This window comes from Streptomyces sp. NPDC047081 (assembly GCF_040643775.1).
Lineage (GTDB): Bacteria > Actinomycetota > Actinomycetes > Streptomycetales > Streptomycetaceae > Streptomyces.
In genome coordinates this window covers 1-114872 of the sequence record NZ_JBEYUY010000016.1, presented here as the reverse complement: position 1 = coordinate 114872, position 114872 = coordinate 1, and the positions used below count along the sequence as shown (strand labels likewise).

At 69.9% G+C, this 114872-nt stretch carries 95 protein-coding genes, 4 tRNA genes and 3 pseudogenes (1 of these 102 running past the window's edge); 57 read left to right on the top strand and 45 right to left on the bottom strand.

Going from position 1 to position 114872, the window contains the following annotated elements; all coding sequences use genetic code 11:
- The 3 genes in view from ABZ848_RS28400 to ABZ848_RS28390 are tightly spaced (each overlapping or abutting the next) and all read left to right on the top strand, a layout consistent with a single transcriptional unit that may run on beyond the window.
- A protein-coding gene (locus tag ABZ848_RS28400) for a SidA/IucD/PvdA family monooxygenase (protein ID WP_360836406.1) crosses the window boundary here: on the top strand, positions 1-277 show its end. The gene continues 1001 nt to the left of window position 1, outside the view; the window shows 277 of its 1278 coding nt (coding positions 1002-1278); its start codon lies beyond the left edge, outside the window; its stop codon occupies positions 275-277.
- Positions 274-804, top strand: a complete 531-nt coding sequence (locus ABZ848_RS28395) for a GNAT family N-acetyltransferase (protein ID WP_360836404.1) — start codon at positions 274-276, stop codon at positions 802-804. The genes ABZ848_RS28400 and ABZ848_RS28395 overlap by 4 nt, the downstream gene beginning before the upstream one ends.
- Complete coding sequence (locus ABZ848_RS28390; protein ID WP_360836402.1) at positions 801-2570, top strand: IucA/IucC family siderophore biosynthesis protein; 1770 nt, start codon at positions 801-803, stop codon at positions 2568-2570. The genes ABZ848_RS28395 and ABZ848_RS28390 overlap by 4 nt, the downstream gene beginning before the upstream one ends.
- Positions 2571-2629: 59 nt before the next feature.
- Here ABZ848_RS28390 and ABZ848_RS28385 read toward each other — a convergent pair whose 3' ends face one another.
- Positions 2630-4204 (bottom strand): beta-N-acetylhexosaminidase, encoded by a 1575-nt coding sequence (locus tag ABZ848_RS28385; RefSeq protein ID WP_360836400.1) that lies wholly within the window; start codon positions 4202-4204, stop codon positions 2630-2632.
- A gap of 60 nt (positions 4205-4264) precedes the next feature.
- On the opposite strand from ABZ848_RS28385, the gene ABZ848_RS28380 reads away from it, so the two are divergent.
- Positions 4265-5149 (top strand): DUF4429 domain-containing protein, encoded by an 885-nt coding sequence (locus ABZ848_RS28380; protein ID WP_360836399.1) that lies wholly within the window; start codon positions 4265-4267, stop codon positions 5147-5149.
- Between the two features lie 49 nt (positions 5150-5198).
- Here the strand turns inward: ABZ848_RS28380 and ABZ848_RS28375 are convergent, their stop codons facing one another.
- Complete coding sequence (locus ABZ848_RS28375; RefSeq protein WP_360836397.1) at positions 5199-6764, bottom strand: metallophosphoesterase family protein; 1566 nt, start codon at positions 6762-6764, stop codon at positions 5199-5201.
- A 186-nt stretch (positions 6765-6950) separates the two neighbouring features.
- Between ABZ848_RS28375 and ABZ848_RS28370 the strand changes: the two genes are divergently transcribed.
- Positions 6951-7208 (top strand): hypothetical protein, encoded by a 258-nt coding sequence (locus ABZ848_RS28370; protein ID WP_242773487.1) that lies wholly within the window; start codon positions 6951-6953, stop codon positions 7206-7208.
- Positions 7209-7220: 12 nt separating this feature from the next.
- Positions 7221-9038, top strand: a complete 1818-nt coding sequence (gene glmS / locus ABZ848_RS28365) for a glutamine--fructose-6-phosphate transaminase (isomerizing) (protein ID WP_360836395.1) — start codon at positions 7221-7223, stop codon at positions 9036-9038.
- A 148-nt stretch (positions 9039-9186) separates the two neighbouring features.
- Here glmS and ABZ848_RS28360 read toward each other — a convergent pair whose 3' ends face one another.
- Together ABZ848_RS28360 and ABZ848_RS28355 are read right to left on the bottom strand one after the other, a co-directional pair.
- Positions 9187-9747, bottom strand: a complete 561-nt coding sequence (locus ABZ848_RS28360) for a GPR1/FUN34/YaaH family transporter (protein WP_360836393.1) — start codon at positions 9745-9747, stop codon at positions 9187-9189.
- 103 nt (positions 9748-9850) lie between these two features.
- A complete protein-coding gene (locus ABZ848_RS28355; RefSeq protein ID WP_360836392.1) occupies positions 9851-10378 on the bottom strand; it encodes a universal stress protein in 528 nt (175 codons plus the stop codon).
- 332 nt (positions 10379-10710) lie between these two features.
- Here ABZ848_RS28355 and ABZ848_RS28350 point away from each other — a divergent pair, with 332 nt between their 5' ends.
- From ABZ848_RS28350 to ABZ848_RS28330, 5 genes and pseudogenes are all read left to right on the top strand, one after another.
- Complete coding sequence (locus ABZ848_RS28350) at positions 10711-11043, top strand: hypothetical protein (protein ID WP_360836390.1); 333 nt, start codon at positions 10711-10713, stop codon at positions 11041-11043.
- A 378-nt stretch (positions 11044-11421) separates the two neighbouring features.
- Positions 11422-12662 (top strand): annotated as a pseudogene (locus ABZ848_RS28345) (helix-turn-helix domain-containing protein).
- Between the two features lie 111 nt (positions 12663-12773).
- Positions 12774-13376 (top strand): oligoribonuclease, encoded by a 603-nt coding sequence (orn, locus tag ABZ848_RS28340; RefSeq protein ID WP_360836389.1) that lies wholly within the window; start codon positions 12774-12776, stop codon positions 13374-13376.
- 116 nt (positions 13377-13492) lie between these two features.
- Positions 13493-13565: transfer RNA gene (locus tag ABZ848_RS28335), tRNA-His, on the top strand.
- Between the two features lie 64 nt (positions 13566-13629).
- The gene (locus ABZ848_RS28330) at positions 13630-14145 is read left to right on the top strand and encodes a GNAT family N-acetyltransferase (RefSeq protein ID WP_360836388.1); all 516 of its coding nucleotides are present in this window, start codon (positions 13630-13632) and stop codon (positions 14143-14145) included.
- On the opposite strand, the gene ABZ848_RS28325 is transcribed toward ABZ848_RS28330, so the two are convergent.
- Positions 14134-14916: a serine/threonine protein kinase gene (locus tag ABZ848_RS28325; RefSeq protein WP_360836386.1), complete on the bottom strand. Its 783-nt coding sequence runs from the start codon at positions 14914-14916 to the stop codon at positions 14134-14136. The genes ABZ848_RS28330 and ABZ848_RS28325 overlap by 12 nt on opposite strands.
- A gap of 12 nt (positions 14917-14928) precedes the next feature.
- Positions 14929-15972: a LacI family DNA-binding transcriptional regulator gene (locus ABZ848_RS28320; protein ID WP_360836384.1), complete on the bottom strand. Its 1044-nt coding sequence runs from the start codon at positions 15970-15972 to the stop codon at positions 14929-14931.
- 395 nt (positions 15973-16367) lie between these two features.
- Here ABZ848_RS28320 and ABZ848_RS28315 point away from each other — a divergent pair, with 395 nt between their 5' ends.
- The 5 genes from ABZ848_RS28315 (at position 16368) to ABZ848_RS28295 (ending at position 21982) form a co-directional block, all read left to right on the top strand.
- Complete coding sequence (locus ABZ848_RS28315; RefSeq protein ID WP_360836383.1) at positions 16368-17690, top strand: ABC transporter substrate-binding protein; 1323 nt, start codon at positions 16368-16370, stop codon at positions 17688-17690.
- Entirely contained in the window at positions 17687-18715 is a 1029-nt protein-coding gene (locus ABZ848_RS28310; RefSeq protein WP_360836381.1) for a sugar ABC transporter permease, read from the top strand. Before ABZ848_RS28315 ends, ABZ848_RS28310 begins: the two co-directional genes overlap by 4 nt.
- On the top strand, positions 18712-19605 hold the full coding sequence (locus ABZ848_RS28305) for a carbohydrate ABC transporter permease (protein WP_360836380.1): 894 nt from the start codon (positions 18712-18714) through the stop codon (positions 19603-19605). Before ABZ848_RS28310 ends, ABZ848_RS28305 begins: the two co-directional genes overlap by 4 nt.
- Before the next feature lie 60 nt (positions 19606-19665).
- Positions 19666-21108 carry a GH1 family beta-glucosidase gene (locus ABZ848_RS28300; RefSeq protein WP_360836378.1) on the top strand — a complete coding sequence of 481 codons (1443 nt, stop codon included), beginning with the start codon at positions 19666-19668 and terminating at the stop codon, positions 21106-21108.
- A 166-nt stretch (positions 21109-21274) separates the two neighbouring features.
- Positions 21275-21982, top strand: a complete 708-nt coding sequence (locus tag ABZ848_RS28295; RefSeq protein ID WP_360836377.1) for a hypothetical protein — start codon at positions 21275-21277, stop codon at positions 21980-21982.
- Between the two features lie 120 nt (positions 21983-22102).
- On the opposite strand, the gene ABZ848_RS28290 is transcribed toward ABZ848_RS28295, so the two are convergent.
- From ABZ848_RS28290 to ABZ848_RS28280, 3 genes are all read right to left on the bottom strand, one after another.
- On the bottom strand, positions 22103-23557 hold the full coding sequence (locus ABZ848_RS28290) for a cellulose binding domain-containing protein (RefSeq protein ID WP_360836375.1): 1455 nt from the start codon (positions 23555-23557) through the stop codon (positions 22103-22105).
- Positions 23558-23733: 176 nt separating this feature from the next.
- A complete protein-coding gene (locus tag ABZ848_RS28285) occupies positions 23734-25110 on the bottom strand; it encodes a HAMP domain-containing sensor histidine kinase (RefSeq protein ID WP_360836374.1) in 1377 nt (458 codons plus the stop codon).
- The gene (locus ABZ848_RS28280) at positions 25107-25811 is read right to left on the bottom strand and encodes a response regulator transcription factor (RefSeq protein ID WP_360836372.1); all 705 of its coding nucleotides are present in this window, start codon (positions 25809-25811) and stop codon (positions 25107-25109) included. The genes ABZ848_RS28285 and ABZ848_RS28280 overlap by 4 nt, the downstream gene beginning before the upstream one ends.
- Positions 25812-25942: 131 nt before the next feature.
- On the opposite strand from ABZ848_RS28280, the gene ABZ848_RS28275 reads away from it, so the two are divergent.
- Positions 25943-26458 (top strand): hypothetical protein, encoded by a 516-nt coding sequence (locus ABZ848_RS28275; RefSeq protein WP_360836370.1) that lies wholly within the window; start codon positions 25943-25945, stop codon positions 26456-26458.
- A gap of 12 nt (positions 26459-26470) precedes the next feature.
- Here ABZ848_RS28275 and ABZ848_RS28270 read toward each other — a convergent pair whose 3' ends face one another.
- Both ABZ848_RS28270 and ABZ848_RS28265 read right to left on the bottom strand, forming a co-directional pair.
- Entirely contained in the window at positions 26471-27340 is an 870-nt protein-coding gene (locus tag ABZ848_RS28270) for a fused MFS/spermidine synthase (protein ID WP_360836369.1), read from the bottom strand.
- 43 nt (positions 27341-27383) lie between these two features.
- Positions 27384-27815, bottom strand: a complete 432-nt coding sequence (locus tag ABZ848_RS28265) for a hypothetical protein (RefSeq protein WP_360836367.1) — start codon at positions 27813-27815, stop codon at positions 27384-27386.
- A 273-nt stretch (positions 27816-28088) separates the two neighbouring features.
- Between ABZ848_RS28265 and ABZ848_RS28260 the strand changes: the two genes are divergently transcribed.
- Positions 28089-29534 (top strand): hypothetical protein, encoded by a 1446-nt coding sequence (locus ABZ848_RS28260; RefSeq protein ID WP_360836365.1) that lies wholly within the window; start codon positions 28089-28091, stop codon positions 29532-29534.
- Between the two features lie 10 nt (positions 29535-29544).
- Here the strand turns inward: ABZ848_RS28260 and ABZ848_RS28255 are convergent, their stop codons facing one another.
- Positions 29545-30138, bottom strand: a complete 594-nt coding sequence (locus ABZ848_RS28255; protein ID WP_360836364.1) for a histidine phosphatase family protein — start codon at positions 30136-30138, stop codon at positions 29545-29547.
- A 209-nt stretch (positions 30139-30347) separates the two neighbouring features.
- Here ABZ848_RS28255 and ABZ848_RS28250 point away from each other — a divergent pair, with 209 nt between their 5' ends.
- From ABZ848_RS28250 to ABZ848_RS28215, 8 genes are all read left to right on the top strand, one after another.
- On the top strand, positions 30348-31295 hold the full coding sequence (locus ABZ848_RS28250) for a phosphatase PAP2 family protein (RefSeq protein ID WP_360836362.1): 948 nt from the start codon (positions 30348-30350) through the stop codon (positions 31293-31295).
- Complete coding sequence (locus ABZ848_RS28245; protein ID WP_360836361.1) at positions 31246-32382, top strand: hypothetical protein; 1137 nt, start codon at positions 31246-31248, stop codon at positions 32380-32382. Before ABZ848_RS28250 ends, ABZ848_RS28245 begins: the two co-directional genes overlap by 50 nt.
- 43 nt (positions 32383-32425) lie before the next feature.
- Positions 32426-34024 (top strand): hypothetical protein, encoded by a 1599-nt coding sequence (locus ABZ848_RS28240; RefSeq protein ID WP_360836360.1) that lies wholly within the window; start codon positions 32426-32428, stop codon positions 34022-34024.
- Positions 34021-35385 carry an AAA domain-containing protein gene (locus ABZ848_RS28235; RefSeq protein WP_360836358.1) on the top strand — a complete coding sequence of 455 codons (1365 nt, stop codon included), beginning with the start codon at positions 34021-34023 and terminating at the stop codon, positions 35383-35385. Before ABZ848_RS28240 ends, ABZ848_RS28235 begins: the two co-directional genes overlap by 4 nt.
- A 278-nt stretch (positions 35386-35663) precedes the next feature.
- Positions 35664-36032, top strand: a complete 369-nt coding sequence (locus tag ABZ848_RS28230) for a hypothetical protein (RefSeq protein WP_360836356.1) — start codon at positions 35664-35666, stop codon at positions 36030-36032.
- A gap of 121 nt (positions 36033-36153) precedes the next feature.
- Positions 36154-36726, top strand: a complete 573-nt coding sequence (locus ABZ848_RS28225; protein ID WP_360836354.1) for a bifunctional DNA primase/polymerase — start codon at positions 36154-36156, stop codon at positions 36724-36726.
- Positions 36717-36793, top strand: a tRNA-Lys gene (locus tag ABZ848_RS28220). The genes ABZ848_RS28225 and ABZ848_RS28220 overlap by 10 nt, the downstream gene beginning before the upstream one ends.
- Positions 36794-36918: 125 nt before the next feature.
- Positions 36919-38490: a S53 family peptidase gene (locus tag ABZ848_RS28215; protein WP_360836352.1), complete on the top strand. Its 1572-nt coding sequence runs from the start codon at positions 36919-36921 to the stop codon at positions 38488-38490.
- Positions 38491-38517: 27 nt separating this feature from the next.
- Here ABZ848_RS28215 and ABZ848_RS28210 read toward each other — a convergent pair whose 3' ends face one another.
- Positions 38518-39795: a M6 family metalloprotease domain-containing protein gene (locus ABZ848_RS28210; RefSeq protein WP_360836588.1), complete on the bottom strand. Its 1278-nt coding sequence runs from the start codon at positions 39793-39795 to the stop codon at positions 38518-38520.
- A gap of 313 nt (positions 39796-40108) precedes the next feature.
- On the opposite strand from ABZ848_RS28210, the gene ABZ848_RS28205 reads away from it, so the two are divergent.
- Positions 40109-41950: an EAL domain-containing protein gene (locus tag ABZ848_RS28205; RefSeq protein WP_360836350.1), complete on the top strand. Its 1842-nt coding sequence runs from the start codon at positions 40109-40111 to the stop codon at positions 41948-41950.
- Here the strand turns inward: ABZ848_RS28205 and ABZ848_RS28200 are convergent.
- The 3 genes from ABZ848_RS28200 to ABZ848_RS28190 all read right to left on the bottom strand — a co-directional run bounded on the left by ABZ848_RS28200 (position 41914) and on the right by ABZ848_RS28190 (position 45574).
- The gene (locus ABZ848_RS28200) at positions 41914-43017 is read right to left on the bottom strand and encodes an LLM class flavin-dependent oxidoreductase (protein WP_360836348.1); all 1104 of its coding nucleotides are present in this window, start codon (positions 43015-43017) and stop codon (positions 41914-41916) included. The genes ABZ848_RS28205 and ABZ848_RS28200 overlap by 37 nt on opposite strands.
- A gap of 122 nt (positions 43018-43139) precedes the next feature.
- Positions 43140-44588, bottom strand: coding sequence for an amidase (locus ABZ848_RS28195; RefSeq protein ID WP_360836346.1), 1449 nt, complete (start codon positions 44586-44588; stop codon positions 43140-43142).
- Between the two features lie 38 nt (positions 44589-44626).
- The gene (locus ABZ848_RS28190) at positions 44627-45574 is read right to left on the bottom strand and encodes a D-2-hydroxyacid dehydrogenase (RefSeq protein WP_360836344.1); all 948 of its coding nucleotides are present in this window, start codon (positions 45572-45574) and stop codon (positions 44627-44629) included.
- 144 nt (positions 45575-45718) lie between these two features.
- On the opposite strand from ABZ848_RS28190, the gene ABZ848_RS28185 reads away from it, so the two are divergent.
- A complete protein-coding gene (locus ABZ848_RS28185) occupies positions 45719-46516 on the top strand; it encodes an aspartate/glutamate racemase family protein (RefSeq protein WP_360836342.1) in 798 nt (265 codons plus the stop codon).
- Positions 46513-47244: a decarboxylase gene (locus ABZ848_RS28180; protein WP_360836340.1), complete on the top strand. Its 732-nt coding sequence runs from the start codon at positions 46513-46515 to the stop codon at positions 47242-47244. The genes ABZ848_RS28185 and ABZ848_RS28180 overlap by 4 nt, the downstream gene beginning before the upstream one ends.
- Before the next feature lie 636 nt (positions 47245-47880).
- Here ABZ848_RS28180 and ABZ848_RS28175 read toward each other — a convergent pair.
- Both ABZ848_RS28175 and ABZ848_RS28170 read right to left on the bottom strand, forming a co-directional pair.
- Positions 47881-50472 carry a hypothetical protein gene (locus tag ABZ848_RS28175; protein ID WP_360836338.1) on the bottom strand — a complete coding sequence of 864 codons (2592 nt, stop codon included), beginning with the start codon at positions 50470-50472 and terminating at the stop codon, positions 47881-47883.
- A gap of 626 nt (positions 50473-51098) precedes the next feature.
- The gene (locus tag ABZ848_RS28170; RefSeq protein WP_360836337.1) at positions 51099-51293 is read right to left on the bottom strand and encodes a hypothetical protein; all 195 of its coding nucleotides are present in this window, start codon (positions 51291-51293) and stop codon (positions 51099-51101) included.
- Between the two features lie 432 nt (positions 51294-51725).
- Here ABZ848_RS28170 and ABZ848_RS28165 point away from each other — a divergent pair, with 432 nt between their 5' ends.
- Positions 51726-51899: a hypothetical protein gene (locus tag ABZ848_RS28165; protein ID WP_360836335.1), complete on the top strand. Its 174-nt coding sequence runs from the start codon at positions 51726-51728 to the stop codon at positions 51897-51899.
- Positions 51900-52119: 220 nt separating this feature from the next.
- On the opposite strand, the gene ABZ848_RS28160 is transcribed toward ABZ848_RS28165, so the two are convergent.
- A complete protein-coding gene (locus ABZ848_RS28160) occupies positions 52120-52560 on the bottom strand; it encodes an ATP-binding protein (RefSeq protein ID WP_360836333.1) in 441 nt (146 codons plus the stop codon).
- A 794-nt stretch (positions 52561-53354) separates the two neighbouring features.
- On the opposite strand from ABZ848_RS28160, the gene ABZ848_RS28155 reads away from it, so the two are divergent.
- Both ABZ848_RS28155 and ABZ848_RS28150 read left to right on the top strand, forming a co-directional pair.
- Positions 53355-53921, top strand: a complete 567-nt coding sequence (locus ABZ848_RS28155; protein ID WP_360836331.1) for a hypothetical protein — start codon at positions 53355-53357, stop codon at positions 53919-53921.
- A 7-nt stretch (positions 53922-53928) separates the two neighbouring features.
- Positions 53929-54675, top strand: coding sequence for a 5-formyltetrahydrofolate cyclo-ligase (locus tag ABZ848_RS28150; protein ID WP_360836330.1), 747 nt, complete (start codon positions 53929-53931; stop codon positions 54673-54675).
- Between the two features lie 36 nt (positions 54676-54711).
- Here the strand turns inward: ABZ848_RS28150 and ABZ848_RS28145 are convergent, their stop codons facing one another.
- Positions 54712-55206 (bottom strand): DUF3830 family protein, encoded by a 495-nt coding sequence (locus tag ABZ848_RS28145; RefSeq protein ID WP_360836329.1) that lies wholly within the window; start codon positions 55204-55206, stop codon positions 54712-54714.
- A 47-nt stretch (positions 55207-55253) separates the two neighbouring features.
- On the opposite strand from ABZ848_RS28145, the gene ehuB reads away from it, so the two are divergent.
- The 6 genes from ehuB (at position 55254) to ABZ848_RS28115 (ending at position 59469) form a co-directional block, all read left to right on the top strand.
- A complete protein-coding gene (gene ehuB, locus ABZ848_RS28140) occupies positions 55254-56168 on the top strand; it encodes an ectoine/hydroxyectoine ABC transporter substrate-binding protein EhuB (protein WP_360836328.1) in 915 nt (304 codons plus the stop codon).
- On the top strand, positions 56168-56887 hold the full coding sequence (gene ehuC / locus ABZ848_RS28135) for an ectoine/hydroxyectoine ABC transporter permease subunit EhuC (protein ID WP_360836326.1): 720 nt from the start codon (positions 56168-56170) through the stop codon (positions 56885-56887). The genes ehuB and ehuC overlap by 1 nt, the downstream gene beginning before the upstream one ends.
- Positions 56884-57534, top strand: coding sequence for an ectoine/hydroxyectoine ABC transporter permease subunit EhuD (gene ehuD / locus ABZ848_RS28130; RefSeq protein ID WP_360836324.1), 651 nt, complete (start codon positions 56884-56886; stop codon positions 57532-57534). Before ehuC ends, ehuD begins: the two co-directional genes overlap by 4 nt.
- Before the next feature lie 10 nt (positions 57535-57544).
- The gene (ehuA, locus tag ABZ848_RS28125) at positions 57545-58321 is read left to right on the top strand and encodes an ectoine/hydroxyectoine ABC transporter ATP-binding protein EhuA (protein WP_360836322.1); all 777 of its coding nucleotides are present in this window, start codon (positions 57545-57547) and stop codon (positions 58319-58321) included.
- A 228-nt stretch (positions 58322-58549) separates the two neighbouring features.
- The gene (locus ABZ848_RS28120; RefSeq protein WP_360836320.1) at positions 58550-59308 is read left to right on the top strand and encodes an IclR family transcriptional regulator C-terminal domain-containing protein; all 759 of its coding nucleotides are present in this window, start codon (positions 58550-58552) and stop codon (positions 59306-59308) included.
- A gap of 87 nt (positions 59309-59395) precedes the next feature.
- Positions 59396-59469, top strand: a tRNA-Lys gene (locus tag ABZ848_RS28115).
- A gap of 220 nt (positions 59470-59689) precedes the next feature.
- On the opposite strand, the gene ABZ848_RS28110 is transcribed toward ABZ848_RS28115, so the two are convergent.
- From ABZ848_RS28110 to ABZ848_RS28090, 5 genes are all read right to left on the bottom strand, one after another.
- Positions 59690-61357 (bottom strand): long-chain-fatty-acid--CoA ligase, encoded by a 1668-nt coding sequence (locus ABZ848_RS28110; protein ID WP_360836318.1) that lies wholly within the window; start codon positions 61355-61357, stop codon positions 59690-59692.
- A gap of 26 nt (positions 61358-61383) precedes the next feature.
- A complete protein-coding gene (locus tag ABZ848_RS28105) occupies positions 61384-61839 on the bottom strand; it encodes a hypothetical protein (protein WP_360836316.1) in 456 nt (151 codons plus the stop codon).
- A gap of 76 nt (positions 61840-61915) precedes the next feature.
- Complete coding sequence (locus tag ABZ848_RS28100; RefSeq protein ID WP_360836315.1) at positions 61916-62521, bottom strand: lytic polysaccharide monooxygenase; 606 nt, start codon at positions 62519-62521, stop codon at positions 61916-61918.
- A gap of 68 nt (positions 62522-62589) precedes the next feature.
- On the bottom strand, positions 62590-63708 hold the full coding sequence (locus tag ABZ848_RS28095) for an SPFH domain-containing protein (RefSeq protein ID WP_360836313.1): 1119 nt from the start codon (positions 63706-63708) through the stop codon (positions 62590-62592).
- Positions 63709-63783: 75 nt separating this feature from the next.
- A complete protein-coding gene (locus tag ABZ848_RS28090; RefSeq protein WP_360836312.1) occupies positions 63784-65232 on the bottom strand; it encodes a peptidoglycan-binding protein in 1449 nt (482 codons plus the stop codon).
- A 187-nt stretch (positions 65233-65419) separates the two neighbouring features.
- Between ABZ848_RS28090 and ABZ848_RS28085 the strand changes: the two genes are divergently transcribed.
- The 4 genes from ABZ848_RS28085 to ABZ848_RS28070 all read left to right on the top strand — a co-directional run bounded on the left by ABZ848_RS28085 (position 65420) and on the right by ABZ848_RS28070 (position 70504).
- Positions 65420-65493 (top strand) — tRNA-Lys (locus tag ABZ848_RS28085).
- 89 nt (positions 65494-65582) lie between these two features.
- Positions 65583-66299 (top strand): FadR/GntR family transcriptional regulator, encoded by a 717-nt coding sequence (locus ABZ848_RS28080; RefSeq protein ID WP_360836310.1) that lies wholly within the window; start codon positions 65583-65585, stop codon positions 66297-66299.
- A gap of 270 nt (positions 66300-66569) precedes the next feature.
- Positions 66570-68570: a glycosyltransferase family 2 protein gene (locus ABZ848_RS28075; RefSeq protein ID WP_360836308.1), complete on the top strand. Its 2001-nt coding sequence runs from the start codon at positions 66570-66572 to the stop codon at positions 68568-68570.
- Positions 68567-70504 carry a kelch motif-containing protein gene (locus tag ABZ848_RS28070; protein ID WP_360836307.1) on the top strand — a complete coding sequence of 646 codons (1938 nt, stop codon included), beginning with the start codon at positions 68567-68569 and terminating at the stop codon, positions 70502-70504. Before ABZ848_RS28075 ends, ABZ848_RS28070 begins: the two co-directional genes overlap by 4 nt.
- Positions 70505-70559: 55 nt before the next feature.
- Here the strand turns inward: ABZ848_RS28070 and ABZ848_RS28065 are convergent, their stop codons facing one another.
- On the bottom strand, positions 70560-71573 hold the full coding sequence (locus tag ABZ848_RS28065) for a glycoside hydrolase family 6 protein (protein ID WP_360836305.1): 1014 nt from the start codon (positions 71571-71573) through the stop codon (positions 70560-70562).
- A gap of 165 nt (positions 71574-71738) precedes the next feature.
- Between ABZ848_RS28065 and ABZ848_RS28060 the strand changes: the two genes are divergently transcribed.
- Positions 71739-72524 (top strand): GAF and ANTAR domain-containing protein, encoded by a 786-nt coding sequence (locus ABZ848_RS28060; RefSeq protein ID WP_360836303.1) that lies wholly within the window; start codon positions 71739-71741, stop codon positions 72522-72524.
- A gap of 264 nt (positions 72525-72788) precedes the next feature.
- On the opposite strand, the gene ABZ848_RS28055 is transcribed toward ABZ848_RS28060, so the two are convergent.
- The 9 genes and pseudogenes from ABZ848_RS28055 to ABZ848_RS28015 all read right to left on the bottom strand — a co-directional run bounded on the left by ABZ848_RS28055 (position 72789) and on the right by ABZ848_RS28015 (position 80197).
- Positions 72789-73454 (bottom strand): class F sortase, encoded by a 666-nt coding sequence (locus ABZ848_RS28055; RefSeq protein ID WP_360836301.1) that lies wholly within the window; start codon positions 73452-73454, stop codon positions 72789-72791.
- Between the two features lie 6 nt (positions 73455-73460).
- Positions 73461-74009, bottom strand: a complete 549-nt coding sequence (locus tag ABZ848_RS28050; RefSeq protein ID WP_360836299.1) for a hypothetical protein — start codon at positions 74007-74009, stop codon at positions 73461-73463.
- Between the two features lie 93 nt (positions 74010-74102).
- The gene (locus tag ABZ848_RS28045; RefSeq protein ID WP_360836298.1) at positions 74103-74882 is read right to left on the bottom strand and encodes an HAD-IIA family hydrolase; all 780 of its coding nucleotides are present in this window, start codon (positions 74880-74882) and stop codon (positions 74103-74105) included.
- A 50-nt stretch (positions 74883-74932) separates the two neighbouring features.
- A pseudogene (locus tag ABZ848_RS28040) lies at positions 74933-75058 on the bottom strand (2-aminoethylphosphonate ABC transporter substrate-binding protein); the annotation flags it as partial.
- Between the two features lie 26 nt (positions 75059-75084).
- Complete coding sequence (locus ABZ848_RS28035) at positions 75085-75759, bottom strand: phosphonatase-like hydrolase (RefSeq protein WP_360836296.1); 675 nt, start codon at positions 75757-75759, stop codon at positions 75085-75087.
- An 8-nt stretch (positions 75760-75767) separates the two neighbouring features.
- A complete protein-coding gene (locus ABZ848_RS28030; protein ID WP_360836294.1) occupies positions 75768-76892 on the bottom strand; it encodes a TIGR03364 family FAD-dependent oxidoreductase in 1125 nt (374 codons plus the stop codon).
- A 144-nt stretch (positions 76893-77036) separates the two neighbouring features.
- Entirely contained in the window at positions 77037-77792 is a 756-nt protein-coding gene (locus tag ABZ848_RS28025) for a GntR family transcriptional regulator (protein WP_360836292.1), read from the bottom strand.
- Between the two features lie 32 nt (positions 77793-77824).
- The gene (locus ABZ848_RS28020) at positions 77825-78607 is read right to left on the bottom strand and encodes a hypothetical protein (protein WP_360836290.1); all 783 of its coding nucleotides are present in this window, start codon (positions 78605-78607) and stop codon (positions 77825-77827) included.
- A gap of 396 nt (positions 78608-79003) precedes the next feature.
- Positions 79004-80197: an ROK family transcriptional regulator gene (locus ABZ848_RS28015; RefSeq protein ID WP_360836288.1), complete on the bottom strand. Its 1194-nt coding sequence runs from the start codon at positions 80195-80197 to the stop codon at positions 79004-79006.
- Between the two features lie 175 nt (positions 80198-80372).
- On the opposite strand from ABZ848_RS28015, the gene ABZ848_RS28010 reads away from it, so the two are divergent.
- The 3 genes from ABZ848_RS28010 to ABZ848_RS28000 all read left to right on the top strand — a co-directional run bounded on the left by ABZ848_RS28010 (position 80373) and on the right by ABZ848_RS28000 (position 82928).
- Positions 80373-81458 (top strand): Gfo/Idh/MocA family oxidoreductase, encoded by a 1086-nt coding sequence (locus ABZ848_RS28010; protein WP_360836286.1) that lies wholly within the window; start codon positions 80373-80375, stop codon positions 81456-81458.
- Positions 81455-81958: a heme-degrading domain-containing protein gene (locus ABZ848_RS28005; protein ID WP_360836285.1), complete on the top strand. Its 504-nt coding sequence runs from the start codon at positions 81455-81457 to the stop codon at positions 81956-81958. Before ABZ848_RS28010 ends, ABZ848_RS28005 begins: the two co-directional genes overlap by 4 nt.
- A 103-nt stretch (positions 81959-82061) precedes the next feature.
- Positions 82062-82928 carry an LLM class F420-dependent oxidoreductase gene (locus ABZ848_RS28000; RefSeq protein ID WP_360836283.1) on the top strand — a complete coding sequence of 289 codons (867 nt, stop codon included), beginning with the start codon at positions 82062-82064 and terminating at the stop codon, positions 82926-82928.
- Positions 82929-83041: 113 nt separating this feature from the next.
- Here ABZ848_RS28000 and ABZ848_RS27995 read toward each other — a convergent pair whose 3' ends face one another.
- The 4 genes from ABZ848_RS27995 to ABZ848_RS27980 all read right to left on the bottom strand — a co-directional run bounded on the left by ABZ848_RS27995 (position 83042) and on the right by ABZ848_RS27980 (position 85722).
- Positions 83042-83899: a fumarylacetoacetate hydrolase family protein gene (locus ABZ848_RS27995; protein WP_360836281.1), complete on the bottom strand. Its 858-nt coding sequence runs from the start codon at positions 83897-83899 to the stop codon at positions 83042-83044.
- A 120-nt stretch (positions 83900-84019) separates the two neighbouring features.
- The gene (yidC, locus tag ABZ848_RS27990) at positions 84020-84754 is read right to left on the bottom strand and encodes a membrane protein insertase YidC (RefSeq protein WP_360836280.1); all 735 of its coding nucleotides are present in this window, start codon (positions 84752-84754) and stop codon (positions 84020-84022) included.
- Between the two features lie 81 nt (positions 84755-84835).
- Positions 84836-85156: a DUF6412 domain-containing protein gene (locus ABZ848_RS27985; protein ID WP_360836278.1), complete on the bottom strand. Its 321-nt coding sequence runs from the start codon at positions 85154-85156 to the stop codon at positions 84836-84838.
- Positions 85153-85722, bottom strand: coding sequence for a helix-turn-helix domain-containing protein (locus tag ABZ848_RS27980; protein WP_360836276.1), 570 nt, complete (start codon positions 85720-85722; stop codon positions 85153-85155). The genes ABZ848_RS27985 and ABZ848_RS27980 overlap by 4 nt, the downstream gene beginning before the upstream one ends.
- Before the next feature lie 68 nt (positions 85723-85790).
- Between ABZ848_RS27980 and ABZ848_RS27975 the strand changes: the two genes are divergently transcribed.
- Complete coding sequence (locus tag ABZ848_RS27975; protein ID WP_360836275.1) at positions 85791-87230, top strand: MFS transporter; 1440 nt, start codon at positions 85791-85793, stop codon at positions 87228-87230.
- A 19-nt stretch (positions 87231-87249) separates the two neighbouring features.
- Here ABZ848_RS27975 and ABZ848_RS27970 read toward each other — a convergent pair whose 3' ends face one another.
- Positions 87250-88038 (bottom strand): class E sortase, encoded by a 789-nt coding sequence (locus ABZ848_RS27970; RefSeq protein WP_360836273.1) that lies wholly within the window; start codon positions 88036-88038, stop codon positions 87250-87252.
- Positions 88039-88235: 197 nt separating this feature from the next.
- On the opposite strand from ABZ848_RS27970, the gene ABZ848_RS27965 reads away from it, so the two are divergent.
- The 3 genes from ABZ848_RS27965 (at position 88236) to ABZ848_RS27955 (ending at position 92214) form a co-directional block, all read left to right on the top strand.
- On the top strand, positions 88236-89708 hold the full coding sequence (locus ABZ848_RS27965) for a beta-1,6-galactanase (RefSeq protein WP_360836272.1): 1473 nt from the start codon (positions 88236-88238) through the stop codon (positions 89706-89708).
- A 207-nt stretch (positions 89709-89915) separates the two neighbouring features.
- Positions 89916-91049: an MFS transporter gene (locus ABZ848_RS27960; protein WP_360836587.1), complete on the top strand. Its 1134-nt coding sequence runs from the start codon at positions 89916-89918 to the stop codon at positions 91047-91049.
- A 154-nt stretch (positions 91050-91203) separates the two neighbouring features.
- Entirely contained in the window at positions 91204-92214 is a 1011-nt protein-coding gene (locus ABZ848_RS27955) for a hypothetical protein (RefSeq protein ID WP_360836270.1), read from the top strand.
- A 44-nt stretch (positions 92215-92258) separates the two neighbouring features.
- Here ABZ848_RS27955 and ABZ848_RS27950 read toward each other — a convergent pair.
- Together ABZ848_RS27950 and ABZ848_RS27945 are read right to left on the bottom strand one after the other, a co-directional pair.
- A pseudogene (locus ABZ848_RS27950) lies at positions 92259-92561 on the bottom strand (helix-turn-helix domain-containing protein); the annotation flags it as partial.
- 185 nt (positions 92562-92746) lie between these two features.
- A complete protein-coding gene (locus ABZ848_RS27945) occupies positions 92747-94129 on the bottom strand; it encodes a DUF222 domain-containing protein (RefSeq protein WP_360836268.1) in 1383 nt (460 codons plus the stop codon).
- Between the two features lie 609 nt (positions 94130-94738).
- On the opposite strand from ABZ848_RS27945, the gene ABZ848_RS27940 reads away from it, so the two are divergent.
- Genes ABZ848_RS27940 through ABZ848_RS27930 form a run of 3 tightly spaced genes read left to right on the top strand, consistent with a single transcriptional unit; the run spans position 94739 to position 97778 of the window.
- Positions 94739-95158, top strand: coding sequence for a very short patch repair endonuclease (locus tag ABZ848_RS27940; RefSeq protein ID WP_360836267.1), 420 nt, complete (start codon positions 94739-94741; stop codon positions 95156-95158).
- 30 nt (positions 95159-95188) lie between these two features.
- Entirely contained in the window at positions 95189-96199 is a 1011-nt protein-coding gene (locus tag ABZ848_RS27935) for a DNA cytosine methyltransferase (protein WP_360836266.1), read from the top strand.
- Positions 96200-96221: 22 nt separating this feature from the next.
- On the top strand, positions 96222-97778 hold the full coding sequence (locus tag ABZ848_RS27930) for a DNA cytosine methyltransferase (protein ID WP_360836265.1): 1557 nt from the start codon (positions 96222-96224) through the stop codon (positions 97776-97778).
- 10 nt (positions 97779-97788) lie between these two features.
- Here ABZ848_RS27930 and ABZ848_RS27925 read toward each other — a convergent pair whose 3' ends face one another.
- The 3 genes from ABZ848_RS27925 to ABZ848_RS27915 are packed head-to-tail and all read right to left on the bottom strand — an operon-like array spanning position 97789 to position 101804.
- Positions 97789-98664 carry a DUF6339 family protein gene (locus ABZ848_RS27925; RefSeq protein WP_360836264.1) on the bottom strand — a complete coding sequence of 292 codons (876 nt, stop codon included), beginning with the start codon at positions 98662-98664 and terminating at the stop codon, positions 97789-97791.
- The gene (locus tag ABZ848_RS27920; protein WP_360836263.1) at positions 98661-99656 is read right to left on the bottom strand and encodes a hypothetical protein; all 996 of its coding nucleotides are present in this window, start codon (positions 99654-99656) and stop codon (positions 98661-98663) included. The genes ABZ848_RS27925 and ABZ848_RS27920 overlap by 4 nt, the downstream gene beginning before the upstream one ends.
- 3 nt (positions 99657-99659) lie before the next feature.
- Positions 99660-101804 (bottom strand): helix-turn-helix transcriptional regulator, encoded by a 2145-nt coding sequence (locus ABZ848_RS27915; protein WP_360836262.1) that lies wholly within the window; start codon positions 101802-101804, stop codon positions 99660-99662.
- A 1055-nt stretch (positions 101805-102859) separates the two neighbouring features.
- Here ABZ848_RS27915 and ABZ848_RS27910 point away from each other — a divergent pair.
- The 4 genes from ABZ848_RS27910 to ABZ848_RS27895 are packed head-to-tail and all read left to right on the top strand — an operon-like array spanning position 102860 to position 114340.
- Positions 102860-107308: a DEAD/DEAH box helicase family protein gene (locus ABZ848_RS27910; RefSeq protein ID WP_360836585.1), complete on the top strand. Its 4449-nt coding sequence runs from the start codon at positions 102860-102862 to the stop codon at positions 107306-107308.
- Entirely contained in the window at positions 107305-109209 is a 1905-nt protein-coding gene (locus tag ABZ848_RS27905; RefSeq protein ID WP_360836260.1) for a UvrD-helicase domain-containing protein, read from the top strand. The genes ABZ848_RS27910 and ABZ848_RS27905 overlap by 4 nt, the downstream gene beginning before the upstream one ends.
- A complete protein-coding gene (locus tag ABZ848_RS27900; protein WP_360836258.1) occupies positions 109206-112469 on the top strand; it encodes a helicase-related protein in 3264 nt (1087 codons plus the stop codon). The genes ABZ848_RS27905 and ABZ848_RS27900 overlap by 4 nt, the downstream gene beginning before the upstream one ends.
- Positions 112466-114340 carry a DUF1998 domain-containing protein gene (locus tag ABZ848_RS27895; protein WP_360836256.1) on the top strand — a complete coding sequence of 625 codons (1875 nt, stop codon included), beginning with the start codon at positions 112466-112468 and terminating at the stop codon, positions 114338-114340. Before ABZ848_RS27900 ends, ABZ848_RS27895 begins: the two co-directional genes overlap by 4 nt.
- Positions 114341-114872 lie beyond the last annotated feature (532 nt).

Genomic DNA, 114872 nt, shown 5'->3' with positions numbered 1-114872 from the left:
CACCGGCTACAAGTACGCCGAGCCGGAGTTCCTGGCCCCGGTCAGGGACCGGCTGCGCTACGACTCCCAGGGCAACTTCGACATCGCCCGCAACTACTCCATCGACACCACCGGCCGCGGCGTCTTCCTGCAGAACGCCGGCGTGCACACCCACAGCATCACCAGCCCCGACCTGGGCATGGGTGCCTACCGCAACAGCTACATCATCCGTGAGCTGCTCGGCACCGAGTACTACCCGGTCGAGAAGACCATCGCGTTCCAGGAGTTCGCCGTATGACCTTCACGTTCCGCCCTCTCGACCCCCTGAAGGACGCCGAACTGCTGCACGCCTGGGTCACCCACCCCAAAGCCGCCTTCTGGATGATGCAGGACGCGCGACTGGTCGACGTCGAGCGGGCCTACATGGACATCGCGGCCGACGAGCACCACCACGCCCTGCTCGGGCTCCACGAGAACGGCGAACCCGCCTTCCTCATGGAGTACTACGACCCCCGCCACCGCGAACTCGTCGGCCTGTACGAGCCGTTGCCCGGTGACGTCGGCATGCACTTCCTCACCCCGCCGACCGACATGCCCGTACACGGCTTCACCCGCGCGGTCATCACCGCCGTCATGGCGCACCTCTTCGAGGACCCGGCGACCGAGCGTGTGGTCGTCGAGCCGGACGTCTCCAACAGGGCCGTCCACGCCCTGAACGAAGCGGTCGGATTCATCGCCGAGCGCGAGATCCAGAAGCCGGAGAAGAAGGCCCTGTTGAGCTTCTGCACCCGAGAGCGGTTCGAGAAGGCGATGGTGCCCGCATGAGCCTCGCCGACTCCGTCGCCCACCTCTCCCCCGAGCGCTGGGAGAAGGCCAACCGTCTCCTGATCCGCAAGGCCCTCGCCGAGTTCGCCCACGAGCGGCTGATCACCCCGGAGCGGGACGGCGACACGTACGTCGTCCGCAGCGACGACGGTCTCACCCGCTACCGCTTCACCGCGACCCGCCGCGCTCTCGACCACTGGCAGGTCGACGCCGACTCCATCACCCGCCATCGCGACGGCGCCGAACTCCCCCTGGCCGCCCTGGACTTCTTCATCGAGCTGAAGGACGCCCTCGGCCTGAGCGACGAGATCCTGCCGGTCTACCTGGAGGAGATCTCCTCCACCCTTTCCGGCACCTGCTACAAGCTGACCAAGCCGCAGATCCCGGTCGCCGAGCTGGTCAGGAGCGACTTCCAGGCCATCGAGACCGGCATGACCGAGGGCCACCCCTGCTTCGTCGCCAACAACGGCCGGCTCGGCTTCGGCATCCACGAGTACCTGTCGTACGCCCCCGAGACCGCGAGCCCGGTCCGGCTGGTGTGGCTCGCCGCGCACAGGTCGCGCGCCGCGTTCACGGCGGGTGTCGGGATCGAGTACGAGACCTTCGTACGCGATGAGTTGGGCGAGAAGACCGTCGAGCGCTTCGACGGCGTCCTGCGCGAGCAGGGCCTCGACCCCGCCGACTACCTCCTCATCCCCGTCCACCCCTGGCAGTGGTGGAACAAGCTCACCGTCACCTTCGCCGCCGAGGTCGCGCTCAAGCACCTGGTGTGCCTGGGCGAGGGCGACGACGAGTACCTGGCCCAGCAGTCCATCCGGACCTTCTTCAACCGGTCCAACCCCGGGAAGCACTACGTGAAGACGGCCCTGTCCGTCATCAACATGGGCTTCATGCGCGGGCTTTCGGCCGCCTACATGGAGGCGACCCCCGCCATCAACGACTGGCTCGCCCAACTCGTCGAGGGCGACCCGGTGTTGAAGTCGACAGGTCTGTCGATCATCCGGGAGCGGGCGGCCGTCGGCTACCGGCACCTGGAGTACGAGAAGGCGACGGACCGCTACTCGCCGTACCGCAAGATGCTCGCGGCACTGTGGCGCGAGAGCCCGGTGGCCGGCCTCCAGGACGGCGAGTCCCTCGCCACCATGGCCTCGCTCGTGCACGTCGACCACGAGGGCGCGTCCTTCGCGGGCGCGCTGATCGAGCGGTCGGGGCTGGCACCCACGGAGTGGCTGCGCCACTACCTGCGGGCCTACTTCACCCCGCTGCTGCACAGCTTCTATGCCTACGACCTGGTCTACATGCCGCACGGCGAGAACGTGATCCTCGTCCTCAGGGACGGCGTCGTCCAGCGCGCGATCTACAAGGACATCGCCGAGGAGATCGCCGTCATGGACCCGGACGCTGTGCTGCCGCCGACGGTGGAGCGGCTGCGGGTCGAGGTCCCCGAGGACAAGAAGCTCCTGTCCATCTTCACGGACGTCTTCGACTGCTTCTTCCGCTTCCTCGCCGCGAACCTCGCGACCGAGGGGGTCCTGGAGGAGGACGACTTCTGGCGGACGGTCGCCGAGGTCACCCGCGAGTACCAGGCGTCGACGCCCGAACTCGCCGACAAGTTCCAGCAGTACGACATGTTCGCGCCCGAGTTCGCCCTGTCCTGCCTCAACCGGCTCCAGCTGCGCAACAACCAGCAGATGGTGGACCTGGCCGACCCGTCGGGCGCCCTCCAGCTGGTCGGAACCCTCAAAAATCCCGTCGCGGGGTTCTGACCGAACGGACGGGCACCCCGGAGTACGGTCCTCCGGGGTGCCCGTTCGGTACTCTCAACCTACTTCGCAGGCCAAGGCACTTGCGGCGACCGGTAGTAGCCGATCCCCAACGCGTCCCACCGCGCCGCCTGCGCAGCAAGCCGCACCTTGTAGGTGTCCCAGTCGTGCGTGGACGCCGGCGACCACCCCAGCTCGGCAACACCCGGCAGCCTGGGGAAGGCCATGTAGTCGATGTCCGCGCTCGTCACGATCGTCTCGGTCCACAGCGGCGCCTCGACACCCTTGACCGCCGAACTCGGCGCCCCGGCGAGGTAGTTGCCCGGATCCCAGTCGTACGACCGCCGCACCTCGACCAGTCCGGCCCAGTCCTGCCCGAGCGGGGTGTCCTCGGTGTACTTCATGTCGAGGTAGACCCGGTCGGCGGGCGAGAGGACCAGCCCGGTCCCGTTCTGCGCGGCCTTGGCGACCTGCGCCTTCTCCGCCGCGTCGGTGTCGTCGAGACCCCAGTACTGTGCGATCGCCCCCTTGGCCGGGTGCGCGCCGGTCAGCTGGTGCCAGCCGATCACGGTCTTGCCGTACTTGGCGACGACCGGCTGCACCCGGTCCATGAACTTCACGTAGTCGTCGTGGGGCGTGGAGTGCGCCTCGTCGCCGCCGATGTGGAGGTAGCGGCCCGGGGTGATCGCGGCCAGCTCCCGGATCACGTCGTCCACGAAGTCGTACGTGACGTCCTTGTTCACGCACAGGCTGCTGAAGCCGACGTCGGTGCCGGTGTACAGCGGGGGCGCCTTGCCGTCGCAGTTCAGGTCGGCGTAGGAGGCGAGGGCCGCGTTGGTGTGGCCCGGCATGTCGATCTCGGGGACGACCTCCAGATAGCGGGAGGCGGCGTACCGGACGATCTCCTGGTAGTCGGCCTTGGTGTAGTGGCCGCCGGGGCCGCCGTCCACCTCGGTCGAGCCGCCGTAGGTGGCGAGGCGCGGCCAGGAGTCGATGGCGATGCGCCAGCCCTGGTCGTCGCTGAGGTGCAGATGCAGCTTGTTGACCTTGTAGAGGGCCAACTCGTCGATGTAGCGCTTGACCTGGGCCACCGTGAAGAAGTGGCGGGAGACGTCGAGCATCGCGCCGCGGTAGGCGTAGCGCGGATGGTCCGTGATGGTGCCGCCGGCGATCTGCCAGGGGCCCGGCTGCTCGGTCCTCTTCTCCACGGCGGCGGGCAGGAGTTGCCGCAGGGTCTGGACGGCGTGGAAGAGGCCGGCCGGGTGGGCGGCGGTGAGGGTGACGCCGGAGGGGCCGCTGTGGAGGCGGTAGCCCTCCGCACCGAAGTCGCCTTTCGTGAGCCGGAGTTGAATGCCGGTGCCACCGCCGGTGGTCAGCGGCAGCCGGTAGCCGGTCGACGGGCGCAGGATGTCGGCGAGGTACTCGCCGATCCGGCGCGCCTCGCCCGACCCGTCCACGTGGATCGCGGTGTCGCGGGTGATGCGGTACGGGGACCCGCCGGGCGTCACCGACGCGGGCGCCGGAACGACCCTGTCGAGCGGGGTCGGGTTCGCTTTGGTCACCGTGGTCGCTCCTACCGTGAAGGTGCCGGCCGCCGCCACGAGCAGCAGCGATCCCAGAACGCGGTGCAGTCTCACATGCGCTCCCTTCGATTGGTAGAGACCACTCTCCCGCAGATCCGGTGAAACAATCCCCCCATGGCGGAAATCATCCAGAAGGACGGCACGTGGGTCTTCGACGGCGACGCCCTGCGACTGACGCCGGGAAGGGACCGCAACGTCAGCCTCCTCCGCCGCACTCTGGGTGAACTCGTCGTCCCGCTGGGCGCGTTGGCCGGTGTCTCCTTCGAGCAGGGCAAGAAGTCGGGGCGGCTCAGGCTGCGGCTGCGCGACGGCGCCGACCCGCTGCTGCACGCCTCCGGCGGCCGGCTGACCGAGCCCAACGACCCGTACCAGCTGCTCGTCGAATCGGACCGCTACGGGGTCGCCGAGTACTTCGTGGACGAGGTCCGCAACGCGCTGCTGCTCGACGAGGTGCCGTCCGACCCGGTGGACGGCTACCTGCTGCCGGGCCCGCCCGTGCCGCTGTCCGTGTCCGCCGGGGACGGCACGGCGAGCTTCGACGGCGAGCACGTACGCCTGGAGTGGAACTGGAAGACCGAGGACGCGAAGGCCGCCGCCGGCACCCGCACCCTGCCGGTCGCCGACCTCGTCTCGGTGGAGTGGCAGCCCGCGGTCGGCCTGGAGAACGGGCATCTGCGCTTCACCGTGCGCCACGCGCCGACCAAGGCGCCGCCCAAGTACGACCCCAACTCCGTGGAGCTGTGGGGCTTCAAGAAGGACCCGCTGATGGCCCTCGTGGCGGCGGCGGTGCAGGCACGGCTGCCGCATCCCTCGGCGGCCGCCGCGACGGACGTGACCGCCATGGAGCCCCCGAAGCAGCTCGCGGCCGCCGGACCGCGCGAGGACGACCACGACGCGCTGCTGCGACGGCTGCGGGAGCTCGGCGAGCTGCACCGCACCGGGGTGCTGACCGACGAGGAGTTCGCCATGGCCAAGCAGGCGGTCCTCAAACGCATGTGAGGACCGCCTGCCCGGGGATACGCCCTGCCTTCCGGGCGTACCGGCAGGGCTACTTGGCCCGGCGGGCCACCGTGAAGTGGTCGATGCGGTCACCGGTCTCGGCGATGCCCGACACCTTCAGCTTGGCGTAGCGGCCCTTGGAGGCGGGCTCCACGTCCACGCGCAGGAAGGAGTAGTTGAGGTAGCGCACCCGGGACCAGGCGACGGTCTCGTTGACCTTGCCGTCCTTGGTGTTGATGAAGGAGGCGACGGATTCCTGCTCGTTGAGGTGCCCCTCGTAGGAGTCCGGCGCGGTGAACGCGTACAGGCTGCGGCCCGCGGCGCCCGCCGTCACGTAGACGACGCCCTCGGTCTCCGGGTACGCGGTCTCGCCGATCGGCAGCTTCTTGACGACTTGGTTGCCCTTGATGACGTCGGTGCGCTCGTACTGGTGGTTGTGGCCGTTGATGACCAGGTCCACCGTGTACTTCTCGAACAGCGGCACCCACTCCTGTCGCACGCCCCCCTCCGAGGCGTGCGCCGTGGAGGTGCAGTAGGCGCAGTGGTGGAAGAACACGACGATGAAGTCGATGTCCTTGGAGGCGCGGTACTTCTTCAGCTGGCCCTCGAACCACGTGGTCTGGGTGCCGCCGGAGATGCCGAGGTTGGCGGGGATCTCGAAGGAGACGTCGTTCGGGTCCAGCGAGATGACCGCGGTGTTGCCGTACACGAAGGAGTAGACGCCCGGCAGGTGCGCCTTGTCCGGCCCGTTGTCGGGGAGGCTGAAACGGGCCTCCTCGCCGCCGTAGCCGTTCGGCGAGTACCAGGCCTCCATGTCGTGGTTGCCGTAACTCACCATCCACGGCACGGACTTGGCGACCGACTCGGTCTGCGCGAGGAACTGGTCCCAGACGCGGGAGTCGAAGCCGGTGTCGGCGGCCTTGCCCTGGCCGGCCGGGTCGGCGTAGGCGATGTCGCCGGCGTGCAGGTGGAAGCTGGGGTTCTGGCCGAGGATCAGGCTGTCGTTGGCCAGGCCGTGGTAGCTGACGCCCTGGTCGCCGAAGGCCGTGAAGGTGAACGGCTCGGTGCGGCCGGGGGCGGTGGTGAAGGTGCCCAGGGTGCCGAGCAGGTGCGGCTCGGCCGGGTCGAAGCCCTGGTGGCCGACGCCGTAGTAGTACGTCCGGCCGGGGCGCAGGTGGCTGAGCTTGGCGTGGACGTAGTACTGCGTGTGGTCCGCGCTCGCGCCGACGCCGGCCGGCGTGTAGAGCGTGCGGATCTCGGCCTCGATCTTGCGGGAAAGGTCCCACGGCTGGGCGCCGATGCGGATGAAGGGCTTCTTCACCGCGACCGGGACCTGCCAGGAGACGGTCATCTCGGTGCTCGCGTCGTTGCCGAACGCGAGGTGGCGGCCGAACGGGGCGACGAGCGAGCCGTCGACGTACTCGGCCGCGGGGGCGGTGCTCTGCGTCGGGACCGCGGCCTGGGCCACGGCACCGGGCACGAACGCGCCACCGGCGACGGCGCCGATCGTCACGGCACCGCCTCTCATCAGGTTGCGCCGCGAGAATCTCGCGCGCAGGTACTCGTGCTGCTCGGCCATGCTCATGCGCTCGGCGAGCTCTTCGGGTACTCCCATACGAGGAATGTCCATGGCGTCTGAAACTCGTCTCCGCAGACGACAAACCGCAAGACGCGGAATGGACAGCCTGCGAACAGAGTGCCATGAGAGATTCAACGTTCGCCCAAAGATCCTTAACAGCACCCTGCCCGAAATCGGGCAGGATTCTTGCGAAAGCCTCTCCGGTACCTCAGGATCTACCGGGTGCACGACGAACTCGTTGATCATCTGACGCGCTCCACGCCGCTGAGCCGGGGCGAGGCGCTGCGGGTGATCCAGGACGTGCTCGCCTTCTTCGACGAGACGACCACGGAGTACGTCCGTCGCCGCCACCGCGAGCTGCAGGCCCAGGGCCTGGTGAACGCGGAGATCTTCGAACGGATCGAGGCGGACCTGAAATACCGGGCGGTCGCGCCGCCGGAGCTTACGCTCAGGCAGCTGCGCCGCATCGTCTACGGCTAGGAATACGTATATATGTGCGGAATCGTGGGATACATCGGGAAGCGTGACGTCGCGCCCCTCCTGCTGGAGGGTCTGCAACGCCTGGAGTACCGGGGTTACGACTCCGCGGGCATCGTCATCACCTCCCCGAAGACGGCCGGGCTGAAGATGGTCAAGGCCAAGGGGCGCGTGCGTGACCTGGAGGCCAAGGTCCCGGCCCGCTTCAAGGGCACGACCGGTATCGCCCACACCCGCTGGGCCACCCACGGCGCCCCGTCCGACGTGAACGCCCACCCGCACCTGTCGGCCGACCAGAAGGTCGCCGTAGTGCACAACGGCATCATCGACAACGCCTCCGACCTGCGCCGCAAGCTGGAGGCGGACGGCGTCGAGTTCCTCTCCGAGACCGACACCGAGGTCCTCGTCCACCTGATCGCCCGCTCCCAGGCGGACACGCTGGAGGAGAAGGTCCGCGAGACCCTGCGGGTGATCGAGGGCACATACGGCATCGCGGTGATGCACGCCGACTTCGCGGACCGCATCGTGGTGGCTCGAAACGGTTCCCCGGTGGTCCTCGGCATCGGCGAGAAGGAGATGTTCGTCGCCTCCGACATCGCGGCCCTCGTCACCCACACCCGCCAGATAGTGACTCTGGACGACGGCGAGATGGCCACCCTCAAGGCCGACGACTTCCGTACGTACACGACGGAGGGCACCCGCACCACGTCGGAGCCCACCACCGTGGAGTGGGAGGCCGCCTCCTACGACATGGGCGGCCACGACACGTACATGCACAAGGAGATCCACGAGCAGGCCGAGGCGGTCGACCGCGTCCTGCGCGGCCGCATCGACGACCGCTTCTCCACGGTCCACCTCGGCGGCCTGAACCTGAACGCCCGGGAGGCCCGCCAGATCCGCCGCGTCAAGATCCTGGGCTGCGGCACCTCGTACCACGCGGGCATGATCGGCGCCCAGATGATCGAGGAGCTGGCCCGCATCCCCGCGGACGCCGAGCCGGCGTCGGAATTCCGCTACCGCAATGCCGTGGTGGACCCCGACACCCTGTACGTGGCCGTCTCCCAGTCCGGCGAGACCTACGACGTCCTCGCGGCCGTCCAGGAGCTCAAGCGCAAGGGCGCGCGGGTCTTCGGCATCGTCAACGTGGTCGGCTCGGCGATCGCCCGCGAGGCGGACGCGGGCATCTACGTGCACGCGGGCCCGGAGGTCTGCGTGGTGTCCACCAAGTGCTTCACCAACACCACGGTCGCCTTCGCCCTGCTGGCCCTGCACCTGGGCCGCACCCGCGACCTCTCGGTGCGCGACGGCAAGCGGATCATCGAGGGCCTGCGCAAGCTGCCGGAGCAGATCACCGAGGTCCTCAAGCAGGAGGAGCGCATCAAGGAGCTGGCCGAGGAGTACGCGGCCGCCCGCTCGATGCTCTTCATCGGCCGGGTCCGCGGCTACCCGGTCGCCCGCGAGGCCTCCCTGAAGCTCAAGGAGGTCTCCTACATCCACGCGGAGGCCTACCCGGCGTCGGAACTCAAGCACGGCCCCCTGGCGTTGATCGAGCCGGCCCTCCCCACGGTCGCGATCGTCCCCGACGACGACCTCCTGGAGAAGAACCGCGCCGCGATGGAGGAGATCAAGGCCCGCAGCGGCCGCATCCTGGCGGTGGCTCACCAGGACCAGGAGAAGGCGGACCAGACGATCGTGGTCCCGAAGAACGAGGACGAACTGGACCCCATCCTGATGGGCATCCCCCTCCAACTCCTGGCGTACCACACGGCGTTGGCCCTGGGCAGGGACATCGACAAGCCGAGGAACCTCGCCAAGTCGGTAACGGTGGAGTAGCCGACCAAGGGGCGCGGGGAACTGCGCGATCAACCCCCACACACCCGCAGAGGCCACACAACGAAACGGCCCCCCACGTGCTGCCACCAAGCACGCGGGGGGCCATTCAAACGCCGGGGCCGCCCAATACCCCAACGTCGGCTGCCAATTAGCCGGTGGCCGTCACCCCCCGGCCGGCAGCGCGCCTCGGCAGAACCGTCGGCCAGTGCGCCAGCGCCGCAGTAGCCGCGTACCAGGCAACCGCCCCTGCCGCGACCGCGAACCAGCCGCCCACCTTGGTCAGCGAACCGCTCGTCCCGAACTCCGCGATGGCGAGCAGCACGAGGGAGACGAAGAACAACCCGTAGGTGCCCTGCGTGAGTTGGTCCCCACCGGCGAGGGTGAGCGAAAGGGTCACGAGAGCGAAGAGCAACAGGAACAGCCCTGCCGCATTGGCGGAGCCACCCGCAGTGACGGCCCAGGTGAACCAGAGCGCACCCAGCGCCGAGAACGCCGTACCGTTGACGGAGTCACCGTCACGGAACGCGAACAGACCGGCGACGAAGAGCGCAACGCCGCCTACATAGTGGGCCAGTGAGACGGCGTCAGCGGCCGATACGCCGTTGATCACGTCGGTGTTTCCGAGTCCGAACGCCAACAGGGTGATTCCCAGGGCGAGTCGGCCGACCACGGTGGTGGTCCCGCTTCCCGCGGAGACGTCGTTGTCCACGGCGGGGCTCCCTTCATGCATGTGCAGTTGTGCGGTGACCGATATATGCCCTTCACAAGGGCACAAACACCTCTGCACACAGGAACAGGGAGTTACGGAATGACTACGGAATGACAACGACAGGGCGCTTGGCGCGCTTGGCGAGCCGCCCCGCGACGGAGCCGAAGATCCGCCCCACGATGCCGTGCGTGGACCCGACGACGATCGCGTCGGCCTCGTACTCCCGCCCGACCTCTTCGAGTTCGTGGCAGATGTCGCCGCCGCGCTCGACGAGGATCCAGGGCACCTCCGACAGGTAGTCCGCGCAGGCGAGTTCGAGCCCGAGCACCTCGGTGCGGTGGTCCGGCACGTCCACGAAGACCGGCGGCTCGCAGCCCGCCCACACCGTGGTGGGCAGCCGGTTGGCGACATGGACGATGATCAGGCCCGAACCGGAGCGGCAGGCCATGCCGATGGCGTAAGCAAGGGCGCGCTCACTGGAGGTGGAGCCGTCGAAGCCGACGACGACACCGTGCTTGAAGGCTGGATCGCAGGAATGACGTGGCTCTTCCGCCGCCAGGGGCTCGCCCGCCGTGGGATCGGCGACGGGCCGCTTGCGGTCCGCGGGTTCGAAGAATTCGTGACCGGCCATGGCTGTCTCGGCGTTGTGATCCTTTGTGGGAGGGCCCGCGAGCTGAGCTCGCTGACGACTGCAGCGGTGCGGCGGAGCTGTGTCCGGGAATGGTCTTCCCACGCCCATACCCCCAAGGGTACGGCGGCACGCCTCCTTAGCCCAGATCCTGCCCACGGGTGGTGGGGGTTCCAGGGAGCATGCACGAGGGGACGCCCGTAACGCAATGGTTGCTGCGCTGTACAGGCGGTTTGCACAGGATTCACTTACCCGGGGCCGTCCGGGGCCCCGCGCACAGTGACCGACGGGTCGAACACGCGTTGAACCCCGTGACCCAGCCCCAGGGAGCACGCATGTCCGGACCGCACCCCACCCCCGACTCCCCCCGCACGGCCAACCCGACCCAGGACTCGGCGACCGACGTCGTCCGCTGGGCGGCCTTCAGCTGCGTCCTGGTTCCGGTGGTCCTCCTCTGGTACGGCACCTCGCTCGCCGGCACCGCCGGCACCGCGCTCGGCCTGGCCGCCGTGACGGCCGTGTGCAGGCTGCTGCTGCGGCAGTCCGAGCGCGGTGCGGCCGGACCGCCGGCCGAGGAGAGCGCCCCGCACCGGGGCCGCCGTCACAGAACGGGTACGGGCGCACACAGAGGCGGACGTCACACTGGGGGAAATACACCGGTCGGCTGACCGGTTTCGATGCACGCCTCCGACGCTTTTCAGCCAACTTCCGGACCTGGCGCATCTCCGCCCCGCACCACCCCCCAACCCCCGTTCGACCTGCACGGACAGGGGTCAACGGGCCCCGTGCACCCTACGTGGATTGGCCACTGCGACGAGGCGCACTTCCCTGCACGGCCCACGAGTGCAACGCTTCGTGATCGAATGCTTCACGCCAAGTTGCCATGTCGACAATGTGCCGGTTCCCGAACTGGGTCACCCCGGCACCACGGGACACAGTAGATTCGATCTTGACGTCTTACGGCGGGGGACTCGTGCAGGACCGAGGGGAAACGTGCAGGAGCGACACAACCGAGGAGCCGCGACCACCGAGGGGGGCTTAGCAGTATGAGCCACGACTCCACTGCCGCGCCGGAAGCCGCGGCCCGGAAGCTTTCCGGGCGACGCCGCAAGGAGATCGTCGCGGTGCTGCTGTTCAGCGGCGGCCCCATCTTCGAGAGTTCCATACCGCTGTCGGTGTTCGGGATCGACCGCCAGGACGCCGGCGTGCCGCGCTACCGACTGCTGGTGTGCGGCGGCGAGGAAGGCCCACTGCGGACCACAGGGGGCCTGGAACTCACCGCGCCGCATGGCCTGGAAGCGATCTCACGCGCGGGCACGGTCGTCGTACCGGCCTGGCGCTCGATCACTTCACCGCCGCCGGAGGAGGCGCTCGACGCACTGCGCCGGGCGCACGAGGAGGGCGCCCGCATCGTCGGGCTGTGCACGGGCGCCTTCGTCCTCGCGGCGGCCGGCCTGCTGGACGGCCGTCCCGCGACCACGCACTGGATGTACGCGCCGACGCTGGCCAAGCGCTATCCGTCGGTGCACGTGGATCCGAGAGAACTCTTCGTCGACGACGGAGACGTACTGACTTCGGCCGGTACGGCGGCCGGAATCGACCTCTGTCTGCACATCGTGCGGACGGACCACGGCAACGAGGCGGCCGGCGCGCTGGCCCGCCGCCTGGTCGTCCCGCCGCGCCGGACAGGAGGCCAGGAGCGCTACCTGGACCGCTCTTTACCAGAGGAGATCGGCGCCGACCCGCTCGCCGAGGTCGTCGCCTGGGCGCTGGAGCACCTGCACGAGCAGTTCGACGTCGAGACGCTGGCGGCACGCGCGTACATGAGCCGCCGCACCTTCGACCGCCGCTTCCGCTCGCTGACGGGTTCGGCCCGCTCCAGTGGCTGATCACGCAACGCGTCCTCCAGGCCCAGCGTCTCCTGGAGACGTCGGACTACTCGGTGGACGAGGTCGCGGGCCGCTGCGGCTTCCGCTCACCGGTGGCGCTGCGCGGGCACTTCCGCCGCCAGCTGGGTTCGTCGCCCGCCGCCTACCGCGCCGCGTACCGGGCCCGCCGCCCCCAGGGCGACAAGCCGACGGACGCGGAGGGACCGACGGGACCCGCGCTACCGGGCCCCGCCCTGCACCCGGAGGGCCCCGTCCCGCTGCAGAGCAGGCGTGCGGCGGCGAGCGCGGTGGGCTCCGGCGCGTCACTGTCGACGGCCGCGACGGCGTCGGTGGAGAACGGCCGCGAGATGTACGTCACCGGCAGGGCGACCCTGCCGGGCCAGCGCAGCGGTACATGAGCTGACGGAACGTCCTGGACGCCGGTCGGGCACTTGCTTTTCAGCCCGTCCGGCGTTCGAGGACGAGCCCGCGGGGACCCCAAAAGCGAGCGCCAGCTTTAGGGTGGTCGCATGAACGATCGCATGGTGTGGATCGACTGCGAGATGACCGGCCTCTCGCTGTCCGACGACGCGCTCATCGAGGTGGCCGCCCTCGTCACCGACTCCGAGCTGAACATCCTCGGCGAAGGCGTCGACATCGTCATCCGTCCGCCGGCCAGGGCCCTGGAGACGATGCCGGAGGTGGTCCGCCAGATGCACACCGCGTCCGGCCTGCTGGACGAGCTCGCGGGCGGCACGACGCTCACGGAGGCGGAGGAGCAGGTGCTCTCCTACGTCCGCGAGCACGTGAAGGAACCCGGCAAGGCCCCTCTGTGCGGCAACTCCGTCGGCACCGACCGCGGCTTCCTGGCCCGGGACATGGCGGCGCTGGAGGGCTACCTCCACTACCGCATCGTCGACGTCTCCTCGGTCAAGGAGCTGGCCCGCCGCTGGTACCCGCGCGCCTACTTCAACAGCCCCGAGAAGAACGGCAACCACCGCGCCCTCGCCGACATCCGCGAGTCGATCGCCGAGCTGCGCTACTACCGCGAGTCCATCTTCGTACCGCAGCCGGGCCCCGATTCGGACACCGCGAGGACGATCGCCGCGAAGCACGTCCTGCCTGCTCAGTAGGGGCGGCGGGGCCCCGGGGAGGGGGCCCGCGAAAGCCGTGCGCGAGCACCCCTTCGGACCCTGTACACTTTTTCTCGGCCGGTCGGGGAAACCACAAAGTCAAACCTCCGGTCGTGGTGGGTGTAGCTCAGCTGGTAGAGCACCTGGTTGTGGTCCAGGATGTCGCGGGTTCGAGTCCCGTCACTCACCCTGATCACTCAGCCGGTGACCCGAAAGCAACGGGTCACCGGCTGACTGTCTTTCCGGGGGCCGTATGGGTACGCACGCGCACACCGCCGACGTGATCCGCACCGCGCGCCTCGACCTCCTCCCCCTCCGCGTCGAACACGCCGCCGAGATGGCCGCCGTACTCTCCGACCCGGCCCTGCACACCTTCATCGGCGGCGCCCCCACCACCCCCGAGGCCCTGCGCACCCGCTACGAACGCCTGGTGGCCGGTTCCCCCGACCCCGCCGTCACCTGGCTCAACTGGGTCCTGCGCCTGCACCAGGAGTCCCACCTCGTGGGCACGGTCCAGGCCACCGTCACCCCGCCCACCGCCGAGATCGCCTGGGTCGTCGGCACCCCGTGGCAGGGCCGCGGCCTCGCCTCCGAAGCGGCCGGCGCACTCGTCACCTGGCTGACGGCACGCCCCGGCATCCACACCGTCGTCGCGCACATTCACCCCGACCACACGGCGTCCACCGCGGTCGCCCGGGCGGCGGGCCTGGAGCCGACGGACGAGGAGCAGGACGGCGAGCGCCGCTGGCGCCTGGCCCTACCCCGCTGAACGCCACGCCTCCACCAACTCCCTCACGCCCGGGTACCGTTCACCCGGATCGACCCGGGTTCCCCGCTCCACGACGGCCAGTTGCGCCGCCGTACCCCGCCAGGCGTCCTCCCCGTCGCCCACGTCCAGAAGCAGCCGGACCGCACGGCACAGGACGTACACCGTCGTACGAATGTCGATGACCGCCCCACGCCGCCGCTCCTCCGGCGCCATGAAGCGCCGGGAGCCGGGGAGACGGTCGTCGGTCAGGACGAAGGGGCCGGGGCGGTACTCGTCGAGGTCGATGAGGTGCAGGTCGCCGCGGTCGAAGTCGTAGAGGAAGGCGCCGTCGTAAAGGTCCACGGCGACCTGGCCCGCGGCCTCCACCGCCAGGTGGGCGTCGAGGATCCGGTCCAGGGCGCGGAGGACGCGCGGGACGGGGAGGGCGCGGAAGCGGGCGCGTGCGCCGGGGTGGTAGAGGAGCTCGCCCTCGCGCCAGGGCATCACCACCGCGATACGGCCGCTGTCCGCCACGACGATCCGGTGCAGCTGGGGGACGATCGCCGGATGCCGTACCGCCCGGTGGAAGGCCCAGGCCCGTTCCAGGGAGCGCTGGGCGGCATCCGTCGTGGCCTCCTTGACGAACCAGCGCTCGCCGTCCGGGAGTTGGACGCCGTACGACACACAGCCCGAGTCCTGTTCACGGAAGGACCGGAACACCTCCCCCACCGTCCGTAGACGGGCCTCGACGGCGGGGAGCTCGTCAACTGCCAGCAGGGGGTGGGGAGTCATGGACTTCGGACTTCAGGACGACGTCCGCTCCACCAGGTCCGTCGCCAGCACCACCTGCCGCCGCTCCAGCCCCCGCGACACCGCCGGCCTGCGGTCCGCGATCTCCTCCAGGAGAAGGTCGATCATGCGGCGGCCCATTTCCTCGATGGGCTGGCGGACGCTGGTGAGGGGCGGGTCCATGTGGCGGGCGATGGCCGAGTCGTCGTAGCCGACCAGGGCCACGTCGTCGGGGATACGGCGGCCCTCCTCGCGCAGCACCTGGCGGGCACCCGCCGCCATCACGTCCGAGCCGGCGAAGACCGCGTCCAGGTCGGGGCAGCGAGTCAGCAGCCTGGTCATCGCCCGGCGGCCGCCCTCCTCCGTGAAGTCGCCCGCCTCGATCAGGCTCTCGTCCACCTCGTGGCCCCCGTCGCGCAGCGCGTCGCGGTAGCCGTCGACGCGGCGCTGGGCGCCGTACACGTCGAGGCGGCCGGTGATGTGGGCGATCTTGCGCCGGTCCCGGGACAGCAGGTGCTCCACGGCGGACCGGCCGCCGCCGTAGTTGTCGGAGTCGACCGAGGTCAGCGTCTCCCCCGCGGAACGGGGACCGCTGATCACCGCCGGGATCTCCAGCTGGGCGAGGAGGTCGGGCAGCGGGTCGTCGGCGTGGACCGAGACGAGGAGTACGCCGTCCACGCGGTGCGCGGCCAGGTACTGCGCGAGGCGGCGCCGCTCCCGGTCGCTGCCCGCGAAGATCAGCAGCAACTGCATCTCGGTGTCGGAGAGTTCGGCCCCGACACCCTTGAGCATGTCCGAGAAGTACGGCTCCGCGAAGAACCGCGTCTCCGGCTCGGGCACGACCAGCGCGATCGCGTCCGTGCGGTTGGCGGCGAGGGCACGGGCCGCGGTGTTGGGCACGTAGCCGAGCTCGGCGACGGCCGCCTCCACCGCCGCGCGGGTCGCGTCACTGACCCGCGGCGACCCGTTGATCACCCGGGAGACCGTGCCGCGCCCGACACCGGCCCGCGCGGCCACCTCTTCGAGGGTGGGCCGCCCCCCGCTCCGGCTCCGCGCCATTGGCTCCGCCCTTCGCCGTCAGACCAGTGTTGGCCTGGAATCTAACAGTCCTGTGGGATCAGTGAACGTCCCCGGGGGCTGCCACCCCCCAGACCGCCGCTTCGGCCCCGAAGGGCCACGTCCTCGTACGCCGGACCGGCTGAAAACGCTTGCCGACACCGGACCCGTCAAGTCCACTTAACGGCCCGATAACTGAACGCATCTCGCCACGTCGACTCCCTTGACACCCCCGCCCGAACCGGCGAACCTTCAACACATCACTTGTGGGAGCGCTCCCACAGTACCTGACACATACACATCCCGCACGTTCCCCGCCCGAGCCGCAGCGAGTACGAACGGGCGCCACCAATGCAGTTGGCCGGGGGGTCGGCACGTCAGGCAACAGGAGGACGCAAATGGGCACGAGTACCCGACGGTCCCGCCGGCTGATGGCCCTGGCGGCCGTCGCCGCGCTGACTACGGGGCTGCTGGCCGGCTGCTCCAAGGACTCGGACGACGGCTCGTCGAACTCGAACGACGGCGGTGGCAGCGGCAAGACCACGTTGACCATCGGCACCTTCGGTGTGTTCGGCTACAAGCAGGCCGGCCTCTACGACGAGTACATGAAGCTGCACCCCGACATCAGCATCAAGGAGAACGTCACCACCCGTACCGACGTGTACTGGCCCAAGGTGCTGACCCGGCTGCAGGCCGGCTCCGGCACCGACGACATCCAGGCCATCGAGGTCGGCAACATCACCGAGGCCGTGCAGACGCAGGGCAGCAAGTTCGTCGACCTCGGCAAGGACGTCGACAAGTCGCAGTGGCTGGACTGGAAGAACGCCCAGGCCACGACGGAGGACGGGAAGCTCATCGGACTGGGGACCGACGTCGGCCCCATGGCGATCTGCTACCGCAAGGACCTCTTCGCGAAGGCCGGTCTGGAGACCGACCGCACCAAGCTCGCCGCGGAGTGGAAGGGCGACTGGGCGAAGTACGTCGACGTCGGCAAGGAGTACATGAAGAAGGCGCCGAAGGGCACCAAGTTCGTGGACTCGGCCTCGTCCGTGTACAACGCGGCGCTCGGCGGCGGCACCGAGCGGTACTACGACAAGGACGGCAACGTCATCTGGGACAAGTCCGACGGCGTGAAGAAGGCCTGGGACGTCGCGATGTCGGTGGCGACCAGCAACATGTCGGCCAAGCTGAAGCAGTTCGACCCGACCTGGGACCAGGGCTACGCCAAGGCCTCCTTCGCGACGGTCGCCTGCCCGGCCTGGATGATCGGCTACATCGAGCAGAAGTCCGGTGCCTCCGGCAAGGGCAACTGGGACGTGGCGGCCGCGCCGACCGCGTCCAACTGGGGCGGCTCCTTCCTCGGCGTGCCGACGGCGAGCAAGCACCAGAAGGAGGCCGTCGCCCTGGCCAAGTGGCTGACCGCGCCCGAGCAGCAGGCCAAGGTCTTCGCCAAGCAGGCCAGCTTCCCGTCGACCCCGTCGGCGTACGCGAACCTGAAGCCGGCCGCCGACACCACGGCCTACTTCTCCAACGCGCCGATCACCCAGATCTTCGCCGACTCGGCCAAGACCATCCCGGTCCAGTACTTCGGCATCAAGGACCAGCCGATCAACACCGCGATCACGGACGTCGGCATCCTCCAGGTCGAGCAGAAGGGCAAGACGCCCGCCCAGGGCTGGGACGCGGCCACCGCGGAAGTCAAGGACGTGCTCGGCCAGTGAGCAGCTCCAAGCAGGCACTCGCGCATCCCGCGTCGAGCGCCGAGGCCGCGCCCGGCACCCCGCCGGGCGCGGCCCGGGGCGCTCACGGTCGCGGTACGCCGCCGCCCGGCCCCGAATCGTGGCGCAGCAGGCTGTACCGCTGGGACATGAAGGCGTCCCCGTACGCGTTCATCGCCCCCTTCTTCGTCATCTTCGGGGCCTTCGGGCTCGTACCGCTCCTCTACACGGCCTGGTATTCGCTGCACAACGTGCAGCTGTCCGGCCTGGACCACCAGACCTGGGCCGGCCTGGACAACTACAAGAACCTGCTGTCCTCGGAGTTCTTCTGGAACGCCCTGGAGAACACCTTCACCATCGGCGTGATCTCCACGGTGCCGCAGCTGCTGATGGCGATCGGGATCGCGCATCTGCTCAACTACCGGCTGCGCGGCTCGACCCTGTGGCGGGTCGTGATGCTCACCCCGTACGCCACCTCGGTGGCGGCGGCGACGCTGGTCTTCACGCTGCTGTACTCGTGGGACGGCGGCATGGTCAACTGGCTGCTCCACTTCGTGGGGGTCGACCCGATCAACTGGCGCGAGTCCGACTGGGGCGGGCAGTTCGCCGTCTCCTCGATCGTGATCTGGCGGTGGACGGGCTACAACGCGCTGATCTACCTCGCGGCGATGCAGGCGATCCCCTCCGATCTGTACGAGTCGGCGGCGATCGACGGCGCGGGCCGCTGGCAGCAGTTCCGCCATGTGACGATCCCGATGCTGCGGCCGACGATCCTGTTCACCGTGGTCGTCTCCACGATCGGCGCGACGCAGCTGTTCGGTGAGCCGCTCCTGTTCGGCGGGGTCAGCGGCTCCAAGGGCGGCTCCGCGCACCAGTACCAGACGCTCGGCCTGTACATGTACGACCAGGGCTGGGGCATCGGCAACCTCGGCAAGGCCTCCGCGATCGCCTGGACGATGTTCCTGATCCTGCTGATCGTCGCCGCGGTCAACCTGCTGATCACCCGACGGTTGAGGAAGTCCCAATGACCACCAGTGAACTGACGGTTCCTCAGGTCCGTAAGCAACCGCGACGGACGCGCCGGGTGATGGGCGCGGGCAAGCAGATGCACGCGGGTCCGGTCACCTATGTCGTTCTGACGGTCTTCGCGCTGATCTCGCTGGCCCCGCTGGTCTGGACGGCCATCGCGGCGTCGCGCAACAACGAGCGGCTCGCGCAGTCACCGCCGCCGCTGTGGTTCGGCGCGAACCTGTTCAAGAACCTGCAGGCCGCGTGGGACCAGGCCGGGCTCGGCACCGCGATGGTCAACTCCACGATCGTCGCCGGGACCATCACCATCGGCACGGTCGTGTTCTCCACGCTCGCCGGGTTCGCCTTCGCCAAGCTGCGGTTCAGGTTCTCGAGCACCCTGCTGCTGCTGACCATCGGCACGATGATGATCCCGCCGCAACTGGCCGTCGTACCGCTGTACTTGTGGATGTCGGACCTCGGCTGGTCCAACCAGCTGCAGACGGTCATCCTGCCCACCCTGGTCAGCGCCTTCGGTACGTTCTTCATGCGGCAGTACCTGGTGCAGGCGCTGCCCACCGAGCTGATCGAGGCGGCCCGGGTGGACGGCGCGAGCAGTCTGCGGGTGGTGTGGCACGTGGTCTTCCCGGCGGCGCGGCCGGCGATGGCCGTGCTGGGGCTGCTGACCTTCGTGTTCGCCTGGAACGACTTCCTGTGGCCGATCATCGCCCTGAACCAGCAGAACCCGACCGTGCAGGTCGCCCTGAACTCGCTCGGCACCGGCTATGTCCCCGACCAGGCCGTGATCATGGCGGGCGCGCTGCTCGGCACGCTGCCGCTGCTGATCGCCTTCATCCTGTTCGGGAAGCAGATCGTGGGCGGCATCATGCAGGGCGCGATCAAGGGCTGACACTCCAACGACCCCGTTTCGAACTCTTCGGTCTGAACGACCATTTATGGGAGCGCTTCCATGCCTGACTCCGCACAGCCGGCCACCCCGGTGACCTTTCCCCCCGCCTTCCTCTGGGGCGCCGCGACCTCCGCGTACCAGATCGAGGGGGCGGTGCGGGAGGACGGCCGTACGCCCTCGATCTGGGACACCTTCAGCCACACGCCGGGCAGGACGGCCGGCGGCGAGCACGGTGACATCGCTGTCGACCACTACCACCGCTACCGCGAGGACGTGGCGCTGATGGCCGACCTGGGCCTGTCGGCGTACCGCTTCTCGATCTCCTGGTCGCGGGTGCAGCCGACCGGCCGGGGTCCTGCCGTGCAGGTGGGCCTGGACTTCTACCGGCGGCTGGTGGACGAGCTGCTGGAGCACGGCATCAAGCCGGCCGTGACCCTCTACCACTGGGACCTGCCGCAGGAGTTGGAGGACGCGGGCGGCTGGCCGGAGCGGGACACGGCGCTTCGGTTCGCCGAGTACGCGCAGATCGTCGGTGAGGCGCTGGGCGACCGGGTGGAGCAGTGGATCACGCTCAACGAGCCGTGGTGCAGCGCCTTTCTGGGGTACGGCTCCGGGGTGCACGCGCCCGGCCGCACGGACCCGGAGGCCTCGCTGCGAGCGGCCCACCACCTCAACCTGGCGCACGGGCTCGGGGCTTCGGCGCTGCGGTCGGTGATGCCGGCCCGCAACTCGGTGGCGATCAGCCTCAACTCGGCGGTGGTCAGGCCGCTTTCGCCCAGCGACCCGGCGGACCTGGCGGCGGCCCGGAAGATCGACGACCTGGCCAACGGCGTCTTCCACGGTCCGATGCTGCACGGGGCGTACCCGGAATCCCTGTTCGCCGCGACGGAGTTGGTGACCGACTGGTCGTACGTCCTCGACGGCGATCTGCGGGCGATCCACCAGCCGTTGGACGCGCTCGGCCTCAACTACTACACGCCGTCGCTGGTTTCGGCGGCGGACACCCAGCCGGCCGGCCCGCGCACCGACGGCCACGGCGCGAGCGAGCACACTCCCTGGCCGGGCGCCGACGACGTCGCCTTCCACCAGACGCCGGGCGAGCGCACGGAGATGGGCTGGACGATCGACCCGACCGGCCTGCACGACCTGATCATGCGCTACACGAGGGAGGCCCCCGGCCTGCCCCTCTACATCACGGAGAACGGTGCGGCCTACGACGACAAGCCCGACCCGGACGGCCGCGTCCACGACCCGGAGCGCATCGCTTATCTGCACGGCCACCTTTCGGCGGTGCGGCGCGCGATCACCGACGGCGCGGATGTGCGCGGCTACTACCTGTGGTCCCTGCTGGACAACTTCGAGTGGGCGTACGGCTACGAGAAGCGCTTCGGCGCGATCTACGTCGACTACGCGACCCTGACCCGCACCCCGAAGTCGAGCGCCCACTGGTACGGCGAAGCGGCCCGAACGGGCACGCTGCCTCCGGTGGAGACGGCTCCGTAACGGGGGTCCATGGACGGGGGGCGGGGCGCGGCGGCCGAGGGGGACGCCGCGCCCCGGACTCACAGGGATCGCTCAGCAGGGGATCAGAGGCCTCTCAGCGGCGGGGCGTCTCATGAGGGGTGCGGGACGGAGGAGACGAGCAGCCCGCAGGTCTCGGGAGGACGTCATGGGTTTCATCGCGCTGGTCCTGCTGGCGCTGGTCATCGGCGGCGTGGTCGCGTTCGTGGGCAAACGGCAGGCGGGCGGGGCGAGTTCGCCGCCCGGTTCAGGGTTCGGCGGCAGTCCCACGCAGCAGTCGTACGACGCCGCCGCGGACGCCGGTGCCGAGGCGCACCGTTGGGTGGAGCTGCTCGGCGGGAGTCTGTCGACGCTGGACGCGGGTGGCAGTCAGGCCGCCCGGCAGGCCCTCGCGGACGCGGGTGAACGGCACCGGGCCGCCCAGGGCCAGCTCGCCACCGCCTACTCCCCCGCCCAGTACGCGCTGGTCACCCAGACCGCGGTCGAGGGCCTGCACCATGTCCGCACCGCCCGCACCGCACTGGGCCTCGACCCCGGCCCGGCCCTGCCGACGACGGGCCTGGGCGGTGGCCAGGTCACGGTCGGCGGCCAGACGTACACGGCGTCCGCGCAGCCCGGTGCGGCGAACCCGTACTACTACCCGGGCGGTGTGGTCGGCGGCCGTACCGTGCCCGGCGGCTGGTACAGCCAGCCCTGGTGGAAGACGGCGCTGGTGGCGGGCGCGGCGGGCGTCGGCGGGATGCTGCTGGCGGACGCGCTCTTCGACGGCTTCCACCATCACGGGCCGGGTCCCGGCGGTCCGGGCGGACCGGGCGGCTTCGGGTTCGGGGGCTTCGGAGGGCCCGGGCCCTTCTGACCGCCGTACAGCTCCGTATGCGCCTGTCCATATACGCCTGCGCGCCCCGGCCGGATGGGGGGAAGTCCCGGCCGGGGCGCGTCGACCCCCGTGTTGTGTTGGCCAGTTGAGGCGGTCGGGCTAGTTGAACGCCCCGAACGCCTTCGAGAACGCGTACTTGTCCTGGACGATCGAGCTGCACGTCGCGTCGGCGAAGTTCTTCGCGCCGCCGTCGCACTGCTTGTCGCGGGTCGCCGACCACATGGACAGCCAGCCGAGGCCCTTGGACTTGGCGAAGCTCACCAGCTGGGAGGCGTCGTCGACCTTGAAGATCTCGGACGCGACGTCGTTGACGCCGATCATCGGCGTGACCGCGACCGCCTTCCAGGCGGCGGCGTCGGAGAGCCCGAGCACGCTCTTGACCTGGGCCTGCGTGGCGGTGGCGGCCTGCTCGGCGTACGTGCCCATGTCGCCGCTGTACGAGGCGCCGTAGTCCATCGCCATGATGTTGACGGTGTTGATGTTCACGCCGTTGGCCTTGGCGTTGGACAGCAGGTTCACGCCGTCCTGGGTGAGGCCCTCGGGCATGACCGGGAGGGTGAAGGAGACGTCCAGGCCGGGGTGGGCCGCCTGGAGCTTGGCTATCGCCTTGGCGCGGTTGGTGTTCGCCGTGGTGTTGGGCAGCGCGCCGCCCTCGACGTCGAAGTCGACCTTGGTGAGCTTGTACGCGTCCACGACCTTGCCGTACGCCGTCGCCAGCGCGTCCGCCGAGGAGCAGGTCGTCGCGAGTTCCGAACCGGACGCGCCGCCGAAGGAGACCCGGACGTCGCCGCCCTTGGCACGCAGCGCGCCGATCTGGGACGCCACGCCGTCACTCCCGAGGTCGGTCACCCCGCCCCACTTGGGGGTGCAGCCGCCGCCGTCGGTGACGAAGGCGAGGTTGTAGTTCTTCACGCCGGTCGCGTCGGCGCTCGCGAGCAGATCGAAGGCCGGGTAGAGCGAGGTGTCGACGTACGGGGCGAAGCCGGCGCTCGCGGTCGTGCCGGTGCCGGAGCTCTGGGACGGGGAGGCGGTCGCCGTGGCGGTGGGGGTGGGAGTCGGGGTGGCCGTCGGCGTGGTGGTGGGGGTGGCGGACACGGTCGGGCGACCGCTCGGCTCCGGCGTGGCGCTGCCGTCCGTGGAACACTTCGCCCCGTCGACGAGACAACCGGTCGGATCCGCCGTGCCGTTGACGACGAAGCCGACGGTGACCGACTCACCCGGCGCCAGGCCGTCCGTGTCCCACTTCGCCGAGGTCACGGTGACGTGCTGCCCGCTGACCGCCGACTCCGCGTTCCACAGCGAACTGAGCCTGTCGCCCGACGGGAGGTCGAACTCCAGCTTCCAGTCCTTCTCCGTCGCGCCGCTGTTGTTGGTCACGACGTACTGCGCGGTGTAACCCGTGGACCAGTCGCTGGTCTTCGTGTACGCGGCCCCGATCCCGGCCGCCTGAGCGGTGCCGGTGAGGAGGACCGCGCCACCGCCCACCACGGCCGCCGCGACGACCCCGCCGATGACCTTGTTTCTGCCGCTCACCTTGCGTCGATGCATGCTCATGACGTGGCACGCTAGCGACCCCGAAACGGGCAAAGTGCCTGTTCCGGACGGGGGTTGAGGATCTTAGGGTGCGCTTAAGGAAGGGATCGGGGACGGTTAAAGGTCGAGACCAATTTGCCCGCGGACCTCACTCCCCCCGCGGACCTCACTCGCCCGCCGGCCCCCTGGCGACCGCCTCACTTGACGACCGCGCGCCTGCGCCGCCGCACCGACCGGTGTCCCCGCCCGCCCGGCGTCCGCACCCGCCCGTCCAGCTGGATCCAGATCCGCACCTCCGTGCCGCCGAGGACCGACGAGCCGATCCGTACGTCCCCGCCGGTCTCCTCCGCGAGCCTGCGCACGATGTCCAGGCCGAGGCCGGTCGAGCCCGCGGTGCCCGAGCCGCGGCCGCGGGCCATCGCCGCCTCGGGGTCGGATATGCCCGGGCCCGCGTCGGAGACCAGCACGATCACCGCGTCCTCGCCGTTGTGCAGGTCGACCGCGAAGGCCGTGCCCTCGGCGGTGTGCCGGAACACGTTGCCGAGCAGGGCGTCGAGCGCGGCCCCGAGGTCGGCCCGGGCCACGGGTATCCGCACCGGCCGGTCCGCGCCGGCCACCCGCCACTTGCGGCCCTCGTCCTCGGCCAGCGCCGACCAGAACGCCATCCGCTCCCGCACCACCTCCGCCGCGTCGCACCCGGCCCCCGGCCCGGCCGCCGCGGTCTGCGGCTTGGCGTCCCGCGCGGTCCGGATGATCGTGTCGACCTCCCGCTCCAGCTGGGCGACGGCGGCCCGGGTCTGCTCGGCGGCCGGCCCGTCCCCGAGCGAGGCCGCGTTCAACCGCAGCACGGTCAGCGGCGTACGCAGCCGGTGGGACAGATCCGCCGCCAACTCCCGCTCATTCGCCAGCAGTTGTACAACCTGGTCGGCCATGGAGTTGAACGCCACGGCGGCCAGCCGCAGTTCGTTCGGCCCCTCCTCCGGCACCCTCGCCCCCAGCTTCCCCTCCCCCAGTTCATGTGCGCCCTCGACCAGCCGCTGGGCCGGCTGCACCATCCGCACGCCCAGCCGGTCGGCGACCGCGACCGAGCCGACGATCAACGCCAGGCCCACGCCCGCGAGGACCGCCCAGGCCGTGTGCACGCCGTTGCTCACCTCGGCCTCGGGGACGTACACCTCGACGACCGCGATCGCACCCGAGCTCAGCGCGACCGGCGACAGGAGCGTGAAGCCGCCGGAGACCTCGGTGGTGGAGGCGCGGCCGAGTCTGCGCACGGTCGCGATGTCCTTGCCTGCGGCGCGCTGCTTGCCGATGTCGACGGCCTTCTGCCCGCCGGCCGCCGGTATGTGCACGGCCATCCCGGAGTCCGAGCCGGCCGAGGCGACGACCCGCTCCAGCTGGTCGCGCTCGGTGGTGATGGACAGCGCCGGGGCGACCGCGGCGGCCTCCCGCTCGGCGTTCGAGAACGCGCGGTCCCGGGCCATCTCCTTGATGACCAGGCCGAGCGGCACCGCGAAGGCGACCACGACCATGGCGGTGACCGCCAGACAGACCTTGACCAGCGCCCACCTCATCGCGCCCCCTCCCCGCCCGGCGGCTCCAGCTTCACTCCGACACCGCGCAGAGTGTGCAGATAGCGCGGCCGGGCCGCGGTCTCGCCCAACTTCCGCCGCAGCCACGACAGATGGACGTCGATGGTCTGGTCGTCGCCGTACGACTGCTGCCACACCTCGGCGAGGAGCTCCTTGCGCGGTACGACGACTCCGGGGCGGCCGGCCAGGAAGGCGAGCAGGTCGAACTCGCGCCGGGTGAGGTCGAGCCGGACGCCGTCCAGCTCGGCCTGGCGGCGCAGCGGGTCGACGGTGAGGCCGCCGACGCGCAGCACGGAGGAGGGCGGGGCGTCACCGGGGACGGTGCGGGAGCGTCGTAGGACGGCCGCCATCCTCGCCGACAGGTGCTCGACCGAGAACGGCTTGGTCAGGTAGTCGTCCGCGCCCGCGTTCAGCAGCCGGACGATTTCCGTCTCGTCGTCCCGGGCGGTGGCGATGATCACAGGCACGTCCGTGATCCCGCGCAGCATCTTCAGCGCCTCGGACCCGTCCAGGTCGGGCAGACCGAGGTCGAGGATGACCACGTCGAAACGGAAATGGGCGACCTCGCGCAGCGCCTCCAGCGCCGTCCCCACACTGCGCACGATGTGCGCGGCATCGGTCAGGTGCCGGATCAGCGCCGAACGTACGAACTGGTCGTCCTCGACCACGAGCACACTTGCCATGCGCGGCACCGTACGCCATGCGGGCGAGCCGCATCCGGGCCTGTGGACAACTCCCGGCGGCTGCGGGTAAGGGCTGTGGATAACTCTGGACGGGTGCGGCGGGTGGGACGCGTGAGGCAGTATGACCGGCGATGCGCAGAGGACTCGTACACGTACTGGCTTGGTCGCTCGCCACGGGCGCGGCGGTCACGCTGTCGTGGTGGGGCGTCCACACGGTGATGGCGGGCACGGCGTACGACCCGCCGCGCGCCCTGCCGATCACGGCGGCGGACGCGACCACACAGGAGTCGAAGCCACTGTCGTCGTCGACCACCCGCCCCTCACCGTCGAGGACCCCGAAGAGCAGGCCGTCCGCGACACCCACGCCCACGCCCTCGAAGACCCCGGCGCAGAGCCCCACGCCCACCGCGTCCCCCACCGCCTCCGGCCAGGTCAAGAGTTACGACACCGACGGCGGGCGGGTGGTGTTCGATCTCGGGGAGACGTCCGCGTCGCTCGTGATGGCGACGCCGGCCACCGGCTGGTCGATGCAGACGTGGAAGACGGACACCTGGATCCGCGTGGAGTTCACCTCGGGCACGGACAAGGTCTCGGTGATCTGCACCTGGCACGACGGGCCGCCGCGGGTGGACGTGGGGAACTACTAGACGCGGAGGCGGCTAGCGGAACACCGACGCCGGCGGGGCCGGTGAGGCGACCGCCGCCGCGTCCGTGACCGGGGTCGCCCCGCCCGTGAAGTCCAGCAGGGCGCGGCCGTGTTCGACCCGGCCGGGGTGGGGGTCGGAGGCGGCCCGGCGGGTCAGTTCCGGGGTCGGGAGCGGGCTGTCGGAGGCGACCAGGACGGCGTTGCCGAAGCGTTTGCCGCGCAGCACCGTCGGGTCGGCGACCAGGGCGAGCTCGGGGAAGCGGGCTGCGGCGGTGGCGATCTGGCCGCGCAGGTGGGCGAGCGGGGGGCCGTCGGCGAGGTTGGCGGCGTAGAGACCGCCGGGGCGCAGGACGCGGCGGACCTCGTCCAGGAACTCGGTCGAGGTGAGGTGGGCGGGGGTGCGGGCACCGCTGAAGACATCGGCGATGACGAGGTCGGCCCAGCCGTCGAGGACCTTGGCCAGCCCCTCGCGGGCGTCCACGGCGCGCACCCGGATGCGGGCGTTCGGGTCCAACGGCAGCTCGCGGCGGACCAGTTGGACGAGGGCCGCGTCGCGTTCGACGACCTGCTGGGTGGAGCGGGGGCGGGTGGCGGCGACGTAACGGGCGAGCGTGAGGGCGCCCCCGCCGAGGTGCACGGCGTGGACGGGCCTGCCGGACGGCGCGACGAGGTCGATGACGTGGCCGAGGCGGCGCTGGTACTCGAAGGAGAGGTACGTGGGGTCGTCCAGGTCGACGTGCGACTGCGGCGCCCCGTCGATCAGCAGCGTCCAGGCCCGCGCCCGGTCCCGGTCGGGTATGAGCTCGGCGAGCCCGCCATCGACGGCCTCGACGACGGCTTCTACGGCCGCCGCGCCGCGCCGGGGGTTCCTGGACTTTCCCATTGGGCCATTATCGGCGGCGAAGGACGGACCCGCTCACTCGACCTCACCGGCAGCCGTCCGCCGCCTCGATCATCCGCGCCGCCTCGCCCAGCGCCGCGCGCAGCACCGCCGGATCGGTCGCCAGGTCGGCCTCGCCGGGTGGGAGGAGCCAGTCGGAGCCCTCGACGGGAGGCTCGGGGTTCAGGGTCAGCCCCCGCCCGTCGGTCTCCGTACAGGTGCTGCCCGGCACGTCCCAGCCCGCCGCCGTGCCGGGCGGGACGAGGAAGCCCAGGGTGTCGCAGCCGTCGTCGTGCAGGACCGGCCCGACCGCCTCACAGGCCCCGCGGCGCAGGATGTCGACGGCCTCCAGACCCTGCCGGGCCGGCACGGTGACCAGGTCGCACGCGCCCCCGGGCAGGGGTGGCGCGCTGTGCTCGGGGGTCGGCGCGTGCCCCGCCGACGTCAATGGCGTCGTCTCCATCCCGGCCTCCACCACGGAACCCCTCCTTGAACGAAGCGGGTCGGGAGTTCGGGCGGCTCCCGGTCCACAGAGTTCAACGCACGCGCGTGTCAACGGCTACGGCGGAAGTCCGCCGCAAAGGATGGCAGTTCATGGCGGATCCCGGATGAGATATCCGGTTTGTAGCCAAACCCTGCGTGGCGGGTCCGACACAGCAGGTACGTTCTTGCCCGCCGGAAACAGGGTGGCACACGAACAACTCACCTCAATTCCGGCATGGTTCGACGGTTCGCACGAGAGGACCCGGCCATGGCGTCGTCAAAGGTGACTTCGTCCCAGACCACCCGGCCACCGCGGCCGAACCTCGCCTTCCGGCAGCTGCGCGGCCGGCGCTCCCCGGCCGAGTTCGCCGCCGCGGTACGCCGGGCGGCACGCGAGATCGGTGAGCGGGTCAGCTGTGACGCGCGGTACGTCGGCCGAGTGGAGGCGGGCGAGATCCGCTGCCCCAACTACGCGTACGAACGGGTGTTCCTGCACATGTTCCCCGGCCGCACGCTCACCGACCTGGGCTTCGCGCCCCGCTCGTCCGTACGCGGACGCCGGGCGCACGCGGCCGAGGACGCGCCCCCCGTTCACCCAACGAGCCGGGCATATGCGCCAGGTGAGACACCGGGGGCGTACGAGCCGTATGACACGCAGGACCACGAGAAGCACGAGACGCACGACAACGAGGAGAGCGACGTGCTACGTCGCGCATTCATGACCGGCGGGGGCGCCACCGTGGCCGCCGCCTCGCTGGGCCCCATCGGGCTCGCCTTCGACGCCGCGGCGGCGGGACGTCCCGTGCGCCGCCCCGGGACGAGCGACGCGTACGCGCTGGAAGAGGCCGTACGCAGAATCCGGCTGCTGGACGACCGGCACGGCGCGGACGGCCTGTACCGGCGCGCGTCCGAGCCCTTGCGCGCCGCCTACGCGCTCCTGGACGCCGGCGCGACCCGGCAGACGACCGCGGATCGGCTGCACTCGGGCGCCGGTGAACTCGCCATCTCGGTGGGCTGGCTGGCGCACGACTCGGGCCGGTTCGACGACGCCCGCTCGCACTACGCGGAGGCGCTCGCCACCGCCCGGATGACCGGGGACGACGCCCTGGAGGCGCACGCCTTCTGCAACACCGCCTTCCTCGCGCGCGACGCGGGGCGGCCGCGGGAGGCGGTGCGGGCCGCGCAGGCCGCGCAGCGCGTCGCGCGCCCGCTGGGCTCGGCCCGGCTGATGTCGCTGCTCGCGCTGCGCGAGGCGGGCGGCTGGGCGGGGCTCGCCGACCGCACCGGCTGCGAGCAGGCGCTGGCCCGCGCGCAGGCCCTCTACGACCGGGGCACCTCGGACGCCGACCCCGAGTGGATGAGCTTCTACGGCGAGGCCGAGCTGGAGGGCCTGGAGGCGCAGTGCTGGTCGACGCTCGGCGACTGGCCGCGCGCCGCCCGGCACGCGCGCCGGGCCGCGCAGCTCCAGGACGCGCACTTCAGCCGCAACATCGCCCTCTACACGGCGGAACTCGCGGACGACCTGGCACGCGGCGGGCGCCCGGACGAGGCCGCGGCGGCGGGCATGCGCGTGCTGGACCTGCTGGACCAGGTCCAGTCGTCCAGAATCCAGACCATGCTGGCCGGGACGGCGCGCGTCCTGCTGCCGCACCGGCGGGCGTCGGGGGTGTCGGCGTTCCTGGAGCGGCACGCCTCACTGCCGCGCACGGCGTGACCGGCGGCGGTCAGACCAGATGCCCCAGGTCGTTCCAGCTCTCGATGGCCGGTTCGCCGTATGCCCAGCCCAGCATGGACAGGGACGTCGGGTTCAGCCGGATCCGCGCGGCGAAGTCGATCGGCAGCCCCAGCCATCGCGCCCCGATCGACCGCAGGATGTGCCCGTGGGCGAACACGAGCACGTCCCGGTCCGCCGACCGCGCCCAGGTCACCACCTCGTCGGCGCGGGCGGTCACCTCGGCCAGTGACTCCCCCTCCGGCACCCCGTCCCGCCAGATCAGCCACCCCGGGCGCACGCCCTGGATCTCGTCCGGCGTCATGCCCTCGTACGCCCCGTAGTCCCACTCCATGAGCGTGTCCCATACGGCCGCACGCTCCCCGAACCCGGCGAGCTCGCACGTCTCACGCGCGCGTGCCAGCGGACTGGTGCGCACCTCGACCCCCGGAAGGCCGTCGAAAGGAGTCCGGTGCAGCCGCTCGCCGAGCAGCTTGGCCCCGCGCCGGCCCTCCTCCAGCAGCGGCACGTCCGTCCGGCCCGTGTGCTTGCCGGACAGCGACCACTCGGTCTGTCCGTGCCGGGCCAGCAGGATGCGCGGTGCCATGGGAGAACGACCCCTTCCGGAAGAGGACACAGAAGAAAACACAGGCGGAACCCGTCCATCATCGCGCACCCTGTCCTGGGGCAACCCGGCGGTCGATCTCTGCGTCTTTGAGGGCCGGGGGCGCCCCACGGGGGCGTGCACATACGCCGTACAGTGGCTCGACCGGATCTCCGGGCGCCGCGCGAGACAATGAAGGGGGAGGCGATCGGATGCCGAAGACCGAGACGACACCGGGCACCGAGGCTGCAGCCCCACGCACCCGCCTGCGCTGGTGGACCGAGCTGCCGCTGATCCTGCTCGTGTACGCCTGTTACTCGGCCGGCCGGCTGTTCGCGCGCGGCGAGACCGACGGCGCCGTCGACCACGGTCTGGCGATCCTGCGCATCGAGAAGTTCCTGCACATCAACGCCGAGCACCCGCTCAACCGGCTCTTCACCCGCGAGGCCTGGCTCGGTGTCCCGGCCGACTTCTGGTACGCGTCGCTGCACTACCTGGTCACCCCGGCGATCCTGATCTGGCTCTTCCGCGCGCGTGCCGTGCACTACCGGGCGGCCCGCACCTGGCTGATGACGTCCACCTTCATCGGCCTGATCGGCTTCACCCTGCTCCCGACCTGCCCGCCCCGACTGCTCTCGGCGGGCCACGGCTTCGTCGACACGATGGCCCAGTACAGCTCGTACGGCTGGTGGGGCGGCGCGGCCAGCGCGCCGAAGGGCCTGGCCGGCATGACGAACCAGTACGCCGCCATGCCGAGCCTGCACGTGGGCTGGGCGCTGTGGTGCGGGGTCATGCTGTGGCGGTACGGCAGGACGCGTACGACCAGGGTCGCCGCCGTGGCCTACCCGCTGCTGACCACGATCGTGGTCATGGGCACCGCGAACCACTACTTCCTGGACGCGGTGGCGGGCGCGGCCGTGATGGGCGTCGGCCTGTTCCTGACGCCGTACATGATGCGGGTCGCGGACCTGATCAGGGCGCAGCTGCCGTTCGGCGCAGGGGGCTCTCAGGTCGCAGGTTCCTCAATTGTCAGTGCCGGATGCCAGACTTCCACGGGTGAGCGATTTCCACGGCAGCGCGAGTCCCGGGCCGGATCCGGAGCCCCGCCGAGTGCCTCTCCCACGGACGCGGGGGAAGGCGCTCCGGCAGCGGCTCGCTGAGCTGCGCGGTCCCGACGTCCCGGCCAAGGCCCTCGACGCGCGCGCCCTCGCGGCCCTCGCCGCCAACCCTGGCTGCAGGCGGCGCGCGATCCTGGACGGCGCCGGGGTGGACAAGACGGCGCTGGCGAGCGCGCTGGGCTCCCCGTCGGCCTTCGGGCAGTCGCAGTTCGCGCTGACGCGGGGCAACGCGTTCGAGGCGAAGGTCAAGGCGGACGGCGGCGCGGAACTGCTGCGGCTGGTGCACGAGAAGCTGGACCGCCGTGCCGAGCCGCCCGCCGACGCGGCCGTGCCCGACCTCTCCGCGATCGGCCCCGAGGGGCGTACGGCCCGTACGGCGCTGGCGCTGCGCGAGGCGACCGAGGCGCCGGGCACCTGGACTCTGCTGGACCACCCGATGCTCGCGCTCGACGTGGCCGGCTCCCCCGCCTTCCTGGAGCCGGACGCGGTGGTCGTCCACCCCGACGGCAGCTGGACGGTCGTCGAGATCAAGTCCTTCCCGATGCTGGACGGTTCGGCCGACCCGGCGAAGGTGGGCGCGGCGGCCCGGCAGGCGGCGGTGTACGTGCTGGCACTGGAGGAGGTCGCCGCCCGCCTCGACCCGGCCCCCGAGGTACGCCACCGGGTGCTCCTGGTCTGCCCGAAGGACTTCTCCAACCTCCCGACCGCCTCGGCCGTCGACGTCCGCAAGCAGCGCGCGGTCACCGGCCGCCAGCTGGCCCGCCTCACCCGCATCGAGGACATCGCCGACGCCCTCCCCGACGGCACCTGCTTCTCCCCGGACCTGCCCACGCCCGAGCTGACGGCAGCGGTCGAGTCGGTCCCCGCGACCTACGCCCCCGAGTGCCTGTCGGCCTGCGAACTGGCCTTCCACTGCCGAGCCCGCTCCCGCGAGTCCGGAGCGGTCACGACCCTGGGCCGCTCGATCCGCGCGGAACTGGGCGGCCTGACGACGACCGAGGACGTGCTGTCGGCCGCCCGCGGCGAGACCGGCGACCCGGAGGACCCGGCGGTGGCGGCGCTGCGACGGGCGGCGGGGCTGCGGGCGGAGGCGCTCGCAGCAGCGATGGCGGGAGGTGCGGTCCGATGACTACACCCATCCCTGCGACCCCCCAACGCCCGGAGGTCACCCCATGTCCCTGATCTCCACCCTCGCCCGGCTCGAAGCCGTCACCGCCGGGCGTGCCCAGCCCGCCGCGACCGTCCGGCACCGGCACCTCTCCGACCGGCCCCTCGTGTTCGTGCCGCTCACCACCGCCGGTGAGGCCGGGGCCCCGCTCGGCGCGCTCGTCGGGACCGAGCGGGACGCGCCGCGGCTGCTCGTCGTGCCGCAGCCGCGCGACCGGGATCTGCGGTTCGCGTTCCTGGCCGAGCTCGCGGACGTCGTGCTGCCGTACATCGACACGTACGCCGAGGACGTGGAGGCCGCCGAGCGCAACGAGACCGATCCCGAGACCGGTAAGCGGGTCAAGGTCGAGGTCGAACTGTGCGCGGACGCCCCGCAGTTGATCGTGCCCAGCCGCACCGGCGTCGACTTCGTACGGCTCCTCGGCCGCTCCATGCGCTTCAGGCGTACGGCGGAGCAGGACCCGGAGACGCCGTATCCCGCGCCCCCGCGCGTGCCGCTGCTCGGCCGCTGGCTGACGCACTACGGGGAGCGGGCCCGCGTCCCCGGCTCGTCGCTGCTGCTCGCGATGACCGACGTCCTGTCCCGGCACTGGGCGACGGGCCAGTCGAACCTGGAGGACCAGCACCTGGGCGCGCTGCTCGCCTGGATCGCCCCGCCGGAGGGCATGACCGGCGCGGAGGCGGCGCTGCACGCCGAGCTCGCCCGCGACCCGCGCGGCCAGCTGCTGTGCCCGCCCGCCGGCCCTGCCACCGACCCGGCCTTCGACAACAAGCTCCTCGCCCCGGCCTTCGAGCGCTACGACCGCGCGCGTACCGCCCTCGCCACCGCCGAGGACGGCCTGGAGGCCGACGACCGGCTCGGTCAACTGACCGCCGCCGAGCGGGAGATCCGTGAGCTCGTCGACAGCCGCACCCGGCCGACCTGGGAGAAGGTCTGGGACGGCATCGATCTGCTGCGGGCCCTGCCGGCCGGCGCGCACGTCGAGGAGCGGTGGACCCGCGACCGCTGGTCGTTCACGGCCCACCGCGACCGGATCACGGCCGGCGAGCCCCCGCAGCCGCGCCGCGACGACGCGGTGACCGCCGCGAACAAGCTGGCCTCGCGCGAGCGCGAGCAGGCCCGCCTGGAGGCGCAGGAGGCCCTCGACGATCCGCTGGTGATGGCCGGGCGGCGGCTGTCCGGGGAGGCGTTCGCGGGCGAGGTCACGGACGTGGTGATGGCGTACAGCGAGAGCAAGCGGCCCAGCCCGCGCCCGCTGGTCACCGTACGGACGGACGACCGGCCGCATCTGGGCGAGCGGGCGAAGGTGTACCGCACGCTGGACGGGAAGCCGCAGTCGGCGGAGTTCGTCGGCTACGAGGAGGACGGCGCCGTGGTGGTGCTGCGTGTCCTCGACAAGATGGGCCGCGGCAAGGAGCCCGAGGCAGGGTCCGTGCCCGAGAAGGGCGACCGGCTCTGCTTCACGCTCTTCGAGCACGAGCAGCGCGGCGGCCCCAAGCTGCCCGACCCGGAGGCGACGCCGTGGACGCACGGAGGGCCGCCCGGTGGGACCGCCGCCGCGCCCGAGTCCGCCGACCCCGTGACCGCGGAGGACGTCCTGTGACCGACCTTTCCGGCCCCGGCGCCTCCCGCCCCGGCGCTTTCGACCCCGGTGCCGAGGCCTCCCGCGCCACCGCCGAGATCCTCCACGACACCCTGCACGGCACCCACCGGGGCGTGGTCGTGGACTCCCCGCCCGGCGCCGGCAAGTCCACGCTCGTCGTACGGGCCGCGCTCGAACTGGCCGACGCGGGGCGCCCGTTGATGGTGGTCGCGCAGACGAACGCCCAGGTCGACGACCTCGTACTGCGGCTCGCCGAGAAGAACCCGGAGCTGCCGGTCGGCCGGCTGCACAGCAGTGACGCCGACCCGTACGACAAGGCGCTCGACGACCTGCCGAACGTACGCAAGTCGGCGAAGGCGGCCGAGCTCACCGGCCTCTCGGTGGTGATCTCCACGGCCGCCAAGTGGGCGCATGTGAAGGTCGACGAGCCGTGGCGGCACGCGATCGTCGACGAGGCGTACCAGATGCGCTCGGACTCGCTGCTGGCCGTGGCCGGCCTCTTCGAGCGGGCGCTGTTCGTGGGCGACCCGGGCCAGCTCGACCCGTTCGCGATCGTCGGCAGCGAGCAGTGGGCGGGGCTGTCGTACGACCCGTCGGCCTCCGCGGTCACCACCCTCCTGGCCCACAACCCCGAGCTGCCGCAGCACCGCCTCCCGGTCTCGTGGCGGCTGCCGGCGTCGGCGGCGCCGCTGGTCTCGGACGCGTTCTACCCGTACACGCCGTTCCGCAGCGGCACGGGCCACGACGACCGCCGGCTCACCTTCGCCGTCCCGTCCGACGGCTCGGGCCCCGACCGGGTCATCGACGAGGCCGCGGAGTCCGGCTGGGGCCTGCTGGAGCTGCCCGCCCGGCACACCCCGCGCACGGACCCGGAGGCGGTACGGGCGGTGGCGACGGTGGTACGACGCCTGCTGGACCGAGGCGGCGCGGCGACATCGGAGCGCTCGGCCGACCCCGCCCCGCTCACCGCCGACCGCATCGCCGTGGGTACGGCCCACCGCGACCAGGCGTCCTCGGTCCGCGCGGCCCTCGCGGAACTCGGCGTCACGGAAGTCACCGTCGACACGGCCAACCGCCTCCAGGGCCGCGAGTACGACGTCACGGTCGTCCTGCACCCGCTCTCCGGCCGCCCCGACGCCACGGCGTTCCACCTGGAGACGGGTCGCCTGTGCGTCCTGGCCTCCCGCCACCGGCACGCCTGCATCGTGATCTGCCGAGCAGGCGTGACCGACCTCCTGGACGACTACCCGTCCACGGAACCGGTCCAGCTGGGAACCCTCGTGAAGTTCCCGGACGGTTGGGAGGCGAATCACGCGGTGTTGGCGCGGCTCGGGGAACATCGGGTGAGCTGGCCGGGGTGAGCGAACCAGCGATGCCAGCCGTAACACCGCCCATTCGCCGGACGGAGGCCGGCACGCCGCCGGAGGCGGCCAATGAATACAGCCCGGACGGTTGGGAGGCGAATCACGCGGTGTTGGCGCGGCTGGGGGAACATCGGGTCGCCTGGGCGCCTTGAGAGGGCGGAGGCGGGGGGGCCGGGGGTGGGATTTCTGCGGTCTCGCGGCCCTCTTGCACGGGCGCGAGACAATGGACGGTGGCCCGTGAACCCGCGAGCGTGAACCAACGAGGAGGAGAAGACATGGCGGAGCAGACGCCGCGTCGGAACGAACCGCGGCTGCGCCCCGCGCCCCTGCTCTTCGAGCCCGCGGAGGTGGCGGCCGATCCCGAGCACTTCTTCGACCTGGAGTCGATCGACGACCCCCGCGCCCTGCTCGCCCGCGCGACGGAGCTGACGCTCGCCTTCCGCGCCGCGGCGGACCGAGCGGTGGAGTTCCAGGCGATGGCCGCCGCGCAGCTCGCCGACCCCCGTCGCTTCGACCGGCTGACGCCCGCGGACATCGCCGAGCGCGCCGAGTGGACCGAGGACTACGCCAAGAAGATGGTCGAGTTCGGCCGCGACCTGCTCAGCGGCGCGGAGGGCGGCCACGGCTCGGCCGACCCGGTGTGAACACGCATCATTTCGGTCTGGCATATGCCAGGTGGGCAAGATACCCCTCCCCGCCCGCCGTTGTCCCGAATTCCGGCAACTCTCAGGAACGGAACGTTCACGCCCGGTAGATGTAGATGCCATGAGCAGCGACCGTTTCGACATCAGCGGTGTCACCCCGGACGGAGCCTCCTGGCTCGCCTCCGCAGGAACGTATCCGCGCAGCACGCTCGCCCTCTGGGAGGAGCGCCCCGAGGCCCCGGTCGTCCTGCCCTGCGGTGCCGTCTTCGACGTCGTCAACGCCCCCGCGGTCTTCGGCCGCCGGATGATCGACCGCCTGTGGGACGACGGCCCCGGGTCCGGCCCCGTCGCCGCGTTCCGGGGCCGGATGCTGCTCTTCGCCGCGCCCGGCACGGCCCAGCGGCTGCCCTCGCTGCTGCAGTGGGAGGAGTTCGGCCGCACCGGCGCGATCCCGCCGCTGCTCTGCCACGGCAACGGCGACGCGGTGACCGTCCCGTCCCTGCTCGGCACCCCCGCGCCGACCTCCGCCGACTGCCGCTGGCTGGTCGCCCCGGACACCCGCCACCCCTGGCTCCCGGGCCCGGAAATCCTGCTGTGGGCGGCCGTGCGGGCGGCCCGCGCGGCCGTACGGATATCGATTTCGTCCTCTCCGGATCAGGATGCTAAGGTCTACGACGTCAGCAGGCGCCGCTAGCTCAGTTGGTTAGAGCAGCTGACTCTTAATCAGCGGGTCCGGGGTTCGAGTCCCTGGCGGCGCACCATCTGCAACCAAGGGCGTTCTCCTTTCGGGAGAGCGCCCTTGGTCGTTTTGGCGACGGGGTTCGGCCAGAGCGTCGGCGGGCCCTTCGATGTGCGAGTCGCTGCGCCCCAGGGCGACAATTGTGATATGAGCGACCAATTTGTCACCCTTCCTGGCAGTGAACGCTCCGCCGCGCCAAAGGCACGCCGCGTCGGCCCCGTTGACGGCTCGACGCCCATCGAGGCCATGGTCGTGCTGCGCCGCCGAGCGGAGGTCCCCCACGATCTGATCGTCGGGACCGGAACGATCTCGCAGGCCGAGCTGGCCCAGCAGTACGGCGCCGACCCGGCCGACGCGGACCTGGTGCGCGAGGTGCTGGGTCGCCATGGCCTGCGGGTCACCCATGTCGACCTGGCATCCCGGCGCGCCAAGGTGACCGGTACCGCGGACGAGATGGCCGCGGCCTTCGGGGTCCGGCTGTCCCGGGCGTCGAGCCCGGACCCCACGGGCGGGGCGCCCATCGAGCACCGTCACCGCGAGGGCCCGCTGCATGTGCCCGCCGAGCTGGACGGCGTGGTCATCGCCGTGCTCGGACTGGACGACCGGCCCCAGGCCCGCCCCCGGCTGCGGCGCGCCCACGCCCGAAGCCACCGGACCTCGTACAAACCGAACGAGCTCGCCAAGGTGTACAGGTTCCCGCCCGGCACCGACGGCAGTGGCCAGATCCTGGCCGTCGTCGAACTGGGCGGCGGCGCCGACCCCGCCGAACTGGAGACGTACTTCACCTCACTCGGCGTGCCGACACCCCTGGTGACCATGGTGAGCGTCGGAACCGGCCACAACGTGCCGGGCGCGGATCCGGACGGCGCCGACGGGGAAGTGCTGCTGGACATCGAGGTCGCGGGCGCGATGGCACCCGGCGCCCACCAGAAGGTGTACTTCGCGCACAACGACGACCAGGGTTTCGTCGACGCGGTGAGCACCGCCGTCCACGCGACCCCGACGCCGGCCGCGCTGAGCATCAGCTGGGGCATGCCGGAGATCTTCTGGACCGATCAGGCCCGCACGGTGTTCGACGAGGCCCTCGCCGACGCAGCGGCGCTCGGTGTGACGGTGTGCGTCGCGGCCGGTGACGACGGCAGCGAGGACGGTGTCGGCGACGGCCTGCCGCACACCGACTTCCCGGCGTCCAGCCCGCACGCCCTGGCCTGCGGAGGCACCCGCCTGGACGCCGACCCCGGCACCGGGGCCGTGCACAGCGAAAGGGTGTGGGGCGGCCACGGAGGCGGCGCCACCGGCGGCGGAGTCAGCGAGGCGTTCAGCCTTCCGGCCTGGCAGACCAACGCCGGCGTGCCGACCGACGGAGGCGCGCCCGGCCGTGGCGTTCCGGATGTGTCGGGCGTCGCCGACCCGGCCACCGGTTACCTGGTGCTGGTGGACGGTCAGCAACTGGTCATAGGTGGCACCAGCGCCGTCGCCCCGCTCTGGGCGGCGCTGACCTGCCGACTGGTCGAGGCGCTCGGCCGGCCGATCGGCCTGCTCCAGCCTCTGCTGTACGCCGACGTCACACCCGGACACACCACCCGCGGGTTCCGGGACATCACGGTGGGTTCGAACGGTGACTTCCGGGCCGGCCCCGGCTGGGACGCCTGCACCGGACTGGGCGTCCCCGACGGAACCGAACTGCTCGCCTCGCTGAGGGAGACAGTGCCGGCCTGACGCTCCGCCAGCCGGGCCTGCCCGCACTCACCCCACCGTGATCTTCACCGTCCACGCCCCCGAAGCCGTCCGCCCCTCCGCCTCCACGCGCACCTTCGTGCCCGGCACCGTGAAGCTCTCGCCGAGGGCGACCGGGGCGTCGGCCAGGGGCGGGTAGACGGAGTTCTCCCAGCAGGCCTCGGTGTGCGGGTGGGCGTCGATCACCTGGACGGGGCCGTCGCCGGACTGGGCGCCGCTGCGGACGCGGTAGACGAGGACGCCGGAACGGCAGGTCGCCGCGTCGTTGCCGACCGGGCCGCGCGCCTCGAAGGCGAGCACGCTGTCGGGGCCGGTGCGTACGACCGCGAGCTTGGTGCCGTGGCCGAGCCCGAAGGCGGGCGCACCGGCTGCGCCCGTCACCGGCAGGCCCGGTCCCGCGCCGAGCGGCTCCAGCGTCAGCCGGGTGGTGCCCGGGTCCCGTACGCACACCACCTGGCGCGGTTCCAGCCACCCCAGCTTCCACTTGTGCCAGCCGAAGAGGTCGGGGGCCAGTCCGAACTGGCTGCCCATCAGGTCCCAGTCGCCGACGTACGTGTCCCAGTCGCCCTTGCCGTCCACCGGCCGGTGGTAGAGGTCGGGCAGGTCAAAGACGTGGCCGGTCTCGTGGGCGAGGACCAGCCGGTCCGGCGGGTGTTTCTCGAAGACGGTGACGACCCGGCGCACGTCCGTGCCGTCGGCCCGCAGCGGGGTGTCGAGGTTGACGACCTTGGTGGCGTCCGAGTCCACGCCGGGCGCGTCCGGGTCGGCGACGAAGTAGACGACGTCGTAGCGGGAGAAGTCGACCTCGGGATCGGCCGCGGCGAGCGCGTCGCGCAGGTAGGCGGCGCGGTCCTCGGGTCTCCAGTCGCGCTGTATGGCGTACGCGGTGGAGGGCTTCGGCATCCGGATCCAGTGCCAGAGCGGATGCGGGCGCAGGGTGAACCTGCCGTAGGAGGCGCGCTCGAAGAAGCGGCTGGTGGCCGGGAAGTGATCGGCGGTCAGCTGGGCCGGGGTGGTGCGCGGGGCCGAGTCCGGGAAGGACAGGAAGACCATCACCGCGTCCAGCCGGCGGACCGGGCGCGGATAGGCGGTGTTCCAGGTGTCGAGGCCCTCCGAGTGGTGGGCCTCGGTCCGCTGGAGGGCGCAGGGGCCGGCGGAGAAGGGTTCGGCCACCGAGGGGCCGGTGATCAGCGAGGTCGCCGCGAGTGCGGACAGGGTGGTGCACACGGCGGCCGTGCTGCGCAGTCGGGAGCCCCTGAAGGTTTTGAGGGGGAACTGACGCGGCACAGGGACCTCCGGGAGCGGTTCGCGGGACACCGCACCCAGCCTGTGTTGGATTGTCGTACTACGCCCTGTTTGTCTGCCCCAGAAGAGTGAGCCACCCGAAAGGCCGTCAGGCCCGACACCCCCGAATCGCTCACGGAACGTCACAAGTGGTCGGGGGGCCCAAGAACCCGCCCAGCTGCGGGCAGAAACGATCTGTCAGAAGTGCCGCTCCATCCGGGACACTGGATGGTGGCTGGAAGGCCCTCGGGTCTGCCTCTATGATCGGCACACTTTCCTGCACGGACAGCGATCGAGTGCACTGCGGGAGCTAGCGGTGAGCGGAACGTCCGAAGGGCCGGCGCCCGCGGCAGACCTCGACCGGGGCGCCGTAACAGAGAGTGACATCTACGCGGCCGTCGGTGCCGAACCACCGCCGTACCGCTCGGTCTTCGCGGCCGCGCCCCTCGCCATGGCGGTCGTCGACCGCGAGGGTCTGGTGGTGACCGCCAACGACGGCTTCGGCGCGCTGCTCGGCAGCCCCGCCGCGGCGCTGGTGGGGCGGATCGGCGCGGACCTGGTGGACCTGGCGTCCGACGCGCGCACCTGGCACGCCTACTGCGAGGTGCTGCGCGGCCGCGAGGCCCGCCTGCGCTGCACCCGGCGGCTCAAGCACCCCGACGGCCAGTCGGTCTGGGTCCAGGTCACCGTCACCCCCCTGCCCGGGCCGGAGGACGGCATCCTGCTCTCCGTCACCGACATCAGCGCCCAGCGCGAACTCCAGGGCCGGCTGCGGCACTTGCAGATGCACGACCCGGTGACCCGGCTGCCCAACCGCACACTGTTCTTCGAGCGGCTGACGGCCGCGCTGGAGGCGGGCTCGTACGAGGAGAGCGGGACCGGGCGGATCGGCCTGTGCTATCTGGACCTCGACGGCTTCAAGGCGATCAACGACACGCTCGGCCACCGGGTCGGCGACCGGCTGCTCGCCGCCGTCGCCGAACGCCTCACCCGGTGCGCCGACGAGGCCGGTTACGCCAGAGCCAGCGCGCCGCTGGTGGCGAGACTGGGCGGCGACGAGTTCGCGCTGCTGGTCGAGGACTCCACGGGCACGGAGCAGCTGGCCGACCTCGCCGAGTCCGTACTGAAGGCCGTGCAGGCGCCGTTCGACCTCGCCGGGCAGCGGCTGTCGGTGTCCGCGTCGATCGGGGTCGTCGAACGGCATGCGGCGGGCACCACGCCAACCGCCCTGATGCAGGCCGCCGATACGACGCTCTACTGGGCGAAGGCCGACGGCAAGGACCGCTGGACGCTCTTCGACCCGGAGCGCAACGCCCACCGCATGACCCGCCAGGCCCTCGCCTCCACCCTGCGCCCCGCCATCGAGCGCGGTGAATTCGTGCTGGAGTACCAGCCGTTGGTCGGCATGGAGGACGGACGGGTCAACGGCGTCGAGGCGCTCATCCGCTGGAACCACCCGCAGTTCGGCGTCCTGACGCCGAATCGGTTCATCGGACTGGCCGAGGAGGACGGCTCGATCGTCCCGCTCGGCCGCTGGATCCTGGTCACCGCCTGCCGCCAGGCGCGCCGCTGGCAACTCGACCACCCGGACGAGCCGCCGCTGTTCGTGAGCGTGAACGTGGCGGTCCGTCAGGTCTGGGACTCGGACCTCGTGGCGGACGTGGCACAGACCCTCGCGGAGACCGGACTCGCCCCGCATCTCCTCCAGTTGGAGCTGACGGAGTCGGCCGTGATGGGCTCGGCGGGCCGCCCCCTCCAGGCCCTGCAGGCGCTCAGCGAGATGGGCGTGCGCATCGCGATCGACGACTTCGGCACCGGCTACTCGAACCTGGCGTACCTGAGCCGACTTCCGGTCTCCGTCCTGAAGTTGGACGGTTCCTTCGTACGGGGCTTCCAGTACGAGGGCCGCAGCGACGAGGCCGCGCCGCCGAACCCGGCCGACGAGGTCGTCGTCGAGGCGATGATCCAGCTCGCCCACCGGCTGGGGCTGACCGTCACCGCGGAGTGCGTGGAGACGTCCGCGCAGGCCACCCGGCTTCGCAGCATCGGCTGCGACACCGGCCAGGGGTGGCTGTACTCGCGGCCGGTGTCGCCGGATCGTATCTCCGAGCTGATGGGGAATCAGCCGAGCGAGACCTCGGCGGTCGGCAACCCGTAGGCGTCCGCGATCAGTTCGTAGGAGCGCAGGCGCAGTTCGCCGCGGTGGGCGTGCGAGGTGAGCATCAACTCGTCGGCGCCGGTGCGCTTCTGGAGGGCGTCCAGGCCGTCGCGGACCTCCTCGGCGGTGCCGTGCACGATGTTGCCGCCCCAGGACCGCACGAACTCCTCCTCGTACGGGGTGAATTCGTGCTTCTCGGCCTCGTCCGGGTCGGGGAAGAGACCGGGGCGGCCGGTGCGCAGCCGGATCATGTTCAGGGCGGTGGCCCGCACCTGGCGGCGCGCCTCGCGCTCGTCGTCGGCGGCGAGGGTGGAGACGCCGATGAGGGCGTAGGGCTCGTCGAGGACCTCGGAGGGGCGGAAGGACTCGCGGTAGAGCTCCAGGGCCGGGACGGTGTTCTGCGCGGAGAAGTGGTGCGCGAAGGCGAAGGGCAGGCCGAGGGCGGCGGCGAGACGGGCGCTGAAGCCGGAGGAGCCGAGCAGCCAGACCGGCGGGCGGTGCGGGGACTGGACGCCGCCGGGAGTGGTCGCCTGGATGGGGCCGGGGATCGCGTGGATACGGCGGTAGGGGTGGCCGTCGGGGAAGTCGTCGTCCAGGAAGCGGGTCAGCTCGACGAGCTGCTGGGGGAAGTCGTCGGCGCCCTCGTTCAGGGTGTCGGTGCGGCGCAGGGCGGCGGCGGTGGCTCCGTCGGTGCCGGGGGCGCGGCCCAGGCCCAGGTCGATGCGGCCGGGGGCCATCGCCTCCAGGGTGCCGAACTGCTCGGCGATCACCAGGGGCGCGTGGTTGGGCAGCATCACGCCGCCGGAGCCGAGCCGGATGCGGTCGGTGTGGGCGGCGAGGTGGGCCAGGATCACGGCGGGCGAGGAGGAGGCGACGCCGGGCATGGAGTGGTGCTCGGCGACCCAGTAGCGGTGGAACCCGCGGGACTCCGTGAACCGGGACAGCGCGACGCTGGTGCGCAGGGCGTCGGTGGCGGTACTGCCCGCGCCGACCGTCACCAGGTCCAGTACGGAGAGGGGGACGGGGGCGCTGCCGAGCGCGGTCCCGCGGATCTCGTCTGCCGTCACGGTGAATGCCTCCTGTTTGGTACGACGCCGCATGCGCGCCTGGCTAACAGGAGGCACTCTCCGTTTTATTCCCTGGGGCTCCGCCCGAGACCCCCGATCACTCAACCGCACCCCGGTCCGAGCTAGGAAGGGGAAGACCCGGCCAGTCCGCTGCCCGCGCCGAAATGCAAAGGAGAGCGCGACGTTCCCGCGGCCTCGGCCTCGAACAGCGCGTGCGCCGCCCGCAGCACCAGGTCGTCCCGGTGCCGGGCGGCCACCAGCTGGAGGCCGACCGGCAGACCGTCCGCGTCCACCCCCACCGGGACGGTCGCCGCCGGCTGCTGGGTCAGGTTGAAGGGGTATGTGAACGGCGTCCAGCCCGTCCAGCGGCGGAAGCCGGACCCCTTCGGCACCTCGGCGCCCGCCTCGAACGCCGTGATCGGCAGGGTCGGGGTGACGAGGAGGTCGTAGGACTCGTGGAAGGCGCCCATCCGGCGGCCGAGGTCCATACGGACGTCCACCGCGGCGAGATAGTCGAGTGCCGAGTGGCGGGCGCCGATCCCGCTGATCTCCCTCAGCCCGGGGTCCAGCAACTCCCGCTGATGCGGCCCCAGTTGCTGGGTCACCCTCGCCGCCCCGGAGAACCACAGGGTGTGGAAGGCGTCCACCGGGTCGGTGAAGTCCGGGTCGGCCTCGGTGACGTACGCGCCGAGCTCCGCCAGCCGCTCCACCCCGCGCCGCACGGCCGCCGCGACCTGCGGCTGCACGGCCACCTGCCCGCCGAGCGAGGGGGAATACGCGATCCGCAGTCCGCGCACGCCCGCCGCGAGCCCGGTCGAGAACGGCCCCGGCGCCGCGTCCAGCGCCGACCAGTCCCGCGCGTCCGGCGCCCCGATCACGTCGAGCAGCAGCGCCGCATCCGCCGCGTCCCGGGTCATCGGCCCCACGTGCGCGAGCGTCCCGAACGCGCTCGCCGGATACAGCGGCACCCGCCCGTACGTCGGCTTCAGCGCGAAGATCCCGCAGAAGGCGGCCGGGATACGGACACTGCCACCCCCGTCGGTGCCGAGAGCCAGAGGCCCCGCACCGAGCGCCACGGCCGCCGCGGCGCCCCCGCTGGAGCCGCCCGCGGTACGCGACGGGTCGTGCGGGTTGCGGGTCACCCCGGACAGCGGCGAGTCCGTGACGCCCTTCCACCCGAACTCCGGGGTCGTGGTCTTGCCGACGAACACCGCGCCGTGCTCGCGCAACCGGGCGACGGAAGGGGCGTCCTCGTCCCAACTCCCCTTCTCCCAGATCGTCTTGGAGCCCTTGAGCGTCGGTGCGCCGCGCAGCAGGATGATGTCCTTCACCGTGGTCGGGACCCCGTCCACCAGTCCCTTGGGCTCCCCGCGCCGCCACCGCTCGGTCGACTCCCGGGCCTGCGCGAGCGCCTCCTCGGCCAGCAGCCGCACGAAGGCGTTCACCTCCGGCTGGATCCGCTCGGCGCGTTCCAGCACCGCGCGGGTGGCCTCCTCCGGACTGAACTCTCCCTTGCGGTACCCCTCGACGAGTCGTACGGCGGTCAGCCCGGTCAGGTCGGCGTCCGTCATCTGCCCTCCAGCGCTCGGCGGTTCAGCGGTTCGGCGGCTCAGCGTCCAGGTACGTACCCGCGTTTCTTGTCCACCACGTTCACCAGCGGCCGGCCCGCCGCCCACCGCTCGTACAACTCCACGAACTGCGTCCCGAGTTCGTCCCGCCAGCCGATCGTGTCGCCGCTCATGTGCGGGGACACGATCAGGCCCGGGACCTCCCACAACGGGCTGTCCGGGGTGAGGGGTTCGTGCTCGAAGACGTCCAGGGCGGCGCCCGCGATCCACCGCTTGGCCAGTGCCTCGGCGAGCGCGTCCTCGACCACCAGACCGCCGCGCCCGATGTTGATGAACCGGGCGGAGGGCTGCATCACGCCGAAGCGGCGCGCGTCGAACATGCCGTAGGTCTGCTCGGTCAGCGGGGCCGCCGCGATCACCCAGTCGGCGCGGGCTATGAGGCGGTTGAGGTCGTCGGGGCCGTGGATGCCGGTGTGCGGGGTGCGGCCGACGAGGGCCGTGGTGATGTCGAGGGCCTTGAGGGTGCGGGCGATCGTCCGGCCGATCGGCCCCGAGCCGACCACGACCGCGCGGGTGCCCGCCACCCGCTGCGACTCACGGTGCCGCCAGGTGCGCGCCCGCTGCAGCTCCCAGGTGGTCGGCAGGTCCTTGGCCATGGCCAGGACGAGGGCGGCGACGTACTCGGCGATGGGCTGGTCGAAGATGCCGCGCGCGTTGGTGACGACCGTGTCGGAGGCGGCGAGCTCCGGACACATCAGATGGTCCACGCCCGCGCTCGCCGTGTGCACCCAGCGCGGCCGGGGCCCCTCGCCCGGCCAGGCGCTCCGTACCGCCCGTGACGCGAAGTCCCACACCAGCAGGACGTCGGCGTGCGGCAGCCGCTCGGCGAGCGTCGAGGCGTCCGCGTGCTCGATACGGGCGCGCCCGGTGAGTCTGCCGAGGCGGGGGAGGGGTTCGGCGTCCAGGACGAGGAGGGTGGGGACGGTCATGCAGGAGGGCTCGATTCCGGGTGCGTGGCGGCCGTCTGACATGCGAGGTTTGACCACGCTCGCACCCGAACCTACCTTCGTCAACACGGGCGTTGCGTACGGTCCGTTGCTCACCTCTTTCTCACTGTGAGGGCGGTGTCCGTCATGGACGTTTCCTTCCTTGGTGGACCCCGGCCGCAGCGCGGCGTCGGAGTGGTCGCCCCCTTCGACTTCGCGCTGGACCGCGAGCTGTGGCGCTGGGTGCCCGACGAGGTCTCGCTGCACCTGACCCGGACCCCGTTCGTGCCGGTCGAGGTGAGCCTCGACCTGGCCCGGCTGGTCAGCGAGCACGAAACGCTCGACGACGCGGTCCGCACGCTGACCGCGATCACACCCGAGGTCGTCGCCTACGCCTGCACCTCCGGCAGCTTCGTCGGCGGGATCGCCGGCGAGCGGGCGATGTGCGCGGCGATGACGCGCGCGGGCGCCGTCCCCTCGATCACCACCTCGGGCGCGCTCCTGGAGGCACTGGCGGCGCTCGGAGCACGCCGGGTCGCGCTCGTCACGCCGTACACCGTCTCGGTGACCCGGGCGCTGGAGGAGTACGTCGCCGAGGCCGGCGCGAAGGTCACCGGCTGCGCCTACATGGGCCTGACCCGGCACATCTGGAAGGTCCCGTACCGCGATGTGGTCGCCATGGCGCACAAGGCGGTCCGGCGCTCGGCCGACGTGCTCTTCATCAGCTGCACCAACCTTCCGACGTACGACGTCATCCCGCAGCTGGAGGCCGAACTGCGCATTCCGGTGATCTCGGCCAACCAGGTGACGATGTGGGCCGCGCTGGCCCGGCTGGGTACCCGGGCGGTAGGGCCGTATCAGGCGCTGATCGATCCGGCGGCGCGCTCCGGTCCCGTACTGCCGGAACTCCCGGACGGTGAACAGCAGCAGGAAGGCAGGCCATGACCGCACTCGGATTCCTCTACCCGGGGCACTCCGCCGAGGACGACTACCCGCGCATCGAGCAGCTCCTGGGCAGTGACATCCGGCTCGACGTCGTCCACACCGACATCGGCACGGACGCGCACCGGGTCGACGCCCTGCTGGAGATGGGCTCGGCCGAGCGGCTCGGGGCCGGCGTCGAGGAACTGCGCATGGCGGGCGCGGACTCCGTGGTCTGGGCGTGCACCAGCGGCAGTTTCGTGTACGGCTGGGAGGGCGCCCACGAGCAGGTCCGCACCCTCGCGCTGAGCGCGGGCATGCCGGCCTCCTCGACGTCCTTCGCCTTCGTGCACGCGGCACGGGAGCTGGGCGTGCGGCGGCTGGCGGTCGGCGCGACCTACCCCGAGGACGTGGCCGGGCTCTTCGCGGACTTCCTGCGCGCGGCCGGCCTGGAGGTGACGTCGGTCCGCGGGGCCGGGATCGTCACGGCCGCGGAGGTCGGCACCTGGGGCGAGGCGGAGGTCTTCCTGCTGGCACGGGACGCCGACCGCCCCGACGCGGACGCGCTCCTCCTCCCGGACACGGCCCTGCACACGGCGGCCCACATCCCCGCCCTGGAGAAGGAACTGGGCAAGCCGGTCCTCACCGCGAACCAGGTCACGGTGTGGGAGGGCCTGCGCCTGGCCGACCGCAGGGTGAACGCGCCGACGCTGGGGGCGCTGTTCACGCGGGAGCCGATCGTGCAGGCGTGAGGAATACCGGCTTGCGTGACGCTGTGCCGTTGTTGCCTCCGGACAGGAGGCAACAACGGCACAGCACATGTGGCGCTTGTTGCTGGTTCGTGCCGGCGGTTACTTCATGTCGAGTGCGTACTCGCAGTGCACCTTCTGGGTGTACTTTTTGGTGCCCTGTGTGTAGTTCACGTGGCAGCCGCTGAGGTGCTTCTTGATACGCCCGACAATCTTGACCCTGACCATGAAGTAGTAGTCACCACTGTCTTGATGACTCCGTATCACGACGGGTTTACGGAATAGTTTGGCATTTTGGTCATGTCCCTGGATCCTGGAACGTTCTTATCCCCCTCCATGCTGTCCAGGATGTATCCGTTCGTGTCCTTCATCGAGTAGAGGGGATATCCCTCGACCAGCGCACCGGTTGGAACGTTGTCCAACCGTACCGATGTGACATGGACCGTGGTCTTCGAGTTGTTGACGAACAGCGGGAAGGCGAATCTCCAGGTGGTTCCGATTTGGGCGTTCGGGACGCCCAGGACTCCGGCAGCGGGAGGGCCCGCCGCCGCGAGAGCGTGACCCGTTGCCGGTGTGGAACTCGCCGGACCCGCGCAGGAAGCCAGGACAGCCGTGGCGAAGCCCGCCATCAGCAGTCGGCTAGAACGAGTAAAAAGTGCCGGGCTTGCCATAGAGCGTTCCCTTTGCTCCCCAGATATCGTGATCTCCTGCCTTGTTGCCGGCCTGGATCTTCTGGGTGTGGGTGCCGTTGTACATCGTCTGAGAGGAGATACCGAAGCCGAATACGGTGGCCCCCACGGTGTAGGTCATGGAACTTCCCGACGACAGAGAGAAGTACGTCCCGGCCTTCACGATGCCCCGGCGGTCGGCATGGGCCGCCAGCCAACCGTGGTACCCGTCGTACTTGGTAACGGACTTGCCGTACGTGCCCACGTAGCCGCCTGCGGGGATCTTGTAGCCGAGAGGGCGGATTTCGTAGGACGTGTAGCCGCCGCCGTGCAGACAGGTCACCGTGTTGCGCACCTTGGCGTAGTTGATGGGCACGCGCCACTGGCGGGCAAAGTATGGACCCTTCCCCGCATATCCGGTGGAGTGTCCGGTGGTCTTGGTCTCGCTGACACTGCCGGAGATGGTCCAGCCCTTGCCGTCAGTGCTGGTGGCGACGCCGATCTGACTGGACATGGTGTTGCTGTAATCGAAGCTCGCCTCAGCGTCCCAGTAGGCATGGGCCTCACCGACGGTGGTGTAAGCGACCTCCTTCTTAAGGATCTTCGAGCTGACGCTGCACGGGTTGTCCATAGGGATGACGCTGCTGTAGTCGACGCCGTCGACAATGTTGGCGGCATACGTGCTCGTGCTGCCGGTCGCGGTCTGATAGGTCGGCAGGGCTGATGTGTCGCCGTCCGGGTCGGCGGAGTCCGCGATCGATTGGGCGAGGCTGGAGACCGTGTCCGAATCGGCGGCTGTATCCGTCGTCGTGGTGACGGTGTCGAGGTTCAGCGCCAGGGTGTGCGGAGTGCTGTAGGTCTGCACGTCCTGGGCCGCCTGCGTCGTGGATGACCCCTCGGCCACCCCGGCGCTGACGTTGTCGGTCGCCGTCATCGCTTTACCGTCACTGGTGTAGCCGTTGACGGTGGCGGCCAGGTTGAGGACGCCGTTGTTGGCGTCGGCAAGTGCCTGCAGGCTGCTCGGCAGGGGATCCGGCAGGGAGTACGTCCAACTGCCGTCCGAGGTGGTGGTCGCGGTACCGACGACCGGCAGCGTGGTCTCGCCGCTGGTGTCGTCGGTCAGGGCGTCCGGCGCAGTGAGAGTCACCGTGAGGTTCGGCAGACCCGTGCCCGCAGCGTTGGTGAAGGCGCCTGACACCGCTGCCCCACCGGAGGCGGAACTCACCGTGGGCGTCGGGGTGTCGCTCACCGTGGGAGCCGCGGAGACGGCGACTGCCCCGGTGGGCTTGGGGCCTGGATCGCTCGCGGTGGGGTCGGGCGCGGTGTCGGTGGGGTCGGGTGTCGCGGTGACCTGATCGGTGGAGAACCAGCCCTCCAGGTCGACGATGAGCTGGATGGTGCCGGAACTGCCGTTGTAGATGCTCACCGCGCCCTGCGTCCCGGGTTGGGCGATCACCAGGTCGGAGGTTGAGGTACCGGCTTGGAAGGTGTCCACCGAGGTGATGGTCGGCATGGTCTGCCCAGTGGGCCACACTCGCAGATAGCCGGATTTCTGCTGGCCGGTCGCGGTCAGATTGAGCGCCGCGGCACCGAAGGTCGTCGGGATGCCGTCGTTGCCGGCCACCGCAACGCTGATGCTGCCGCCGGCCGGGATTGCCGTGGATGAGCGGGTGTCCAGCAAGCGGTCCTGGACGGCGGTGAAGGCGCCGCCGTTCGAGGGAGCTTCGGTGAAGTAGCCGTAGACGTCCAGAACGACATCGATGGACTGTGTGGACGACCCGTTCTTGAGGGTGATCTGGCCGTTCGTTCCGACCGGGATGACCGCGCCCTGCGAAGTGGTGACACTCTTGTAGTCCATGACCGGCTGCCCGGTCGAACCGCCGGTGGCGTAGGCGTACAAGCTCCCGTCATCGCCGGACGCGGGAACGATGAGGTTCGCGTAGACGGACGCTTCGTCGGTGACTCCGGCCACCCCGTCGATCTGGACGTTCAGCGTGCCACCGGGAGCGATTTGCGCTTCCGGGGCCCCCGTTCCGTTGCGGGTGTCCAGGATCCGTGCTTGTTCGACGGGAACGTATCCGCCGGGCGAGGTGGCGCCGCCGGCGGCGGTGAAGTACCCGCTGACGTCTACGACCAGGTCAACGGTGCCACTGGAGTTGTAGACGTCGATCTTCCCGTCCGACCCGACCGCGACGATCGCCGCGTTGCTCGTGGTGTCGCCGCTTGAGAAGTTGACCGTGGAACCGGGAGCGGGTTTGGTCGTTCCGTCGGGCCACATTTCCAGATAGCTGCCCGAGGAGGTGGCGTTCACCGCCTTGACGACCAGAGATACGGCTGACACTCCGGAGGAAGGCACCCCGCCCACACCCGCAACCTGGAAAGAGGTCGTGGAGGCTGCGCCGAGCGCCGTGCTGACGCCGAGAGACGATCGGGTGTCGACGATCTTGGAAGACGGCGAGACGGGGAAGAAGTCACCGCTGGAGGCGGTCGTGGCACCCGCGTGCGTCAGGCTCCCCAAGCCGAGCCATGCGAGTACCGAGAAGAGCACGACGGCGAACGCCAAGGGTCTGTGCCGGGTGCGTCTGGTTTGCAACACCTGTGAACCCCCCTATGGGTTTATGGACTTCATCCCCGATGGGGATCATGTCCGAGTTCAGAGGAGCGTAAGGATCACTTACTTCAAAGAACAACGATTATCGGCTCAAGGGCACGCAAAGAAAGCAGAGAGCCGCAGACTTTGACCTGCGCAAACGCCCTGCGCGATCACGTACACGGCTCACCCCGGAAGGTCGCCGGAATCCGCTCTCTTCGCAAGTGCGATTACGCCGCGACCGTGCAGCGACTCAGGCCGGATGGCCGCCACGTTTGCGCGTGCCGCCAAATGATCGCGACAGACATGTGCAGCTGCATCGCCAGAAATGGACCATTCCCCACCCGTCCTTACTCATGCGATTCAGGCGACCGCGCAGCCACAAAGCAGCATGAACCGTTCAACAATTCTTACGGCACGGAAAACAAATGCTAGGTGAACATTTGGAGCCGGGACAACCACTTGCCGGCTTCGGCTTACCCACGCCTCCCGCGTGACAATTGGCCACACCATGAACCCCGAGAGGGAGCTTCGCGTTCCTGACCAGCCGTGCAACGTTGTTCGAACGGCGGCATCGAAGTATGGGTGGTGACTATCGATCAGCGGTTCGCCGCCCGTGATCGAATCCAGAGCACGCCGGCCTCGCTCATCATGTCGAGCAGCCGGACCTTGTCGGCCCATGGCATCCCCTCAAACCGCTTCAGCCCGAGGTAGCAGTGCGGGCAGTCGTAGTCGCAGCCCTTGTTGATCTCGTACGACGCGCGCGCCATGCCGTACGGGGGCAGGGTGCGCACGAGGACGCTGTCGCGTAGAGGACGGTGTGCGGGGAGGTCGAGCCCCCACGCGCGCCGTCGACGAACCAGGGCGGAACATCTGCGCCTGTGCTCGCGGCCTTGCTCAGTTCGAGGTACCGGACGAGCGGAATCTGTACCCCGTTGTCGTCGCCGGGGCAAAGGACGAGGTACTCGTCGAGGAACGGGCTGGCGATCAGTTCGTGCATGGGCTTCTTCCCTGGGCGGTGGGGATCTGAAGGCGGCCGTCATGGAGTACCGACTCCGCTCGATCAATGGCGCCGTACGGCGTGGTGGTGTGCAGCGAGGCGCTGGCGTTGGACGCGCTGCGCCTGCAGTCACTTACGGGCATGTCCGGCGTCGTCAGCTCCTGTCCGACGGCCGCCCCGCCACCACGCACTCGGCGTGCACGCGGCCGACCATAAGGTCGCCCTGATGAAGGCAGCGGTCGATATAGCGGTCGCCTTCGTCCTCGGCGGCATGAACGTCGAGCGGCGCCAGGCCGACGACGAGCGCGGCCTCGGGGCGGGTGAGAAGCAGCCTCCTCAAGTGCTCGTGCGTGGGCAGGGCGAGGCAGGCAGGCAGGTGCCCAGGTCGACGATGGGTTGATCAGGTGTACGGAGTCCGGCAGCGAGGGCGGAGGCCGTCATGCACCGGCGAATGCCTGCAAAAGTGGCATCGGGCCAGCGCGCGGGCGGATGCGCCAGGAGGGTGAAGACAATCGCGTGACCGCCTGGGTCGGCACCGATCCAGGTACGGACGGTGAGAGGGACGGTGACGCCGGCTTTGGGCGCCGCGGGCACCCAGAGACCACTCGGGCTTGCAGGCGTCAGCACGGGATCACCTTCATCGTGACCGGGGCATCGATCTTGAACTCGGCCCACACGACCTTGTGGTCGACGTGCCGGTCGACGCCCCAGCCATCAGCGCACGCGGAGACCAGCAGGAGCCCCCGCCCCGTGTCGCTGTCGTGATCCGGATAGCGATGTTCAGGCAGTACCGGGCTGCTGTCGTGCACTTCGATGCGCAGCAACTGGTCGCTGACTCTGAGCCGTACGAGGATACCGACCGTGTCGGGGACTCCATGACGCACGGCGTTGGTAGCCAACTTCGATACGCAGAGCAGCACTTCGTCGATACGGTCGCTGATGCCCCAGGTGCTGAGAATGCGCGCAGTGAACCTCCTCGCCGCGCCTACGGATACCGGATCGTGGCTCAACGCCCGTGCAATTGACGGCTGCTGCCGAGGGCCATGTGGGGGTGGTGCCATGACGCTCTCCGTCCCGGATGCGGTGGCGCGTGGGGCGCTTGGTCCATTCGGTGAAGCTCTACGGAACCGCTCCAAACGACCGCGAACCAGAGCAGAATTGGCGCATGAATGAGGCATTCATGACGCATCACCGGGCATGACCAGGAGAGTTTCGCCTCCGAGCAACTGAAGACCTACGCAGGGAGATTGGCTCCATGGCTCTGAAACGGCACGGCTTGGTGCGCCGCCGCCGGGCGATGGGCCACACGCAGGAAAGCCTCGCCGAGGCGCTACGGGTGGAACGGTCCACTGCCGCGCGTGGGAGTCCGGGAAAGTGGCGCCCCAACCGTGGATCCGACCGCGGCTTGCGGAGATCCTCCAGCTAGGTGCGGACGAGTTGAGCGAACTTCTTGTGGTCACACCCGCCGACGAGCAGTCCACCACAGAGCGCACGGAGTACGCCCTGCGTTACCCGGCCCGTGTGGATCTGGCGACCGTTGCCGAACTCCGGAGCAGCATGGACTCCTTGGGCGAGCGCTACGACCGCGAACCCTCCGCAACGCTGCTGGCGCGGGCAGGCGAACATACGAGCAGGGTTTCCTTCCTCGCCGGAGAAGCTCCGTCCGGGCGCGTTCAGCGCGAGATGCGCGTCCTTCAGGCGGACGCTGCGACCTTCATGGGGCAGCTCGTCTGGGATGTCTCCCCAGCGGCGCGACCACGCGACGGCCCGCTCGCATTACGCGCAGAGCGCCGAAGTGGCGCGTCACCTGGGTGATCCGAACGCGGAGGGGCATGCCCTCTTACGCACCTGCTACGTGTCCCTCTACAGGGCCAGTGACTACCGGGAGGGTCTGGATCTGGCGCTCCAGGCAGCCCGTACGGCCCGATTCACCAGCCACGTCCTCACGGGGCTCGCCATGCTGCACGCTGCGGAGGCGTACGCCTACCTGGGCGACAGTGCCGAGTGTGAGCGTGCTCTGGGAGGCGCCGAGAGACACTTGGGGCAGGCCCACGGTGCGGACGCAGCCCACGAACTCTTCTCGCCCACCCACTTGGGCCGTCTGGCCGGCTCCTGCTATCTCTCGCTCGGCGACTACCGCAAGGCCGAACAGCTCCTGGCCCAGACCGCGGCAGAGCTGCACGACAGGCGCAAGTCCCGGGCGATCGTCCTCGGCAACCTCACGCTGGCCCGTCTCCGGGACGGGAACCTCGACGGCGCGCTCGTCGCGTTTACCGACGCTGTGAGCGAACTGCACGGCACGCGCGGAGGTGGTGGGATGAACATCGTCTTCCGAGCCGCCCGAGAAATGCGCCCGTGGCGCAGCGAATCTGCGGTGCAGGACGCGCAGGACCGTCTGATGGCGTTGATGGAAGCGACGTGACCACAGCATGCAGGAGCCCGACGTGCACACACACGTGGACGAAGCCAAGCAACGAGTACGCGAGCGCGTCTGGGATCTGCTCGACGCGGAGAGGGCCGTTCTGAACGAGACGGCCCACGGCCGCATCCCGAACTTCAAAGGCTCCGATGCCGCTGCGGACAGGCTCGCCGGCCTGAAGTCCTGGCGCGACACGCGCGTCATCAAGGCCGTGCCGGACAAGGCACAGCTACCCGTACGTGCTCGTGCACTCTACGAGGGGAAGACGGTGTTCATGGCAGTGCCGAAGCTCGCCGATCCGCAACCCTTCTATCTGCTCGATCCCGCGGCGCTCCCCGTCTCTCCGCAAGAAGCGGCCTCCAGCAAGATCGCGGCAACCGTAGCTCCGCGGGTCGACGTGGACGACCTGGAGCCCGTCGACATGGTTGTGGTCGGCAGTGTCGCCGTGAACAGAGCCGGTGTACGCATCGGCAAGGGCGCCGGATATTCCGATCTTGAGTTTGCCTTCCTGATGGAGGCCGGTTTGATCAGCGACCGGACAGTGGTCGTGTCCACGGTCCACGCCCTCCAGGTACTGGACGAGGAACTCCCGGCGACCGACCACGACTTCGGGGTGGACCTGATCGTCACGCCCGACGAGGTCATCTCCTGTCAGTCGCCGCACCGGCCGGCTGGGCTGGTGTGGGAGCACCTGGACGCAGCGAAGATCGCCTCCATTCCGGTACTCGCCGCCCAGGCTCCCGCAAACGGCCGCTGAGACATCTGGAGCACGCGGAAGAGCCCCCTGTCGACCTCACAGCCGCCGGAAGCGGAGCGTCTCCCCCGCCGCCCCCGAGCGCCACAGGTCGTTGCAGCCCTCGGCCATCGCCTCCAGGCCCTCGGTGATCCGGCCCCAGACGATGCCGGGGACCCAGCCGACGTCTGCGTTGAGGAGGAGGTTGTTGCGTTCGTAGAAGAGGGCCAGGTCGACGACCGTGGTGCCGGGGCGGACCTCGCGGTCGTAGCCGTAGGACTTCGTGCCCAGTTCCGTGCCGGCGAAGGAGAAGTAGCAGAGGTCGCCGGGGATGGGGGTGACGGTCGGGTTCTCCAGGGGTGGCTCGGATGTCGCGAAGGGCGGGAAGAGGGCGTAGATCTCGTTGCGGGCGTATTTCGCGTGGTAGACGTCGCTGCCCAGGGGGAGGGCGTCCCATACGGCCGCGCAGGTGACGGGGGCGCGGTCGTCCAGCAGTTTTGCCGTGCAGGAGATACCGCGCTTGACCAGCGAGACTTCTATGTAGCGGTCAGCCATGCGTTCCATGGTGCATACATCGCATGCTCTCGGGTAGCCGCGCCGCCATGGCTCCACCTATTGGGAACGAGAGAGACACAACCGGGACCACACGCCGGTCGCTGCTCGCGGGGGTGGCGGCGCTCGGTGCGTTGGGTGCCGCCGGCTGCAGCCGCGTGGCCACCGCGTCCACCACGAACGGCGGTGATCTGCTCGAACGGCTGAAGGCGGCCGGTGTCGTACGCCTCGGCATCGCCGGCGAGATCCCGTTCGGCTACATCGACAAGAACGGCGAGCTGACCGGCGAGGCGCCGGAACTGGCCAAGGTCATCTTCAAGAGGCTGGGCATCGACCGGGTCCAGCCCGTGCCGACCGAGTTCGGCTCGCTGATCCCGGGCCTGAACTCGCAGCAGTTCGACGTCGTCGCGGCCGGGATGTACGTCAACCCCGACCGCTGTGAGCAGGTCATCTTCGCCGACCCCGACTACCAGATGCTGGATGCGTTCATCGTGCGCAAGGGGAACCCGAAGGGGTTGCACGACTACAAGGACGTCGTCGCGAAGAAGGCCAAGTTCGCGACCGGGACCGGGTACGCGGAGATCCAGTACGCCGTCGAGGCGGGGTACAAGGAGAGCGACATCCTGATCGTGCCGGACCAGGTCGCCGGGCTGAACGCCGTGGAGGCGGGCCGCGTCGACGTCTTCGCCGGTACGGCGCTCACCACGCGGGAAGTGGTCAAGAAGTCGAGCAAGGCCGAGTCGACCAAGGCCTTCGCACCGCTCGTCAAGGGCAAGCCGCACGTCGACGGGGGCGCCTTCGCGTTCCGGCCGACCGAGACGAAGCTGCGGGACGCCTTCAACGTCGAGCTGCACAAGCTGAAGAAGAGCGGGGAACTCTTCCGCATTCTTCGGCCCTTCGGCTTCACCAAGGCCGAGATGACCGATCTGACCGCCAAGGAGCTGTGCGGCGGAGGGACGGGCTGATGACCTCGGGACTCTGGGAACTCGTGCTCAAGGGGATCTGGACCACGATCCAGCTGCTGTTCTTCAGCTCGCTGGTGGCCGGTGCCGTCTCCTTCGTCGTCGGCGTCGCGCGCACCCACCGGCTGTGGATCGTCCGCTTCCTCGCGGGCTTCTACACCGAGGTGTTCCGCGGGACCTCGGCCCTGATCATGATCTTCTGGGTGTACTTCGTACTGCCGCTGGCCTTCGGCTGGCAGCTGGTGCCGATGTGGGCGGGCACGCTCGCGCTCGGCCTGACCTACGGCGCCTACGGCTCGGAGATCGTGCGCGGGGCGCTGAACTCGGTCGACCCGGCGCAGAAGGAGGGCGGCATCGCGCTCAGCTTCACGCCCTGGCAGCGGATGAGGCTGATCCTGCTGCCGCAGGCGGTGCCGGAGATGATCCCGCCCTTCTCCAACCTGCTGATCGAGCTGCTCAAGGGCACCGCCCTGGTGTCGGTCATCGGCATGGGCGACCTGACCTTCAGCGCCAACCTGGTGCGGCTCGCGCTGCAGCAGAGCGCGGAGATCTACACGTACATCCTGCTGATCTACTTCGTGATCGCCTTCCTGCTCACCCGGGTCATGCGCAGTCTGGAGAAGAAGCTGAAGGCGGGCGTGGGCAAGGCGCCCCAGCACGGGGTGGGCGCGCATGAGCTCAAGCGCGCCGAGACGACCGGTGTCGGAGGTGCTGTCTCGTGAAGTGGGACTGGAATGCCGTCAGCGACTTCATGCCGCACTTCTGGGACGGCGTGCTCGTCACCCTGCAGGCCCTCGTCCTCGGCTCGCTGATCTCGTTCGCGCTCGGCCTGGTCTGGGCGCTGCTGATGCGGACGCCGAGCAGGTGGGTGCGGTGGCCGGTCGGGGTCGTGACGGAGTTCGTGCGCAACACCCCGCTGCTGGTGCAGCTGTTCTTCCTGTTCTACGTGATGCCCGAGTGGGGCCTGACGATGTCGGCGCTGACCACCGGCGTCATCGGCATCGGCCTGCACTACTCGACGTACACCATGCAGGTCTACCGGGCCGGCATCGAGGCCGTGCCCGCCGGCCAGTGGGAGGCGGCGACCGCGCTGAACCTGCCGCGCCTGAGGACCTGGCAGGTGGTGATCCTGCCGCAGGCGATCCGCCGGGTCGTGCCGGCCCTCGGCAACTACGTGATCGCGATGCTCAAGGACACACCGCTGCTGATGGCGATCACCGTGCTGGAGATGCTCGGCGAGGCCCGGCTCTTCTCCCAGCAGCACTTCCAGTTCACCGAGCCCCTCACGGTGATCGGCGTGGCCTTCATCGTCATTTCCTATCTGGCCTCCCTTCTTCTGCGAGCTCTGGAGCGACGCCTTGTCCACTGACGCCCCCCTCATGAAAGAACCCGACGCCCACTCCAACCCGCCGGTGGACGGCAGCGAGCTGATCCGCCTCGACCAGGTCACCAAGCGGTTCGGGCAGAACACGGTCCTCGACCACCTCGACTTCTCGGTGAACTCCGGCAAGCACGTCACCCTGATCGGCCCGTCCGGCTCCGGCAAGACGACGATCCTCAGGCTGCTGATGACCCTCACCAAGCCGGACGAGGGCACCATCACCGTCGACGGGGAGAAGCTCTTCCCCGCGCCCGAGAAGCAGGTCCGCGAGGTCCGCAAGAAGATCGGCATGGTCTTCCAGCAGTTCAACCTGTTCCCGAACATGACCGCGCTGCGCAACATCATGGAGGCGCCGGTCACCGTCCTCGGCATGCCCAAGGACGAGGCGGAGCAGCGGGCGCGCGACCTGCTCGACCTGGTGGGGCTCGCCGACAAGTGCGACGCCCGTCCGAGCCAGCTCTCCGGCGGCCAGCAGCAGCGGGTCGCGATCGCGCGGGCGCTGGCGATGCGGCCGCGGGTGCTGCTCCTGGACGAGGTGACCTCCGCGCTCGACCCCGAGCTGGTGGCCGGCGTGCTGGACGTGCTGCGCGACATCGCCCGCACCACCGACATCACGATGCTCTGCGTGACCCACGAGATGAACTTCGCCCGGGACATCTCGGACCAGGTGCTGATGTTCGACTCCGGCAAGGTCATCGAGTCGGGGCCGCCGGAGAAGATCTTCAGCGAGCCCGAGCAGGACCGGACGCGGGAATTTCTCAGCGCGGTGCTGTGACTTCACGGGTTGAACGCGCTTGAACTCTGTTCAACCTTCGAGGTCCGGGCGCCGGTTCATGTCATCGGCATATGCCAGAGTGTCTCCGTCGCTGCTGAGAGCGGTACGGCGGGGTCGGAATCTCGTCAACAGCCGCTCACAACAAGCCTCTTGGCCGTTATCTTGGAAGTGTTTCGCTGTCTGGTATTACGGCCCAGTTGTAGAGCGACCGAGCGCGCAGGGGGAACCGTGGCGCTGAAGCACGAGCCGACCGCGCCGTACCACTCGGCCCAGGACGCGCTGCGCGTCCTGGAGACCGTGTCACGGCACACCACCGGAATCAACGACACCGAGCTCGCCAGGCTCACCGGCCTCACCCCGGAGCGGCTGACCACCCTCCTGCGGATGCTGCGCCGGGAGGGTTACGTCGAGCAGATCACCGACGGGGCGTACATCACCGGCGACGCCCTCAGCCGCCTCGGCTCCGCCCAGGGCCGCGAGAAGGCGCTGCGCGACAAGCTCCAGCGCACCCTGGACCGGCTGCGCGACTCGGTCGGCGCGGCGGTCTACCTCAGCCGTTACGTCGACGGTGAGGTGAAGGTCGCCCAGTACGCGGACGGCCCGAGCACGCCCGTGGTCAACGAGTGGGTGGACTTCCGCTACTCCGCCCACGCCACCGCGATCGGCAAGAGCCTGCTGGGCCAGCTGGACAACAACGGGCGGCGCGACCATCTCTCCCGGCACAAGATGGCCCGCCTCACCTCGCGCACCATCACCAGCGACAAGCTGCTGCTGCACCGCCTGGAGTCCCAGCCGCCCACCGTGCCCCACCTCGACCTCCAGGAGTACGCGGTCGGCACGGTCTGCGCGGCCGTCCCGATCACCGCCGGCTCCTCGGTGGGCTGCCTGGCCCTGTCCCTCCCGGTCGAGCACGCCCACCGCCTCCGCCAGGCCGCCGACGCCCTCAACCGCAGCGCGGCCCCGGTCCTCCTCTCCCTGGCCATCTGAGGTTGGTCAGAACCACCCCTCCGGACCAGGTAGTATTTTCTCCGTCGCCGCCCACGAGGAACAGACCAAGTGGTCGGCGAGAGTCATGCGCCGCTAGCTCAGTTGGTTAGAGCAGCTGACTCTTAATCAGCGGGTCCGGGGTTCGAGTCCCTGGCGGCGCACCGGTGAAGGGCCTCTCGTGGGAGCGAGGGGTCCTTCGGCGTTTTCGGCTGGGGGTCTGGGGGTTATCCCCCAGATGGATGCAGCATCAGCGGGTCCGGGGTTCGAGTCCCTGGCGGCGCACTCTTGAGGGGCCTCTCGTGGGAGCGAGGGGCCCCTCGGCGTTTCCGGTGCGGCGAGGTCGGCTGGGGGTCCGGGGGTCATCCCCCGGGAGATGCAGCATCAGCGGGTCCGGGGTTCGAGTCCCTGGCGGCGCACCGGTGAAGGGCCTCTCGTGGGAGCGAGGGGTCCTTCGGCGTTTTCCGGGGTCAGACGGCGGTAGGCGTCCTCGCCCGGTGGGCGCCACCAGACCGGGTCCGCGCACCGGACGCCCTCCCGCCTCAGCAGCGCGCGGTGGATCTTGTTCGTGGCCGTTACCGGCATTCGGTCCACCACCCGTACGAACCTCGGTGCCATCTTCGTTCCGAGGTCCGGCTGGGCGGACAGGAAGTGGGTGAAGGCGGTCGGGTCGAAGGTGCCGGCCAGGGTCGCCATCACCTGGTCACCGGTCACCGGATCCGGCACCGCGTACACGGCGACGGCATCCGCACCCTCGTACCGCGCGAGGATGTTCTCGATCATCGCCGCGGCCAGGTTCTCGCTGTCGACGCGGATACGGTCGTCGGTGCGCCCGGCGAAGTAGAGGTAGCCGTCGGCGTCCCGGTAGAAGAGGTCCCCGGTCCAGTACGCCCCGCCCCGCCGCCGCTCGGCCTCGGCCTCCGGGTTGCGCCAGTACCCCTCGAAGGGGTTCGGCCCCCGGTTGACCAGCTCCCCTATCGCCTCGTCCCCGTTGACCAGCCGCCCGTCCGCGTCGAACACGGCGGGCCCGCACTCCTCCCCCGTCTCCGGATCGAGTACGACGAGACCGGGCGCCGCCCGCCCCACCGCCCCGGCCGGCGTCCCCGGCGACCACTGCACGGCCGCCCCGCCCTCCGAGGACCCGTACCCCTCCACAAGCCGCACCCCGAACCGCCGCCCGAAGGCCTCCGCGTCCACCACCCCCGCCTCCGTGCCGAAGCCGAGCCGCAGCGGATTGTCCCAGTCGTCCGCCCGCTCCTCCGTCGCGAGGATGTACTGCACGGCCCGCCCGACATACGTGAAGTACGTCGCCCCGTACCTCCGCACGTCCGCCAGGAACCCGGACGCCGAGAACCGCCGCCGCAGCGCCACCCCCGCCCCGGCCGCCAGCGCGGGCGCCCAGTCGGCGATCACCGCGTTGCCGTGGAACATCGGCATACAGACGTAGTGCACGTCCTCGCGCCGCACCCCGAACTGCCCCACCAGCGACGCCCCGGCCGCGGCCAGCCGCCCCTGCGTGCAGATCGCGGCCTTGGGCGCACCGGTCGACCCCGAGGTGAAGTACAGGAGCAGCCGGTCGCCCGGTTCGGCCTTGGAGGCGTCCGGCACCGCGTTCGTATACGGCGCGAGGAGGTCGTCGTACTCCTCCGTGTCCGTCAACAGGACCCGTACGGCGGGGAGTTCGAGGCCCGTGAGGAGCGGGAGGTGGGTGTGCTCGGTGATGAGGACACGGCACTCGGTGTGCAGGATGTCGCGGGCTAGTTCGGGGCCTCGGCGGGTGGGGTTGATACCGGCCACGGCGGCACCGGCGAGGGCGGCCGCGCTCAACCAGAGTGGATATTCAGGGGTGTTGTCGAGCAGGACGCCGACATGCGGTTCGGCGCCGGGCGGCAGGAGGTCGGCCAGCAGCGCCGCACGCGCCGCCGCGCCCGCGGCCACCTCGTGGTGGGTGAGGACGAGGTCCTCGTACCAGAGGGCCGGACGGTGATCGCCCCACTGCCCGGCCACGAGCTCCGCGACCGTGTGCCGCCTGCTGGACTCCCTGGACTCCATGGGGGCGCACGGTAGTTGACGTACCGTCAGATGTGGAGGGGCAGGAAGACTTCGGTGTACGTGACCATGAAGCCGACGCAGAACACCACCACGACCCCGAGGAAGGCGAGGATGCCGAAGGTGGCAGCCGCCTGCTTGAGCCGGCCCGGTTCGTGGGCGGTGGCGACCACGTTCTCGCCGGCCGTGTAGTACACGGTGACGAGGTCACCCTCCAGGCGGGTCCCCGGGCCGCCCTCCTCCTCGAAGCGGACCACCCGGCCGTCGTGGGTCGTGAACTCGTAGACGTGGTGGAGGGTCGTGTGCACGCTGGTGTCGTTCATTCCGCCGTGCGTCGTCGTGAACATCCGCAGACAGCGACCCTGCGCAGTGAGCCCGCTGTTCCAGGCGCCACGCACCTGCAGCCAGCGGCGCACCACCCGGTACGCCATGAAGAGGGCCACGGCCATGATCAGGCCGGGCACGAGATAGAACAGCACGTCCATGGCTTCCCCCGAGGTCAGGTACTGCTTGGTGCGGTGAACCTACCCGCGGGGGAAGCCGGTTTTGCTCAAGCGGAGCTCAGAACGTGACGTCCGAGCAGGCGTAGAACGCGTTGGCCGTGTCGGCGATCGTCCACACCGCGACGATCACGTGGTGGCCGCTCAGCCCGGACGGCAGGGTGCCGCTGTGCGAGAGGGTGGCCGGAGGGCGCTGGCCGTTGTAGGGGACGGTCAGGAACGGGGTGGTGTTGAGGTCGGAGCGGGCCAGGTTGTGGTTCTGGTTCCAACCCTGCCTGGTGACGTAGTACTTGAAGTCGGTCGTGGCGTGCATGGCGGTGAACTGCCAGCGGAACGTGTAGCTCTGACCGCCCGTCACCTTCGTCGTCGGCCAGGCGCCGCCGGACGGGGTCGTGGGCGAGCTGAGCTGACTGAACCTGCTGACACCGCCGTTGCATATCTGGCCGTCGGCGGGTCCGGCGGCCGGGAAGCCCTTGGGGCCCTCGACGGACTGCGGCTCCCACTGGATGTCGCCGCAGTTCGTCACGGTGCCGTTCTGGCAGAGCTTCTGCCTGCTGATGGGGAGGTCGGTGTAGCCGTGGCTGCTGGCGCCGCCGGCGGAGAGCACGATGGCCCCCGCTGTCGTGAGCCCGAGCGTGGCGGCGTACCACTTGGTCTTTCTGCGCATGCTGCCGCTCCTGGAGAACGTGGGGGAAGTTCCGTGAGGCGTGCAGGTCTAGACCAAGTACCAGATTATTACCGTGTGTTGACCGTGTCCATACACCCGGCGCTGAACGCCACCGTCAAGTCCTTCACCAGCGCCTTGCGTTCGTAGTCGTCCAGCTCCACGAGCCCGCGCACGGTCAGCCGGGTCACCGTGTCCTCCACCGAGTCCACGACCGACGAGAGCACGCTCGCCCGGTGCTGGGCGTCCAGCGCGGCGATCCGGCGGCGGTGCATCGCCGCGGCGACCTCGGGCGCGTACTCGACCCGGACCGGCCGCACCGAGAACACCTCCAGCCCGACCGGCGCCGCGTCCGCCGCGACAAGGCGGGTCAGCGCGTCCCCGGCCGCCTCGACCGAACCACGCGTGCCGCCCGGCATCTCGACCGGCACCCGGGCCAGGGCCGCCTCCACGCACTCGCGCAGATACGTCTCGTGGTCCTCGACCCCGAGCACCGCCCGCGCGGTGTCCCGCACCCGCCACACCACCAGGACCACGGCCCGCAGCGCGACGCCGTTGCCGTCGGCCGCGGGCATCGGCCCGCTGCGCCAGTGCCGCAGCCGTACGTCCACCCGGCGGCGCAGCAGCAGCGGGTTGACCCACATCAGGCCGGTGCGCCGGACCGTCCCGCGGTACCGCCCGAACAGCCCCAGCACCCAGGCCCGCCCGGTCCGCCCGCGGGCCAGCCCGCCGAACCCGAACAGACCGAGGGCACCGGCACCGGCGTACGCGGCCCACTGCGCGGGACCGAGTCCGGCGCCCGCGTACTCCGGGAGCCGCAGCGCGTGCGTCACGAGCGGTGGCAGTACGCCCGCCCACCAGGAGGCGGCCAGGCAGCCGGCCACTCCGCAGGCCCCTGCCAGCACGCCCACCACGCCGGGCAGCACCCCGGCCGGACGCTCGGCCAGCTCGGGGTCGACCTGCACGGTTGGGCGGGGCTTGGCCGGCACCGGGCGCCGGAAGCGGGGCTGCTCGCCGGTGCCCTGCCGGCGGCCCACGACGGCGGGCTTCAGCGGCACGGACACGGGGTCCGGCTCGTCGCGGAAGAGCAGGTGGACCGGGATCTCCATGGTCGACTCGTTCTGGATGAGCCGACCGGGCCTGGCCGGTCCCTCGGACTCGGGTGTCTGTGAAGTGGTCGTCGTACTCATGCGTGCCTCCAGCCTCCGCGCCAGATGCGTCACAACGGGTGGTTCAACGGGTGGGTGGGTCGTCTCGGCGAGCGCTCAGGAGAACAGGCGCCTCCAGGTCTCCGGCCCCGGGTAGCCGTCCGCCGCGCCGCCCCGCCAGCCCTGGGCGCGCTGGAAGGCCTCGACGTTGCGCCGGTCCGCCTCGCCCCAGCGCGGCCCCGGCCCGGTCGTGTAGTACTTGCCGAACCCCTTCTTCACCAGCTGCCTCCCCAGCCGGGTGACGTACTCGTTGTCGGCCCCGGGCCGGAACAGGCCCCGCCCGGGATAACCGGGGACGCCGTGCGAGGCGGGCTTCCCGGAGGTCGAGGGCTTTCCCGAGGGCTTTCCACCGGACGAAGGCTTCCCGTGGGACGAGCTCGCGGGCGGGCCCGCCGCCCCCACCGCGCCCGTCGACCCGGTCGTCCCCGTCGCCGCGATGTCCTTCCCCGTCCCGCTCACCAGCAGCGCCCAGGTCAGCGGCCCCGGCAGCCCGTCCGCGTCCGCGCCGCGCCAGCCCTGGGCCAGCTGGAAGGCCTGGGTGGCCCGCCGGTCGGCGTCCGACCAGCGCGGCCCGGGACCGGAGGTGTAGAAGCGCGCGCCACCGCGGGCGACGAGCATCTGCCCGAGCCGGGTGACGTACTTGTTGTTGGCACCGGGACCGAAATACCCGGCCCCCGGATAAGGCGTCGCGTCCTTCCCGACGCCAGTGCCCACACCCACACCGGTCCCCGTGCCCGTGCCCGTCCCCACGCCCGTCCCACCCCCCGCCGTCTCCGCCGCGAGCCCCTTGTACCGGAAGGCGAGATACCGGTCCGAGTGGCTCCAGTAGGCGTACGGCGTGGCCTGGCGGCGGGCGTGCGGGCGGGTCTCCTCGTAGGCGATGTAGTAGGTGTGCGTGTAGTCCGTCCAGCCGCCGAAAATGACGACGTGCGAGCCTTTCTCGGGGTTCGCGGGATTGTGGAACAGCAGAATGTCGCCGGGCTGGAGTTCGTCCTTCGGAATGCGCTCCCCGTACTGGTCGAGGCTGCCGGTCCATTCGTTCCCGGGCAGGCTCCAGGCCATCGAGACGAATCCCGAGCAGTCCTGCCGGTAACCGTCCGACCAGTACTCGTCCATGCTGTACGGCACCTCCGCCGCGACCCAGGTCTTGGCCCGGCGGATGATCTCCGCGCGGGTGGTCGTGGGCGCCTTGACGACGTGCGGCGGCTTGGCGGGCTTGCCGGCCGGGCCGTGCAGGGGGGCCTTGCCGCCTTGCGGGGTCGAGGGTTCGTCGCCGGTGTCACCTGCGGGGACGCCGGGGGCGGGGGGAGCGTGCGGGGCGGCGAGGGCCGGTACGGCGTGGCCCGCGCCGAGGGCCGCGGAGGCGGCGGCCGCGACGATCACCGCTCGGTGGGCGGCCGGGTGACGGCCGGTCCGTGAATGAGGAAGGGCCCGGCGCCAGTGCAGGCAACCCGGGCAGTCGCAGTCGCTCGCGGGATCGAATTCCTCGAATACCGGAGTCTCCATGCGATTCCCCTCACACTCCAGATGGAAATGTCCGCGCTCGTGCACGTCGATCAGTTTCCCAACTGTCTTCCGGACGCGCATTCTGACGGTCCGAATGACGTACCCGGCCACCCCGGCGCCCCGCCGCCCCCACCGCCCGGTGGTCCGGAGCACCGCCCGAGATCCGGTAGAGTTACGACGTCAGCAGGCGCCGCTAGCTCAGTTGGTTAGAGCAGCTGACTCTTAATCAGCGGGTCCGGGGTTCGAGTCCCTGGCGGCGCACAGACAGCGAAGGCCCTCCGTGCGAGCGGGGGGCTTTTTGCTTGGCCGGAACAGGGGGCTCCCCCGGTTTGGCCGGATACTCTCTCGCCATGGCAGCGCGTGACCTTCAGGAGCGGATCAAGAAGCTCATCATCGACCGCAGGCTGCCCTCCGGGGCCCCGCTGCCGACCGAGCCCGAGCTGATGGAGTTCCTGGGCGCGAGCCGGAACTCCGTGCGGGAGGCGCTCAAGGCGCTGCAGGCGATGGGCATCGTGGAGATCCGGCACGGCTTCGGGACGTACGTCGGCCCGATGTCACTCGCGCCGATGATCGAGGGCCTCGCCTTCCGCACGGTCGCCGGTCACTACCGCGGCGAGGACTCCTTCCTCCAGCTGCTGGAGCTGCGCGAGGCCGTGGAGAGCGGCCTGGTCTCCCGGCTCGCGGGCCGGATTCCCGAGCGGGACCTCGTTGAACTGGAGGCGCTCGTGGGACGTATGGAACAGCAGGCCGCACAGGGAGGTGCCGGCCTGGCCGAGACCGACCGCGCCTTTCACGCCACCCTCTACCGGGGCCTGGACAACGTGCTCCTGGGCGAGGTCCTCGAAGCGTTCTGGGACGCCTTCCACCGTGTCCACACGGACCTGGGCGGCGCGCCGCCCGACCACCGGGTCACCTGTAGGCAGCACCGGGACATCCTCGAAGCGGTGCGGTCCGGCGATTCGACCAGGGCGGAGGAGGCCATAAGAGAGCACTTCGGCAACATCCGGACCCGCCTGTCCACAGAGCATCCACAAGACCCCCACAGGCGCCACAATGAACGCGTATGACCGGTAAACACCGCGTTTCGCATCTTGCGATCATGATGAACGCCGTAGAACCCTGTTTCCAGGATGCTGCACATAAGCGGCAGTTGGGGGGCAAGTAACACCGGTTGCCGGATATGCGGGGTGAGGGGCCCGTTGCCGACACTGGATGCCGAGGGGGGCATCCTGCAACCGGAAGGTCGCGGTTCCATGTCTACGTGTGTGGAATGTGTGGCGGCTGTGCCCCACCACGACCGACACGACACGCGCCAACAGCGTGTGGGGGGATGACTCATGACGTCGACGCCGACGGGCGCCCGGCACAACTTCGACCCGTCCGAAACCACCCAGTTGAGGGTGCCTTCGCAACACCGCAACAGCACCACGGGCCAGTTCCGCCGTATCAAGAAGACGCTGCCGAGATACGACTACGAGCACTACAGCAGGCTGGCAGGCCCCCTCACTCAGCCGGATCCGAACAAACCGTACAAGGTGCAGTACCGCTCACTGCTCTCGCAGGAGCCGCACCGCCTGCGCGCCGCCCTGATGCTGGGCGCAGCGCCCCTGCTGTCGCTCATTCTGCTCGCCTGGCTGCTCCAACCGGAGCATTGGACCGAACGTGACTATCCCGCGTTCGAATTCCTGCCGGCACTGGACGTCGTGATGCTGGTCTCGATCGGTCTTATCGAGTTCTTCCGCTGCATGAACGTGCTGTCGAACGCGCACGCGACCCTGGTCGCCCGCGACCCGGTGCCGGTGGTGCCGGAGACCGGCACGAGAGTCGCCTTCATCACCACGTACGTCCCCGGCAAGGAACCCCTGGAGATGGTCACGAAGACCCTGGAAGCCGCCGTACGGCTGCGGCACCGGGGCCTTCTGCACATCTGGCTCCTGGACGAGGGCGACGACGACGAGGTCAAGGCGGTCTGCGCGCGGCTCGGCGTGCACCACTTCTCCCGCAAGGGAGTCGAGCAGTGGAACCGGAAGAAGGGCCCGTTCCGCGCGAAGACCAAGCACGGCAACTACAACTCCTGGCTGCAGGCGCACGGCGACGAGTACGACTTCTTCGCCTCCGTCGACACCGACCACGTGCCGCTGCCCAACTACCTGGAGCGGATGCTCGGTTTCTTCCGCGACCCGGACGTCGGCTTCGTCATCGGCCCGCAGGTGTACGGAAACTACGACAACCCCATCACCAAGGCCGCGGAGTCGCAGCAGTTCCTGTTCCACGCGCTCATCCAGCGGGCCGGAAACTTCTACGGCTCGCCCATGTTCGTGGGTACGTCGAACGCCGTACGCATCAAGGCGCTGAAGCAGATCGGCGGTCTGTACGACTCGATCACCGAGGACATGGCGACCGGCTTCGAGATCCACCGGCACCGCAACCCCGCGACGGGCAAGAAGTGGCGGTCGGTGTACACGCCGGACGTACTCGCGGTGGGCGAGGGCCCGGGTGCCTGGACCGACTTCTTCACGCAGCAGCTGCGGTGGTCCCGGGGGACGTACGAGACGATCCTGAAGCAGTACTGGAAGGGCTGGTTCTCGCTGCCTCCGGGCAAGCTCTTCAACTACACGATGATGATCATCTTCTACCCGATGTCGGCCCTCAACTGGATCCTGGCGGCGCTGAGTTGTGCGCTGTTCCTGGGCCTGGGCGCCTCGGGTGTGAACATCGACCCGACCGTGTGGCTGATGCTGTACGGCAACGCCTCCGCGCTGCAGATCGGCCTCTACATCTGGAACCGCCGGCACAACGTCTCGCCGCACGAGCCCGAGGGCTCCGGCGGTGTGGCGGGCATGGTGATGTCCGCGCTGTCGGCGCCGATCTACGCACGCTCCCTCATGGACGCCGTGCTGCGCCGCAAGAGCAAGTTCGTGGTGACGCCCAAGGGCGACTCGGCCAGCCCGGACACCCTGTTCGGGACCTTCCGGATCCACCTGTTCTTCATCTTCGTCTTCGGTGCCTCGATCTCCGCCGGCTTCGCCTACGGACACTCGCACCCGGCGATGATCATCTGGGCCTCCTTCGCCCTGCTGATCACCGCGTCGCCGATCTTCGCCTGGCAATACTCGCTGCGGAAGGCGAGGAAGCAGCCGCCCGAGCCGGTCGAGTACGAACCGGCGAGCGCGCCGGCGCCCGCGAGCGCCTACCCGCCGCACCAGGTGCCGGCACAGCACTCGCCGCACAACGCCGGGCACAAGCCCACCTGGGCCGCCTCCAACGAGGCGTCGGGCGAGGGCAACGACCAGACGATGCAGATCGCTCTTGGTGGATTTGGGGGACGTAAGGAATGAACGACCGTGCAGGCCACCGCCGGGCCCGTCGACTCGCGATCGGCACGGCGGTGGTGCTCGCGCTGGCCGGGATGAACGGGCCGTGGCTGTACCGCGTCGGGACCGAGAAGTACCACGAGTACCAGATCAACAGACCCGAGTACAAAGCGGACAACGGCCACTGGCAGATCGTGGAGTTCCCCAAGGAGTTCCGCCAGGACACCATCCACGCGGCGCTCCTGCGCACCGGCAAGGTGCTGCTGATCGCCGGCTCGGGCAACAACCAGGACAACTTCGACGCGAAGAAGTTCGACACCCGGATCTGGGACCCGGTCAAGGGCACGATCAAGAAGGTGCCGACGCCCAAGGACCTGTTCTGCACCGGGCACACGCAGCTGGCCAACGGCAATCTGCTGATCGCGGGCGGGACCAAGCGGTACGAGAAGCTGAAGGGTGACGTCACCAAGGCCGGCGGCCTGATGGTGGTGCACAACGAGAACCCGGACAAGCCGATCACCCTGCCCGCGGGAACGAAGTTCACCGGCAAGGAGAACGGCAAGACCTTCGTGTCGAAGGACCCGGTTCTGGTGCCGCGCGCGAAGAAGGTCTTCGACAAGGCGACCGGCAAGTTCCTGCGCAACGACCCGGGGCTCGGCCGTATCTACGTCGAGGCGAAGCAGAGCGGCACCAAGTACGAGACCGGTACCCAGGACAACTACCGGATCCAGGGGCTGACCGGCGCCGACGCGCGCAACACGTACGGCATCGCGCAGAAGCTCGCGCTCGACAAGAAGGACTTCCAGGGGATCAGGGACGCCTTCGAGTTCGACCCGGTCGCCGAGAAGTACATCAAGGTCGACCCGATGAACGAGGCCCGCTGGTACCCGACGCTGACCACGCTGTCGGACGGCAAGATCCTCAGCGTCTCCGGGCTCGACGACATCGGGCAGCTGGTGCCGGGCAAGAACGAGATCTTCGACCCGGCGACGAAGAAATGGACGTACACGAAGAAGATCCGGCAGTTCCCGACCTACCCGGCGCTGTTCCTCATGCAGAACGGCAAGATGTTCTACTCGGGGTCGAACGCGGGGTACGGGCCGGACGACGTCGGGCGTGACCCGGGTATCTGGGACGTCGACACCAACAAGTTCACGAAGCTGCCGGGGCTGAGCGACGCGAACGAGATGGAGACCTCCGGGACCGTGCTGCTGCCTCCGGCGCAGGACGAGAAGTTCATGGTGATCGGCGGGGGCGGGGTCGGTGAGTCGAACAAGTCCAGCAACAAGACGCGGCTGATCGATCTGAAGGACGCGAACCCGAAGTTCACGGACGGGCCGACGCTGGAGAAGGGGACGCGCTATCCGCAGTCCTCGATCCTGCCGGACGACACGGTGCTGGTGTCGGGCGGCTCGGAGGACTATCGGGGGCGCAGCGACTCCAACATCCTCCAGGCCCGGCTGTACCACCCGGACACGAACACCTTCGACCGGGTGGCGGACCCGCTGGTGGGGCGCAACTACCACTCCGGGTCGATCCTGCTGCCCGACGGGCGCGTGATGTTCTTCGGGTCGGACTCCCTCTACGGGGACAAGGCGAACACCAAGCCGGGCAAGTTCGAGCAGCGGATCGAGATCTACACACCGCCGTACCTGTACCGGGACTCGCGGCCGTCGCTGTCGGGCGGGCCGCAGACCATCGCGCGGGGTGGGTCGGGGACGTTCACGTCACCGCAGGCCTCCGCGATCAAGAAGGTGCGGCTGATCCGGCCCAGTGCGTCGACCCATGTGACCGATGTCGATCAGCGGTCGATCGCACTGGACTTCAAGACGTCCGGCAACAAGATCACGGTGACCGTGCCGAAGAACAAGAACCTTGTTCAGTCGGGGTGGTACATGGTGTTTGTGGACGACGATCAAGGAACGCCGAGTAAGGCGCAATGGGTGAAGGTGCCCTAAGGCCGTCTGGCGGGTGCGGGCGCGCTGTGGCTTGTCGCGCAGTTCCCCGCGCCCCTTACGGCGTTGATGCCTTGGCGAGTTTCAGAGCGTAGGTCGGCCACCAATCGCCTGCCTTCGGGCCTCCCTTGCAGGTGCCGTCCGATTCGCCGGGCCGCTTGACCCAGAGGTAGGCGTCCACCAAGGGGTCCGCCGTCTTGGTCGTCGGGGTTTCGCCCAGGGCCCGGCCCGGGGGGTTGCACCAGCGTTCGTCCTCGGCGCCCGCCGTGTAGGGGCCGTTGCCGTTGCGGCTGGTGTCGATGACGAAGTGCTTGCCTCCGACCTTGGCCGAGAGCTCCTTGCCGTAGGCGATGGAGTCCTCGGTCGAGTAGAAGTTGGAGACGTTGACCGCGAAGCCGTCGGCCTGGGCGATGCCCGCCCACTGGAGCGGCTGGAAGATCTGGTCGGGGTGGCCCCAGCCCGCGTTGCCCGCGTCGAGGTACACCTTCGTGTTCTTCAGGGACTTGAGCTTGGTGATGGCGCCCTTGAGGAGGTCGTAGCGCTCCTCGTGGAACTCCTCCGGGGTGCAGCCGTCCACCAGGTGCAGTACGGCGTCCGGTTCGAGGACGATCGTCGCGGGCCGGTCGCCGATGCCCGCGGCCACCCCGTCGATCCACGCCCGGTACGCGTCACCGTCGGCCGCGCCGCCCTGCGAGTACTGGCCGCAGTCGCGGTGCGGGATGTCGTAGAGGACGAGCAGGGCGGTGCGGCCGGCCTTGTCGGCGGCCTCGGTGAAGCCCTGCGCCTCCTGCTGCGGGTTCTCCGGCCCGATCCACTCGCCGGTCGGCTGCTCGGCGATCTTGCGGATCTGCTCGGCGTCACTGTCCTTGCCGGACTTGGCGTACGCGGCGACCTGGCGGGCCGCGTTGCCGTCCGGGTTGACCCAGAACGGGTCGCTGCTCCTTGGCTGTTGGGTGATCTTCGCGCCGGCCTCGTTGTCGCCGTCGCCCCCCGAGGAACACCCCGCGATCAGCAGTGCCGCCCCCAGCACCGCCGTGGAAGCACGCATTCCGGCCCCCCTGCTGCCGTACATCCAACTCCCCCTTGGGTGCACTGGTCCAAGTCTCAATCCTGACATACACCCCGTGGCGGCCACGAGATCGCCCGAGCCTTGTCGGCGAGCTGTTACAGCACCGATGGTGTGGGTAGGCGCGCGCCAGGCACGGGCGGGCGGCAGGGGGAAGGGATGTGCGCGCACATGCACCACACCACCCGGGAACTCCGGCTCGCGACCGCGCTGGTGGAGGCGGCCGACACGCTCCACGACGACTTCGACAGCGGGGACTACGTACGGCGCCTCGCGGACCGGTGCGTGGAGCTGCTGACGGCGCGGGCGGCCGGGGTGATGCTGGTCGACGGCGGCCATGAGGTGTCGCTGGTGGGGTGCAGCGAGCAGGAGCACGTGGCACTCGACCTGCTGCGGTCCCAGCACACCGGCGGCCCCTGCCTGGAGAGTTACGGCTCGGGCCGGCCCGTCCCGCCGGTCTCCGTCGACACGCCCCGGGCGGCCTCGCTGTGGCCGGAGTTCACCGAGCGGGCGCTGCGGCACGACATCGTCACCACGTACGCGGTCCCGCTGCGCTGCCGCGAGCAACTGCTCGGCGCCGTCAACGTGTTCACGCCCGTCCCGCTCGACGGCTCCCCCGAGGGCGCGACGCAGCTGCTGATGGCCCAGCTGCTGGCCGACTGCACGGCACACGGACTGCGCAACCACATGCTCTACGACCGGTGCCGCACCGTCAGCGGGCAGCTGCGGCAGGCACTGTCCAGCAGGATCCGCGTCGAGCAGGCCAAGGGCATGCTCGCCGAGCGCTGGAGCGTCCACCCCGAGCGGGCCTTCGACGCGCTGCGCCGGTACGCACGGCGCCGGCAGCAGCCGGTCGACGAGGTCGCGCGGGCCGTCCTGGCGGGGACGGCGAACGACGCGGAGCTGCGCCGGGAAGTGCCGGGAACGTCCGGGGGACCGGCCGGTGGACCGTCGTAGCGGCCTCAATCACCTGGACATATGACAGAGAGCCACCGTAGCGGAACCTGGCGTCAAACACCCCCTAGGCTCTGGCGCTCATCCGTTCTAGAGTCTTCTCAAACGGCCCCAGCCCCCGGCCAGCACTTCGATCACTTGGGCTCCCGCACCTCCCGCGCCGGTCGCCGGGTTACTCCCGCAGCCCGTGCACGCGCGGTCGAGGACCAGCCCGGTCGGCGGCTTCGGGGGGAGCGGGCCGCCGACCGGGCCAGGTGCTGGGCCCGCCTACAGACCGGTTCCCGTGAGGTACGCCGACACGATCACGTTGGCCGTGTAGCTGCGGCTCGCCCGGTCGAAGGTGCCGCCGCAGGTGATGAGCCTCAACTCGGCCCGCCCCGAGTGGCGTTGGCCGTACGCCTGACGTGCGTCGAAGCGTTCACGGGTCAGGACCTGTACGTCGTCGACGGTGAACTCGGCGACCCTGCCGTCGTCGCGGACGACACGGACGGTCTCGCCGGGTCTGAGCGCGCTGAGCTTGTAGAAGACGGCGGGCCGGGTCTCGGTGTCGACGTGCCCCACCATCAGCGCGGTCCCGGCGGCGCCGGGTTTCGCCCCGGCCGCGTACCAGCCGACGACCCCCGCCTGGTCGAAGGGCGGCGGATCGATCGCCCCCTTCCGGTCCAGCCCCCGCGCGACGACCGGCGCCTGCACGCCGAGGTCGGGAATGTCCACGCGCTGCGGCAGCGCGGCCCCCAACGGCCGTGCGGCGGGCGGCAGTTCGGCCTCCGGCGGCCGTCCGACGGCGGCCATGTCACCGGTCGCGGGCGCGGATATCCCCTGCCGTACGTCGGTCACCTGCCGCCCCCACAGCCACAGCCCGAGCAGCAGCAGGGCCCAGGCGACGCCCATGAGGAGACGGCTGGAACCGGAGGTGCGCGCCCCGTCACCCATTCCCGCTCACTCCGCCCTGCGGCTCCGGCGCCCGCTCAGCAGGGCCACCGCCGCCGCGGCGACGCCCGCGAGGATCACGCCGGTGATGGCGTGGGCGGTGCCGGGGCTGTCCGCGCGGGCGTCCACCGAGGCGAGGTGGGCCGTGCCGCCGCCGCCCGCGTGGACCGGGGCGACGGGAGAAGCGGGCGTGGAGGGCTGCGTCCCCTGCGCCACGACCGTGATCTTGCCCTTGATCTCGAAGTCGGCGCAGCTGATCTTCACGTCGTAGGAGCCGGGCTCGGCCGTGGAGCGGACCTTGGTGTCCCCGGCGAGCGTGCCGTCGGCACCGGCGAGCCGTGCGTCCGCGACGAAGGCCGCCGAGGCCGCGGTGGCCGTCTTGCCCGAGCAGCCGGTCACCCGCAGCGCGACATCGGCGCCGGCGGCCGGTGACGACGGGGTCACCGAGACACCGCCTCCGCCGCCACCCCCGTCGGCCGCGGACGCGTAGGCCGTCGGGAGGACGGCGGCGGCGGTGGCCAGAAGCCCGGTACAGAGAGTGAGGCGAAGTGAGCCCATCGTGAAACCTCCAGATACCTGGAGGCTCCCCCGCCGCCCGGCCCGGCGCATCCTCAGCGGGCTCTCACTGCTCCGTACGGGTTCAGAAAGGTTTCAGACCAGGTCGACGAGATCCGCGATGGAGTCGACGACGTGCGAGGGCCGGTACGGGAAGTCCTCGATCTGCTCCGGCCGGGTCAGCCCGGTCAGCACCAGGAAGGTCTGCATCCCGGCCTCCATGCCGGCCAGCACGTCGGTGTCCATGCGGTCGCCGATCATCGCGCTGGTCTCGGAGTGCGCGCCGATCGCGTTCAGTCCGGTCCGCATCATCAGCGGGTTCGGCTTGCCCGCGAAGTACGGCTGCTTACCGGTCGCCTTGGTGATCAGCGCGGCCACCGCGCCCGTCGCCGGCAGCGGACCCTCGGTGGAGGGCCCGGTCTCGTCCGGGTTGGTGCAGATGAAGCGGGCGCCGGCCTCGATCAGCCGTACCGCCTTGGTCATGGCCTCGAAGGAGTACGTGCGGGTCTCGCCGAGGACGACGTAGTCGGGCTCGTGGTCGGTGAGGATGTACCCGATGTCGTGCAGGGCGGTGGTCAGGCCGGCCTCGCCGATGACGTAGGCGCTGCCGCCCGGCCGCTGGTCGTCCAGGAACTGGGCGGTCGCCAGGGCCGAGGTCCAGATGGACTCGACCGGCACGTCCAGTCCCATGCGCTGCAGCCGGGCGTGCAGGTCGCGCGGGGTGTAGATGGAGTTGTTGGTGAGGACGAGGAAGGGCTTGCCGGACTCGCGCAGCTTCTTCAGGAACGCGTCGGCGCCGGGGATCGGTACGCCCTCGTGGATGAGCACACCGTCCATGTCGGTGAGCCATGACTCGATGGGCCTGCGGTCTGCCATGTGCGAGATCTCCTGCCGTACGCGGTGCTGCGTGGGCCCCAGCCTAACGATCAGCTGTCGGTCGCAGACTTCCAGTTCTCAACGTAACTCTGAAGGTTCCTGTCGATCTCGGTCCAGTCCGGCTCAAAGACTGACACGCCCGCCATGAGCCTGGTCAGGGCGACGGCCACCGAGTCGAAGCGGATGCCGCTGCCACTGCCACTCATGCGAGGACTCCCGGCAACTGCCCCACCCCGTCCAGCACTTGCCCCGCCCCGGCCGCGCGCAGCGCCTCCGCGTCGTGCGCGCCGGTCAGGACACCGGCTACCAGCCCGGCCCCTGCCCGCACCCCGCTGAGCATGTCGTACGAGGTGTCGCCGACGACCGCGACCCGGCGGACGTCGTCCGCGGCGGACGTACGGAGGAAGGCCGTGAGGACCATGTCCGGGTAGGGGCGTCCCCGGCCGCCGGCGTCGGCGGGGCACAGCGTCAGGGGTACGAGGTCCTGCCAGCCGAGCGCGGCGAGGATCGCGTCCTGGGTGGGACGGGCGAAGCCGGTGGTCAGCACGACCGTCCGGCCTTGGGACTTGAGTTCCTCGATGGCCTCCCGGGCACCCGGCAGGGCCTCGACCCTGCCGCCGTCGACGAGTTCGGCGTACGCCGCCTCGAAGGCCTTGTTGGCCTCCTGGGCCTTCGCCTCCTCGCCGAACAGGTGACGGAAGACGGAGATCTTGGACTCGCCCATGGTGGCGCGGACGTGGTCGATCATCCCGTCGGGGTCCGCGCCGAGGTGCCGGGCCGCGGCCGCGAAGGCCTCCTCGACGAGCCCGCCGTCGGCGACGGTGGTGCCGGCCATGTCGAGCACGACCAGCCTGATGTCGTGGTTCCTGTCTGCCATGTCTGCTGTCACCAGCCCAACTGCTGTGCGGTCTGTTCGGCGATGGCCGGCGAGCAGGTCATCCCGCGCCCGCCCGGTCCGGTGACCAGCCACACCCCGTCGGCCACCTGCTGCCGGTGCACGACCCGCGCGGGGTCGGTGCACTGCGCGTACACGCCCGCCCAGCGGCGCCGGATCCTCGGCAGCGGGCGGCCGAGCAGGGACTCGACGACCTCGGTGAGGTGGTCGTAGGGGTCTTCGAGGGTGTCGAAGGGGAAGGGGTGCTCGTACTCGTGGGTGTCGCCGATGGTCAGTCCGCCGTCGGCACGCTGCACCATGAGCAGCTGCATACGGTGCGCCGCGGCCGTCTCCCCTTGCGGCTGACGGGAGTTGAGCCCGTCCAGGGCCGCGGAGGCGTACGCCGGGTAGTACCGGAAGCTGTCCGCGTCCGCGACCGAGGTGGGGAGCGGTTCGCCCAGCGGGGCGGTCTGCATCATCTGCAGCCGGACCCGGCGGACGGGCAGATCGGGCCCGGCCAGCTCGCGGACGAGCCCGCCGAGCCAGGCGCCGGTGCACAGCACGACGGCATCGGCGCGGTGCACGTCCCCGTGGTCGTCGCGGACGGCACCCGCGCCGACCACCTCCCGCACCTCCCGCCCCGGCAGGAAGGTGTAGTGCGGCGACTTCAAGAGCTCGGCGCGCAGGGCGAGTTGGGCGGTACGGGGCTCGACGGCCGCGTCCCGTTCGCAGTACAGGGCGGCGTCGAACCCGCCGCGCAGGGCCGGGTTGAGTGCGCGCGCCTCGCCGGGCGTGAGCAGCTTGCGGCCGCGGGCGGCCGCGTCGTCCCGGGCCACGGCGGCCTCGGCGACGGCGAGTTCGAGGGGGCCGCGGAGGGGGGTGAGGGAGCCGTTGGCCCGGAAGCCGAGGCCGGGCACGCGCCGGCCGATCCCCTCCCACAACTCCCTTGCCCGCAGGGCGGTTTCGAGCTCCTCGCCGCCTGCTCGCCCGCTCACCCAGATCTGCCCGAAGTTGCGCAGCGAGGCGCCGCGGGCCTCGGCCTCGCGCTCGATCTGCACGACCTCGTGGCCGCGTTCCACTGCATGCCAGGCGTGCATGGTGCCTACGACGCCTGCTCCGACGACTGTCACTTTCACGGCGGTCACGCTCCTCGCGCAGGGGGAACCGGAGAGGTCCGGCCGACAACGAGAGCCTGAACCAGCCGTCACATTTGGGCTAGACCCGTTATCCATCCGTTATAATCAAGGTGATCATCAGGGAGGGTGGAGATCGGTGTTGTTTCAGCCGCCGAGATGAGCCGTGAAGGAGAAGCGGTCGCCGCGGTAGAGGGTCCGGACCCGTTCCAGCGGCCGGCCGTCCGTGTCCCGCGAGACGCGGTGGATGAGCAGCATGGGGAGGGCCGGCGGAGTACCGATGAGGAGGGCCTCGCGAGGGGTGGCCAGCACCGTCTCGATGCGCTCGTCGGCGTCGCCGAAGGTGATGCCGTGGGCGTGGAGGTAGGCGTAGAAGGAGGAGTCGGGTTCGAAGTCGGTGTCGAGACGGGGCACGCGGGACACGGCGACGTAGGTGCTCTCCAGGCCGACCCGCTCGTCGTCGGCGAGCAGTACGCGCTCCAGGTGCCAGACGGGTTCGCCGCGTTCGAGGCCGGCCTCGGCGGCGAGGGGGGCCGGGCAGGGGAAGCGGTCGAGGGTGACCAGGCTGCGGCCCGGGGTGCGCCCCTGCCGCCGTACGCCTTCCGTGTAACTGGCCAGCGAGAGCGGCTGCTCCAGCTTGGGCCCGGCGACGACCGTGCCGCGACCCTGCCGCCGCAGCTTGCCCTCCAGCACCAGCTCGCGCAGCGCCTGCCGCACGGTCTCGCGGGCGACGCCGTACTCCTCCGACAGATCACGCTCGGTCGGAATCGCACGGCCCTCCCCCAACTCACCGATGAGCCGGTCGATGCGGGCCTTGACCGCGTAGTACTTCGGGATACGGCCGTGCTCCGGAATGCCGGAGCGGACGGGGGCGCCGGGGGCCTGGTCGTTCGGGTAGTCCACGGAGGGATGGTCGCAGACGGTCGCCCCCCGGCTCAGCGGCGCCTCCGGACCAGCAGCAGGGTGCCGCCGGTGAGGGCGAGGGTGGTGGCGGTGAGGAGGCCGGCGGGGGTGTCCAGGCCGGTGCGGGCGAGTTCGTCGGCGAAGGGGAGGGGCTGGTCGCGGGTGGGCGGGGCGGTGCCGGTGGGGAGGGGGGTGGTGGTGTCGGGGAGCGGTTCGTCGGTGATGCGGAAGCGGTAGTCGTTCGACTGGCCGATCCAGTCGCCGTCGTCGTCGTGGCGCTGGACGACGGCGGCGTTGGCGGTGACCTCGTTGGGTACGGCGTCCGAGGTCAGCGCGAGACGGACCTTGACGGTGAGGGTCTTCCCGGGGCCGACGGTGAAGCCGGGGAAGCCGTCGTCGAAGGCGCCGACGAGTTCGGCCTCGTCCGTCGTCTCGAAGTGGACGGGGTGGGTGTGGGGGCCGTCGTAGAACTCGAGCCGGGGCTGGGACGGCTTCAGGGCACGCTTCTCGTCGACGAGCACGACGACGGGGTGTACGGCGGCGCAGGTGCGGTTGGTGGTGTTGGTGAGGTCCAGATACCAGGTGCCGTATCCGCCGCCGGCCTCGTAGTCGGCGGGGGCGCCGTGGATGCGGGTGGTGAGGGGGAAGCCGCGGGAGTCCGGGGCGGCGCAGGTGGGGGTGGGGAGTGCGGGGGCGGTGCGCGCAGGGGCGGTGGATGCGGATGCAGGGGAGGCGGATGCCGGGGGCGGGAGGGGGAGGAAGGCGGCGGCTGCTGCCAGGCAGAGGGACGTGGGCGTGAACAGTCGCATGAACACATGAGCCTGTCGGGTGCGGGGCGGGATCGGGGGGTGGCGCACCGGGGGAGGTGGAAGTCCGCTCGATCGGCGGAGGGTGGGGAGCGAGCGGCTGAGCGAACGGGGCGGCGGAGAGGAGGGGCGGGCAGCTGAGGGTGGGGGCCGCTCAGGAAGAGGGGACAGGGGATGGGAGAGGCGGGCGGCTTAGCGGCGGGGGCGGCCCAGGGGCGGGCGCCGCGCCGTCCGCTACCGGTCACCCAGCTCGGTGCACGCGTAGGTCGGAGCGGAGAGCGGCGTAGATCGGAGCGGAGAGCGCCATGCAGTCGGCCCGGGCTTCCCCGCAGCCCCGCCGGCCCCCGCTCAGCGCACGCGTCCCCGCTCAGCGCACGCGTCCCCGCCAGCGCACGCGCCCCCGCCTCAGCCGTCCGCCCTCCCGAACAGCGGAGCCAACAGCAGTTGTGCCGCGCCCTCGGCCACCTCGCCCGGCGCGAGCCGGACCGGTACCGGGGCCCCGCCGACGCGCCGGGCGCGTTCCTCCAGAACGGCGGCGACCCCTCGTACGAAAACGTCCGGATCGGCGGCGACCGTACGACCACCCAGCAGTACGAGGTCGACGTCGAGCAGCGCGACCAGGTTGCCGGCGCCGGTGCCGAGGACGCGGGCCGCCTCGGGCAGGTCGTCGCGGGCCGCGGCGGCGAGACACAGCGCCTCGACGCAGCCGCGGTTGCCGCAGGTGCAGGGCGGCCCGTCGAGCTGCACGACCTGGTGCCCGAACTCCCCCGCCCCGGTCCGCGCCCCCCGATGAACAGCACCCCCGATCACCAGCCCTGCCCCGAGCCCCGTACCGAGATGCAGATACGCGAACGACCCACCCTCACCCCGCACGGCCAGCCCCAACGCCGCCGCATTGGTGTCCTTGTCGACGACGACAGGTACCCCGAGCCGCCGAGCAAGCGCGTCCCGCAGCGGAAAGCCGTCCCACTGGGGGAAGCCGGTGACGCGATGAAGGACACCGAGGGTGTGGTCGAGGGGGCCGGGGAGGGCGATACCCACACCGAGGAGGGAGCCGACGGTGAGAGCACGGCTCGCGGCGGGAGCGCGGCGGACGTCGGGCGCAAGGCCGGTCTCCGAAGCACGGCCGGTCTCCGAAGCAAGGCCGACGGGAGCAAGGCCGACGGCATCGGCACCCTCCACCAACCGCCCCACCTCCCCCGCAACCCCCTCCACCACGCCCTCCGCCCCCGCCCCCAAATCAACAGCCGCCCGCCGCTCCCCGACCACCGCACCGGTCAGATCGACCAGCACCACCCGCATCTCGTCCCGCTCCAGATGCACCCCCACCGCATGCCCGGCCTCCGGCACCAGCCGCAGTACCGTCCGCGGTTTGCCCCCCGTCGACGCCCGCCGCCCCGCCTCCGTGGCGAGCCCCTCCCCCCTCAAGCGCGCGGTGATCTTGCTGACGGCCTGCGGGGTGAGCCCCGTGCGGTCGGCCAGTTCGAGGCGGCTGATGCCGTCCGCGCCGGCGGTGCGGAGCAGATCCAGCACCAGCGCCGCGTTGTGGCTGCGCAGGCCGAGCAGGTTCACGCCGCCAACGGCGTCCGCACCTTTCAAGCCCTCTCACCGACCACGTCCACACCCTTCACGCCCTGCCACCTGCCACGTCCGTACCCCTCACGACCCGCCACCTGCCCTTCCGCCCTCGCCACTCCCCCTCCCCCCGTCCCCTCCCGGCCCCCATTCTCCCCCGCACTTGCACTTTGGCAACAGCGTTGCGAAAGTGGAACCCATGACTGGTACGCCCGGCACCCCCGGCACCCCCCTCCGCGTCGGCCTCGTCGGCTACGGCCTCGCCGGCTCCGTCTTCCACGCGCCCCTGATCGCCGCCACCGAGGGCCTGCACCTCGACACGGTCGTCACCTCGAACCCGGAGCGGCAGCAGCAGGCCCGCACCGAGTTCCCCGACATCCGCGTCGCCGCCACGCCCGAGGAGCTGTTCGACCGAGCCGCTGAGCTGGACCTGATCGTCATCGCGTCCCCGAACAAGACGCACGTCCCGCTCGCCACCGCCGCCCTGAAGGCCGGCCTCCCCGTCGTCGTCGACAAGCCGGTCGCCGGCACCGCCGCCGAGGCCCGCGAGCTCGCCGCCCTCGCCGAGGACCGCGGCCTGCTCCTCTCCGTCTTCCAGAACCGCCGCTGGGACAACGACTTCCTCACCCTCCAGCGACTGCTCGCCGAGGGCGAGTTGGGCGACGTATGGCGGTTCGAGTCCCGGTTCGAGCGGTGGCGGCCGCAGCTCAAGGGCGGCTGGCGCGAGTCCGGCGACCCCGCAGAGATCGGAGGTCTGCTCTACGACCTCGGCAGCCACGTCGTCGACCAGGCCCTGACCCTCTTCGGCCCGGTCACCACCGTCTACGCCGAGTCGGTCGTCCGCCGCGCCGGCGCCGAGACCGACGACGACACCTTCTTCGCCCTCACCCACGCGAACGGCGTCCGCTCCCACCTCTACGCCTCCGCGACCGCCGCCCAACTCGGCCCGCGCTTCCGGGTCCTGGGCTCGAAGGCGGGTTACGTCAAGTACGGCCTCGACCCCCAGGAGGCGGACCTGCGCGAGGGCCGCCGCCCGGGCGCCGGCTGGGGCACGGAGCCCGAGGAGCTGTACGGCCGGATCGGCGCCGGCGAGTCCCCGCTCACCGGCGGCGGCACCCCCGTACCCACCCTCCCCGGCGACTACCCCGCGTACTATGCGGCCGTGACCAGGGCCCTCAACGACGACGGTCCCAACCCGGTGACCGCCCTCGAAGCGGCCGCCGCCCTCGACGTGATCGAGGCGGCCCGCCGCTCGGCCCGCGACGGAGTGGCGGTGACGCTGTGACGCACAACACCGAGATCACGCCCAAGTTCCACCCGGAGATCACTCCGTCCCTGGAGGAACTGGAGGGACAGGAACGGCGCCTGGTCTTCACCCGGTTCACGCACGAGGACGCCTGGGCCCTCGGCTCGCTCCTGGTCGACCTCGCCCGCGAGCGCCAGGCTCCGGTCGCCATCGACATCCACCGCGCGGGCCAGCAGCTCTTCCACGCCGCGCTGCCCGGCTCCACCCCCGACAACGACGCCTGGATCGCCCGCAAGCGCCGGGTCGTCGAGCGCTACGGCGAGGCCTCCTACCTGGTCGGCACCCGCTTCCGCGCCAAGGGCACGACCTTCGAGGACTCCTCCCGCCTCGACCCCGACGAGTACGCGGCCCACGGCGGCTCCTTCCCGATCAACGTCGAGGGCGTAGGCGTGATCGGCGCGGTGACGGTCAGCGGCCTGCCCCAACTCCAGGACCACCGCTTCGTGGTGGAGGCGCTGGAGGAGTTCCTCAAGCGCTGAGCCGCGTTCTTTTCGGGAGCTAGGGGAAGATCCGGCAACGCCCTCCGGTTGGCACAGTCGTACCGCACCGATGCACGGCACACCGACCGGAGGGAACGGAACCTTGAGCGACACCCTGAAGCAGTCCGTCGGCCGCTACGGCATCTGGAGCGTCGCCCTGCGCTCGGAGGACCCGTCCCGCCGCACCGAACTCGCCGAGACCGCCGCCGAGTTGGAGCAACTCGGCTACGGCGCCGTCTGGCTCGGCGGCAGCAGCGCCGCGCGGCACGCCGTCCCGCTGGTCGAGGCGACCTCGACGCTCACCGTCGGCACCAGCATCCAGTCCATCTGGCAGTACGAGGCGACGGAGAGCGCGGCGGCCTTCGCCGACGTGGAGTCCGCGCACCCCGGCCGCTTCGTCCTGGGCCTCGGCGTGAGCCACGCCAAACTCGCGGAGCAGTACCGGCGCCCGTACTCGGCCCTGGTCGCCTACCTCGACGCCCTCGACAAGGCCAGCGTCCCGGCCGACCGCCGCGTACTGGCCGCGCTGGGCCCGAAGACCCTGGAGCTGGCCCGCGACCGCTCGGCAGGCTCGATCCCGTACCTGGTCACACCCGAGCACACGGCCCACGCCCGCGAGATCCTGGGCGAAACCCCGCTGCTGGCCCCCGAGTTGAAGGTGGTCCTGGAAGCGGACCCGACCCGCGCCCGCGCCCTGGCCCGCGACTACCTGGCCATGTACCTGGCCCTCCCGAACTACACCAACAACTTCCTCCGCCACGGCTTCACCGAGGACGACCTCAAGGACGGCGGCAGCGACCGCCTGGTCGACGCGGTGTACGCCTGGGGCGACGAGGAGGCGATCCGCACCCGCATCGACAAGTTCTTCGCCGCGGGCGCGGACCACGTGGCCCTACAGGTGGTGGACGGAGGCGACCGCAACACCCTCCCGAGGGAGGCTTGGCGCAGGCTGGCTTCGCTACTGGCGTGAGTGCAACGCCCGCTTAGGGGCGCGGGGCTGTTCTCGATTTGCGGCTACCGCCGCGTGGGCGCGACCAGCCACAACCAACCCGCAGCCGCCGCCAAAGCGCAGTCCCCCACCCCTTAGGCGTCTTTGAGCTCCTGCCGCTGCCGACCGAGCCCCTCAATCTCCAGCTCCACCACATCCCCGGCCCGAAGGAACGGCTTCGGCTCCGGCTGCCCCAACGCAACCCCCGCCGGCGTCCCCGTGTTGATGACGTCCCCGGGATACAGCGTCATGAACTGGCTGACATACCGCACCACTTCCCCCACCGGAAAGATCTGCTCGGCCGTCGTCCCGTCCTGCTTCAACTCCCCGTTGACCCACAGCTTCAGCGACAGGCTCTGCGGATCGGCGACCTCGTCCGCCGTCACCAGCCACGGCCCCAGCGGGTTGAACGTCTCGCAGTTCTTCCCCTTGTCCCAGGTCCCGCCCCGCTCGATCTGGAACTCCCGCTCGGACACGTCGTGCGCCACCGCGTATCCGGCGACATGCCCGAGCGCCGCCTCCGCCGACTCCACGTACCGTGCCGTACGCCCGATCACGACCGCGAGCTCGACCTCCCAGTCGGTCTTCACCGAGCCGCGCGGCACCAGCACCGTGTCGTTCGGCCCGACGACCGTGTCCGCGGCCTTGAAGAAGATCACCGGCTCGGCCGGCGGCTCGGCCCCCGTCTCGCGCGCGTGGTCGTGGTAGTTCAGCCCGATGCAGACGACCTTGCCGATCCGCGCGAGGGGCGGCCCGACCCGCAGCCCGGCCGCGTCCAGCACCGGCAGCCCGCCGCCCGCACCGGCGGAACGCACCCGCTCCAGCGCCTCGTCGTCGGCGAGCAGCGCTCCGTCGATGTCGTCCACGACACCGGACAGGTCGCGCAGGACCCCGTCGGCGTCGAGCAGCGCGGGCTTCTCCGCTCCGGCCGTACCGACTCGCAGCAGCTTCATGATCACAATCTCCCTCGATCGCGGGGCGTCCCCCGACGGGTGCAGCCATCGGATGACTGGTCGATCCTCCAAGCTCGGCGTCCATCCCGCAATACCCGGTTCACGGACTGGACCGCACTCTCACCGGTACAGCACAGCGCGCTCCACGGCGCTCCACGTCGTGCTGGTCACCACGTACAGCGCGGCGGCCAGCGGTACGACCGCGACGGTGAAGAGCGTGAAGAACGACATGAACGGCATCGCCCTGCTCACCGCCCCCAGCCCCGGCACGGACTCGCCCTCCTGAACGAGCACGGGACCACTCGCGGCCATCATCCGCTTCGTCCGCCGGTAGTTGAAGGCGGCGACGACCGCGACCAGGACGAACAGCCCCAGATACACAAGCCCCGCGCCCCCGAACACCCCGCCCCCACCCCCGCCCCCGCTCAGCACGTCCGCGAACCGCCCGCCCAGCGGCGCCGCGAACAGCCGGTGGTCAAGCAGCCCGTTGCCCTCCCCGCCGATGCTCGCGCTGGAGAACAGGTGGTACAGCAGGAAGAACGCCGGCAGCTGCAGCAGCCCGGGCAGGCAGCCGGACACCGGCGACACCTTCTCCTCTGCGTGCAGCTCCAGCACGGCCTCCTGGAGTCTCTTCGGGTCGTCCTTGTGCCGGGCGCGCAGCTCGGCGATCCTCGGCTGCAGCGCGGTGCGGGCCCGCTGCCCCCGCGCGGCGGCCCGGGACAGGGGATGCACGAGCAGTCGTACGAGCGCGGTGAACAGGACGATCGCGGCGGCTGCCGCAGTGGCACCGAACAGCGGATGGAGCAGGTCGGCGAGGTGCTCGACCAGGTCGGCGAACACGGTGAAGACGGACATGGGTGAACCCTCCGAGGGTCATGCCGGGATGTGGTCGTGACGGCATGACGACCCGCGCGAGGGCAGGCGGTGGTACGGGCCCTACGCGACGGTCGCCGGAAGGGCGCGCCCGGGGGCTCGTGGCCGGGTGCGACCACGGGCGTCGGGATCGCGCTGGGGCAGGAAGGCCGTACGGCGGGCCCGGTCGCGTATCGCCGTACGTATTCGGGTGCGCGGCACCGCGGGCGCGCAGCGCGCGGCGACCAGGGCACAGGCAGCAAGGGCCGAGCCGGCCGCGGCGGTGGCGGCGAGCGCGACGGTGGCGGTGAGGGTGCCGGTGTCGAGCAGCGCGAGCTGAAGGAGCACGACAAGGAGGAGAAGGAGTACGGCGGCGGGGCGCGCGTGGGTCCAGCTGCGGATCATGATCCCGTCCCCCCTCCCTGGGCCTCGGTCTCCTGGACCGTCGCCCCCGTCGTCTCGATCGGCTCCAGCAACCGCTTCGGCGCCAGCAGCGCCCTGCTGACCGGATCCGCCGGATGCGGATTGAGTGCGGGCAGCGGCACCATGACAACGTCCGGCACCGGCACGACAGTTCCGCACGCGGGACATTCGCCGTACGGACCGAGTTCGGTGCCGCAGTCGGCGTGCTCGAAGCGGCGCAGCTGGGTCTCGGCGAAGTGCTCGCGGCCCCACAGCCCCATGGAGCGCAGCGTCGGCCACAGGGCGATGCCGCGCTCGGTGATGACGTACTCCTCGCGCGGCGGCGACTCCTGGTACCGGCGCTTCTCCAGGATCCCCTCCGCCGTCAGCGTCTGGAGGCGGGCGGCGAGGACCGCGCGCGGGATGCCGAGGTGGACGAGGAAGTCGTTGTAGCGGCGGACGCCGTAGAGGGCGTCGCGGATGACGAGCAGCGTCCACCGCTCGCCGATGACCTCCAGCGCGCGGGCGATGGAGCACTCCTGTGTCGCGTAGTCCTTGCCCAGTGCCATGCCGTCCACTGTAACCATTTTTCGCGGGGTTGGTTCAATGACCGAACCTATGGTGTTAGGCTCCAGCCATGACTAGGTTCAATGAACGAACCCTGCCCGCTCCCGATGCCGATACCGCCCCCGGCACCAGCCCCGATACCGGCACCGGCACCAACCCGGCACCCCACCCCAACCAGTCCTCCCACCCCCGCGCCACCCTCGCCCTCACCAGCGCGGCCACCGCCGTGACGCTGATGACGTACACCGCCCCGATCGTCACCCTCCGCGACACCGCGGCCGCCCTGCACACACCGCTCTCCCAGCAGGCCTGGCTCATCAACGGCACCCCGCTCGGCCTCGCCGCCCTCCTCCTGGTCGCCGGCAGCCTCGCCGACGACTACGGCCGCCACCGGCTCTTCCTGCTCGGCACCCTCACGCTGGGCATCACCACGGCGCTCGGCGCCCTCGCCTCCACCACGCTGCAGTTCACGCTGGCCCGTGTCGCGCAGGGCGCGGCGAGCGCGGCGATCCTGGCGAGCAGCCTGGGCCTGCTGGTGCACGCCTTCCCGACCCCGCGCGGCCGCCTGCACGCGACCGGCGTGTGGGGCGCCTTCGTCAGCGGCGGCATAGCCCTCGGCCCCCTGCTGGCCGGCGCGATGCCCGACTGGCGGGTGGCATACGGCGTCCTCGGCGCCGCCGCGCTCCTGGTGGCCGCCCTCGCACTGCGCCCCCTCGCCGAGTCCCGTTCCCCGAGGGGCGGACGCCCGGACATCCTGGGCGCACTGACCTTCGGCCTGGCCCTGGTCTCCCTGGTCGCCGCCCTCACCCTGGGCCGCGACGGCTGGCTGCGCCCGGAGGTGGGCCTGCTGTTCCTGGCCACCGTGGTCCTGATCGGCGTGTTCACCCTCGTGGAACGCCGCACCACGACCCCGATGATCGACCTGTCCCTGCTCCGCCGCCCGAGCTTCCTGGCCTCCTCGGCCGGCGGGCTGTTCACGGGCCTCGCGGTGATCGGCCTGTTCAGCTTCATGCCGGTGCTGTTCCAGCAGGTGCTTGGCATGTCCGCGATGGACACGGCGTGGCTGTTCCTGCTCTGGTCCGGTCTGTCGTTCACGGTCGCCCTGCAGGCCAAGCGCCTCGCGGGCCGCGTCCCGCCGCGCCACCAGCTGGCCGTCGGCTTCGCCCTGCACGCGGCCGGTGTCCTGACCATGCTCGGCGCGATCGACTCCGGCTCCTGGCAGCGCCTGCTGCCCGGCCTGGTCCTCGGCGGCATCGGCAGCGGCCTGCTGAACGCGGCCCTGCCCCTGCTCTCGGTCGAGTCCGTCCCCGCGGCCCGCGCGGCCATGGGCTCCGGCGCCCAGCAGACCTTCCGCTACATCGGCTCCTGCGCCGGCGTCGCCCTGACCATCGCGATCGTCACCTCCACGAAGGCCGGCCTCGGCCACGGCGCGAACACCGCCCTGCTGGTCTCCGCGGGCCTGTCCCTGCTGGCGGCGGCAGCCGTACTGACGCTGCGGGAGCGGGCCTGAGCCCCGCCCCCGCTCCGGCTCACCGCGGCCGCATCGAGACGAGCTTCCCCCACACCACCAGCCGGTACCTGGACGTGAACTCGGGAGTGCAGGTCGTCAGCGTGATGTAGTACCCGGGCTCGCTGTACCCGTAGCGCGGCTCGACCGTCGACCGCGGAACGCGCCGGATGACCCCCGAGTCACGCGCCGAGGTCTGCGGAAGAGTCTTGTCGACGACATACGTGTACGTCGCGCTGCTCGTCTCCACCTCCACGACGTCCTTCGCCCGCAGCCGGTTGATGTACCGGAACGGCTCCCCGTGCGTGTTCCGATGCCCGGCCAGCGCGAAGTTCCCGGCCTGGCCCGGCTGTTGGCTGCCGCGGTAGTGCCCGACGTACCCCTTGTTCAGGACGTTCTGCTTGCTCACCCCCTCCGCGACCGGCACGCGCAGCCCGAGGCGCGGAATGGTGAGGATGGCGTAGGCCTGGGACCAGGTGGGACTGGACTGCCGCGCGGTGGCGGCCTGTTGGCGGTTACGACCGCTACCGCTGCCGCTGCTCCGGTACGGCGACGGGGACGCCGTAGGCACGGACGTACCCGAATCACCGCCTCCCGCCCCGGAGTTGCCGTCGCCCCACTCGCGCTCCAGCGCCTCCACCTTGCGCTCGGCGCCGCGCCTGGCCTCCCGGTTGGTCCACCACAGCTGGTGGACGACGAGAAGCGCCAGTACGAGCCCGACGGTGACGAGGAGTTCGCCGCCGCCCCACAGCACGCGCCGGCGCCGGGCCGACCGGCGCCGGCTGCTGTGCTGCACGACGGGAATCCGCATCCGTACGCCTCCTCGACCGGCACCGGGCCGCCCGAACGATAAGGGGCGGACCTTCAAGTCACCAGGCACAGAGCACCGTTCGACACTTCGTACATAGGTTTTAGAAAGGGCTGTCGTAACCCTCGACAAGCCCGCACCGCACCCCCGATGCTTCCTCGTGGCATGAACGGGACAGGCCACCACATCGGAGAGAAACCATGATCCGACGCAGAACCCTGCTGACCGCCGCCGGCGGCACCCTCCTCGGCAGCGCGCTCGCCACCGGTACCGCCCGCGCGGACGCCACGATCTCCGTCGCCCCCGGTACGTCCTACGGCACTTGGGAGGGCTGGGGCACCTCCCTGGCCTGGTGGGCCAACGTCTTCGGTGCCCGGGACGACTTCGCCGACATCTTCTTCACCACCAAGTCGACGACGTACAACGGCACTTCGCTTCCCGGCCTCGGCCTGAACATCGCCCGCTACAACCTCGGCGCGTGCAGCTGGAACACGGTCAGCGGCGAGTCCATGGTCGCCTCGGCCAACATCCCCGCCTTCAAGCAGATCGAGGGCTACTGGCAGGACTGGAACAACGAGGACCCCACCTCCTCGGCCTGGAAGTGGACGGCCGACGCCACCCAGCGCGCGATGCTCACGAAGGCGGTGTCGCGCGGCGCGACCGCCGAGCTCTTCGCCAACTCCCCCATGTGGTGGATGTGTCTGAACCACAACCCGTCCGGCGCGTCCGACGGCGGCAACAACCTCCAGTCCTGGAACTACCGCCAGCATGCCTCCCACCTCGCCTCGGTGGCCCTGTACGCCAAGAACAACTGGGGCGTGAACTTCGCGACGGTCGAGGCCTTCAACGAACCCTCGTCCTCGTGGTGGACGGCGACCGGCACCCAGGAGGGCTGCCACATGGACGCGACCGTCCAGTCGGCCGTACTCCCGTACCTGCGCAGCGAGTTGAACAGCCGCGGCCTGACGAGCACGAAGATCTCCGCCTCCGACGAGACCAGCTACGACCTGGCCCGCACCACCTGGAACTCCTTCTCCTCCACGACGAAGGGCTACGTCGACCGCGTCAACGTCCACGGCTACCAGGGCTCGGGCGGCCGCCGCGACCTCCTCTACACCGACGTCGTCACGACCGCCGGCAAGGCCCTGTGGAACTCCGAGACCGGCGACAACGACGGCACCGGCTACACCCTCGCCTTCAACCTCCTCTACGACTTCCGCTGGCTGCACCCCACCGCCTGGGTCTACTGGCAGGTCATGGACCCGTCCACGAACTGGGCGATGATCGCGTACGACGCGGACACGCTCGCGGCGGGCGCGGTGCAGACGAAGTACTACACAATGGCCCAGTTCAGCCGCCATATCCGCCCCGGCATGAAGATCCTCGACACGGGCGTGAGCTACGCGGTCGCGGCCTACGACTCCTCCGCCAAGCGCCTGGTCATAGTCGCCCTCAACACCTCTACCTCCGCCCAGACGTTGACCTTCAACCTCTCCAACTTCACGACGGTGACCGGCGGTTCGGGCGGCCTGGTCCCGCGCTGGAACACGGTGACGACGGGCGGCGACCTCTACAAGTCGTACTCCGACACGTACTTGAGCGGGAAGACGGTAGCCGTCCCGTTCGCGGCGAAGGCGGTACAGACGCTGCAGATCGACGGGGTGGTGATCTAGCTGGAGGGGCCGACCGCAGGGGGGACGGGCCGGGGCCCTGCAACCGGGACGGGGGCAGGTCGCACGGGAAAGGGTCACGGCCCTGCAGCTGGGCCGGGGGCAGGTCGCACGGGAACGGGCCACGGCCCTACTGCCGGGCCCGCCCCCTCGTACGCCCCCACCCCCGCCCCCTCACCCCGAGCCGGCCCCGCCCTCGCCGCCCTCGCGCTGGGCGGCTTCGGCATCGGCCTGACCGAGTTCGTGATCGCCGGCCTGCTGCCACAGGTGGGCCGGAGCCTGGACGTGTCGGAGGCCGCGGCGGGCCGCCTGATCTCCGGTTACGCGCTGGCGGTGGCGGTAGGCGCGATCGCGCTCACGGCCGCCACCGCCCACCTCCACCGCAAGACGGTCCTGATCGGCCTGGTCACCCTGTTCGTGGCCGGCAACCTCCTCTCCGCGATCGCCCCCACCTACCCGGTGATGCTCCTGGGCCGCATCGTGGCCGCCCTCTGCCACGGCTCCTTCTTCGGCATCGGCTCCCTCGTGGCCCGCCGCCTGGTCCCACCCGAACGCGCCTCCCGCGCCGTCGCCCTCATGTTCGCCGGCCTCACCGTGGCCAACGTCCTCGGCGTCCCCTTCGGCGCCCTGATCGGCGAACACTGGGGCTGGCGAGCCACGTTCTGGTCGATCACGGCGATAGGCCTGACGGCCCTGATCGCGATCACCACGCTGATCCCGCCCTGGGCAGGCGCCGCAACCCTCCCGGGGTCCAGGGACGGCCTCCGCGCCCAACTCCAGGCCTTCCGCTCCCGCCAGGTCTGGCTGACCCTCACGGCCACGGCCCTCGGTTACGGCGGCATGTTCGGCGCCTTCAGCTACCTCGCGTACACCTTCACCGAGGTCACCGGCTTCTCCCCGACCGACCTGCCCTGGCTCCTGGTCGTGTACGGCACCGGCCTGGTCGCCGGCAACATGGCGGGAGGCCGCGCCGCCGACCACAACCGCGACGCCACCCTGATCACATCCCTGGCCGCCCTCACAACCACCCTCACCCTCTTCGGCCTCCTGTCCGACAACAAACCGTCCGCCGTAACCCTCCTCTTCCTCCTGGGCGCCTCCGGCTTCGCCCCGGTCCCCGGCATGATCACGCGCGTAACGGACAAGGCGGCCGGTGTCCCCCTCGCCGCAAGCGCCAACGTCTCAGCCTCCAACATCGGCAACGCCCTGGGCGCCTGGCTGGGCGGCCTGACGATCAGCACGGGCCTGGGCTACAGGTCCCCGCTGTACGCGGGGGCGGCCCTGACTCTGACGGGGTTAGGGGTGATGGCGTACGCGGCCCACACATCACACAGCCGCCCATGACTCCCGACTCCCGACTCCCGACTCCCGACTCCCGCTGGCAAGATGCTCATGCCCGACCAGCCCACTTACCCCTCCCCCGCCTCCTCCCGCCCTCCCCCTCTCCTCTTGCCGCCTCTCTCCGCCTCTGCCGGTCATCGGCAGTACGGTGTCGTTCATGCGCCCCGACACGCCCGCCGAGAACGTCGACCACCCCGCCGAAGCGGCCCGCCTTGAGCGGACCGCCGGCCTGTATCCCGAGGACGCCGAGGCCCTGCTCCTGCAAGCCGCGGCCCACCTGGAACTCGCCGGCGACCGCCCCGCCGCGACCGCGCTCTACGACCGCCTGCTCTCCACCCAGTCCGGCCTTGAGAACCCGTATCTCGTACGGGCCCTCAAGGCCTCCAACCTCTGGGAGTACGGCCACGAGGCCGAGGCCCGCGCCATCATCACCGGCGTCCGCGCGGCGGCCCCCCGCGACCCGGCCCCCTGGGTGATCGTCGCGGAGGCGCTGGAGGCCCACGACGAGCTGGAGGCGGCGCAGGAGGCGTTCACCGAGGGAGCCCGCCTGCTCCTGACGGACGTGCCGGAGCCCCCATACTCCACGCACCCCCTCCTCTTCGGCCGCCACCGCGTCCGCCGCATGCTGGGCGTGCCCCACGACGACTGGGACGCCCTGGCCGACACCCTCCACTCGTCCCCGGTCTCCCTGGACGAACTCCACGACCCGAAACGCGTCTGGTCCCTGGGCTCGAACAACCCGGCGGAACTGGAGGCGGAAATCTCGCGGTTGCGGGCCGAACTCGGCGCCTACAGGGAGGCCCTCTCCCGCCCGTTCCCGGTAGCGGTCCTGCATTGGCCGTCGGCGGAACTGTCGGAACTCCTCGCGGCGTACCCGACCCTGTCCGCCGAATACCCGTCCCACGAGGACCACCTGTCGACGATAGAGGCCTCGCTACGGGAACTGGCCGCCTCCGGCACGCCCAACCTGGGCATCGTCACGGGCACGGTCCCGTCGTACGAGGCCTTCGCAGCCTCGGAACTGACCTCACCGGCCGAGCCGGAACTGCTACCGCAGTACGCGACGACGCTTGCGGCACGGGGGCGAGCGGTGGAGTGGCCGCCGCAGCGGGGGACGGCTTGCTGGTGCGGCTCGGGCGGGGTGTACGAGGGCTGCCACGGGGCGTAGTGGCGAGGGCCGTACCGCTCCTCCCTTCCTCCCGAGGCCGCCCGTCAGCCGCCGACGCCGACGTTGTTGTCGCCGCCGTCGAAGCGCCGACGGGCGGCCTCGATGTGCCCGAAGAACCGATGGGTCCACACACATCCCATCCACGGTGGCCCGCAACCCCTCCCCCGCCTCGGTGAGCCGGCACTCGACGCGAGGCGGCACGGTGGGATACACCCGCCGCTCGACCAACCCATTCCGCTCCAGCATGCGCAGATTCTGGGTGAGCACCTTGTGGCTGACGCCCTCGACCTGATCCCGCAACTCACTGAAACGCAGGGTGCCTTCGCCGAGGGCTCGATGATCAACAGCCCACCCCGATAGACGTGGCCGCCCTGGACGTCCCGAAATACCTGGTCGAGATCGAGGCGACGGCCGTCGTCGCCTGAGCACTCGAGGCGCAAATGCCGCCACCACACTGTCGAACATCCGGCGCCGAAACAGTGCCGCACGGCGTCGACTTCGCAGAAACCCGTGGCTGCAGGGCCGTAGGGCTTCACTCCCGATACACGGGCGGGGTGTTGGTGTACATGTGCCCCGTGGGCGCAGTCCAGGTGCTGGTCCCGGTGCACAGATCGCGGGTTACTCCCCACCCTGGATGATGCGTCTTGAGCCGATGATGCCGCCGGCACAAGGGCTGCAGGTTCTCCGGCACGGTCTGTCCACCGCGCTCCGGATGCCAATGATCGAACGGTCGCACATGATCGAGATCGCAACGCCGAGCAGGCATCCGACAGCTGGGGAAAGCGCAGTACTGATCCCGAGCAATCACATGCCGAGCGGTCTCGGCGGTAGGCCGATAGCTAGTCGGATCGGCCTTCACCAGCAGCCCACTCTCAGGCTCGGTCAACAACCGCCGCCAAACACTCCCCGGCGCGAACGCCAGCTCGCGAGCCTGCCCGCCGGTGATCGGCCCATACCCCTTCAACTCGGCGGGCCCATCCTCAGCACCAAGCAAGATGTCGTACGGCACAGTCACCTGCACGACAACGGACGCCCGCCCACCACGCGAACCCGAAGCCGGGGCCGAGACCGAACCTGAACTCCCGCCAACCCCAGGCCGATTGACCACAAGATCGAACAACGCATCGGCCCGCTTCTGATCAAGCGTCCGCCCGTCATCCGCATACCCAGCAGCATGACCATCGACGGCCTGCTCCATGAGCGCGGTCTGCTGAGCGGGCAGAACGGCCCCGAACAAGGCCATCCCATCCTCCTGCGGATAGTGCTGAACCATCCGCTCCCGAGCCCTCCGCCGATGCCGCACCTCAGCCCCATCGGGATCGGCCCGATGCACTTCCCGCCGTAAAGCAGCCCGAGTCTGCCCAACAGCAAGCCCGGGCATCTTCCCCACCATGACGGCCTCGACCTGCCCGGCCACATCGTCGTCGAGCACTTCCAACTGCTCAGCAAGGGCCTGAGCCTGCAGATAGGAGATCTCCCCACCACCGAGCAACCCAACGGTTGCCCGATGCCGCCCCGCCAACAGCCCGGCAACCCTCAACCGCTGGGCAGCGGTCTGATTGGCAAGGCGCAGAGCACAAGCAACCTCTTCGACAGCCCCATCCCACGAAGCATCGAAGACGTCCCCCAAATCCCCACCCGCAGCAAGGACCTCACTCTCAGGCACGTCGGCATGCGCCGCAATGGCCGCCAACACTTCGACCTGCTTGGCCTGCAACCAAGCCACATACCGCTCCAACACCACGAGCGCATCAATCCGCCCCCGCGCCGAAAGCTCCCCCACCTCAATCCCACCAAGCACCCCGGCCCCCTCCGGCGAGGGCACCAAGTCCCGCAACGAAGCAACCCAGTCATCCAGCGCCCCGCACAGGGCCAGCGCCCCACCGTCAGAACCATCCACCCCGCCCTGAGCCACAACACCCCCCTTTCCAAAGCTCCAGACGCCCTCCCCCACACCCCCATTATCCGTCACCCATAGTAATAATGCCAGGTCAATACCCGTACTCGAAAGAGTGAACCACGCCAAAACGAACGTTCTCCCGGACGCCCCACCGGACCGGACCCCGCCGCCACCCCGCTGCACCCCCACTCACCCGACGCGCCCCATCCCCTTGCCCCAAGCCGCCAAGCCATCCCGGCGTGCCCCCACCCCGCCCACGCGCCCCCAACCCCGCCCGACAGCACAACCGACTCCACCCCTCCCCACCTGGCCCCCCGCTTTCCCCGGGCCGCCCGCTCGCTTCTCCAGCAGTGATTCCGCGGCCTGGGTCAAGGGTCGGCCGCAGGCCGATCGCCGCAGGCGACGCGACCGAAGGAAGCGCCCTTGAGGCAGGCCGCGGAATCACGACACTGCAAAAGAAGCGGGCGGCCCGACTGCAACGGCACAGAAAGGCGAGTCATGACCAGCCCGGTTGTGGCGGTACAGGCCGACCTTGCAGACGAGGGCTCCTTGCACACGTGTCAACGCCGGCAGAATGCTGATGTGCCAGATGCCGTACCTTCCTCCCCCGCTGTCTCGGCTCGCATGAGCAAGCAAGCCAGCAAGGACACGGCCGCCGAACTGGCCGTCCGCCGCCTCTTGCACGCAGCTGGGCTGCGCTACCGCGTGGAGTACCCGGTACCGGGTATGGCACGGCGTCGGATCGACGTGGCTTTCACTTCGGTCAAGGTGGCTGTCCTCATCGACGGATGCTTCTGGCACGGGTGCCCGGAACACGCGACGCAACCGAAGTCGAACGCACAGTGGTGGCGACAGAAGCTGGACCGCAACATGGCGCGCGACCGGGAAACGAGTGAGCATCTCGCTTCCCAAGGGTGGACGGTGCTCAGGTTCTGGGAGCACACCCGGCCGGAGAAGGTCGCGGAGGCGGTGCGAGTCGTGGTCGACCGCGAGAAACGAGAGTTGCAGAAGCGTGCCTTCCGGGGCGGGAGGCGCGAGAGATGAACCGGCTGACAGGCCGAGGGGGAACAACGGTTGGCTGACCGACTGACTTTCGTGGACGTCTGCTCCGGTGCGGGTGGATTGGCGTCGGGGTTGGAGAGCGCGGGTTTCACGCCGGTGCTGCTGCTCGACAACAAGCCGCAGGCGTGCGAGACGATCCTTGCCAACCGGCCTCACTGGAAGGTCGTAGGCGAGGACCTGATCGACTTCCTGCCGGACGAGCACCCGGAGAGCTTGGACGTCGATCTGCTCTCCGCGGGCCTGCCGCGAGTGAAGTCCTCGGCCGCGGTGGGGCGTTCCGACAGCGAAGTCGAACTGCGACTGCTCACGGCAGCGGTGTACCTTGCCCATTCGATCCAGCCGCGTGCCCTGTTGCTGGAGAACCTGCCGGCGCTTGTCGACTCCTCCGTCTATGCGGAAGTGCGGCGATTCATCGCGGAGGAACTGGCCCACCTCGGCTACCGGTTACGCTGGTTCGTGCTGAACGCCGCGGACTTCGGTGTGCCGCAGGACCGCGAGCAGGGCGTCCTGGTGGCGCTCAAGGAACCCTGGTTCGACGCCTTCGTCCCGCCGGAGCCGACGGTGAGCGAGCACATCTCGGTCGGCCAGGCGCTGCGCGGCTCGATGGCCGCGCGTGGGTGGGCGGAGGCGGACGCCTGGGCGGACCAGGCAAGCTCCATCGCCCCGACTCTCGTCGGCGGCTCGGACAACCGTGGCGGCGCGGACGTCGGCCCGACCGGGACCAAACGCGCCTGGGCACGAATGGGGGTCAACGGGAACGCGTTCGCCGACGACGTGCCGGGGCCGGACTTCGTGTGGCCGCGCTCGGACGACGTGGCGCAGATGTTGAAGATCACGGTTGACCAAGCGGCCGTCGTCCAGGCGTTCCCACCGGAGTGGCGGATCACCGGCCAGAAGACCGCCCGGTACCGGCAGATCGGTCATGCCACCCCTCCGCCGGTCGGTAGGGCGCTCGGCGAGGCGATCGCGACCGCGCTGCGGGGCTCCGGCCCGGCCTCGTCAGTCGGTCATGAAACCACCTGATCGCCGGCTACACTTCTCGCACATGAGCCACCTCACGCATTCAGCCACTTCACCTGCGGTTTTCCGCATCGTGGACCTCTTCGCGGGGCCCGGAGGACTGGATGTGGCGGCGGAGGCCCTGGGACACCAGGTCACCGGCATCGAATGGGATACCAACGCCTGTGAGACGCGTGCGGCAGCGGGGATGGACACATTCGCCGGTGACGTGAGGGACTACAGCGCCGCCCTCTTCCCCCGCGCTCAGGTGCTGACGGGTGGGCCGCCCTGCCAGACCTTCACCGTCGCCGGACACGGTGCTGGCCGCAGGGCGCTGGACGAGGTCGTGGGGTACATCGAGCAGCTGCACGACGCCGTACGCTCGGAGTCGACGCCGTGGCCGGAGATCCTTGATACCTGGCAAGGGATCTCCGCGGAACTACGGCGTAAAGCCGTCGAAGCGGAGGCGGTCAAGGCCAAGAAGCGAGAAGCCGAGGTGCTCCGCTCGGGCAACCGCAAGGCGGCCAGGAAGAGACTTGCCGAACAGCACTGCCCGACCGAGGAGATCAAGGTCGCGCTGAAGACACTGGAAGTGCCGCGCGGTCTCGCTCGCCGGGACGCCGACCTTAGGATCCTCTTCGACGAACTCATCTCCCTGGACGAGGTCATCGACGGCCACAGGGCCGAGTTGGAGGAGCTGGGCGACGAACGGACGGGGCTCGTCCTCCAACCGTTGTGGTGGGTGATCGAGCGGAGCCGGTGCCCGGGTCTGGTGCCCTACGAGGCAGTCGTACTGGAACAGGTGCCCGCCGTGATGCCGGTATGGGTGGAGTACGAGAAAGTACTGCGCACCCTCGACTACCGGACCAGGACGCAGATGATGCACACCGAGGCGTTCGGCGTCCCGCAGACCCGTAGGCGTGCCGTGCTCATGGCACGTCGCGGGCAGGTCGAAATTCCGAAGTTGGATGAGCCGCATGAGCGGTACCGGCCGGGCCGTGCTCCCACCTCGCGCGACGCAGTTCGAGGTGACGCCCGACTCTGGGAGGTCGACGAGGAGATCGTCGGCAGGAGGCGTACGAAGGACTCCTGGATCTCCATGGAGGCAGCTCTGAAGAAGGCCCGGGACATCGCGCGGGAAGTCGCTCCTGACCTGGACCTTCCCGACCGCCCCGCCTTCACTGTCGTATCGAACTACGGGACAGGTGGCGACCCCGGCGCCCGAGGGCGTCGGGACCACGATGCCCCGTCCGCGACGGTCACCGGGAAGGTGTCCCGCAATCGTCTTGTGTACAAGGGCACGGACACGGACATCCCTGAGTTCGGTCGTTTCGAACTCGCCGAGGCCGGCGTGCTCCAGACATTCCCCGTCGCCTATCCGTGGAGGGGCAGAGATCGGTCCCAGCAGATCGGCAACGCGGTGCCCCCTCAGCTCGCCTTGCACGTGCTCCGGCATGTGCTCGAACCGCAGCTGAGCAAGGAGGAGGCCGCCGCCAGACTGGAGCGGGCTGTGACGAATCTTGAGAACTGGCGTCCTCCGAGCAAACCGGTGCAGATCCGCCGACGCGAGGATTTGGAAGGGCACCCCCTCGCCGGAGGGTGAGCCCTCCACTTCATACCTGGGGTGCCTTCCCCCTGACCGGGGCCGTCTCGAAGAGTTCCGCGAAGTAGTCGGTCAGCCTCTCGATCGATTTCTCGGGCACCGGTTCCTCGTCCGGTCCCGTCGGCAGCTCGTGGCGAGGCACCGGGGGCGCAGTCTCGGCATCGGCGATCCACCGGCGAAGGTCGTCCGGATCACGCGGCACATCCGAGGCCAACGCGTCGTAGACAAGAGTGGCTCCCGCGGTACTGATCGCGACCATGAGGCCGTTGATGTCACGACCGGTGGTGGCGATCCCGCGCTGGAGTACCCGGACCAGTGCCTGGGCCGTGGGGCGATGGTCGATCAACTCCACACGCAGTGAGTTGTGGATCAGGTCCTGGTTGCCACAGGCCGCCACCACCGGCGCGTAGTCCCCGCCGTTGCGGAACATCTCGGCCGCCCACCACAGGCGCGAGAAGCACTGACGGTCGGGAGAGCCCTTGAAACGGACCGCTGCAACGCGGGGCTCGGCACCCGACGAGGCTGCGGTGGCGTGCCGCCACACCACATAGTCGGGGGCGACGCCGAGCGCGAGGTGGTTCCAGATCCGCCGGTCGGCGGCCTCCCGCCGGGTAAGACGGAGCGCGGCATGCAGGCGGGGCGCCAACCAGGCGTCGGCACCCGTCTTGTTGTCCCTGAACTGATGCAACGCGTCGTCGACGAGCTCCCGGATCGGTTCCGCCAGCCAGCGGGGATCATCCTCAGGCAGGGGTTCGACGACCTTCGCCAGGTCGACGCCCCCGTGCCCCTGGATCCCCCGGAGGAGGTCCTCAGTGAGGAAGGGGTCGGCTGCCGTCGCGGAGAGCAGGCCAAGTCGCTCGGGAAGATGATGCGGCTGCTCGATCACGGCCTGTCCTCTCGATTGTTCTGCTGGAGCGTGCGCAGAACCTGGGCGAGGGCTTGGCGCGCACCGGCCCGGCGCACAGCGGCGAAGTGGACGCGCGTCTGGAGTTCCACCCATCCCGCGTCGCCGGTCCTACGCCGGTGTACCTGACGGAGTGCCGCCTCGACTCCGAGGCCGGGCACCACATCGGGGAGCATCTCCCGCAGCACCTCTCCTCTCCAGTCGGTGGGGAAGACGGGTGAGCCGTCGGGCTCGACCTCCAGATCACCGACTGCGCTGTGGAAGACGGCCGTCCATACGTCGGTGGCCATCTGCGATACCAGTAGTTCGTGGACCTTGTTCTCCATCCCGCCGGTCTCTCCGCCGAGGAGATCGGAGAATCCCTCCACGTCAGTGTTGACCATCACCAGCGGGAGCCGACCCGAAGCGTCTACGACCCACGGCGCGTCTGCATAGGGGCGCAGCCACTCCCGGGCGCTCTTGGAGAAACTCGCCTGCTTCACGTCGAGGGGCAAGCCACCGAGCGGCTCCTCGGCGGACGTGTCGATCGTCCAGTCCACGTCGGTCTCGGTGATAGTCCGGCCCTGGACGCCGTCGACGGTGGCCACGGCGTGGACCGTCAGGGCGGCACGGCCCACGTGATCGTCACGACGCACGTCGATCGCGCCGGACCACTCCTTGCTGTCCGGGGCATCCTGCCGGAGATCGACCGTGGTGCGGATGTTTGTGTCGCCGTCCGTGAGTACCGCGAGGACGCGCAGATCGCTCCACGGTGCATCGGCGTCGGTGGCGCCCGGAGGCAGGGTGGCGGACAGGCCGATCCTGGCGGTCAGCCAGTCCTCGTGCTGCGCCACACCCAGGGCGACAGTCCTCTGAGGGGTGGAGAATGCCGAGGTGTCCAGGTGGTCACGCGTACCGTCGGGCAGCTTCAGGGAAACAGACGTGACCCTCAAGCTGACAGGGCGGTTGAGTCGCTTGTACGGGTAGAACTTCATGCCTCACTCCCCTGAACCGGCACGGAGTTCGAGTACGAGTCGTGTGAGTTCGGTGCGGACCGGATGGCTGGTGGGATCGGTGGCTCCACTGAAGACAGCCCGCCGGGCGCCAGGGGTGAAGTGGAGTACGCCGTCTTCCACCTCGCAGCCCTCCACGGCGAAGAGTTCGGCCCAGTCCAGCCGCGGCCTGCCGCCCGAGCGGACGTCAAGGAGGACCACCGGTGTCATGGCGGGCAGCTCTTCAGCGCGCGGCAGTTTCACCTCGGCGGTGATCCGCCATTCCCGGCTCTCGCCGATCCCGGCGTCAAGCTCGGTCAGTTCCGGCAGGGCCGTTCCGGGACCACGCTTCGACACCGCGGTCTTGCGCGGGACGGTGAGCTTCTTGCGCAGCTTGGCGCTCTCCTGCGAGCCGGGGCGCTTGGGCCTGACGACCAGTTCCTTCACCGCGGCGTTGACTTCGGTGGTCAGTCGAGCGATGCGGAAATGGGCACTGTGGGACCAGCGGAGCGTCAGCTCCTCGGTCTGCCCCCATCGGTCGTGCTCCGGGGGTTCGGCGGCACGTAGGAACTCCTCGGCCTCATCGGCAAAGGGCGCAGACTCCCCGGCCGCGTGCCCCACCAGCAGCACTGCCTGGAAGGAAGTGACACCCAACGGCAGACCTGTCACGGTGGACTTCTTGATGGTCATCCGATTACCGCGCAGGGAGTGGACCTGGTTCTCGGCACCGTCCTTGTCCTCTGCCTCGGTGACCAGGAGCACCCCCTGGTGCGTGCCTAGCGTGCCACGACGCCCCCCGGAGAGAGGCAGACGGAGCGGGACGGTACGGAGCGCCACCTGGCCGGACTCGGTGAGCCGGTCCACGGTCGTCCCCTCGTAGAAGGCGCGCAGCGCCCGGGTGCGCGAGGGCTGGCGCTCGGTGGGGTCCACCTGCTCCTCCTCGACGAGGATCTCGCCGTTGCGCAGGGTACGCACCGACGTCTCCAGCAGCGGTAGCCTGCTGCCGCCTCCGGTCATGGCCGCCCAGAAGTCCCGGCTCAGCGCCTCGACCAGACGCTTGTGCATGACGCGGACGTCACGTGTGCCGTCGTCGTCGCCCTCCTCGTCCTCATCGGTGGCGGACGCGATCCTGCTCTGGTCGAGGCTGGCGACGTCATGCGCGCCGACGATGAGGAAGGATGTGCCGGGCTCGTCGCTGTCCCGCGCGAGGTGAAGGCGTTCGACCGCCTCCTCGTCGGCCCACCAGGACCGCACGACCTCCGCGTTCGGCGTCTCGGGGTCGGGACGCCCCAGCCAGGCAGGGCCAGCGTACGAGGTGCCGCCGACGGACCTCCACGGCAGTTCCAACCGCCCGATGACACGACGCTCGACGCGTCCCTCATGCGGCACGGAGAGAGTGGAGTTGATCAGTACCAGGCCCAGCGCACTGGTCGCCCAGAGCGTCGCCTTGCCCAGGCCGTACGAACCACCCGCGCCGGAACCCGATTTGAGGCTCTCCAGCTGTCGGCGGACGACGGCCGCGAACTTTCCGTCGCCATAGTCGTCGCCCGTGAGACCGGAGGCGTTGTAGTCATCGACACGCAGAAGGATCAGACGGCCCTTCTCGAACATGTCGCGCACCCCGGCATCAACGACCCGGCCGACCTTCTGGTCGGCGGAGGATTCGGACACAGCCGAGTAGTGTGGCTGGAGTTCGTCCCAGAGCAGAGCGGCGCGGAAGGCCTCCAGTTTCTCACCGGTGAGTTCGTGGATGGTGTAACGGACGCGAACCGGGCGGCCGTTGTGGACGAGCCGCTCGTCGAGACTGTTCTGGCAGGTCTCGCGCGCGAGCACCTGAACGTCCGCGTCGAAGGCGAAGGCGGCCGCGTTGCCGCCATCGCGTCCGCCGTCCTGGTAGCCGGGTCGGTGGTACCAGGTGACCGGGAGGCCGGCCTGGGTGTCGGTGGTGCGCGTGTGGACCGTGCTCAGATCGGTGCCGAGCGCCTCAGCGATCTGAGCCATGACGGAGGGGCGTGGCACCGAGCGCCTCGTGATCCAGGCAGAGACCGCCGCCCGGGTCAGGTTCAGCTCCTTCGCAAGCTCCGCCTGGCTCTTGTTCGAGATCGCAAGCTGGCGGGCCAGCCACGGCCCGAACTCCTCGCCGGCCTCCATGTGCCTCCCACCCCTCGTGCTTCCACCGTTGTGTCCGCCGTCCCGGACAGGCTAATTTGACAGCAGCCAGCACGTCAACAAACGCTTGACGACACCCGGCGCCCCACGGATGACCACTCGCCCGACATGAACAAAGATGTCCGATTCAATGCACCCTGAAGCGGGTTGAACATTTTTCGATCGCAAACATTTGCACCATGCGGAATTCCGAACTCCGAATTCGTTCGAAAAACATGGCGTAGCCCAAACGGGTGAACCTCTGCTAGGGTCCATGACGGCGGAATTCATCCACCTCGCTCAGAACCTCCATGGGCGTCATGGACGGACCTATGCCCTGCCGCACCCGAAGACCCCGAACGTGCTGGCAACGAGGGGCTACCCGAAAATAATCTGGAGGACGTGGCACACCAGGGATCGACTTCCGAACGAGACAGATTCCCCTTACCATTTCGAGCATTTTTTCCAACACGACACACATTTCATCCGGCTCCAACTCTTATTAGTGGAGACCGAGATGGATCGAAAGCAGATACTCGATTCGGCAGGAATGGCGGCCGAAGTTTTGACGAGTTTTTCTGTTCCGGTACGAGATTCATCGGAACTGGTGAAGACTGATCTCTCGGGTGCAGCACACGCCACCTCATGGAGTTGCACCCTCGCAGATCAGAGACGTTTTAAAGCTTCATCAAACCCTTCTCTTGCTTTCATATTCCGTCATCCGCGCCCACCGCAGGAGCCGTGAAGGATCTGTGTCCGATTCCTCGTCACCGGTATCGCCGGTCATCCACACCGTTCTCGACCAATCCTCTCGCGTCCTGCAGACCTACGCGGTCGATCCCGGTCTCATTCCCGAGCACGCCAACGGTGAGCGTCGCATCACCCAGGGGGGATACGGAGACCGCCAGCTTTTCGAGCTCGTACAGAACGCTGCCGACGAGATCACAGCCGGGCCCGGGGGAACCACCCAAGTCGTCCTCACCGAAACCCATCTCTACTGCGCCAACGAAGGTTCTCCCGTCACCGCTGAGGGCGCCGAAACCATTCTCCGTATGAGCATGTCGCGCAAACGGGGCGGTCAGATCGGCCGTTTCGGCGTGGGGGTCAAGTCCGTCTTGGTGGTCACCGACGCTCCGCAGTTCTTCAGTACTTCCGGCGCCTTCGGGTTCGACCGCGAATGGGCGCGGGAACGTATCCGATCGGTCCCCGGTGTGCTCGAACATCTGGGCGACCCGTTCGAGGCACCGGTGCTCCGGATGGCCCGACCGCTCGACGCCGAGGCCGAGCGCGCCCAGGACCCCGTACTCGACGAACTGCTCGGCTGGGCGACCACCGTCGTCCGACTGCCGCTGCTCCCGGGCGCCGCCGGCAGGCTGGCGCTGGACATGCACGGCGGGAAGACGTTCGCCGGGGCGGTCCGCGAGGAGTTCCCGCTCGGCTTCCAGCTCCTCTCCCCGCACGTGGCGCGAGTGGTGCTGGAGGACCGTAGGCCGCTGCCCCCGGTCCTCCGAGTGCTCACGACCGAGCGGTCCGGGAACCTGCACACCGTGAGGGAGGAACGAACGGGGAAGTCGCCTGTCAGCACGCGGTGGCGGGTCTTCACCACCACGCACGAGCCCGGCCCGGCGGCCCGCGCCGATGCCGGTGAACTGCACGACCGGCTCACTCTGGACCTCGCCTGGGCGGTGCCAGCGCTCGAGAAGGACGAGAAGACCGGGCTCCACGTCAGCCGGTCCAGGGGCCGGGGCCGTTTCTGGTCCTTCTTCCCCACCAAGTACGAGATGTCGTTGAGCGGCATCCTCAACGGCGCGTGGAAGACCAACGAGGACCGTCAGAACCTGCTCGACTCCTCAGCGTTCAACGAGGAGATGATCCGGGTCGCCGCAGCGCTGGTGGTCGACTCCCTCCCCGGCCTGTCACCGGCAGAGGACCCCGCCGCGTACCTCCCGCTGCTGCCCGGTCGCAAGAAGGAGTCGATCAGCTGGGCGGACGAGTTCCTGACCGTGGAGATCTGGAAGCGGGCGGCCGTGCGCCCCTCGCTCCCCGACCAGGAAGGCGAGCTGCGCGCCCCGGCCGAGCTAAGGATGCCGCCGCGCCTCGACAAGGAGCGGCACGCCGACTGGACACGTATGTGGCACGAGACTCCCGGCAGACCCTCGAACTGGCTGCACCCCGCCGCCGAGGTCGACGGCCTGCGTTCGGGAAAGGTCGAGCACGTCCTCGACGCGGCCGGGCACAGACGGTCCGGCGTCCGGGAATGGCTGGAGGCCCTGGTCACGGGCGGCAGTCCCGAGGCTTCCGCGAGCGCGATCCGCATCCTCGCCGACATGGTCGCGGCGGGTTCGCCGTATGCCGAAGAGGCCCGCACCGCGAAGATCGTGCTCACCGAGGAGCACGGTCTCGTGCCTCCGGTCCCCGGTCACGTGTTCCGCCGCGCCGACGACGACGGGCTGCGCGAGTCCCTGGTGTACGTGGTCGCCGAGGTCGCGGCGGACCCTGGGCTGGCTTCCGCCCTCGACCTGCTCGGCATCCGCGAGGCCGATGTCGAAGGCCGCTTCGTGAGCGTCCTCGACCTGGGCTTCGACGGCTACGGGACGGCGGAGTGGGAGCGCTTCTGGGACCTGTTCCGCCAGGCGGGCGGGTACCGGATGATCAACACTGTGCTCCAGCACGTGTCGGACGCCCCTCGGATCCTGCGGGTACGCACGGCGGACGGGAGATTCCGTCCGCTGCGCGACTGCATGCTGCCGGGCGCGGTGGTGAGCGCCGAGCGCGACCCGGCGGTCGCCGTGGACATGAGATTCCACTCGGACGACCTCGCCGTCTTCCGCCAGATCGGCCTGCGGGAACGACCCTCGACGACGAATCCGGAGGGAGAGGCCTGGTTCGAGGAGTACCGGGAAGCCGTCCACGCGTCGTACCTCCACAGCCTGGACAAGCGAGCCCCCCGCCCGACCCTCAACAGGCTGAAGGTGGAAGGGGCCCCGATCGGGGGGCCGCTGCACCTCTTCCGGTTGCTCTCCGAAGAGTCCCGCGCAGCCTTCCTGAAGGCCCTGCCGGACGACGCCGTGGTGGACAACTGGACGCGGCAGATCGGCGCCCAGTCCAGCACCCGGCAGGCTGTCGAGTCCCCGATCCGATGGCTGCTCAGGAAGCACGGAACGGTCTTCACCTCCCAGGGTGTCAAGCCCTTGCGCGAGGCGGTCGGACCTCAACTGGCCGCTTACCGCGACGTTCTGCCGGTCGCGGACCTGTCCCCGGAGAAGGCCCGCAAGCTGCGCCTGCCCACCACGGTCGACGACGTGCCGGGAGAGCGCTGGGAGCCGCTGCTGTCGGAGCTGACCCGCAGCGAGGACGACAAGTTCGTAGGCAACACGTATGTGATGCTCACCCGGCTCGGCGCGGCCTTCCCCGAGGACTCGCTGACCCGCTGTCGGATCGGCGACACCTGGACCACCCGTCCCGACGACGAGATCACCGTCGCCGTCGGCGGGGCCGAATACCGGGCCCTGCGCGCGGAGCAACTTCCCGCGCTCCTCGTGGCGACCACGGCTGACGCCGAACTGATGGCAGAGCAGTGGGGCATGAGGCGCTACGAGGAGGCGATCACTCGCGAGACCCGTGAGGTACTCGACGGCGACGCCATCCCGCTCGTCGACCTGTACCCCGCTCTGCGCCAGCGCCTCAACAGCGGCAACCGGAACAGCCTGGTGCAGCGGTGCAGCGTACTGGACGAGGTGACCCGGACGGACAACGGCACCAAGCCTCGCCCGTTGGACGCGGTGCGGCAGGGCACCACGGTCAAGGTCCGCGTCCCTCTGGAGCCCGAGCCCATGCTCCGTCTGATCGACCGCGAGCTGGAACTCGGCTTGGGTGCGTCCGGTTGCAGGGCGGTCCTGGAACGCCAGGAACAGATGGCTCGGGACAGCGCGACCCAGGCCGCGCTGAAGGCGGTTCGCGACGCCGAGGACGTGGTGACCAAGATCGAGCTGTTGATCGGCGCCGACGCCCTGCGCTCGGGTCTGCCGGACGGCCTGCTGGACGCCGAGGCGGAGGCGACCGCAGGGGCAGCGCCCTCGCCGCACCGAATCGCGCAGATGGCCTTCAACGCGCGCGGCGACAGGGTGCTGCACCATCACGCCCGAGACATTCAAGCCCGGTTCCCCAACGCCCCCGTCGCGTACGGCGGTTCGTCCGCGGCGATTTCGTTCGTGTCCAGCCTCGGACTGCCGGTGACCTTTGCGGGCTCCCGGACGCCGTCGCCGCCCGCTTTCGAGACGATCGACGGCCCGCGGGACTTCCCCGCGCTCCACGACTACCAGGAAGACCTGGTCCGCAACATCACCACGTTGCTGGACCGGTTGGCCCCGCAACGGGCCATGCTCTCCCTGCCCACCGGTGCCGGCAAGACCCGGGTCACCGCCGAGGCTGTGATCCGGTGGGTGAAGCGGGTGGGCGAGCTGGAGGGGCCGCTGCTGTGGATCGCCCAGACCGAGGAGCTCTGCGAACAGGCCGTGCAGAGCTGGAAGTTCGTATGGGGCAAGGTAGGCGCGGAACGCCCTCTCACCATCAGCCGGCTCTGGGGAGGCAACGAGGTCGGCGACATTCAGGGCAACCCTCACCTGGTCGTGGCCACCGACGCCAAGCTGGAGCGGTGCGTGGACACCGAACCCTACGACTGGCTGAGGGAGGCCTCCCTGGTCATCGTGGACGAGGCGCACACCGCGATCTCCCCTCGATACACCTACGTCCTGGGAAAGTTGGGACTCACCCAGTACGAGACCCGACGGCATCTGCTCGGTCTGACCGCCACCCCGTTCCGCAACACCAACGAGGAAGAGACCAACCGTCTGGTGGGCCGCTTCGGCCGACGACGCCTGGACGAAGGCGTCTTCCCCTCGGGTGACCCATATCGGGACCTCCAGGAGTGGGGCATGCTCGCGCAGGTCGAGCACCGCACCCTGGAAGGCGGCAACATCGTGCTGTCGAGCGACGAGAGGGCGCAGGCGGACCGGATGGCCATGCTCTCGCGCTCGGCCGAACAACGCCTGGTGGAGGACCATGCGCGCAGCCTCCGCATCGTCCAGGAGGTGGCCGGCCTTCCCGAGGACTGGCCGACGCTGCTCTTCGCGACCTCCGTCGACCACGCAAACTCCCTGGCCGCTCTGCTGAACGACAGGGGCGTCCCCTCCGCCGCCGTCGACTCGACCAACAGCGTCCAGGACCGCCGTCGACGCGTCGAGGACTTCCGCACGGGACGCATCCGCGTTCTCACCAACTATGGCGTGCTGACGCAGGGATTCGATGCCCCCGCCACCCGCGTCGTGGTGGTGGCGCGTCCGGTCTACAGCACCAACGTCTACCAGCAAATGATCGGTCGAGGGCTGCGTGGCCCGAAGAACGGTGGCAAGCCCACCTGCCTGATCCTCAACGTCAGTGACAACATCGCCAACTTCGACACCCAGCTCGCGTTCACCCAGTTCGAACACCTCTGGAGCCGGAAGTGACCGACGCCTACCTGGACAGTCCCTTGCTCACCGATGAGCAGCGGGCCGTCATCGAGCAGCACTGGGATGCACGGGTCCTGGTCACGGCGGGAGCCGGGGCGGGTAAGACGCACACCCTGGTGCGCCGGCTCGACGCGCTGTGCGGTCACGAGGATCCGGAGGAGGCGTTGGAGGCCGCCGAGATCCTGGTCCTCACCTTCTCTCGGGCCGCCGCTCGCGAACTGCGCCGGCGGATTGTCCGACACGGCGCAAGTGCCCGCCGGGTCCGGGCACAGACCTTCGACGCCTGGGCGTACGGCGTGCTCAACCAGGCCCACCCTCAAGGCGATTGGGCAGCAACGAGTTTCGACGAGCGGATCGCCGCGGCGGCCGATGCGGTCGAGAAGGGCGCGCTGGAGATCGGAGACTCCGTCCCGCCCGCCCATGTCGTGGTCGACGAGGTGCAGGACCTGCTGGGCGTGCGTCGTGAACTGGTGGAGACGCTGCTCGACCGCTATCGGGGAAGCTGCGGATTCACGGTCGTCGGGGACGCGGCTCAGTCCGTGTACGGGTTCCAGATCGCCGACCCGGCCGAACGGCTCGACGAGACCGGCCGGTTCTTCGACTGGCTGCGCTGCTCGTACCCCGACGACCTGGTGGAGCTGCGGCTCACCGGCAACTTCCGGGCCACGACCGAGGAGGCCCGAGTGGCGTTGGAGTACGGCCCGCGCCTCCAACGACTCACCGACCCGGACGAGGCCGGCACGCTCTACGACGAACTGAGAGACCTGCTCATGGCCCCGGCGAACGCCATGGGGAAGCTCGACGACGAGTTCACTCTGGCCGGTCTGCGAGACCTCACCGACACCTGTGCCATCCTCACCCGCGACAACCAGCAGGCTCTCGTGGTCTCCGAGCTGTTGCACACATACGGCGTCGACCATCGGCTGCGGCGTCCGCTCGAAGAACGTCCCGTGCCGTATTGGGTGGCCGAACTGCTGCGTCGCACGCAGGCGACCGGCTTGACCGAGGAACGGTTCCGCGTCCTGCTCGCCGAAATCCCCCTGCCGTACGAGCCGGACACCACACCCCTGTGGGCCGCTCTGCGGCGCGTGGCCCGTGGGTCGGCGCGGGGCGTGCTCGACCTGGACCGGTTGCGGCGCGCAGTCGCCGACGGCAGGTTCCCCGACGACGCCGCCGACCCGGAGGACTCCCGGATCGTCGTCTCAACCGTTCACCGGGCGAAGGGCCTGGAGTTCGATCGGGTGATCGTCCTGGCCCCACCGACGGCCACGGAGCTGTATCAGCGGTACAAGGACGAGCTGGACCTGCCCGCCGAGGCCCGGGCCCTCTACGTGGCGATGACACGCGCCCGGCAGGACCTGTACCACGTGGTGCCTCCCGAGCTGCCGCAGTTCAGACGGGCGGGAAAGCGGCGCGACGGCCGAGGCTACATCGGCGGCTGGCGGTCGTACGACCGTTTCGGCGTCGTCGCCGAGGCAGGGGACGTGTGCCGGGACGACCCGCCCGGGCACGACGCGAACGCCGGCGCCGTCCAGGCGTACCTCTTGGAGCGGGTCGCCCCCGGAGATGACGTGCTGTTGCGCAAGCGGCACGACATGCCCATGGGCGAGACCCAGAGCCCACCGTACGCGCTGCTGCACGGTGGTCGGGAGATCGGCGAGACGTCGCAACGATTCCGTGAGGACCTGTTCCAGGTGCAGAAGGTGAACAGAACGTGGGAACCGTCGTGGCCCCAGGAGATCCACGGGCTGCGGATCGACACGACGGAGACGGTGACGGGCAGCATCGCGGCCGGCGCCAACGCCGGTCTCGGTGACCGGGGTGTGTGGATCGTCCCCAGGATCAGCGGAGTCGGACGGTACCGGTGGGCGGACAACGACGAGGAGCAGGGCGCATGACGTACGGGGCAGACCAGCACTCCGAGCACTACCGGGTGCGGGACGAGGAACTCCTGGTGGGTCTCCGCCGCGAGCTCCTCGGCCCCGCCGAGGATTCCGAGAAGGGCGACCGGGACGAGGTGCTCACCCAGGACGCACCCATCGACCGTTACTTGACCGGAGTGTTGTACCCGGGAGCGGCGGACAAAGCCGCGACGGAGGCCAGGAAGGAGGAGGCCGCCGAACAGGACGGGCTGGACATCGCACCGGTGCTCACCCGTGACGAGGTCGAGGAGTCCGGCGCGGAACGGGATCCGGACAGGTCCGGGGACCGTCGGCCTTCCTCCATGGGGCTGACTTTCGCGGTCGACCCGGGAATAAGCGAAACGATCGTCGTCTCGGCACGTGCCGCCGTCTACCGCCCCACCGACCCGGACGGCAAGCCGGTCGAGCCCCGCCGGGCCGAAGCCCGCACGATGTCCGACCAGCAGGAGCATTGGAGGCGGGAGGAACTCGACCTCCCGGACCACACGATCGACGTCACCCTGCCCGGCAGCGGCGTGCGGGCGAGGCTGCACGAGGAGAAGAAGGTCGATCTGCATGTGATCGTCCGTCGCCCCGACCCTGTGACGGGAACAGTCAGCGTCACGGTGACACTGATCAACGCGGAGAAGGTCGGCAAGTGGGATCTGAAGGATGCCTTCTCCCTCTTCCAGTGTGGTCTGCGAATCCGAGCCACTGACGGCTCCACCGCCTTCGTGGAACGTTCCGCCCGCGGTGCCGCCCACGACCCGGAGATCGCCACGAGTCGCCTGCTGCACCGGCACGCCCCGACCTTCGCCGTCGGTCACGGCTGCTCCGCGGAGTGGCACTGGGAGCCGTCGCCGATCGGCGTGACTGACGCGAACCCACCCGCCGTCCCCGAGGTGCGCAGCCAGTTCGTACCATCCGTCGAGGTACTGCTCACCGACTCCAACCCGGAGATCGACAGCTCCGCGCTGTCCATGTTGGGACTGGCGGAGAAGCCCGACTCCGAGGTCCTGGCCGCTCTGGAGAGCCTCGCCTCGGGGTACGAGCAGTGGATCGACCGCAAGGCGAGCGAAGCGACGGAACTGGCAGGCAGCCACCACGAGGAACCCGCGCGGGAGCAGGTGAGGGCCTGCCGTGAGGCGTTGGAACGCATCCGTGAGGGCATCGGACTACTGCGCGCCGAGCCGGATCTGATGCGGGCGTTCCGCCTGGCCAACCGTGCCATGGCCGACCAGCGTGCCCGCAGCGAGTGGGTGAGGGAAGGCCGGACCGGCACGCCCGACCTGACCAGGGGCCGCTGGCGTCCCTTCCAGATCGCGTTCGTGTTGCTCTGCCTGGCCGGTGTCGACGACCCCGAACACGACGACCGGAAGATCTCCGACCTGCTCTGGTTCCCCACCGGTGGTGGCAAGACCGAGGCTTACCTCGGTCTGATCGCGCTCACGGCGTTCCTGCGCCGTCTCCGCAAGGGCGCCGCCGGTGGCGGAGTCACCGTCATCATGCGGTACACGCTGCGGCTGCTCACCCTCCAGCAGTTCGAACGCGCGGCGATCCTGTTCTGCGCCATGGAACAACTGCGGCGCCGCACCCCCGAGCTGGGCGACGAGGAGTTCTCTGTCGGCATGTGGGTGGGGCGTTCGGCCACCCCCAACACGCTGGCCAAGGCCGACGAGAAGCTCGACGAACTGCGCAGAGACCTCGACAGGAGCCTCGCCAAGGAGAACCCCGTCCAGCTGCACGCCTGCCCCTGGTGCGGCAGCCGTCTCGACGCGCGCGCCTACGACGCCGACGAGGAGGCCAAGCGGATGTTCGTCCGCTGCCCCGGCACGGGTTGCGATTTCGTCGACGGCCTGCCCGTCCATCTCGTCGACGAGGCGGTGTACGACGCCCGGCCGACGCTGGTGATCGCCACAGTCGACAAGTTCGCGTCGATGCCTTGGCGACCGGCGACGTCGGCGCTGTTCAACCTGAACGATCCGCACGACCCCACCCCGCCCCCCGAGTTGATCGTCCAGGACGAACTCCACCTGATCTCCGGGCCGTTGGGCACCCTGACCGGCTTGTACGAGACAGCAGTGGACGCGCTCGCGAAGCGACCCAAGGTGATCGCCTCCACGGCGACCATCCGACGCGCCGCCGACCAGAGCCTGCACCTCTTCGCCCGTGACGTGCGCCAGTTCCCGCCAGCCGGCCTGGACGCCCGCGATTCGTGGTTCGCGGTGGAGGCGCCCCGTGAGGAGAAGGCGAGTCGACGCTACGTCGGTCTCCTCTCCCCCGGCACCAGCCAGTCCACCCTGCTGATCCGCACGTACGCCACCCTGCTGCACCGGGCGTTGCATGCGGGCACCGAGGACGACAGGGTGAAGGACACCTACTGGAGTCTCGTCGGCTACTTCAACAGTCTGCGGCTGCTCTCGGCTGCCGAACTCCAGGTCCATGACGACGTGGTGTCCTATCTGGAACTGCTCGCCGAGCGTGAGGGGAGGGAGGTACGCCGGATCGCCAACTACTCCGAGCTGACCAGCCGTGTCGACGCAAGCGAGATCCCGACCCGCCTCAAGGGCATCGAGAAGAGGTATCCCGACGAGGACACCGTGGACGTCCTGCTCGCCACGAACATGATCGCGGTCGGTGTGGACGTCAACCGACTCGGACTCATGGCGGTGATGGGACAGCCGCAGACCACGGCCGAGTACATCCAGGCCACCAGCCGTGTCGGCCGCGCGCACCCAGGACTGGTGGCGGTCATGCTCAATTCCGCCCGTTCCCGGGACCGCTCGCACTACGAGCGTTTCCAGCACTTCCACTCGGCGCTCTATCGGGAGGTCGAGTCCACGTCCGTCACTCCGTTCTCCGCGCGTGCCCGCGACCGGGGGCTGCACGCGGTGATCGTGGCCCTGGCCCGCATCCTGATCCCCGCGGCACGACCCAATGAGGGGGCGGGCAAGGTCGAGTCGTACGAGGAAATGCTCCGGAACAAGGTGAAGGAAATCCTCCTCGACCGTGTGAAGGAGGTCGATGACAAGGAGACCACCGCTGTGTCCCGGGCCTTTGACGAGTTCGTGAACTGGTGGTGCAAAGAGGCCGACATCCACAGCGGTCTCCTTTTCGAGCCCCAGAGGGGCAACCGCTCCCCGTCACTCCTGAAGTCGTACGACGACGAATCCGAGGACCGCGAGGCCTGGTCCACGCTGTGGAGTCTGCGCGACGTCGATGCCGAGTCCGCCCTGTTCATGGAGGGAACCCGATGACCCCGCCCCCCGCCCGCCGTCGTCGTACGGGCCAGAACGGTACACCCGCCCACAACCTGCCTCGCCGGGGCGCGGTCCGCCGCGCCCAGGCCATCACCACCTACGGCGTCGGCTCGCTCATCGCCGTCGACCAGGAGTCCTTCGTCGTGTCGGGACTGGACGACGCCGAGGCGAGTTGGCAGACGGACGAGGCCCCCCGGATCTACGAACGGCGCCTGGCCCGCCTGCTCGACGTCGGCTACTTCCGGCTCCCTCCCGCTTCCGACGACGACAGCAAGGACGGGCTGCGGGTCCGGCGGTTCCCTCTGATGCATTCCTGCCCGGAATGCACCGAACTCCAGCGGCACCGTGACTTCAACCCGCCGGAAGGTCGCAGCATCTGCGGCACTTGCGAGGTCGACCTCGTCCCCTCCCGGTTCGTCGTCGCCTGCGAGGCAGGACATCTCGGCGAGTTCCCGTACTGGCACTGGGTCCACCGCTCCTCGGAACGAGGGGCCGGTACCGCCGGACAGTGTGGTGGGAAGCTCAAGCTGCGCTCGTCGGGGCGTACGGCCTCGCTCCGGTCGATCATCGTCTCCTGCGACTGCGCCCCTGAGCCCGAGGTCTCGATGGAGGGGTCCTTCCGCAAGGACGCGTTGAAGGAACTTGGGCTCACCTGCCGCGGCACCCGTCCTTGGCTGGGCACTTCCGCTCCGGCCGAGGAGTGCGGACTCCCGCTGCGTACCCTCCAGCGCGGTTCGTCCGCCGTATGGCAGCCAGTGCTCAAGTCCGCGCTCTCCATCCCGCCGTGGAGCGATGGTCGCTCGGACCCGCTCGCCGAGCATTGGGATGCTCTTCGCGAGTACGACAAGCGCGAGCACGTAGAGATCTATCTCAAGGGCGTGTTCAAGGGTGATTGCCCCCTTCCGATCGAAGAGGTGATGGCGCTCCTCGACGCGGAGCGCGAGGAGGATCCCGTCGGCGAGACGGCCCCCACCTTCGACCGCCGCTATCGCGCCCTGCGCAAGAAGGAGTACGAGCGTCTCCGCGCCGGGAACGAGGGAAGCGAGCACACTCGTGACGAGCAATTCGTCTGTGAGCCCCCGACGGGCGACACTGCTGTGCTCGACCCGCTCGGCATCACCGGCCCGATGCTGGTCAAGCGGCTCCGTGAGGTCCGCGCGCTGAAAGCCTTCACTCGGCTCGCCGACCCGGACTCGTCCGCCGACGCGCGGGAGATGCCGCTCTCCGCTGGCGACCCCGAACGCCCGCTGCCATGGCTCCCGGCCATGCAGGTCCACGGCGAGGGAGTCTTTCTCCGCCTGGACGAGCAGCTGCTCGGCCCCTGGGAAAGGGCGATCGCCGTGGCGGCCCGCGTGGAACGCATGCGCACAGCCCACCAGCGCGTACTCGAGGAGAGGGTGGGCGACCACCGGCAGGCGATCCTCTCCCCCGCCTCGCCCCGCATGGTTCTGCTGCACACCCTGGCCCATGTACTCATCGACGAGTGGAGCCTGGAAGCGGGCTATCCTGCCGCGGCACTCCGCGAACGCCTCTACGCGGCCGACGACATGGCCGGGGTCCTGATCTACACCGCGACGAGTGATTCGGCGGGCAGCCTCGGCGGTCTCGTCGCGCAGGGAGAACCCAAGCTGCTGGACCGTACGGTCCGGTCGGCCATCCGTCGTGCCACTTGGTGCTCCTCCGACCCCTTGTGCATGGAGAGCGGGATGTCCGGCACGGGCGGGACGAACCTGGCGGCCTGCCACGCCTGCGTGATGCTCCCGGAGACGAGCTGCGAGCACAACAACATCCTGCTGGACCGGACGCTGCTCATCGGCACTCCGGACGCCCCTCACCTGGGCTTCTTCGCTGAAACAATGGACCACTGACTTCCGGATGCAACGGGGTACCGCAGCCGGACCGACGCAGAGACGGAGACTGGTGTGGCAGCTGAAGCTGCCAGCCGGCTTCTCCCTCTCCGTTTTCCGACCGTCGCGGATCCACGGTCGTACGCTCGTCAATCCGCACATGGCTTCCCTACAGGCGAGGTCTCAGACTCACAGGCCTCCGCTTCGAAATGGATCTGCGCGCGGTCCAGAGATTCGTCGGGATCGCATCCATGGGCTCTCAGCCAGTGGAGGACGTCGACGATCACATCGACGGCCGTCTCTTTCGTCGTTGCCATGCCGAGTAGACCGACCCCTGACACACTCGGCCGGCCCCGCTCCCGCCCGTAGGAGTTCAGCACGGCCTCGACTCGATTCACCCGGATGCCCGTTGAGTGTCCGTCAGCTGTCGGCAGTCCCGTGGCAAGCTCGCACCATGTTGTCGACGATCACGAAATTCCCCAGGTGGGGCGGGTTCCGCGTCACGTAATTCCCCACCCCCGCGGTCACGTAATTCCCCATGGGGACGACGGGT

What these genes read in the sequence shown, in the direction of transcription:
- ABZ848_RS28390 (WP_360836402.1), top strand. Translation starts at nt 801, where the DNA reads ATGAGCCTCGCCGACTCCGTCGCCCACCTCTCCCCCGAGCGCTGGGAG.
- ABZ848_RS27910 (WP_360836585.1), top strand. Translation starts at nt 102,860, where the DNA reads ATGTCGCGCAAACGGGGCGGTCAGATCGGCCGTTTCGGCGTGGGGGTC.
- ABZ848_RS28070 (WP_360836307.1), top strand. Translation starts at nt 68,567, where the DNA reads ATGAACGACCGTGCAGGCCACCGCCGGGCCCGTCGACTCGCGATCGGC.
- ABZ848_RS28110 (WP_360836318.1), bottom strand. Translation starts at nt 61,357, where the DNA reads ATGGAGTCCAGGGAGTCCAGCAGGCGGCACACGGTCGCGGAGCTCGTG.
- ABZ848_RS28075 (WP_360836308.1), top strand. Translation starts at nt 66,570, where the DNA reads ATGACGTCGACGCCGACGGGCGCCCGGCACAACTTCGACCCGTCCGAA.
- ABZ848_RS28010 (WP_360836286.1), top strand. Translation starts at nt 80,373, where the DNA reads ATGACTGGTACGCCCGGCACCCCCGGCACCCCCCTCCGCGTCGGCCTC.
- ABZ848_RS28215 (WP_360836352.1), top strand. Translation starts at nt 36,919, where the DNA reads ATGAGCGACCAATTTGTCACCCTTCCTGGCAGTGAACGCTCCGCCGCG.
- ABZ848_RS28045 (WP_360836298.1), bottom strand. Translation starts at nt 74,882, where the DNA reads ATGGCAGACCGCAGGCCCATCGAGTCATGGCTCACCGACATGGACGGT.
- ABZ848_RS28080 (WP_360836310.1), top strand. Translation starts at nt 65,583, where the DNA reads ATGGCAGCGCGTGACCTTCAGGAGCGGATCAAGAAGCTCATCATCGAC.
- ABZ848_RS28250 (WP_360836362.1), top strand. Translation starts at nt 30,348, where the DNA reads ATGCCGAAGACCGAGACGACACCGGGCACCGAGGCTGCAGCCCCACGC.
- ABZ848_RS27940 (WP_360836267.1), top strand. Translation starts at nt 94,739, where the DNA reads ATGAGCAAGCAAGCCAGCAAGGACACGGCCGCCGAACTGGCCGTCCGC.
- ABZ848_RS28300 (WP_360836378.1), top strand. Translation starts at nt 19,666, where the DNA reads ATGCCTGACTCCGCACAGCCGGCCACCCCGGTGACCTTTCCCCCCGCC.
- ABZ848_RS28090 (WP_360836312.1), bottom strand. Translation starts at nt 65,232, where the DNA reads ATGGAGACTCCGGTATTCGAGGAATTCGATCCCGCGAGCGACTGCGAC.
- ABZ848_RS27975 (WP_360836275.1), top strand. Translation starts at nt 85,791, where the DNA reads ATGACTAGGTTCAATGAACGAACCCTGCCCGCTCCCGATGCCGATACC.
- ABZ848_RS28065 (WP_360836305.1), bottom strand. Translation starts at nt 71,573, where the DNA reads ATGTACGGCAGCAGGGGGGCCGGAATGCGTGCTTCCACGGCGGTGCTG.
- ABZ848_RS28035 (WP_360836296.1), bottom strand. Translation starts at nt 75,759, where the DNA reads ATGGCAGACAGGAACCACGACATCAGGCTGGTCGTGCTCGACATGGCC.
- ABZ848_RS28395 (WP_360836404.1), top strand. Translation starts at nt 274, where the DNA reads ATGACCTTCACGTTCCGCCCTCTCGACCCCCTGAAGGACGCCGAACTG.
- ehuA (WP_360836322.1), top strand. Translation starts at nt 57,545, where the DNA reads ATGAAAGAACCCGACGCCCACTCCAACCCGCCGGTGGACGGCAGCGAG.
- ABZ848_RS28270 (WP_360836369.1), bottom strand. Translation starts at nt 27,340, where the DNA reads ATGGGAAAGTCCAGGAACCCCCGGCGCGGCGCGGCGGCCGTAGAAGCC.
- ABZ848_RS28150 (WP_360836330.1), top strand. Translation starts at nt 53,929, where the DNA reads ATGCAGGAGCCCGACGTGCACACACACGTGGACGAAGCCAAGCAACGA.
- ABZ848_RS27970 (WP_360836273.1), bottom strand. Translation starts at nt 88,038, where the DNA reads ATGCGGATTCCCGTCGTGCAGCACAGCAGCCGGCGCCGGTCGGCCCGG.
- ABZ848_RS28105 (WP_360836316.1), bottom strand. Translation starts at nt 61,839, where the DNA reads ATGGACGTGCTGTTCTATCTCGTGCCCGGCCTGATCATGGCCGTGGCC.
- ABZ848_RS27980 (WP_360836276.1), bottom strand. Translation starts at nt 85,722, where the DNA reads ATGGCACTGGGCAAGGACTACGCGACACAGGAGTGCTCCATCGCCCGC.
- ABZ848_RS28330 (WP_360836388.1), top strand. Translation starts at nt 13,630, where the DNA reads ATGGGTACGCACGCGCACACCGCCGACGTGATCCGCACCGCGCGCCTC.
- ABZ848_RS28295 (WP_360836377.1), top strand. Translation starts at nt 21,275, where the DNA reads ATGGGTTTCATCGCGCTGGTCCTGCTGGCGCTGGTCATCGGCGGCGTG.
- ABZ848_RS28095 (WP_360836313.1), bottom strand. Translation starts at nt 63,708, where the DNA reads ATGAGTACGACGACCACTTCACAGACACCCGAGTCCGAGGGACCGGCC.
- ABZ848_RS28100 (WP_360836315.1), bottom strand. Translation starts at nt 62,521, where the DNA reads ATGCGCAGAAAGACCAAGTGGTACGCCGCCACGCTCGGGCTCACGACA.
- ABZ848_RS27985 (WP_360836278.1), bottom strand. Translation starts at nt 85,156, where the DNA reads ATGATCCGCAGCTGGACCCACGCGCGCCCCGCCGCCGTACTCCTTCTC.
- ABZ848_RS28350 (WP_360836390.1), top strand. Translation starts at nt 10,711, where the DNA reads ATGTCCGGACCGCACCCCACCCCCGACTCCCCCCGCACGGCCAACCCG.
- ABZ848_RS28285 (WP_360836374.1), bottom strand. Translation starts at nt 25,110, where the DNA reads ATGAGGTGGGCGCTGGTCAAGGTCTGTCTGGCGGTCACCGCCATGGTC.
- ABZ848_RS28375 (WP_360836397.1), bottom strand. Translation starts at nt 6,764, where the DNA reads ATGGGAGTACCCGAAGAGCTCGCCGAGCGCATGAGCATGGCCGAGCAG.
- ABZ848_RS28195 (WP_360836346.1), bottom strand. Translation starts at nt 44,588, where the DNA reads ATGACGGACGCCGACCTGACCGGGCTGACCGCCGTACGACTCGTCGAG.
- yidC (WP_360836280.1), bottom strand. Translation starts at nt 84,754, where the DNA reads ATGTCCGTCTTCACCGTGTTCGCCGACCTGGTCGAGCACCTCGCCGAC.
- glmS (WP_360836395.1), top strand. Translation starts at nt 7,221, where the DNA reads ATGTGCGGAATCGTGGGATACATCGGGAAGCGTGACGTCGCGCCCCTC.
- ABZ848_RS28290 (WP_360836375.1), bottom strand. Translation starts at nt 23,557, where the DNA reads ATGAGCATGCATCGACGCAAGGTGAGCGGCAGAAACAAGGTCATCGGC.
- ABZ848_RS28315 (WP_360836383.1), top strand. Translation starts at nt 16,368, where the DNA reads ATGGGCACGAGTACCCGACGGTCCCGCCGGCTGATGGCCCTGGCGGCC.
- ABZ848_RS28050 (WP_360836299.1), bottom strand. Translation starts at nt 74,009, where the DNA reads ATGGGCTCACTTCGCCTCACTCTCTGTACCGGGCTTCTGGCCACCGCC.
- ABZ848_RS28165 (WP_360836335.1), top strand. Translation starts at nt 51,726, where the DNA reads ATGAAGGCAGCGGTCGATATAGCGGTCGCCTTCGTCCTCGGCGGCATG.
- ABZ848_RS28060 (WP_360836303.1), top strand. Translation starts at nt 71,739, where the DNA reads ATGCACCACACCACCCGGGAACTCCGGCTCGCGACCGCGCTGGTGGAG.
- ABZ848_RS28280 (WP_360836372.1), bottom strand. Translation starts at nt 25,811, where the DNA reads ATGGCAAGTGTGCTCGTGGTCGAGGACGACCAGTTCGTACGTTCGGCG.
- ABZ848_RS27915 (WP_360836262.1), bottom strand. Translation starts at nt 101,804, where the DNA reads ATGGAGGCCGGCGAGGAGTTCGGGCCGTGGCTGGCCCGCCAGCTTGCG.
- ABZ848_RS27895 (WP_360836256.1), top strand. Translation starts at nt 112,466, where the DNA reads ATGACCCCGCCCCCCGCCCGCCGTCGTCGTACGGGCCAGAACGGTACA.
- ABZ848_RS28230 (WP_360836356.1), top strand. Translation starts at nt 35,664, where the DNA reads ATGGCGGAGCAGACGCCGCGTCGGAACGAACCGCGGCTGCGCCCCGCG.
- ABZ848_RS27900 (WP_360836258.1), top strand. Translation starts at nt 109,206, where the DNA reads ATGACGTACGGGGCAGACCAGCACTCCGAGCACTACCGGGTGCGGGAC.
- ABZ848_RS28320 (WP_360836384.1), bottom strand. Translation starts at nt 15,972, where the DNA reads ATGGCGCGGAGCCGGAGCGGGGGGCGGCCCACCCTCGAAGAGGTGGCC.
- ABZ848_RS28380 (WP_360836399.1), top strand. Translation starts at nt 4,265, where the DNA reads ATGGCGGAAATCATCCAGAAGGACGGCACGTGGGTCTTCGACGGCGAC.
- ABZ848_RS27995 (WP_360836281.1), bottom strand. Translation starts at nt 83,899, where the DNA reads ATGAAGCTGCTGCGAGTCGGTACGGCCGGAGCGGAGAAGCCCGCGCTG.
- ABZ848_RS27920 (WP_360836263.1), bottom strand. Translation starts at nt 99,656, where the DNA reads ATGAAGTTCTACCCGTACAAGCGACTCAACCGCCCTGTCAGCTTGAGG.
- ABZ848_RS27965 (WP_360836272.1), top strand. Translation starts at nt 88,236, where the DNA reads ATGATCCGACGCAGAACCCTGCTGACCGCCGCCGGCGGCACCCTCCTC.
- ABZ848_RS27930 (WP_360836265.1), top strand. Translation starts at nt 96,222, where the DNA reads ATGAGCCACCTCACGCATTCAGCCACTTCACCTGCGGTTTTCCGCATC.
- ABZ848_RS28240 (WP_360836360.1), top strand. Translation starts at nt 32,426, where the DNA reads ATGTCCCTGATCTCCACCCTCGCCCGGCTCGAAGCCGTCACCGCCGGG.
- ABZ848_RS28255 (WP_360836364.1), bottom strand. Translation starts at nt 30,138, where the DNA reads ATGGCACCGCGCATCCTGCTGGCCCGGCACGGACAGACCGAGTGGTCG.
- ABZ848_RS28180 (WP_360836340.1), top strand. Translation starts at nt 46,513, where the DNA reads ATGACCGCACTCGGATTCCTCTACCCGGGGCACTCCGCCGAGGACGAC.
- ehuC (WP_360836326.1), top strand. Translation starts at nt 56,168, where the DNA reads ATGACCTCGGGACTCTGGGAACTCGTGCTCAAGGGGATCTGGACCACG.
- ABZ848_RS28275 (WP_360836370.1), top strand. Translation starts at nt 25,943, where the DNA reads ATGCGCAGAGGACTCGTACACGTACTGGCTTGGTCGCTCGCCACGGGC.
- ABZ848_RS27955 (WP_360836270.1), top strand. Translation starts at nt 91,204, where the DNA reads ATGCGCCCCGACACGCCCGCCGAGAACGTCGACCACCCCGCCGAAGCG.
- ehuB (WP_360836328.1), top strand. Translation starts at nt 55,254, where the DNA reads ATGGCTCCACCTATTGGGAACGAGAGAGACACAACCGGGACCACACGC.
- ABZ848_RS28325 (WP_360836386.1), bottom strand. Translation starts at nt 14,916, where the DNA reads ATGACTCCCCACCCCCTGCTGGCAGTTGACGAGCTCCCCGCCGTCGAG.
- ABZ848_RS28160 (WP_360836333.1), bottom strand. Translation starts at nt 52,560, where the DNA reads ATGGCACCACCCCCACATGGCCCTCGGCAGCAGCCGTCAATTGCACGG.
- ABZ848_RS28145 (WP_360836329.1), bottom strand. Translation starts at nt 55,206, where the DNA reads ATGGCTGACCGCTACATAGAAGTCTCGCTGGTCAAGCGCGGTATCTCC.
- ABZ848_RS28055 (WP_360836301.1), bottom strand. Translation starts at nt 73,454, where the DNA reads ATGGGTGACGGGGCGCGCACCTCCGGTTCCAGCCGTCTCCTCATGGGC.
- ABZ848_RS28185 (WP_360836342.1), top strand. Translation starts at nt 45,719, where the DNA reads ATGGACGTTTCCTTCCTTGGTGGACCCCGGCCGCAGCGCGGCGTCGGA.
- orn (WP_360836389.1), top strand. Translation starts at nt 12,774, where the DNA reads ATGAACGATCGCATGGTGTGGATCGACTGCGAGATGACCGGCCTCTCG.
- ABZ848_RS28260 (WP_360836365.1), top strand. Translation starts at nt 28,089, where the DNA reads ATGGCGTCGTCAAAGGTGACTTCGTCCCAGACCACCCGGCCACCGCGG.
- ABZ848_RS28190 (WP_360836344.1), bottom strand. Translation starts at nt 45,574, where the DNA reads ATGACCGTCCCCACCCTCCTCGTCCTGGACGCCGAACCCCTCCCCCGC.
- ABZ848_RS28225 (WP_360836354.1), top strand. Translation starts at nt 36,154, where the DNA reads ATGAGCAGCGACCGTTTCGACATCAGCGGTGTCACCCCGGACGGAGCC.
- ABZ848_RS28355 (WP_360836392.1), bottom strand. Translation starts at nt 10,378, where the DNA reads ATGGCCGGTCACGAATTCTTCGAACCCGCGGACCGCAAGCGGCCCGTC.
- ABZ848_RS28305 (WP_360836380.1), top strand. Translation starts at nt 18,712, where the DNA reads ATGACCACCAGTGAACTGACGGTTCCTCAGGTCCGTAAGCAACCGCGA.